This window comes from Chryseobacterium glaciei, assembly GCF_001648155.1.
Lineage (GTDB): Bacteria > Bacteroidota > Bacteroidia > Flavobacteriales > Weeksellaceae > Chryseobacterium > Chryseobacterium glaciei.
Map to the genome: position 1 here is coordinate 2,985,001 of NZ_CP015199.1, position 115,343 is coordinate 3,100,343.

Below are 115,343 nucleotides of genomic sequence, written 5' to 3' on the forward strand. Positions count from 1 at the left end.
AATGAGTAATCATTAATATTACATTATAAACCTATCTCAAGACTCTTGCAAGTGCAAGAAAGGTTTTGTCTTTGTGAGTGTTTTTATCGATTAAAAAGTTGGTAGTAATGAGTTGGCAGTTGATCGTATTTACCATCAACAATCAACCAAAAACTAACAACCATATAACGCCTTTAGGGTGGTATTAGCGGTGGGGCTCACCTGTTCCCATTCCGAACACAGAAGTTAAGCCCACCAGCGCCGATGGTACTGCGAAAGCGGGAGAGTAGGTCGCCGCCAGTTTTTATTTAAAAGTCTCATACAGCAATGTATGAGACTTTTTTTTGATCCATACCTTAAGAACAACTCAACACATGAGCAATAGGGAATAGGTATTTTTCCTAGAAGCTAGATGCATATTTGTTCTGGCTAAAGCCAATTTACATAAATGCAATGATGAAAGCGGGTTAAAACCCACTCCTATTGATAAAATATACAATTGTCAATTTGATATACTCGTTTAGTAGATGAAATTTTTTATTACAAAGATGTTTTATGAGATAAATATTTCTAATACTTGAAAAAATAATTTATATTCTCAAAAACAGGAATAACTAATTTTTATTTAAACCTCAATAAATTTCCCTCTCTGATGTGGAGTAGGTAAATAACATTTCTGATTGGCTAATTTCATTCTATTTCTGGAAACCATATCGTAAACACTATCACTTAGAAATGTAGGGAATATTTTTCCAATTGCGGAGAGCTTATAAATCCCGCCTAGTATTGATGCAATTTGTAAAACAGCCTTAGATTTTATTAAATAATATTGATTTGGTTTCCAAAGATACATGGTATTGAATACTTTAGTTTCAAGGCCTCTTTCGGACAAAAAGCTTTGCCCAAAATCTGATTGCAATGAAGCAAACATAAATTGATCATTTTTATCTCTTTCCAAAATCCATTGTACCCAGAAATTGCAGACTCCACATTCTCCGTCAAAAAATACAATCTGTTTATTTTGCCAATTTTCGTCCATGATTTATTTTTAAAATACCATTGCCCGTTCAGTTTCTTCTTTTACTTTTTTGAAGTATTTAATTAATTCCTGTCTTTGTTCAGTAGTTAATTTAGCATCCTGATGCCCTAGATAATATGAATCTAAAGGCATTTCTTCTTTTTCAATCATTTCAATGCATTCTTCAAGCTTATGAACTTGTCTTTTAGGTTCGTATGTAGCAAAGGTAGAGAAATTTAGATGCTTTCTTCCTTCATTAATATGATTTTTCAACAACCATGAAGAGGGAGCAATATCAGAATACCAAGGATATTTTGATTCATTGGAATGGCAGTCGTAACAAGAAGTACTTATAATTTTTGCTATTTGAGGAGATGTCTTTTTTATTTTTAAAAAATCCATTCCGGGGGTTAGTGGTGGATTTGTTTTATCAATCGGAAAAAACTGAATGATAATAAATGCCACCAGAAGAACTACAATTACTTTTTTCATACGCTGAAATTCATGTTTCTAAATAGATAAAGTTATTAAAATTTTAGTAATAAAGAATATGAACAATATCGAAATGTCAACTATGCATTGCATTATTCTAAATATGAATTTTAATTATTGATTTTTATTTAAGTTAAAGCTAATTTTTATTAACTTAAATGCATTATTATATCTTTTATACATATGTTGAGTGAAAATCCATATTTAATCAATCTTTATAGCTTTTAACTATTATAAAAATTTTATTGATAGATTGTATTTATTGATTAAGCGTTGTAAGTTTGTATAAATATTAATAGACGAGATATTAAAACTGTATAAATCAACATAAAAAATTAAACTACAATGGAAAAAGATTTAAATGACATCAGCAAATGTCCATTCCATAATGGAACAATGAAAAAAGAAAATGTTGCCGGAGGTGGAACCAATAACAAAGATTGGTGGCCTGATCATCTTAGAGTTGATATTCTGAGACAACATTCGTCTTTGTCAAATCCTATGGAAGAAAATTTCGATTATGCTGAAGCTTTTAAAAGTCTCGATCTTGAGAGTGTTAAAAAAGATCTTCACGCGTTAATGACAGATTCCCAGGATTGGTGGCCTGCAGATTTCGGTCATTATGGACCGTTATTTATTCGTATGGCTTGGCATAGTGCCGGAACATATCGTGTAGGTGACGGAAGAGGAGGAGCGGGAGCTGGACAACAGCGTTTTGCACCTTTGAATAGTTGGCCGGATAACGTAAGTTTGGATAAAGCGAGAAGATTACTTTGGCCAATCAAACAAAAATACGGTAAGAAAATATCTTGGGCAGACCTTTTAATTCTTACAGGAAATATTGCCTTAGAATCAATGGGATTCAAGACATTCGGATTCGCGGGAGGTCGTGAAGACGTTTGGGAACCGGATCAGGATGTGTATTGGGGAACAGAAAAAACTTGGCTCGGTGGAGATTTGCGTTATGCACACGGATCTGAAGGAGTCGTTGAAAATCGTGGCGTTCTTCCGACAGATGATAATGCAGACGGAGATATTCACTCAAGAAATCTTGAAAAACCTTTGGCTGCGGTACAAATGGGACTTATTTATGTAAATCCTGAGGGGCCAGACGGAAATCCTGATCCAATCTTAGCTGCAAAAGATATTCGCGATACTTTCGGAAGAATGGCGATGAATGATGAAGAAACCGTTGCATTAATTGCAGGTGGGCATACTTTCGGGAAAACTCACGGTGCGGGACCGGCTGAACATGTTGGAAAAGAACCTGAAGCTGCAGGAATTGAATCACAAGGTTTTGGTTGGAACAGCTCTTACAAATCAGGAAAAGGTACAGATGCGATTTCTAGCGGATTGGAAGTTACATGGACGGAAAAGCCTACAGAATGGAGCAACCTTTTCTTTAAAAATCTATTTGAAAACGAATGGGAATTAACGAAAAGCCCTGCAGGAGCTCATCAATGGGTAGCAAAAGATGGAGAGAAAATCATTCCTGATGCATTTGATTCCACTAAAAAACACAGAGCAACAATGCTTACAACAGATCTTTCGTTAAGATTTGATCCTGTGTATGAAAAAATATCAAGAAACTTTTTTGAAAATCCTGATGCTTTTGCAGATGCTTTTTCTCGTGCTTGGTTTAAATTGACGCACAGAGATATGGGGCCAAAAGTTCGTTATTTAGGTTCTGATGTTCCGGCTGAAGAATTGATCTGGCAAGATCCGATTCCTGATGTGAACCATGAATTGGTTAATGATTCTGATGTTGAATCTTTGAAAAGTAAAATTTTAAATTCAGGATTAAGTATTTCTGAATTGGTTTCTACTGCTTGGGCTTCTGCGTCGACTTTCAGAGGAAGTGATAAACGTGGCGGTGCGAACGGAGCAAGAATTCGTTTGGCTCCACAAAAAGATTGGGCAGTAAATAATCCGACTCAGTTACAAAGAGTTTTGAGTGTATTAGAAAATATTCAAAAAGAATTTAATGATACTCAAGGCGGAAATAAGAAGATTTCTTTAGCAGATTTAATTGTTTTGGCGGGAAGTACAGCGGTTGAAAAAGCAGCAAGAGATGCCGGACAGAATATTACCGTTCCTTTTGCTCCAGGTCGTATGGATGCTTCACAAGAGCAGACAGATGTTGAATCAATGGGGTATTTAGAACCTGCAGCAGATGGTTTCAGAAATTATTTAAAGAAAAAATATACGGTTTCTACAGAATCATTATTAATTGATAAAGCTCAGTTATTAACGCTTACAGCTCCTGAGTTAACTGTTTTAATCGGTGGAATGCGTGCTTTGGATACCAATTTCGATGGTTCGAAGAATGGAATCTTCACTCAACGTCCCGGAGTTTTAACCAATGATTTCTTTGTTAATCTTTTGGATATGAGAACACAATGGAAAGCCATTTCGGAAGATAATGAATTGTATATGGGAACTGATCGATCAACGGGCCAACCAAAATGGACAGCTACCCGTGCAGATTTGGTCTTCGGTTCAAATTCTGAATTGAGAGCTTTGGCAGAAGTATATGCAAGTGCAGATGCACAGGAAAAATTTGTCAAAGATTTTGTTGCAACATGGACTAAAATTATGAATTTGGATAGATTTGATCTGAACTAAATTTAACACTTAACATAATATTTATTGAGACAGTCATTTTGGCTGTCTTTTTTTGTGAATTATAACTAATTTTATACTTGAAAGTAATTAAATTTTAAAATAAAACCTATATTTGTTGCAGAAAAAACAAACTTAAATGACTAAAAAATTATTTCCTGCCTTACTTTTGGTAGGCACATTTGCTTTTACTAATGCACAAGTTGGGGTTAATACTGATACTCCACATGCTACTTTAGATGTAGTTGGAGATGCTTCAAACAATGCAAAATTAGATGGAATCATCGCTCCAAGAATTTCCGGAGACTTATTAAAAACTAAAAGTTATACTTCTTTACAAACAGGTGCTTTGGTTTATGTTACAACTGCAGATTCTTCTCCAAGCGGACAAACTTTAGATGTTACTTCTACAGGTTACTATTATTTTAATGGAGATTTAGACAAATGGATTAAAATTAAATCAGGGACTTCGTCAGAACCCTACGATACGCCAAATTCAGGAAGTTTAACACTTAATGATACTCATCATGCCGTAAGAATTTATTGAGGAAATACAGGAATTGTTCTTCCCAATGCGAGTACATGTAAAGGAAGAATTTACATTTTAATAGGAAGTAATGGCATCACATCAAAACCAATTTCTGTTGTTGCAGGAACAGGCATTTACGATGATGTTACCAATGCAGGGATTACTTCAATTTCGGGTGGACAAAGATATCAGATCCAAAGTGACGGAATTGGATGGATTGTTATAGGAAGATAAATTTAAACCTCTCAAAATGAGAGGTTTTTCATTGCTAAATAATAAAGCGCTATCTTTGCAAAAAATTGAGCTCCAAAAGTTGGAGTAACTCATTAATAACTTGTCCTTTATTATGAAGGATTATTAAACATTTTTTATGTCAAATATTGTTGCTATCGTGGGGCGTCCCAATGTAGGGAAGTCCACATTATTCAACCGTTTTCTGGAAAGAAGAGAAGCTATTGTAGATTCTACTGCTGGTGTTACAAGAGACCGTCACTACGGAAAATCAGACTGGAACGGAGTAGATTTCACCGTTATCGATACAGGTGGATATGATGTGAACAATGACGATGTTTTCCAGGAGGAAATCTCAAAACAGGTTCAGTTGGCTATTGATGAAGCTACGTCTATCATTTTTATGATGAATGTAGAAGAAGGTCTTACTGATACAGATTACGAAATTCACGAACTTTTAAGAAGAGCAAACAAGCCAGTTTATATTGTAATTAACAAAGTAGATTCAGCTAAAGAAGAGATCGATGCTACAGAATTCTACCAATTAGGAATTGACAAATACTATACTTTATCGTCTGCAACAGGCTCAGGAACAGGAGAAGTTTTAGATGATATCGTTAAAGATTTCCCGACTACAGATTATAAGGATCCATTCGAAGGTTTACCTAAAATTACGATTGCAGGTCGTCCGAATGTTGGAAAATCTACCTTAACAAATGCTTTATTGGATGCTGATAGAAATATCGTAACTGATGTTGCAGGAACTACAAGAGACAGTATTCAAACGCTTTACAATAAATTCGGACACGAGTTTGTATTGGTTGATACTGCCGGAATGAGAAGGAAATCTAAGGTAAACGAGGATTTGGAATTCTATTCTGTAATGAGATCTATCCGTTCTATTGAATATTCAGACGTTGTGATCATCATGGTTGATGCTACTTTAGGATGGGAATCTCAGGATATGAACATCTTTGGTTTAGCACAGAAAAACAGAAAAGGAATCGTAATTGTTGTTAACAAATGGGATCTTGTTGAAGATAAGCACACCAATACAGTACGTGATTTTGAGCAGTCAATTAAAGATAAAATTGGTCAGTTCAGCGATATTCCAATTCTTTTTGTTTCAGCGTTAACGAAACAGAGAATTCTGAAAGCTGTAGAAATGGCAATGTTGGTTTATGAAGACCGTAAGAAGAAGATCAAGACTTCAAAATTAAATGAAATCATGCTTCCAATCTTCGAACGTACTCCGCCACCTGCAAACAAAGGAAAATTCATTAAGATTAAATATTGTGTTCAGCTTCCTACACCGTCACCGCAGTTTGTATTCTTCTGTAACTTACCGCAGTACGTGAAAGAACCATATAAGAGATTTGCTGAAAACCAATTGAGAAAAGAATTCGGGTTTACCGGAGTTCCAATCGAAGTGTATTTCAGACAGAAATAAAAAATATATCCCTTTTAGATTATTCTAAGAGGGATTTTATTCATATTAAATTTAATAATTTTAAATAAAAGCTTTTTCAGAATAATGAGTACAATTGTGTTGTCAGAACAATTTTCGTTAATTAATTCTTGGATTAATGAACTTCGTAATGTTGATATTCAGCAAGACCGAATGAGGTTCCGTAGAAATATGGAGCGCATCGGAGAAATTGCTGCTTTTGAGATCAGTAAAGGTTTGGAAACAAAAGAAATTGAAATTCAGACGCCTTTAGATACAATTAAGGTTAAAGAAATTGCTGTTCAGCCCGTTATTACAACGATTCTGAGAGCTGGAGTTCCTTTGTTTGAAGGGATTTTAAACTATTTCGACAGAGCAGACTGCGGATTTGTAGCCGCTTACAGAAAACACGATGCGAACGATTATTTTTCAATCAAGCAGGATTATTTAACGTGTCCGAGCATTGAAGGTAGACCTCTAATCGTTGGAGATCCAATGTTGGCAACAGGAGCATCTTTAATAGAAGCGATTAAAGATTTATTAACACACGGAAAACCGACTCAACTTCATATTGTTGCAGCAATTGCTTCAAGACAAGGTGTTGAAACCATCGAAAAAGCTTATCCAGAAGCAAAAATTTGGGTAGGAGCTATTGATGAAAACTTAACATCAAAAGGTTATATCAGTCCGGGATTGGGAGATGCCGGAGATTTAAGCTACGGAGAAAAACTTCAGAGATAATCTAAGAAAGATTCCAGAAATCTTTCATTAGATCAAATAATAATATGGGTCGTACTTTGTCCAGAGGATGTTTTGTATCTGGAAGTACGGCCAATTTTGCGTTTGGGATCTTCTTGTAAACATCAATACTTTCCTCCAGACTTACCATATTGTCTTTATCACCGATCATAATCTGAACGGGAGTTTCAATTTTAGTTAAAACTTTATCTTTCACCGGTGGATTTTTACCTAAAGAAACCATCATTTTGGCAATATCCGGAAGTAATTGTTTCCATTGAGCGCCATGCTGAATTTCCAATTGTTCCGCATATTTTGGTATTTTCTCAAGAATAACATCAGGATTTAATAATTTACTTTCTTTTAAAGATTGTTCTTCTGTCCAATCAAATTTTGTCCCCAAAGTGATAATAGAATTTACTTTTTTGGGATTTTCAGAAGCATAACAAAGCGCAACATAACCTCCCATGCTGTGCCCAAAAATATAAATATCATCCAGATTTTCCTTTTCACAGTATTCAGTTATTTCCTGCACATATTTTTCAATAGTAATTCCATTTTCAGGCAAAGAGGTGTTTCCATGACCTGAAAATAAAGGGGTATGAATATTAAAATACTTTGAAAGTTCTTCTAAATAAGGATTAAACATGCTGCTGTGGCCTAAAGCTCCATGTAATAAAAGTAAATTTTTCATAATTAATAGTTTACCTGAAAGTATAAAAAACATTTGAGATAATAGAAATATTTATTCAATAATCTATTAAAATCGAATAAGTAAAATAACAATAGTTGACTGTGCTTTGAAAAACATTTATAAAGATACTTGTGTTAAAAGTTATTATATAAAGCAACTGCCTGAAAATTAGTACCCAACATATTTCCCCCCTGCGTGCAAGGAGTGTTGTCGAAACATATCCCTTCCAAAGATATAGAATGTGTTCCTGCAGCTAGTTCAATAGAAAAAGAACCGGTGTTGTAAAAATATCCTGTAAGATTTGTTCCTGTTAAAGTTGCATTAGAATAAGTATTACTTGTTCTAGACATTGTATTGCCATCTACAAGTAAATGGGTTCTCAAAATACGGGCTCTACCATCAATAGCTGCAGCTGACAGAGAGATTGGGACAGAAAAATTGATCATTACTAACGCAGTCTTGGTCAATGTTATCGACTGTGTAGAAATTGTAGAGGCAAGGGTGTTATTGTTATTCAGGACAGCGGGCAAGGTTGTAAGGTTAAACAATTGCACATATTGCTGATTTAGGCTGCTTTTAGGAACATAATCTACATTTCCATTGGTATCTGTAGTTAAAACCTGAGTGTAATTTGTATCTGCTGATTTATCGGTAATAACTCGCATTCTTGAAGTTCCGTTTACATCTATAGTTCTTGTTGGTGTAGGTGTATTTATCCCTACTTGAGCATTAATAATTATTCCTAAAAAAATTGAAAGTGGGTAAAGTTTTTTCATTATTTGATTTTAATTTATAGTATTATTTATCTATCGCCATTACCAGTACGCTTACCTTGTTATCTCCTGTTTTAAGGATTTCCCATGCTACTGTGGCAATTGTATTTCCAGTTGTAAAAACATCATCAACTAAAAGCACATGTTTTCCAGAAATATTTTTATTGATTGAGAATATATTTTCAGTACTCAAACGGTGCTTTTTATCTTTCAAAGCCTGCGCTTTTGAATAATGATTTCTCAAAATTACTTCATGATCGAAAGGTATTTTGTAAAACTCAGATAATGTCTCAGCAAACAGATGCAACTGATTATACCCCCGTTCTTTCAATTTCTTTGTATGAAGAGGAATGCTGACTATCAGATCTGGTTTTTCATTTTTGAAATCTACACGTTCTGTGATCCAATTGGCTAAAATTTCACCTGTTTTTTCTCTGTTTTTATATTTTAATTCATGTATAATTTTCCGGCTTAAGCTTTCTTTTTCAAACTGTATCAATGCATATGCGTTTTCTACAGGAAAAAGCGTTTTACATATTTCTTTAAGTATATTTTCCTCAAAATAATCAAAATGGGTAAACTGAATTTTTTCAAAACATACATTACAAGCGATAAGATTATTCTCAATAATTTTATTACAAGCTAAGCAACGATTTGGAAATAACACATCAAGAAATATATCTTTCAATCAATAGTTTTTTTACAAATTAATGAAAATCAATTCATTTGGAAGTGAATTTTAGTGAAAAAATTAATTTAATTTACTTATTTATGATTTATTACGCTTTATTCCTATTGATTCAATAAAAAATAAACTGAAAATCTTTTTATTAAGTAAAATATCAACATTTTTTAATAGTTAATTGTAGATTAATCGATTATGCAAATTTAATTATGTTGAATTTAGTTTTTAACTAAAATTTGAAGGCTGAAAATCAAGAATTATAGTTGAAAATAAACCGTGCAAGTTCTTATTAAATTATTGCATGAGTTCTTTTCTTATTTTTTCGATCGCATTTTTCATCTCAAGATTGAAATATTCTTTCTCTAATCTTACGGGTTGAGCTTGTCTTACTTCACAATCTGCGATACTGCAAGATTCACAAGTTACTCCAACATTAATGGTTTTTAAAGTAGAAGATTTTATGAAATTAATTTTCTTGATTGTCTGAGAGTTCAATAAAATTCCAAGGCAATAACTTCTGTTGCTCCCGTCAGAAAATGGGTTTTTTTGTGATGTAGAAATCACGAGATAGCTCACTCCCTGATCTTTATAATGTGAAATCTGTGCATTAGTCAATGTTTCATTTTCCTTTAGATGAGCTAAGTTTTTAACTGCAATCCATCTTCTGCAATAATGTTCGTTGGTTGCATTGGCATGTGGAGCCTGTTGATGATTAAGGTGTAATTCCTTTAAAATCTGAATTTTATCTGAATTTTTCTTTTTAACTAAACATAAATAAAACAAATCTTTAATTCCCAATTCCGAAGAAAGAACATTCGTTAATCGATAATAAAAAGTTTCGGGCGAATTGGTGAAATTTTCAATAAGATTTTCAAAACTGGTTGGTTCCCAATTGTTTTGCAGGAAAAAATTGGAGGTATTTTCAATGATTTGTTCTTTTGAAATCAATAAAGCTCCGGCAAAATAAGAAGCGTAGAAATTATTCAGAATTTCTTCAAAACTTCCAAAATCTAACCATGAGTAAGTGTTTGGACGATTTTTTAATTCCAAAACATTGAAACCGATTTCTTTTGCTAAAATAAAAGTCTTCTGATCTTTTTCAAGTTTGATATTCAATAACAGTAATTTTTTCTCGGGAATAAAGAGTGAACGAAGATTATCTAAAGCTCCAAATGTTTCAAAATTATCAGATTGAATGGTATAATTAAATTTTTCAATCAAAATATTTTCCAACACTTCAGCTTTTATATTTTTACTGATTTCTAATTGATTTTCTTCTGCAAAATGCACAACTTTTTCCTCTATTTCAGGAAAATAATTGTCATACAATTCCTGAAAAGATCGTAGAACAGCAAAGTAAAAACGTTCTTTTCCTAAATTATAATTCTGCGAAATTTCAATCAATGCATTAATAAAAGCGGTTACTTTTTTAGGTGCATCACTGATAATACTAATTAAATTATTCTTATTAATTCCAAAAAGTTCTAACGGAACTTCTTTAAAAAAATCTGACTGTAGAATTTCATTAAAAGGTGCTAAACTTTTATCCAATTTTGTTGAAACCAAATCATCAAAAGTGCAATTCAAAGATTCTGAAAGTTGAATGATCTTATCATGTTTCGGATATTTTTTCCCGTTTTCAATTTCGTTTAGATAAGATTTTGATAAACCTGTTTTTACGGCAAGATCCTGCAAAGACCAATTTTTCTTTTGTCTTTGCTGTTTCAGTTTTAGCCCGAAAACCGTTTTGATAAAGTCGCTGTCAGAATTCATTATTCAAATATAAATAATAGAAGCGATTATTCGCATAATAATTTTTTAAAATATTTAGCGAACGTTCGCTAAATATTAAATATTTTTATTTATGTTTGTAATGTCGAATCACAAAATCAATAAGTTATGGAAACTAAGACTCAATTAAAAATAAAATATCAAAATCAGTTTGAAGAACTATTTACCTCGGAATTAGTAGATTTCTTGGTCGAACTTCATCAAAATTTTAATCCTAAACGATTACAGCTTTTAGAAGAAAGGAAAAAAACGCAGCAGGAATTTGATAAAGGAATTCTACCGAAATTTTTAAAGGAAACCGAAGAAATCCGAAATGGAAATTGGGTTTGCGCTCAACTTCCGGATGATTTATTAGACCGAAGAGTGGAAATCACCGGGCCTGTTGACCGAAAAATGATTATCAATGCTTTGAATTCGAATGCGTCAACTTTTATGGCAGATTTTGAAGACAGCAATTCCCCAACTTGGAGTAATTGTATGCAGGGACAAATCAATCTTTCTGATGCAATTAACCGAGAAATTGATTTCACCAATGAGCAGGGAAAATCTTATCAGCTTAATAAAAAAATTGCAGTTCTTTTAGTTCGACCAAGAGGTTTGCATTTAAATGAAAAGCATATTGAAATTAATGGAGAAGAAACTTCTGCCTCATTAATTGATTTTGGAATCTACTTTTTCAGAAATATAAAACAATTGTTGGAAAATGGAAGTGGAGCTTACTTTTACCTTCCAAAATTAGAACATTACAAAGAAGCCCGTTGGTGGAATGAAGTTTTTGTTTTTGCTCAAAACTATCTGGAAATTCCGCAAGGAACCATCAAAGCAACGGTTTTGATTGAAACAATTACTGCTTCTTTTCAGATTGATGAAATTTTATTTGAATTAAAAGAACACAGTTCAGGTTTGAATTGCGGACGTTGGGACTACATTTTTTCTTTTATTAAAAAGTTCAGAAATCTACCCGAATTTATTATTCCCGACAGAGATCGGGTGACGATGACTTCACCTTTTATGAGTGCTTATTCGAAAAGGGTGATTGAGATTTGCCACAAAAGAAATGTTCATGCTATCGGTGGAATGGCAGCACAAATTCCGATTAAAGATAATTATGAAGCGAACAGTTTAGCTTTTGAAAAAGTAAGAAATGATAAAAAACGCGAAGTAAAAAACGGTCACGACGGAACTTGGGTAGCGCATCCGGCTTTGGTTTCTGTTGCAAAAAAGATTTTTGATCAATATATGCCATCAGAAAATCAGATTGAGAAAAAGTTTGATTATCAGATCAAAGAAAGTGATTTATTGGAAATTCCAAAAGGTGAAATAACCGAAAAAGGAGTCCGAAAAAATATCAATGTCGGAATTCTCTATATCGAAAGTTGGTTAATGGGAGTCGGAGCTGCAGCAATTTATAATTTGATGGAAGACGCAGCGACGGCAGAGATTTCAAGAACGCAAATCTGGCAATGGCTTAAAAATGAAGCTGTTTTAATAGATGACAGAACATTAACACGAACTATGATCCTTCAGTGGGAACTTGAAGAAATGGAAATTATCGAAAAATATGTCGGTGAAGAACGTTTTAAAAACGGAAAATTCAATCTTGCAAAAGAACTTTTCAATGAATTGATCTTTTCTGAAAACTTTGAAGAATTTTTAACCTTAAAAGCATATCCATTTATTTGATTTCGAGAGTTTTAGTTTTTAAAACTATCAACTATCAACAAGCAACAAAAATCTAAAAAATATTATTATGAAAACAAGACAAGAACAAATTCAGGAAATAGAAAAAGACTGGCTTACAAATCCACGTTGGAACGGAGTGAAAAGACCTTACACCGCTGAAAAAGTTTTGAAATTAAGAGGTTCTTACAAACTAGATTATACGATTGCGACAGAAATGTCAAAGAAATTTTGGGACAAATTAAATAATCAGGATTTCGTTGCCGGACTTGGGGCGTTGACAGGAAATCAAGCCGTGCAGGAAGTTGATGCAGGTTTGGAAGCTATTTATCTTTCTGGCTGGCAGGTTGCGGCAGACGCTAACTTATCGGGTGAAATGTATCCTGATCAATCTTTATATCCAGCGAATTCAGTGCCTTCTGTGGTGAAGAAAATCAATAATGCTTTATTGAGAGCAGATCAAATTCAGTCCGTAAATGGAGGTGGAGATAAAGAATATTTAGTTCCAATTATTGCTGATGCGGAAGCTGGTTTTGGAGGAAATCTCAATGCTTATGAATTAATGAAACAAATGATCGAAGCGGGCGCTGCAGCCGTACATTTTGAAGATCAGTTATCTTCTGCAAAGAAATGTGGTCACTTAGGCGGAAAAGTTTTGGTTCCGACTCAAGAAGCGATTAATAAATTGATTGCGGCTCGTTTGGCAGCTGACGTTTTGGGGGTTCCAAGTTTAATTATTGCCCGAACTGACGCCGATGCAGCAGATTTATTAACTTCAGATATTGACGACAGAGATAAAAAATTCGTAACGGGAGAAAGAACTTCCGAGGGATTTTATGTCGTGAAAAATGGAGTAGAGCAGGGAATCGATCGTGGTTTGTCTTACGCTCCTTACGCAGATTTGATCTGGATGGAAACTTCAAATCCCGATTTGGAACAGGCAAGAAAATTTGCGGAAAGTATTCATGCCAAATTCCCCGGAAAAATGTTGGCTTATAATTGTTCGCCTTCTTTCAATTGGGCAGCAAGGCTTTCTGTGGATGAAATGTTGAATTTCAGAGAAGAATTGGCAAAAATGGGTTATAAATTCCAGTTTATTACACTGGCAGGTTTCCATGCTTTGAATACGGCAATGTTTGAATTGGCTTTAGCATACAAAGAAAAAGGGATGGCCGGATATTCTGAACTTCAGGAACGTGAATTTGCATTGCAGAAAAAAGGTTTCAGAGCGGTAAAACATCAGTCTTTTGTAGGAACAGGATATTTTGATGAAGTACAGAATGTGGTGACAAGCGGTTCCTCTGCAACGGTTGCTATGAAAGATTCTACAGAAACGGCACAGTTTCACTAAAATCATTTTTCCATATTTAAATAAAATTTTTAGATGTGAACCTTCTCAGTTTTGGGAAGGTTTTTAGTTTGGAATTAAAATTAAAAACTTAAAGTTCATATATTTGATTATTAATGAAGAAGTGAAAAATAATGAGTTTAATTTATCAAAAGGAAATAAAAGTAACCAAAGAGCATATTGATCAGAATAATCATGTGAATAATGTTCAGTACGTGCATTGGGTAGAAGAAATTGCCGTTGAACACTGGGATTTTGTAAAACATAAAACGGAATATCCCGAAGATATCTGGATGCTTTTAGATCATCATATTCAATACAAAAAGCAGGTGTATTTGGGAGATACAATTATGGTTAAAACATATCCTAAAGTTCCTGAGGGAGCAAAGCAACCCAGAAAAGTTGAATTTTATTGTAATGATCAGCTTGTTGTAGATTCACTAACCTTATGGATTTTGATTGATGTGGAAACGCAGAAAATCAAACGTTTGGGGAATGATTGGCTGGAGAAGATTTAAGAAATTTATTTTGTCCTTTTATTAATGTTTTTAGGATTTTGCTTGTTGTGTAAAATAGCATGAACAAATATTATTTCATTTTCTACAGTATAGTAAATTCCGTAAGGGAACTTTTTAGTAAAAGTAATTCTAATCTCTTTATATCTTTTCTGATAATGTTCAGGGTATTTTTGAATTTTATTAAGCCCTGTTTCAACTTCATTTAATAATTGTTCCGGAAGATTTTCATTCTGTTCTTTATACCATTCTATAGCTTCGTCTAAATCATTTTCGGCTTCAGGTTTAATTATTAATTTATAATTCATACTTGTTTTTTAATGAATTTTTTACATCATCCCAAGATTTACCGGAGGTTGGATTTTCTTTGTGATTTTCAATCCGTTTATCCAAAATTATTTTATGTTCGGGCGTAAGTTCTTCATCGGTATTTTCTTCCGTTGTAATAATAGCATTAATAATGCGGAGAATCCTTTCATCAGCATGATCTATAAATTCATGGATTCTTTTTTTTAGATCTATAGTATTTTCCATTTTCTTAATTCTAATTCTATGATCAAAGTTAAGTAATATTTTATTTGATTATACAATATAATCCTTTTTGAACGATGCATGACAAAACCAAAACTCAAACCAAATTCCTTATCTTTGCACCATGATACGTATTACAAAGATTTTCACATTCGAAACAGCCCACGTGCTGTATAACTACGATGGAAAATGTAAAAATATGCATGGACATTCTTATAAGCTGTTTGTAACAGTGAAAGGAAAGCCTGTAAATGATTTGGAGAACCCTAAAAATGGGATGGTAGTTGATTTTGGTGATATTAAAAGTATTGTAAAACCTGAAATTGTTGATGTTTGGGATCATGCAGTTTTGATCAACGGATTATCTCCACACAGACAATTAGGAGAGAGTCTTGAAAGTCAGGGACATAAAGTGATTTATTGTAATTTCCAGCCAACGTGTGAAAATATGTTGTACGCGATTGCAGCAAAAATAAAGTCAAAACTTCCGGAAGGAATTTCTCTTGCTTACCTTAAACTTCACGAAACTGAAAACTCTTACGGAGAGTGGCTTGCAGAAGATAATCAATAATATATTCAACAAAAAATTCAATCGGTGTTAAAAACTACCATCAATTTAGAACCTGGTAAAAAGGTGTATTTTGCTTCAGATCAGCATTTTGGAGCTCCTAATCCTAAGGAGAGCAAAGTGCGTGAAGAGAAATTTATCCGTTGGATGGACGAAATAAAAGAAGATGCTCAGGTTTTGTTTTTAATGGGTGACCTTTTTGACTTTTGGCATGAATGGAAACATGTAATTCCAAAAGGATATGTGCGTGTTTTAGGCAAAATTGCAGAATTAAAAGACCGTGGAATTCACATCTATTTTTTTGTGGGTAATCATGATCTTTGGATGAAAGATTATCTTGAAGAAGAAATTGGCTGTACCGTTTTCTATAAAAAGCAATATTTTGAAATGGGCGGTAAACAGTTTTTACTCGCTCACGGGGACGGCTTGGGACCTGGCGATAAAGGATATAAAAGAATGAAAAAAGTCTTTACAAATCCCGTTGCACAATGGTTTTTCAAATGGCTTCATCCTGATATTGCGATGAAAATTGCTTTGTACATGTCACAAAAGAATAAAATGATCTCCGGCGACGAAGACAAAGAATTTTTGGGTGAAGAGAAAGAGTTTTTGATTATTTATTCAAAAGAAAAGCTGAAAACTCAGAAAATAGATTATTTCATTTATGGTCACCGTCATCTTCCGATGGTGTTGGATTTGGAGCAAAAAGCAAAATATATCAATCTTGGAGATTGGATTTCGTATTTTACATACGGTGTTTTCGAAAAAGATTTCGAATTAAGGTCTTTTGCGGAAGGAGAAAAAAAAATTACCCCTAAAAGAGGTAATTAACGGACGAAAATAAATTTTCATCCTGTTTTTAATCCATATTCCGGATAGATACTTGCAAGAATCTGACCAAAAATTAAATTTAAGATTAAAAAAATATTAAAAGAAATATGCTTTACTTAATGTTTGTTTCAAATTGAAACAATAAAAGGAAAGTGAAAAATTTTATAAAAGATTGGAAAACATATTCAGCATACAGTCAGAGCAGGATTTTTTGGATGCAGCATTGAAAACGTTTCGTTATCAATATGAAAATATTGAGATCTACAGAAAGTTTGTTGATTATCTAAAAATAAATCCAGATGAGATAAAAGAACTGACAAAAATTCCGTTTCTGCCAATTGAGATGTTCAAAAATCATCAGATTTTAGACAAAAATATGACAGCTGGCCTCTTTTTTCAAAGTTCGGGAACAACGCAGATGAATTTGTCTAAACATTTTATTGCGGATGAAAATATATATCAGGAAAGTATTTACAAAAGTTTTGAACAGTTCATCGGAAAGCCGGAAGATTTTATCTTTTTGGGCCTGCTTCCAAGCTATTTGGAAAAACAAAACTCTTCTTTAATATATATGGTTGATTATTTAATGAAGAAATCTGCCAAGCCTGAAAACGGATATTTTCTTTACAATCATTCAGATTTATTTGAGCTTCTAAACACTTTAAAAGATAAAAAAGTAATTCTTTTTGGAGTTTCTTTTGCACTTTTAGATTTCTTGGATTTTTATAACTCCAACACTCCAACATTCCAACACTCCAACGCTCTTACTATAATAGAAACCGGTGGAATGAAAGGGCGTAAAGAAGAAATGACAAAAGACGAATTACTGAAAATTTTGCAGGAAGGTTTTAAAACTGATAAAATTTATTCCGAATATTCAATGACGGAACTTCTGTCGCAAGCATATTCTTTAGGCGAAAATGTGTATCAATGTCCAAATTGGATGAGGATTTTGGTAAGAAATGCTGAAGATCCTTTTAATTATGAAAAAGAAGGAAGAACCGGAGCCATCAATATTATAGATTTGGCGAATATTCATTCGTGCGCTTTTATTGCTACTCAGGATTTAGGAAAAACACTTCCTGATTCTACATTTCAGGTGTTGGGGAGAATTGACCATTCTGATATTCGCGGATGCAGTTTGCTGGTGAGTTAGTGGGTTTTAGAGTGGGAGAGTGATAGAGTTTTAGGTTATTAGGGTATTAGTGTTGTAGGAGTTAAATCGATCATTTATCAATTATTATTTATCATTTATTTAAAAATTCATGCTGAAGATAGAAGAACTTGTTCATGCATATATCCATTCTCACTGCGATTTTGAGAAAGAAATTGTGCTGACCAATCATTTTCATTCTGATTGGGAAGCAGATATGTTGATCATTGATTCTGATGGTTTCAGTCATGAAATAGAGATCAAGTTTTCAAAAAGTGATTTTAAAAATGACTTCAAAAAATCGTATTTAAATACAAAAACTGGCGAAAAATTTCTGAAACACGATAAAATTTTCTGTGGAGATTATGTTTGTAATGCTTTCAGTTTTTTGCTTCCGATGGGAATGATTGAACATGCCGTAATTCCTGAGCATTGCGGAATTATTGAATTTTATCACAACGTTGACACTTGGGAAACAGAGTTTTATCTGATCCGGAAACCTAAAAAAGTTCACCAAGATTCTTATTGGAATTTAAATGATAAAAACCTTTTCATCCGAAAAATGGCACTGAATTTACTCCAACGAAAGATGGAAATCAAAGGAAAACATGAAGAGCTCATCTTTAAAAATCCTTTTGAAATAAAGAAATTAAAATAGAAAATCCTAGCCTTGCTGTCAGGATTTTTTTTATGCTTTCTTTTTGTACATTCGCCGTTTATAAATACAGTCTTTGAATATTGGAAAAAAAATACAGGTAATTAAACAAATTAGATTAAATTTTTATTGAATAGGTTTTATAAATGGAAAAGAATATGAAAGAAATTATCTGTCCTTATTCGTGGGATTGTGGGAGAATTTTTGATCCGCAAGACCTTAGTAAATTTGATTATAATTTTATACAATCTGCGGTAGAAAAGAAAATGACTTTTATGATTATTCATTGTCCGAACTGTTCAAGAGAGTTTAAGTTTGATGCGGTGCAATGGAAAGCGGATGAATTTGGATATTCTAATCCAAATAATGTCGTCAAAAAGAATGAAAAAACAACAAAACAATTAGCTGCTATTCTCAACAAAGCTAAAGTTGAAATCCCACTTCCATATTTTAAATATTTGATCAGCAATAAATTTGAACCGCAAATTTCAATTTTTCCTGAGGAAGAAGATTTTACTCTTTTTACTTTGAGTCAGCTTTGTGAAAAAATAAACGTAGATGGTAAATCTTATCTTACTATTAATCAATTAAAAGGATTTACATTCTCATTGTTAGAAATAGTGGGTGAAAGCTCTCAAAAAAGCCAAGAAATAAATTATAAAGAATTGTCGGATTGTTTAGCAATCGGTTCCGAAAATACAAGGATTTTGTTTATAGATAATAGGGATCAGAATTCTTTGTGGGTTTTCCATCCAGACGGTGGAGATATAGAAAAAACGGCTGTTACATTAGAAAATATTATAAGTAGAGAAAAGTAGAACCATAACATTCATAAAAATCAAAATCCAATGAACAAATTATTCTTCATCCTCTTAATTGTATTGTGTAATATATCATACGCACAACAAAAAAAGCAACAGGATTTATGGACAGGAAGTTACATATTGCATCCCAAGAATGGAGATAATACGACAAATGCAGATACTTTAGTAATCGTAAAAACTGCAGATGCCGATCCTAAGGAGATTCCGGCTAAATATGAATCTGATTTAGCCCGTTGGGTGCTTACTTCTAAAAAAGAAGGAGATAAAAACAAGAAAATTGTCAGAAGATTTTTATTTGATTTAGAAGATGATGAAAATGCATACGAAGAATTTGGTTGGAGTGATTTACATAAAAGCGGGAAAATGAATTGCATAGATGGTGGTCATTTTTTCATTTGCCAGACAGAACCAAACACGGTGGTAAGATTTAATAAAGATGAAACTTATCTTTCTAAAACCGGTGTTTTTGGGATTTGGCTGCATTACGGCGTGGTAGAATTACAGAAAATTAAATAATAAATTATTACAAATTAATCATATACAATGAAGAATCTATTTTTAGGTCTTTTGATCCTGTTATCGTGTTTTTACAATGCACAAAATTCAGGGAAAACAGAAATTTATATTCTGGGAACGGTTCATGAGCCATTGTCGCCTATTTTAAATCCTCAGAGTCTTTTTGAGATTTTGGAAAAGATAAAACCTGATGTAATTCTTCAAGAACTTGATACGGAGCAGATGAAAGATTTCAAAAAAGAAAGCATGTCTAAGGGCTCCAATGAAGTAAGTGCAGCGATTTTATATTTAAATAAATACCCGAAAACCTTTAATCTGCCTTTCGAATTTGAAGGAAGAAATCAATACCGAAAAGATCACGGAATGGTTCCTACAGATAATTTGACCATAAAGTTAATGGATAGCCTGTATCAAAAGAAGGCATTAAATCCTACGAATACAATCATTTTTGAGAAATATATGGAAGCAAATAATGCTTTGAAAGATTTTTCTAAAACAGATATTAAAACTTTAAATTCATTAAGTTTTGAAACCGTAAATAGATACCGTCAGTTTGTTCAGCATCACGAAATTCCTAAAATTTCTAATTCTGAAGACATTTTTGCGCGTCAGTTTGTAACGAAACCTAATGGCGAAAAGATTTCATATCGTGATGGATATCAGCTTTGGTGTAATTTCTGGGATATGAGAAACAATACGATGGCGCTGAATATTATCAAGCAAGCCAATCAATATAAAGGAAAGAAAATCGTGATTTTAACGGGAGTACAGCATAAATACTACTTAAAAGAGCTGTTGGATAAATATCAGGACGGAAATTATAAGGTTATTGAATACTTTAAATAAAAATCAATCTCTTTTCAGAAAAGACAATAAAAAAATCCTGCCACTGCGGCAGGATTTTTTTAATTCTTGTATTTTTCGTTTTAATCAGCTAATGGAACTTTACTGTCAGCCTGAAGTAAGAACTTGTAAACCAATCCTCCTGCTATTCCGCCAAGAATTGGAGCTACCCAAAACAGCCAAAGCTGAGACATTGCTGCTCCGCCCACAAAAACAGCTTGTGAAAGCGATCTTGCAGGGTTTACAGAAGTATTGGTGATTGGGATTGAAATTAAATGAATTAATGTCAACGCCAAACCGATTGCAATTCCTGCAAATTTTCCGTTCGCAAATTTATCAGTGGCTCCCATGATAATAATTAGAAAGAATGCAGTTAATAAAAACTCTGTTAGGAAAGCTGCTCCCATTGAGTAGCTTCTACCGTGATAGCCTGCCATTTCGTAAAAGTTGGAAGCAAATGCACCGGGACCTTCTGTTGTGAAGGCGCTCGCTCCATTTAGGATAGTGTAAAGGCATCCTGCTGCAACGACCGCTCCAACGCATTGGGCAACAATGTAAGGGATTAGATCTTTTGCAGGGAATCTTCCACCAACGAAAAGACCAAATGAAACGGCTGGGTTGAAATGTCCTCCGGAAATATGACCAACGGCGTAGGCCATTGTAAGAACGGTAAGACCAAAGGCGAAAGCAACACCTAAGATTCCAATACCACTGTCGGGAATTCCGGCAGCGAAAAGAGCACTTCCGCAACCACCGAAAACAAGCCAAAAGGTGCCGAAAAATTCAGCAAATAGTTTTTTTATCATGTTGTTTATTTTAATGTAAATCAAATTTAATATTAAATTTGTAAACTTAAAAGCAAAATCCTTAAAATATTTCAAATGAATGTGAAACATAATTGTGAGATTAATAATCTGGTTTTAAATTTAATGATGAAACTAATTTAACATTATTGGTATAATCATTGAATTGTATACCATAAATGTTTATTTTTCGTTTATAAATTTAAAAGCCTTTTTAATGAAAAAGTTTTTGTGTGTGGTTTATGTGTGTGGTATTTCTAGCTTTTATTATTCTCAAACCGCAAAAAAGACAATTCCTTGCTATGATTTGACCGAAGTTTTAAAAGTGGAAGCAACTCCTCTTTACAAGCCTCATTTGGATGCTTCAAAAAGTTTTGGAGTGAAATTGCTCCGAGATTCCAAAACAGTTCAGAAATATATAGGCAACGGAAAATTTCATAAAATAAAAAAAACAGGAAAAGGATATCGTGTTCAAAAACTAGATTACAGCAGAGCTTATATGGTTTCTAAAGCCAAGGCGACGCTTGAAAAAATGGGAGCAAGATTCAGTAAAGAAACAAAAGGGCATACTTTTACGGTTTCATCCATGACCAGAACTTTGGAAGATCAATGTAGATTAAGAAGAGTTAATGCCAACGCTTCTGTAGGGATTAGTTCTCACAATTACGGAAATTCTTTCGATATCTCTTACATCCGTTTCAATGATGTTTTAAAGTACAATCCCAAAATGGAAATCGCTTTGGAAAAGGTGCTGAAATATTATGTAAATGCAGGCCGAATTTATTATATCAAAGAAAAGCAACAAAGCTGCTATCACATTACTGTAAGAAATTATTAAAGCAAAATATCAAAATTTATTTTTTATGCTTAGGAATTGTTAATAAATCTTCAATTATTAGTGAGATATTTGTGCAGGTAGTTTAATTTATATAATTTTATGCGACTAATTATACCATGCAAATTATGACAACTTTTAACAACGAACAGTACGAAATGGCATTAGCAGACTGGGCAAACTGCTGTGCAAACTATCAAGTTATTCAACAATTAATCCCAACTAATTTTGTTTTTGAGCTTACTCCAGATCAAATTGATTGGCTTAAAAATACAAACGACAACAAAAATTTCTGTACAGAAATAGGTGTCTATAGTGATAAACTTGTGTTAATACTTTGTCCTCTTGACAATAAAGGTCTGAAAATCCCTGTAACAGAACATCCGTATACTTTTCTGGCAGAATTGAAGAGCGACTTAACGCTTATGGAAAAACAGGAATTTATTGTGGTTAAAAATGCGGTGTTATCTCAGGAACTTTGCAACATAGATCATAATTCTAATATGTATCTTCCGGTATCAAATGTGCCGATCATGGATCAGGATAAAGCATTAGCTGCAATAGAATCTTGGAGAACTGAAGGAATGACTTGGTTCTATATGGAATGCAGCGAATTCAAAGGGTCAAGAATTTTCAAAAAATTCTTAGTTCCCGCAGAAGATCTTACGCCGATGAAAGATAATTTGTCAGGAATTGTATGCTCATTTGGATTGAAATTTTCTGATATTTACCAGAGAACGCTTGTAACGTTGATCTTTATTTCTCAATATCAGGAGAATTTAGAGAGCAACGGAGTTAGCTCTCAAACAATTTCGAATACCTATGACTGGTCACAACCGTGCCCGCCAATTTGTAATATTTAAAAAAAATCAAGTAAAAAATAAATTAAATGGAGGATGCTTTTAAAGTAATACTTTATTTTAATAACAGTTTTCTTTTTATTAGTGCGCTTATTGGACTTATAAAATTTAAGCGTTTAAAAAACACGGAAAAATGGTATGTTTATTATATCATTTTTCTTTTTTTAATAGAAGCTGCGATTAAAATTTCGATCTATGTTTTTGAATTAAAAAATATAGATTTCCTGTATCCTCTTTACGTATCCGGAGAGCTGTTTCTGCTGGGAAGTTTGTTTATAAGGAAGTCCAACTTATCCAAGTATTGGTACATTCCGATCGTTATTTTGATTGGCTGCTTTTTCTTTGTAAACATTCCGGAAATAAATGAGCTAAAGAAAGTTGTTTCAAATATTGTAGTGATCTGTTTTGCAGGGTATTCACTCTTAACAGAGATCAGGAAAAGCGAAACCAATAATGACAGATTTATATTGGTGGATGCTTTTATCTTCCTTTATTACGCTGTTTCGGTGTTTATATTCTTCATGCTGCGTCAGTTGAAATCGTTTTCTAATGACGAAGTTTATATGATCTGGGGTATGAATAATATTCTGTGCTGTTTCCTTTATATATCAATCATTTATACCTTTTTAAAATTAAAGAAATAACCTTAAATATTAGCTTTTTTATCACTTTGATTGTCGTTTTGCTGATCATTGTGGTTTTCGTTTTACTGGCGTATAAATTTTTCATTGATAGAATTATTAAAGAAAAAAATGCACAGCATGAGGCGGAAGTTCTTCATCAGAAAAGACTGGTTTTAGAAAATATCAAAGCACAGGAAGAAGAGAGAAAAAGAATTGCGGTAATGATTCATGATGACATCGGAAACCGTTTGAATATTCTTTCTTTATGGCTGAATAATCTCGACACAAAAGGTGATGAATTAATTAAAAAGAATATTTCCGGCCAGATGTCTTCCTTGATAGATTCTGCCAGAAGCATTTCTCATTCATTATATCCCGTAAATCTTGAATCGGTGGGACTTGTTTTATATATTGAAGAATTAATAAACAATCTGGCTAATCGAGTTAATATCTCGTTAAATGTAAGCTCCAAATTTGAAAAGAAAAACATTTTCATTGAAGTGCAGGTGTACAGGATCATTCAGGAGTTTACAACCAATGTTCTGAAGCATTCTGAAGCTACGAGAATCTGGATTTATATTAAAGATAATCAGAAAAATCTGAGTGTAGTAATTTCTGATAACGGACAGAGTTTTGAGTACGATGCCGTAAAAAAAGGAATGGGAATTAAAAATATTGAGTCCAGAATAAAATCCATGAATGCTCTCCATAAATGGAAGAATGTTTTAAATAAAGGAAGCCGTTTAATTATTAAAATTCCATGTAACGATGAATCCGCAAATCAAAATAGCGCTAATTGATGACGAACAACTGATCCTCGAAGGGGTGAAAATGCTGTTGTCAACAGAAAAAAATATTTCAGTATCCTTAACGTGTAACAACGGGCCTCTTTTTATCGAAAGTTTAGAAACTTTACCGAAAGAAGAATTCCCCGATATTGCATTGGTAGACGTACAAATGCAGCCAATGAACGGATTCGAATTGGTGGAAATTTTAAAAGAAAAACATCCTGATCTCAAAATAATTATTCTTTCTTCACATTACAAAAGCTCGATTTTGGGATATATGGTCAAGCTTGGAGTTTCCGCTTTCCTTCCTAAAAATTCTGACAGAAAAACCTTTATAGATGCCATAACAATGGTGTACAAAAACGGAGTTTTCTTCACTTCTGAAGATCATCAGATGTTGTTCTCTTACATGAACAGTTCCAGCAAGAAAAAATCATTGTTCGAAATGGATGATGAACTTTCCGAGCGCGAAAAAGATGTTGTTAAATTGATCTGTCAGGAACACACCAACAACGAAATTGCCGAAAAACTATTCATCAGTCCACGAACGGTTGAAAGCCACAGACAAAGGGTTTTAGAAAAAATTGGAGCCAAAAATACGGTCGGCATCGTTATTTATGCCATCATCAACAATATTTATTCACTAGAAAGAATTTGATTCCGTAGAAATACGGAATTTTTTATTTGGTGTTTTCTACTGTAGCATTTTATTTCATTTCGATGTTATTTTGAAAGTGTTATTCAGAGAAGTTTTTAAGGTGTTTGAAAAGCTTTTTTTAGCCTTAAATTTTTCCTGAATAATTCAATTAAAAAACAATAAAGATGGAAAATGATATAATTTCTATTGGAATTTTTTTCGATGGGACAGGAAACAACGGGCTCAATGCAACTTCCACTCAAAAGCCAAAAAATAAGAACAAAAGCTATTATAATAATATAACCAACGTTTATAAATTATATCAACTTTTCAATGGAAATAAGAAAATTTACGTTGAAGGAGTTGGAACGGTAACTGGCGCGGAGGATAGCGATTTTGCGATGGTAACCTGCAGGAATCCTTATCGATTCACGGGATATTCTTCAGATGATAAATTGGCGAAAGCGAATGCATTTGTTGATGAGGTAACATTGGATAAAACCAAAGAATATCATTTCTATGTTTACGGATTCAGTAGAGGATCTATGTTGGCAAGAAACTTTTGCTATGAATTATTAAAGCAAAATCCCAAAATATCAGGAAATTTTAAAGTTAAATTTTTAGGAGTTTTTGATACGGTAGAATCTACTCCTTTTAATGATTATAACGTAAGTCTTCTTCCAGGTGTTGAAAGAGCTTTACAGTTATGCGCGGTCAACGAATGCCGATATTTTTTTCCATTGACGGGCTTTTTTGAAGATTCAAAAAATATGGAAGATTCAAAATCCGAAACAGGAAATTCAGTTTGGAAAGAGGTTTTTGTTCCCGGCGCTCATGCAGACGTAGGTGGAGGATATTTAGAAGGTCCACAATCGGTCTATGTTTCACATGATTTTGTGATTAAAGATGAGGTTGACGCTTATGTTTCGAATGTAAAAAATACAGCAATGGATGCTGAAGGCAATAAAATTTGGGAATCACTTTTATATAATTATCAGATAGATTCCGGAGACTTTTTTTCTCAGGCTTATGTAAAAAGAGATTTGGTTTACAATGATCTTCCGAAAGTTTACGGAAAATTAATGTTGACAGAAACCAATGCTTTTCAACCTGTTTTTAATACAGATTTTGATGAGTCAAATTTTGAGATTGATCCTAAAATTCACCAGTTTTTACTGTCATTTTCTGATGAATTGGAGAAATATGTTAAAGATCTTTCTCTTAACCTAAAACCGGTTTATAATTATGAACGATTTGTGAATTATACTCATTTTTCTTCTAATTTCGGTTTGTATGAAAAGGCTTTATTACTGAGAACGGAAGACGAAATTTTTGTTGAAATGCTCAATGATAGTCTTAACGTTCCCGGCAGTGCCACGATAAAACATGCTAATGCAGGAGAATCAAAACTTCAGAAAGAAATTCATTTTTTAGAACACGATGTTCTTACGGATTACGCCTACGAAGGCAATATTCCGAATAATGATAACTGGAGCCGATCTATTTTAATTAAATAAGATTTTATAATAAATGTTAGTACTTTTTCAGTTTTAAATTTAGGTGTGAGCTGTCTGTGGTGGGCAGCTCTTTTTTTCAAAAAAGAATCATTTTTTAAATGATAAATAATAAAGTTCATATAAGTTTTTAGATTAATGCAAGGCTGTTCAATTTGAATGGCTTTTTTTATTTCTGGGCTATTCATTTCTTTTTCCGTATTTTTGCACCCGAAAAATATTCAGTATTAATTCTTAATTACATCATTACATGCTTTCGGTTCAAGGTCTAGGATTACATCATTCGGGAAACTATTTGTTTCAAAACGTTAATTTCACCATTAAAAAGGATGATAAAGTTGGTTTGGTTGGTAAAAACGGAGCAGGGAAATCTACTTTGTTAAAAATGCTTTCCAAAGAAATTACTTTTTTTGAAGGAGTTGTAGTTCCGGAAGGAAATATCACCATTGGTTTTTTGAAACAAGATCTTGATTTTGTGAAAGGAAGAACGGTTTGGGATGAAACTATGCAGGCTTTTGAGCAAATCAATGCGTGGAAGAATGAGTTGGAAGAAGTCAACCATCAGTTGGCTACCAGAACAGACTACGAAAGTGATGCTTACACAGACATCATCAATAAAATGACTGAGCTTAATGATCTTTTAATGCATCATGACGCTTATAATTTGGAAGGTGATATTGAGAAAGTATTGTTTGGTTTAGGATTTAAAGCGGATGATTTTCAAAAAATAACGGATGAATTTTCCGGAGGTTGGAGAATGAGAATTGAACTGGCAAAATTGCTTCTTCAAAAGAATGATCTGATGCTTCTGGATGAGCCTACCAACCACTTGGATATGGAATCTATCATCTGGTTGGAAAACTTTTTGAAAGATTATCCTGGTGCGATTGTATTGGTGAGTCACGATAAACAGTTTATGACGGCGGTTTGTAACAGAACTTTTGATGTGAATAACAGAAAAGTAGATGATTATAAAACCAACTATACCAAATATCTGGTGATGCGTGAGGAGCGTCGTGAAAAATTAATTCAGGCTAAGAAAAATCAGGATTCTGAAATCAAGCAGATGGAAGATAATATTAATAAGTTCCGCGCAAGTGCTACCAAAGCATCTTTTGCGCAGTCACTTATTAAGAGATTAGATAAAATTGAGCGTATTGAAGTTGATAATGAAGATGTTTCTAAATTCAATATTCGTTTTGTACAGTCTGTTGTTCCTGGGAAAGTAATTTTCGAAGCTGAACATTTAGGAAAAGCATACGGAAAGAAACAAATTTTTGATGAAGTAGATTTCATTGTTCAGAGAGGAGACAGAATTGCTCTTTTAGGACAAAACGGACAGGGTAAGACGACATTAGCTAAAATTCTAGCCGGAGAAATCAAAGATTATTCAGGTTCTTGGAATCTTGGACACAATGTGAATATCGGATATTTTGCCCAAAATCAGGAGGAAGTTTTAACACCAAATAAAACCGTTTTAGAAGAAGCAGAAGATTCTGCAACCGAAGAAACAAGACCAAGAGTAAGAGATTTATTAGGATCTTTCTTATTTCAAGGGGAAGCGGTAAACAAGAAAACAAAAGTACTTTCCGGAGGAGAAAGAAACCGTCTGGCACTTTGTAAACTATTGCTTCGTCCGTTCAACACGTTGATTATGGATGAGCCTACCAATCACTTGGATATTCAATCTAAAGAGATTATTAAATTGGCTTTACAGAGATTTGAAGGTACATTGATCGTAATTTCTCACGATAGAGAATTCTTGGATGGATTGTGTGATAAGATCTACGAATTCCGTGATGGAAGAATGAAAGAATTCCTTGGAAGTGTGAGCGAATATCTTTCATACAGACAAAAAGAAACATTGAGAGAGATCTCTGCTGAAAAAGCTAAACTTCATACTGAAGAAGTTAAAGTTGAGGTAAAAGAAGTTCCAAAACCAAAAGTGGAAGAAAAATCTCAGATTGTAAGCAAAGAACAAAAAAATATTCAGAATAAATTAAAGAAAGTAGAAGAGAAAATTTCTGAACTTGAAACCAAAGTAGAAGAAATGGAAGCTACCTTCACCAAGGAAAACCCTTCTGAGGAAACTTTAGAAAAATATAATAAAACTAAGGAAGAATTGGATGCCGCTCTACAGGAATGGGAGTATTTGGGTTCTCAATTGGATTAAATTTTAGTTATATTTTGTTGGTCTTCGCAAAGGCGCAAGGATGTTTACATTAATTATGCTTTAAGGCGCAAGGATTTTATCTTTGATAAAATTTAAGATGTAATACTATGTTGTCGAAAATCTTTGATTTTCTTGCGCCTTAAAAACGTGATATTTATGAAACTTTGCGCCTTTGCGAAGACCAACAAAATATAAAGAAAAATTAATTTGACCAGTATTAGCAATGTCATTCTGAGCGAAGTCGAAGGATCAAAAACAATAACTTTATCATTGCCTTTTGTAACAAAACCGCAATCATAACGACATATTCTAGACAGCTTCACAAAGCATATTAATAAAACTTTAATCTAAGTTTTAAATTATTATTCATATTTTTGAAAGATGATTTTTAAAGAAAGCAGAAATCTGAAGAGTTTTATCTCCAAGCTATTGTTTGGGATCTACTTCATTGCGCTGTTTTCTCAGAATTTTCACAATCACAGTTCCGAAGAAGTTTTTAAAAATTTTAGTTTTAAAAAAACGGAACATAAGATTTCAAATAATGCAGTGAAAGAAAAAGCCGGCGACTGTTTGGCTTGTCATTTCCTAGCTACCGGACATACTTTGGTTCCTGACGAGTTTAACTTTACTTTCGAGCATTATACGCACGAAGTAGAATTGATTCTTGCTGTTCAGGAAAAAATCTGGTCTCAGACTAAATTCACTTTTCAACTTCGGGGTCCGCCCACAATTTCATAGTTTTTTTAGATTCTTTTTTGGCTTTAATGGGTTAAAGTTTAGATTTAAAATTGATACTATTTTTCCTTTTGAATTTATCTTAATCAGCCACGAAGTGGCGAAATAATAATAGCATCGGGTGAAACCCGATGAAAGAAAGATTAATGATAATACAGCCCTGAAGGGGCGGAATGATTAGTATAGAATTTTTTAATGATCATCATTATTAGTTTTACTTTAACGAAGATTAATCAGCCATAAATTTCACATTTTTTACGAAAATGTACCTTCATTAAGGTACGAAATCTATCTATTTACAATGAAATTGATATATAGTTTAATGTTGATCCTTTGTGGATTTGCATTTTCAAACGCACAAAAAACCTATACTGTAGAGGGTGTTGTTCAGGATTTTCACGATAAAACCTTGCTGGAAAATGCGGTGGTGAAAATCGGGGATTTTACAGCCAAAACAGATAAAAAAGGAAAATTTTCTTTTGAAAAAATTCCTGCAGGAAAATATATACTCATTGCTAAACATCCTGATTGTAATGATTATACTGAAAATATAGCAGTTGCTCAGGATATGCATGTAGCAATTACTCTGGAACATCATGTTCAGGATATTGAAACCGTGACCATACACGGAAACCACAAAAAAAATGGTTCTCTAATTATAAAAACTCTTGATAAAACCGATATAGAAAGAAATTCTACAGAAAATCTGGGGAATTTATTATCTAAAATCTCGGGAGTTACAGCATTAAAAACCGGAAATAATATCTCAAAACCTATTATTCACGGACTTTATGGAAGCAGAATCGCTATTTTAAATAATGGAGTAAAACTGGCCGAACAGGAATGGGGAGTAGAACATGCACCAAATGTTGATATTAATAATTTTCAACATATTGATGTCATCAAAGGCGCTTCTGCATTGAAATATGGAAGTGATGCGATCGGTGGAGTCGTGGTAATGGAACCTGAAATTTTTCCTAAAAAAGATACAATCAAAGGTTCTGTCGGTCTTACCGGAATTTCCAATGGACGAGGTTTAGGATTGGATATAGATGTTGCCAAGGTTTGGAAAAACGGATGGGCTGTAAAGTCAGGCGGAAGCATCAAAAAATTGGGTGACCAAAGCGCTCCCGACTATAATCTGAAAAATACAGGAATGGATTTCTCTTCCTTTAATTTTACGGTTCAGAATAACTCTTATGAAAAAGGAATTTCATTTGATTATTATTTAACGAACCAAAACATTGGGATTCTGAGAGATTCACACGTGGCTACTTCGGGCGATTATGACAGAGCGATGAATGCCAATCCGCCTATTTATTCAGGAAAATTCAGTTATGATATTGATAATCCGAGACAGGTTGTCGAGCATCATATTGCAAAAGTTTCGGCTTTTAAAAGATTTGAAAATATTGGAAAACTTTCAGCGACCTACAGTTATCAGTACAATCACAGACAGGAATATGACATCAGAAGAGGAGAATTAAACGACACGCCTTCTCTGGATCTTGAATTGATGACGCATCAGTTTAACCTTAATGATTTATTAGAAAGGGAAAAATGGTCTCTGGAAACGGGTATTGATGCCAGTTTTCAAAACAATTATTCAGATCCTGCGACGAAAGCAAGACGTTTGATTCCTAATTATGATAAATATGCTGCAGGATTTTATTCTGTTTTTAAATATAAAATTTCTTCTGATTTTAATTTTGAAGCAGGAGCAAGATATGATTTCACGCGTTATGATGTTACCAAATGGTACGATAAAAGCGATTGGGAGAAGTTATATGCAGACAGTTTTCCTCAATTTTATGTGAAGACGGATCAGAACAGAATTTTGACGCGCCCTCAGCTTAATTATAATAATGTTTCTTTCAATGCAGGTTTGGAATATCGTCCAAGTTCTAATTTTGATTTGAAATTTAATTATGCAAAAGTGGGCAGATCTCCAAATGTTGCAGAATTATTCTCTGACGGATTACACCATTCAGCGGGAATCATTGAAACCGGAGATATGGCCTTGAAAAACGAACAGGGACATCAGTTTAATTTAACGGTAGATTCAAAATTCAATGTTTTGAGAGGTCTTACTATTTCTGTGAACCCTTATTTTTTCATCACTAAAAATTTCATTAATGAAGTTCCGGTTGGTATTAAAGGAACGATCAGAGGAGTATTTCCGGAGTGGCAATATCAACAGATCGATGCCAAAATGTATGGTGTAGATCTGGATGTTAATTGGAGACTTACGGATGATCTTACCTATGTTGGAAAAGGAAGTTATGTTCATGGACAGGACGAAACCAACAACGAACCGTTGATTTTAATGATGCCGCCGAATTTTTCGAATGCCATACAGTTCAAAAAAGAAAAATGGAATAATTTCTATTTTACGGTTGAAAATCAAACCTCTTTAAAACAGACAAGATTCCCGATTAGAAATGCTCCATTGGAAATTTATGTGGACGGACAATTGGTGGATAAGGAGATCGATTTCAGTACGCCGCCAAACGGATATTCACTTTGGAACATCCAAACGGGGATCAATATCAACAAAAATCTTTCTGCGGGGCTTATCGTGAACAATCTCTTCAACACTTCGTACAGAGATTATCTGAATCGTTTAAGATTCTTCGCGGATGAGGCAGGAAGAAACTTTATTTTAAATTTTAGATACAGATTCTAAAGTTTTCAAAAAATTATTTAATCAAAAATTTTACAATTTTAAAATTCTTAAAAATGAACAAACTATTCAATACTAAAAATATCATCAAATTATTAGCAATTTTATTCATTACGATCACTGTCGTTTCTTGTCAGAGAGACGGTTCGGCAGAGGAAGACGATTTACCTCAGGAAGAGCTTACCAATATTGTTTTGTTGGTTACTGAAGAGGGAACAACAAGTACATTGACGTATGATTATAGTATCGGAGCGGGAGGAATTCCTACAATTCCTTTGAAGGATGGGAAATCTTATACTGTTGTAGCAAAATTCAGAAACGGGAATGAAGATGCAACTCAGGAAATTATTGATGCTAAAAATGAGCATTTCCTGATATTTGATTTCCCTAAATCTAATATCACTGTTACCAGATTAGACGGGAATGATCTTAGAAATGACGGAAAAAGAGTAGGTCTGAGAACAAAATGGGACGTAGTGAAAGCTGTAGATTCTCCATCACCATTGTTGAAATTAACCCTTATCCATGCTCCTGAAAGTGTAAATGATACCAAATCCGGAACTGCTTGGGGAAGTGTAGTAGGTGGAGAAACAGATGCTGAGGCTACCTATAACCTTACCAACTAAATAATAATTTTCAAAATAAAACCACTGAAATTTTCAGTGGTTTGTTATTTATATATATTTGATGGCGAAGAATTTGTGTTTAATAGGATATTTTGATAAAAAATTCATATTTTTGCAACCTAAAATTTTAATCAATAATGAAGGTTACCGCACAAAACCATGATGATGTAAGTTCATTGCTTACAGTGACATTGGAAAAATCTGACTACAAAGAAAAAGTAGAGAAGCAGTTGATTAATTATGCTAAAAATGCGCAAGTTCCTGGATTCAGAAAGGGGAAAGTGCCTTTGAGTATGGTTAAAAAACAATATGAAGCAGGTATTGCATTCGAAGAAATCAACAAACAAGTTTCTGACGCTTTAAACGGCTATGTTAATGATAACAAATTAAGATTAGTTGGACAGCCTGTACCTCAGCCAGTAAACCAATTAGATTACAATGCTGATAAAATAGAAGTTGCTTTTGAAGTAGGGTACGAGCCTGAATTCTCAATAGATCTAGCTAAATATGAAGCACCTCACTACAAAGTAGAAGCTTCTGAAAAAGAAATCAACAAGAGCATTGAAAACATGCAGAAGCGTTTCGCTGAGCAGGTTCCTCAAGATAAAATCACTAAAGATTCTTACATCGCTTTAGAAATTTCTCAAGTTGTGGAAGAAGGTGCTGAAGGTGAGCACCACCACCAACCAAAGAATGTTACCATTACAGCTGAAAACAAAGAAGCTTTCAAATTGGTAAAAGCTTTGAAAATGGACGGATCTGTAAAGGTTTCTAAAGAAACTCTTGCTGGTGACGAAGAATTAGCTAAAGAATTAGGATTCAGCAAAGAAGAAGCTGAGCACTTACACCACAACGAAATTGAGGTTAAAGTAAAAGATTTCTATTCTTTAAACTTGGCTGAGCTTAACCAAGAGCTTTTCGATAAAGTTTACGGAGCTGATACGATCAAGTCTGAAGATGAGCTTAAAGCTAAAGTGAAGTCTGAATTAGACGAATATTTCCAACAAAATGCTGATGTACACTTTGTAAACAAAGTATTAGAGCAAATTACAGAGAAAGAAGAAGTAAAACTTCCTGAAACTTTCTTGGTAAAATGGTTGGTATTCTCTAACCAGAACATCCAGTCTGAAGAGCAGGCTAAAGAGATTCTTGAATCTGAGAAAAAACAATTAAGCTACCAGATCATCGAGGGTAAATTGATGTCTGATAACGAAATTCAGTTGGATTATGCTGATGTTTTAGCACAAGCTGAGCAATTAGTAAGAAACCAATTGGCTATCTACGGAATTCACCACCTAGGAGACGAGGAGATCCAAAAATATGCTGTTGAAATGTTGAAAGACCAAGAGCAGGTAAGACAAATCTCTTCTGAAGTTGCAATGACTAAATTGAAAGATGTAATTCTTGAAAAAGCATCTAAAAAAGAAACTGCAATCTCTCACGACGAGTTTTTAGAAGAACTTAAAAAATAATTTATTTTCTATAAATATTTTAAACCCACCAAGTTATTTTGGTGGGTTTTTGTTTGTGATGGTGTGGTATAATATTTGTAAGATCGTGTTCTTAATTAACACATGATGAAAATACTTATTCCTATTTTTTGTGCTGTACTTTTTTCGAGTTCAGTAGCTACACAGAACAGAACAATTCCCGTAAAGATTGAAGCTAAACAATCAAAGTTAACACCAAGAGATGTAATAGATAATTATCTAAAAGCACTCGGAGGAAGAGACAAACTTGAGGCTGTAAAATCTACTCTTACAGAAGCCGTAGTTCTTATTCAGGATAAAAATAATAAGATGGCAATTACTGCGAGTACTAAAAGAATGGGCAACAAATTCAAATTTGAACAATATGTATCGGGAAAGCCATTCACTCAGGTTTTTGATGGTGAAAGAGGGTATGCTGGTAAGGGAAATAGAAAAATAGATTTTCCTGCTGATAAAATTGCCGAGATGAAAAAAGGAAAAACTATTGAGGCATTGCAATTCGATCCTTCTAGTTTCAAAGCTATTGTTGTAGAAAAAGTCGATGGTAAAGATTATAATGTATTAACTTCAGATAAAGGAAGTTTCTATTTTGATGCTTCAACAGGCTTGTTATATAAATCAATTTTAAAAGAAGGAAATGCTGTTATTAAAAAATATATGACTGTTGATGGTATAAAGTTTCCATCTGAAATTGAAGTCGAAGGAGACGGACAAAAAGTAGTTTCCACAACAATTAATTTAGTTCTGAATCGTGCTTTTACTGACGCAGATTTTAAGTAATAAAAAATACATATTCAATAAATAAAAAACCACCAAATTATTTTGGTGGTTTTTTGTTTATCTTAATACTATTTGTTTACTTAAAACTATATGCTACAGAAGCCATAAAACCTCTATTAAAGATTTTTATTTTATTATGTTTGGAATCTTCATTGGTATAGCTATTGGCGTATTGAAATAGATCTAGGAATCCGTGGGTATATTTTAATTCGACTGCTAAGTTTTGTTTGATCTGATATTGCGCACCAATATTCACCCCAAAATCAAATTTTTGAAGATAATGACTTTCTTTTTCGTCGTTGGAAGGATCTCCATAAATACTTTTGTCTCTAAAAGTATTTCCGTTTTCATCTTTTCGTTTAATATTGGCGGCTATCAACGCACTTACATAAGGTCCGGCATATACCTGAATATTTTTTGATAATTGATACGTAAGGTTGGCAGGAACCACATCGATATAATACATCGTAAGTGTAGATTTATAAATTCCGTTAATAGAATCGCTAACATGAACGCCAGCTTTTCTTTGACTAAAGATTAATTCATGTCGAAGTCCTAATTTTTCATTAATTCGGGTGTCTACAAAACCTCCGATATGAAAGCCTGGTTGATAAGATGTTTTCTGATCGGCAAAAATGTAATCTCTTTCTTTTCCGTATAGATTGTACATATTGATGCCTGCTTTTATTCCCCATGAAACTGTATTGTTATCAGTAGAGGAAAGATCATTTTTGTTATTTTCTTCTAGCTGAGCATACGAAACCGAATAGATGAAAAATAATAGGAGTATGATGAATGCTTTTTTCATATAATTTGAATTTTAAAGTTTTGATTATGTACCATATATCTAAGATTTATTAAAAATTAATATCCCAGATTCCGGCTGTTCTTTCTAATTCTACTAAGGCTGCGGCAAACTCGTAATTCACTTCGTGGTAGTTTTGCTGGACTTCATTATAAGTCTTTTGGGCAGTTAATAATTCCAAAATGGAAGATTCGCCTCTTTTGTAGCTATAAATTTTGCCGTCCAGAATTGTTTTTGCTTCTTTTAATAATCCTGTATTAAACTGTTTAACCTGTTTTTGAGCAGCGATATAAGTAAAATAAGCTTGCGTTACTTCACTTTGAATTTCCAACTCGGTTTGTTTGTATTGTTGTTCTGATTGTTGCAACGTATATTTTGCAGCCAATAATTCTCCAGGTCTGTTATTAGAGAACTTCAACGGAATACTTACACCGACATTAATACCTGTTGTAGATGGAGTAGGCGCAATGGCATTACGAACATATGATGCATAACTTGCCCCTAATGATAATCCAAGATCTATGGCTCTGTTGGCCTTGGCTAATTTTAATACGCTGCTGGCAATACTTTTATTTTGTAAAGCTACTTTAAGGTCTGACCTGTTATTTTGAGCGGTAAGAATAAGTTCCTGCAGAGAAAAGTCACGATCGAAATCTGAAAAATCACCTTTGGGATCAATGAAAGCATCATTTTGAGATCTTCCTAGCAGTAAAGAGAGATTTGACAAAGATGCTTTCCATTTTGCTTCTGCTGCAAATACATCATTAAGCATTGTTCCGGCTTCTAATTTACTTTGGCGGGCATCAACTTCTGAAATAGCACCCAACTTAAAACGGATGTTATCCGATTCAGCCAATTGTTTCATCTGTTGATAAGAGGAAGATTGAACCTCCAACAGCAAACGGTTTTGGATTCCTGATAAAAAAGCGAGCGTAGCATCAGCACGCAGATTTCGGAAATAATCATCCAATAGTAAGTGAGCCAATTCTTTTTGATTTTTGGCAACATCTATTCGGGCTTTTCTTTTTCCGCCAAGTTCGAGCGTCCAAGTTAGTTCAGAGTTAAATCCATAGCCCATATTCATTCTTCTCTGTCCGTTATCTGCCCATCCGAAACCCAATTCAGGATTAGGAAATATACCGGCCGTCTGTATTTCTGCATCAGCGATATTCAAATTAAATTTCTCTGCTGAATACGCCAGATTATTTTTACCCACAAGACTCAAATAAGTGGGATAGTCTAAAGGTTGCTTGGCAAAAGCAGTATCAATAATTTGAGCATGTAAACTAGATATTGAACCTAAGATTATGATACCGAAAAATGATTTTATATATTTTTTCATTTTTTAATCTTTTTGTGTATTAAAATTTTGGCCCCACTTTCTTTCTATCAAATAATACAAAGCTGGTAAGGCAAAGAGTGTAATAATGGTAGAAAATAATAATCCGTAAACAATTACGGTAGCGAGAGGTCGCTGTACATCAGAACCAATTCCTGTCGCTAATGATGCAGGAAATAATCCCAATATAGCAACGGTAGCTGTCATCAAAACTGGACGAAAACGGTCTTTTGCGCCTTTTATGACAGCTTGTAATAAATCTATTCCTTCTTTTCTTAAATGATTAATGTGCGAGATCATCAAAACACCATTTTGAATAGCCACTCCAAAGAGGGCGATAAATCCTACGGCCGACGATACATTTAAGGTCATCCCTCGAATATTTAAGGCAAGCATTCCACCAAATAAAGCCAACGGAACAATACTGATTAACAGCCCGGCCTGACGAAATTCTCCAAACGCCGCGTACAATAAGATGAACATAATGGTTAATGCTAAAGGCACAATAAACGCCAATCTCGTATACGCTCTGTTTTGGTTTTCAAACTGGCCACCCCAGCTGATTGTATATTTGGAATGATCATACTTCACATTTTTTTCAATACTGCTTTGTGCTTCTTGAAGCAATGAATTAAGATCACGGTTTCTTACATTTAATTTTACGGTTAAATGTCTTTTATTCATTTCTCGGGTGATGGTACTTTCTCCGGTACTCAGTTTTATATCTGCTACCTGCGAGAGTGGAATTTTAGCTCCGGTTTCTGAGGTTAGCATCAGATTGGCAATTTTATCAGGCGTATTACGGCTGTCATCATTATATCGGCAGATGATGTCATAAACTTTATTTCCAATAAAAATTTGAGAAACGGCTTTCCCTCCGATGGCAACTTCTATTAATTCGGCAACCTTTGAAACATTCAATCCATATTGTGCAATTTTCTCTCTGTTGGCATGAATCTGAAGTTGAGGAAGCGGAGGTTCTTGATCAATGGCTAAATCAACTGCGCCTGGAACTTTTTTTAATGTTTTCATCACATCATCTGAAATTCTGCGGGTTTCTTTAAAATCAGCGCCATAGATTTTCACTACAAGTTCACTGTGGGCTCCTGAAATTTTATCCATTACGCCATCAATCATCGGTTGAGAAAAACCTACAGAATAGCCGGGTAGCTTCTTATATTCTTGAGAAAGTTCTTCAATAAGATCATTTTTAGTTTTCCCTGCTGGCCAGTCTTTATAAGGCTTTATTCCTACAGAAACTTCGAAATGTGATGCCGTCCACGGGTCGGTTCCATCATCATTACGGCCTGCTTGTACCATGATATAGGTAACTTCTTTGTGTTTCATTGTTCTTGCCCGAAGCGTATCACTCAATTCCTTAGATTTTTCAACCGAAATTCCGGAAGGCAATTGTACCTGCAGCCAAATGGAACCTTCATCTAAAGGAGGCAAGAAATCTTTGCCCACAAAATAGCTTAATGCTGCCGTTAACGATAAGATAATCCCTAATGGAATAAATACTTTTTTGGGCTGACTCATTATTTTCTGAATCCTGCTGTAGTAGATATTCGTTAATTTTTCGAGCCATTTGTTATGGTATATTTTCTGTGGCTTGCGGTAGATCATATAAGCCAATCCCGGAATTAACAATAAAGCAACTCCCAATGCGCCCAATAAAGCATAGCCTACCGTAAAAGCCATCGGTGTAAATAGTTTTTTCTCTACTCTTTCAAAAGCAAACAATGGAAGATAGGCGGTGATGATAATAATGGTGGCGAAGAAAATAGGTTTTGCTACCTCTGCAGCGATGTTGGCAATGCTTTTTTCCTTTAATTCTTCCTCTGGTTTTTTTTCTTTTTTCTTTAAAATAGCTTCCATCATAACGATCGCTCCATCTACAATAATCCCAAAATCGATGGCTCCTAATGAAAGTAAATTGGCTGGAATATTGGTGAAATGCATTAAAATAAAGGCAATTAATAAAGATAGCGGGATGGTAATAGCGACTAATAAAGCACCTCTCCAGCTTCCTAAAAAGATAATTAAGATCACAATAACCAATGCCACGCCTTCTAATAAGGTATGAGAAACGGTGTCAAGAGTCGTTTTTACAAGATCAGTTCTGTCTAGGAATGCATGTATTTTTACCCCTTCCGGAAGCTCGCCATTATTCAAATCTTTTATCGCTTGATGAACACCTTCCAATACAACAGAAGGGTTTTGTCCTTTAAGAAGCAAAACAATTCCTTCAATACTTTCAGAATAATTTCTTTTTCTGTCGCTATAGCCTAATGCGCCTTTTCTTTCGAGGTTACCATATTTTAATTTCCCAATGTCATTCAGGAAAATAGGAACGCCCTGTTCAGTTTTTACGACAATTTTCCCAAGATCTTCAAGGTTTTTTACAAGCCCGATTCCTCGGATCACATATCCCAGATCTCCTCTGGGAAGTACACTGCCTCCTGCATTGACATTATTTTCTTCAATGGTAGCAATCACTTTATCTAATGAAAGGTTATATTGCTCTAATTTTCTGGGATCAACTTCAATCTGAAATTGAGTTGTTATCCCACCGAAATTAGTGACATCCGCAACTCCCGACACTTGTTTGATGCGCGGAATGATTGTGAAGTTTTGAAGATCTGTTAATTGACGCAGATCATGATGGTCACTTTCTATAATATACCGGTAGACTTCTCCTACAGGCGAGGTGAGAGGATCAAGACCTGGCACGGCGCCATAAGGTAGTTCTACATCCCCAAGTCTCTCCGTAATACGTGCTCTGGCAAAATAATCATCTATACCATCATCGAAAACAATGGTAATCATTGATAATCCAAAGGTACTTTTGCTACGCATCACATGCATTCCCGGTAGCCCGTTTAAGGCACGTTCTACAGGAATGGTGATCTGTTGTTCTACTTCTTCTGCGGCTAATCCGGGAACCTGCGTTACGACCTGAGAGGTAACATCTGCAATATCCGGATAGGCCTCAACCGATAATTGTTTCCAAGAGTAATATCCAAAAAATCCTAACAGGAGAAAAAGGGTCGCCATAACCATGCGTTTTTTTATCGAAGTATTGATAAGTTTATTCATGTGATTTTTTTTAAACAGTTATTTAGCTTCCAATAAATAGATTCCACCGTTTGATACAATGGTTTCTCCTGCTTTTAGCCCTGATTTTACTACGATTTTTCCGTAAGAAGTTCCCTGAGTTACAATCTTTCTTTTTTGATATTTGTTTTTTCCTACTTCCACAAAGACAAACTCATCATCATTTTCCTGAAGGACTGCTTTTGAAGGAAGCAATATGGCGGATGAGGGAGCGTCGGTAAGATGTACGGTAGCATACATTCCCGGTTTTAGATCCCTGTTTTTGTTGTCACATTCTATTAATACTTCAATGCTTCGGGTTTCTTCGTTAACGATATCATTGATGTGATATACTTTACCGATGATTTTTTTGTCCGGGAAAGCATCTACATTCACCTCCACATTATCCAGTTTGTGGATAAATCGAATATCTTTTTCTTTTACCTGAGCCACTACCCAAACTTTCGAAAGCTCGGCTACGATCGCTACAGGTTCTGCATCTTCTTTTGAATAATTACCGATGACCATTTTGTTGATTACAACTTCTCCTGCGATAGGAGAGGTGATCACTAAAGGTTTTCCTAAACTTGCTTTTTCAGGATTTACATTGAAAATTTTTAAAGCGGCAGCGGCATTCAGCATTGCCGATCTTTTGATCTCATATTCGGTATTGGCTTCTTCTAATATACTTTTTACTCCCACGCCATGTTGGAAAAGATCTTGTTGGCGTCTTTTGGTTAATTCTGCTTGTTTTAATTCTTGCTTACTGTCGAAATATTCTTTTTGAGCAGTGGAATAATCAGGCGAACTGAATTCAAATATGGGAGAACCCGGTTGCACGGATTGTCCTAATCGAACAAAAGATTTTAAAATTCGTCCGGTAAAAGGAACTCTTATTTCCGCCAGATTGTTCGGGATAGATTTTACTGTTCCTGCGGTCGTTAATTTTAAATTAAAAGATTGTTCTGATGTTTTTAAAAGGCTCAAGCGGCTTTTAATACTTGATTTTTCAACAAGAGTAATGATCCCATTGCTCACCGTGTAATTCTTAGTGTTTTCCTGATCATCCTTGTCTTTACTTTCATTTTTACAAGAGTATAAGGCAAAAGGAATCACTGCAAATACGACAACAGTTTTAATGTTGCTGATGATTTTGACTAGGGTATTATTCATCATATTTTTAAATTTTATTTGATATAAATTAATTTTCCCAAAATGGGAGTTGATTAGAAAAAATGAAATGTTATTTTATGTTTATAGCCAGCTGTTGAACCTTTTGATAAACCAGTTTTTAACCAATTGGGTCAGTAAACAATACGATAAAAGTATTCCTACTAACCATGGGAAATAGCTTAAAGGCAGCGGCTGTAATTTGAGTCCGGCAGCAAAAGGTGAAAACGGAATTAAAATTCCAATGGCCATAATTAAAGAGGTCAGTGCAACCACCGGTGCAGAGGCCCAACTTTGAATAAATGGGATCTTGCGGGTTCTTATCATATGAATAATCAGTATCTGAGAAAGCAATCCTTCCACAAACCATCCACTTTGAAATAAAGTCTGATGTTCAGGGCTGTTCGCTTTAAAGAAATAATACATCACTGCATACGTGATAAAATCAAATATGGAACTTATCGGACCAATAAAAAGCATAAATCTTCTAACGTCTACTGCATCCCATTTTTTAGGTTTGGTTAAAAATTCTTCATCCATTTTATCCCAGGGAATGGAGATCTGAGAAACATCATACAATAAATTTTGTATCAAAAGATGCACAGGCAACATCGGAAGGAAAGGCAAAAAAGCACTGGCCCCCAACATACTGAACATATTTCCGAAGTTGCTGCTGGCGGTCATTTTGATGTATTTAATAATGTTTCCAAAGGTTCTTCTCCCGTAAATAACTCCTTTTCGAAGCACCATTAAATCTTTTTCCAACAGAATAATATCCGCGCTTTCTTTGGCAATATCTACGGCGGTATCTACACTGATTCCAACATCAGCTTGTTTCAAAGCGGCGGCATCATTAATTCCGTCTCCCATGAAACCTACCGTATGTCCCTTGTCTCGTAAGGCCTGTACAACCCTTACTTTTTGTAACGGATTTAGTTTTGCAAATACAGAGACTTGGTCTATTTGTTCTGTCAATGTTTCTTCCGACATTTCATCAAGCTCATGACCCTTGATAATATGATGAACCGGAATACCAACATCTTTACATATTTTTTGCGTAACGATCTCATTATCTCCTGTTAATACTTTCACCGTAACACCTAATTTCTGTAACGCTTCGATAGAAGGCTGTGCAGAAGGTTTAGCCGGATCCAGAAAGCCAATAAATCCGGTTAAGGTCATATTTTTTTCATCTTCAATAGAGTAAGTTAATGGATGAAAAGGATCAAACTCTCGGATGGCTACCAATAATACACGTAGTCCTTCTTCATTCATTTTTTTTGACGTGTTGAGAACGGTATTACGCATGGTATCGTCCATTTTAACGGCTACATCATTTTCAATATGAATGCTGCGGTCTTCTCCGGGATCAAAGGCATGACTGCATAATTCCAGCATTTCTTCTACGGCACCTTTACATATTAACAAATGTTTACCGTTGTGCATTTTAAGAATAACAGACATTCTTCTTCGTTGAAAGTCAAAAGGAATTTCATCAGCTTTAATGTATTGTTCGTCCGCTTTCAGATAGTCATGAAGTTCGATATGTTCCAGAATAGCTTTGTCCATTAAACTTTTTAATCCTGTTTGATGAAAACTGTTCAGATACGCCCATTTCAATACTTCATCATCTTCAACTCCAAGTACATTTAGGTGTTTTTCAAGAACAATTTTGTCGAGTGTTAAGGTTCCTGTTTTATCGGTGCAAAGAATATCCATTGCTCCTATATTTTGGATGGCATCCAATCTTTTTACAATAACTTTATGTTTACTCATGTTTACTGCTCCCTTGGCAAGATTGGCAGTAACAATCATGGGTAACATTTCAGGGGTTAATCCTATGGCTACGGCAACTGAGAATAATAAAGCTTCTAACCAATCGCCTTTTACAAATCCATTAATCAGGAAAATAACAGGAACCATGACAAGCATAAAACGAATCAGAAGAAAACTCAGTTTATTAATGCCTTTATCAAAAGCTGTTTCCGGTCTTTCAGTGGTAATTGATTTGCTGATGCTTCCAAAATAAGTGTATTTTCCTGTGGCTACAATTAAAGCGGTTGCAGAGCCACTTACCACGTTGGTTCCCATAAAGCAAAGATTATTAAGCTCAATGATCTGTTTTTTGTCTGCATCCCGAATCGGCAGGTGATTTTTTTCTACGGGAAGGGCTTCACCCGTCAACATACTTTCGCTAATGAAAAGGTCTTTGCTTTGCATAATGCGACAGTCAGCAGGAATCATATCTCCGGCAGAAAGGTGTATCACATCACCGGGTACCAATTCACTGATCGGGATTTCTTTTTTTTCTAAGAATTTACGTTTTACCGTAGCAGTAGTTTTCACCATGCTTTTTAGTTTGTCGGCAGCGCTGTTGCTTCGGAATTCCTGGATGAATCGCAACAGGGTGCTTATAAAGATCATTACCGAAATAACGATCACCGTTTTAAAATCGCGTTCTTCTTTTGCGGGTAGCCAGATATCAATGATAAATGAAACAATGGCAATGATAATTAATATATAGATAAATGGATTTAAAAATGATTTTAATAACTGCCGATACCATGCAGGTGCTTTTTGATGTTGTATTTCGTTGGTTCCAAAGGTTTGGATACGGTCATAAGCTGTTACCTCACTGATTCCCTCTTCGCTTGTTTCAAGCATCGCATAGATGAAATTCTCATTTTGTTTGGATGCATTTTGCAGCTTAGTGATGGTTCCTATATTCATTCCGTTGGATGTGATCGCAGAATGAAAAGGATTGGTTGCTTTAAAGTTTAGTTTCATAATAATAGAGTGTATTATTAAGTAAGAATTAGTATTGATTGTAGAAAATGAAAGGACAGAATAAAAGGGAAATCAATAGACAATAATTGAATAAGAGCGTCTACAAATCAGATTGTGTGCCTATGATTTCCCAACTGACTTTCGCTACTTTATCTTCTATTGTGAGCCTGCTGGCGGCTTTTTCTATTAAACTGTCTTGGGCAGTTAAGGTTGTGATAATGGTTGTAATGATGACACTTGACAAATCATCAGTGTCGTCGCTAGATAATGATTTCATCAGGAGTTTTTCATCATTTCCCAACATCTGTATGAGTAATACGCGGATATGATTTTCTACTTCAGGTTTACATTTAATAGTGAATAAATAATCGGTCTGTACAGAACTTGAGGTATGAAAACTCAATTTATTTAATAAAATACCTAAAGGTCTTAAGATGATATGAGAAAGCATAATAGCAGCTGTAACAATCGCGGCCTGACTGTATAATCCCATTCCGCATAATGTTCCTACTGCGGCAGAACACCAGATAGTGGCCGCAGTGTTGAGTCCATAAACGTTCAGTCCGTCTTTCATGATGACCCCGGCACCAAGAAAACCAATTCCACTTACAATGTATGAGGCTATTCTTCCTGTGGCATCACCTCCAATTTCTAGGGCTAGCAATAGGAAAGCGGTAGACCCAAGAGATACCAATGTGTTGGTTCTTAGTCCTGCACTTTTTTGTCGCCATTGTCTCTCGATGCCAATAATGGCACCGAGGAGCAGACTGCTAAAAAGTCTTGTAGTGAATTCTAATAGTTCCATTTGCTACCGTTTTTAATGATGGTGCAAAGGTCTGTATCCCTTTCTTGAAAGGCAGTTAGAGAATCTACAGAAAAAAATTAGAATTTTATTAGAGAATTAAATTAGAGATGAGGTAATTCAATGATGAAAGTAGTCCCTTGATTGAGTGAAGATTGTACACTAATATTTCCTTCATGAAGGTTGATAATCTTTTGGGTAAGAGATAGCCCAATCCCGTTTCCATCTGCAAAAGTTTTATTTTCTCCGCGGTAGAAAGGGGTAAATATGTTTTCTAGATCGTTTTCGGCGATACCGATTCCTTTATCAGAAAACTTGAGGATTATTTTTTCAGCATCAAATAAAATAGAAACAATGCTTTGTTTGTCATTGGAAAATTTACAACCGTTTTCGAAAATATTAATAAAAGCTACATTTAGAAGATATTCATTTCCGTTCACTGAAATCTGATGATCATCTTCAAAATCATTTTCAAAGTGAATATCAATTTTATAGTCGGAGTTCGCTTGAAGAGTTTGCTTTCGGGCATCCAATAGGACTTCATCAATTCGAATGGGCTTAAAACCTATCTCTGAACGATCATAATTGGCTTTTGCTAAATCTAATAAACTGTTGGACAGACGAACTAGTTTTTTAGCATCAGCCATAACATTATGAATAACTGTTTTATATTCCTGAATATCACGTTCTTTATTAGTGGATAATTCCAATTCTGCGATCATGGCAGAAAGTGGCGTTCTGAGCTCATGAGAAATATTAGAAACAAAATGTTTTTGAGAATCAAAAGAGTTTTCTAACCGATCCAGCATTTCATTAAATGTGTTGGCAAGTTGAGAAAGCTCATCTTTAGTATTGTAACTTACTAGGCGGAGATCCAAATTAGTTGCAGAAATAGTGGTTACCTTTTCCATCATTTTTTTGATAGGCATTAATATTTTACTGGAAAATACAGTACCGGCAATATAAATAATGAATAAAGATGTGAAAAATACGATGATGATTGTTCTTAATAAATCGTTTAGTTTATTATATCCATACAAATCATACGCCGCTGAGGTAATCAGATATTCTTTGTTTTTGTAGTGATAGACAATTCCTACAACCTGCCACTGACCTTGGTAAAAATTAATTTCTTTTTTGGACTGAATATTTTGTAACATTTCCGGAGTTTCTTTCACAATATCAATATCTACAGCGTCGTGATAGACGAGGTTAAAATCTGTATCATAGATGGCAACTTCTACTTCATTCAGAATATTCCGATTGTTATGATAAATTTCCTGTAGCGTTTTTTTATCTACGTGAGCGTTGAGAAATATATTAGCTTTGGTGTAAGCTTCCTTTGTGAGAAGATTATAGAACTCATTTTCTCTGCTTTCTTTGGCAGAAGTATATATAACTAAAGCAAACACCAATAGGATAGTGACTGTAATGGCTGTAAATAATATGGTGATGCGGGTTTTGATTTGCATTTATGCTATTTTTAAGATAAATCCCATCCCTGATTTGGTATGAATAAGCTTTTGATCAAAATCTCTATCGATTTTCTTTCTTAAATAATTGATATAAACATCAATGAAATTGGTGCCTGTATCAAAATGAGTATCCCAAACTTTTTCTGCAATTTCTACTCGTGATAATACTCTTTCCGGATTTTGAATCATGTATTCGAGGAGTTTAAATTCTTTTGGCGTGAGATTGATTTCCTGAGTTCCTCTTTTTACAATTTTAGTATTTAGGTTCATTTCAAGATCGGCAAAACGGAGAATAAAACCTGTGCTGTTCACTGTTTTATTATTTCGTTTAAGCAAAGCTCGGATGCGAACCAATAATTCGCGCATCTCAAAAGGTTTTACCAGATAATCGTCAGCTCCGGCATCAAAACCTTCTACTTTATCGTCTGTAGTCCCTAATGCAGTGAGCATGATAATGGGAAGCTCCGGTTTTGTCTGGCGGATCTGTTTGCAAAGATCAAGGCCATCCATTTTGGGAAGAATAATATCTGTAATAATGAGGTCATAGTCGTTTTGTAGAGCTAATTTTTTCCCTGAAAGGCCATCATAGGCCAAGGTTGGATTAAAACCATGCTCCTGTAATCCTCTGTTGATCAAATCTGCAACGCGTAAGTCATCTTCTATTAACAGTATATTCATGCAAACAAATGTAAGATTTTATTATTTTGCTTCAAGAAAGTACATATGATTTATAAAAATAAACTTTACGTGAAAAATTATTTTTAAAACTTTTCATTAACAAACAAACTTATTCTATATCATTCAATATTCCTATATTTACGCTTTATAAACTAACTTATATATGAAAAAGATCATCATCCCGTTTTTTTGTGCCGTGCTTTTTTCCACCTCAGTAGCTGCGCAAAAAACAACTGTTGCTCCCGCTAAAACGGAAGCTGTAAAATCAAAATTAACATCTAAAGAAGTTATCGATAATTATCTGAAAGCTTTGGGTGGAAAAGATAAATTAGAAGCCGTAAAAACTACGATTACAGACAATACTCTTTCTGTACAGGGAATGGAAATTGCCATGACCACAAAAAAGATGGGGAATAAGTTCAGATCTGAACAATCCGTAATGGGACAAAAAATGATTCAGCTTTTTGACGGTGAGAAAGGATATTTCGACCAAATGGGGCAGAAAAATGACATTCCTGCAGATAAAGTTGCTGAACTTAAAAAAAGCAAAACAATTGATGCATTAGGATATGATCCGGCTAAATTTCCAACAGTTACGGTAGAAAAAATAGATGGTAAAGATTATAATGTTTTGGCCTCAGATAAAGGAAAGTATTATTTCGATGCTTCTACTTCTTTATTGCATAAATCTACTTCTGATGAAGGTTCGGCTACAATTAAGAGCTATATGACGGTAGATGGTATTCAGTTCCCGTCAGAGATCGAAGCAGAAGGCAAAGGTCAGAAAATCACGATTAAAACAACTAAAGTTGTGATCAATTCTGGTGTTACAGATGCAGATTTTAAATAGAAATATTTAATTTTTAAAGATAAAAAAACCGCAAATCATTGATTCGCGGTTTTTATTTTTTAGTTTCCGTATTCTTTTTTCCATTCGTCTGCGGCTTCGCTCAGAACATCGTAGAATTCTTCTCCATATTTTCTGATTAAAGGAGTTTTCAGAAATTTATAAACAGGAACCTGAAGTTCTTTTCCTAGTGTACAGGCATCGCTGCAAACGTTCCATTCATGATAATTCAACGCAGTAAACGCAGAATATTCTGTAACACGAATAGGGTAGAGGTGACATGAAATTGGTTTCTGCCAATCTACTGCGCCGTCTTCATAAGCTTTTTCTATTCCACACTTTGTAATTCCTCTTATGTCATAGGTAACATAGGCGCACTCACGGTCTTCAACCATTGGCGTTACGTACATTCCGTCTGCAGGATCGGTCGTCCATGTTCCCTGCTCTTCAAGAGCCTGAATTCCTTCCGGAGTAAGGTAGGGCTTTATTTTATCAAAAATTGAATCTAATATTTCCAGCTCATCTTTATCTAGCGGAGCTCCTACATCTCCTTCCACACAACATGCACCCTTGCATTTGCTAAGGTTGCAAACAAATTCTTCGGAAAATATATCCTCGGAAATCAATTTTTCGTCTATCTGAATCATAATCTTTTTTAAAATAAATCAAAATAAGTACCTGCTTTAAAGGTAACTAAACTAATAAGGATAAGCCAAACGCTAACTTCCTGCATCCAATATTTAGGTAAAAACTTTAGCATTCTGCTCAAAATAATACTTGCAGGAAATGCCAAGAGTAATAAATATTCATAACTTTTATTCATATAAAGAATAATAGTAACCAGCTGAGCTAATGAAAACACAAGCAAAAAAGTGTATTTATACCTGCTTATCGGGCTCTTTTTATTATAATTTTGAAAATGGTCGTACACTGCATAGATCAGCATTAAAGCGATCGGAATTAAAGGAAAAAGTTCTGTGTAATCTGTTATAATTTTCATCTTTCCAAATGGGAAATAATCAATATTCCAAGAAGTAAATCCAACGAAAAACATAATACAAAAATAACTGAACGCTATTAGCATAACTCCCAAAATGAACCTGAAAACATTTAATAAAACTTTAGGAGACGTAGCAATAACGTGAATGATCACAAAAACCGCCATTGGCCATGTTGTTGGCAGAAAGATAAAGTTTAATGCAACAATGGAACCTACCAACACATAAGATTTTTTTCTCGTGTCCTCATCAGTACTTGTTAAAAGCAAAAGAAGGAACGAATTGGTAAGAAGCGCAACGGCAATTCCAATGTCTAAATTACCGGGATAAAGTCCAAAAATAAAAAATGTATATAAGAATAAAGGCAAATGTGTCTGATAATTAAGCGCAATGCTATGAAAACAGAAATATGCCAAAGCAATTCCCAAAAAAGTTATTCCGGCGATAATTGCTTCATTTGTATTGAAATTCAGGATGTTAAATACGATTACTATTAAAAGAAGAAAACCAATATAAACAGGAATTGAAAAAATATTGCTTTCTTTTGAAAGTAATTTAAACATTTTTTATAAATTTGTACAAAGTTAATTTAAAAAAGGAAAATAATGACGTCTTTCTTTCTATTCTTAAGCAAAGTTTTCAAATGGTCTTTCGGCTTTTTTGAGACTTTCGGAAATGTTTTAAACTGGATCTTATTTGCTGTTTGCTGCGTACTGTTCACGTATTGGTGCTATGTATTAGTGGCGACACTAGGTGGTGACAAAGATAAAGACTACTATTCTCCAACTGAGGGTAAAAACCCTTATTATGATCCTACGATCTACAAAAAAGAAGGTTAATTAATTGGTTATATAGTAAAAAACCGATCAAAACATATGTGTTTGGTCGGTTTTTTTATGGGTAACGATTAAAATTTAATGGGTTTCGTGGATCGGAAGCACCAAAACAGGAATGTGAGAATCTTTCGTCAGACCTTTGGTTAAACTTCCTACAAAGACATCATAAATTCCGCTTCTTCCGTGAGAGCCCATTACGATGTAGTTTGCATCTTTTGCTTTGCAATGTTCCAGAATAATATCTTTGGCGATTCCTTGTTTCAAAAGGTGTTCGCATTCTACATTTTGAGCAATAATTCTTTGCTCGATCTTATTCAGCTGAACCAACTCTTCTCTTATTTCATTAGCTTCCACTTCAGGAAAATACTGGAATCCCATATCTCCGATGGCAAAACCAATATCTGAAGGTGCAACATGAATTAGAAAAATTTTACCGTTGAGTTCTTTTGCGAATTTTACAGCTCCGTCTACAAGCTGATCTGTTTTATCCCCAAAATCTACGGGCAGTACAATATTTATCATAACCTTTAATTTTGTTATTTAAAGATAGGAAAATTATGCCAAACGTTATGTTAAATTCCTTATAATATTCGGATGTCTAGAATTTTTTCATCTTCAAGATAAGCTTCCAGAATATCATTTTCATCAACTTTTCCAACGCCTTTTGGAGTACCTGTGAAAATTAAGTCACCAACTCTTAAAGTGAAATATTGAGAAGCAAATGCAATAATATCATCAAATGAAAAGATCATATCTTTTGTATTCCCATCCTGTACTTTTTCTTTATTTTTAAATAATGAAAATTGAACACCTTCAAGATTATAATTCTCTTTTTTAAAGAAATTTCCAACCACTGCAGAGCCGTCAAAACCTTTGGCAAGCTCCCACGGAAGACCTTTAGACTTTAATTCGCTTTGAAGATCTCTTGCCGTAAAATCAATTCCCAACCCGATTTCCTCATAATGTTTATGAGCCGTTTCTTTCTGAATGTATTTTCCACCTTTTGAAATTTTCAAGACAACTTCCAATTCATAATGAACATCATTTGAAAATTCAGGAATATAGAAATCATTTCCTTTCAAAACAGCCGTATCAGGCTTCATAAAAATAACCGGTTTTTCAGGAATTTCGTTTCCTAATTCTTTCGCGTGTTCACCGTAATTTCTTCCTATGCAGATAATTTTCATACTATTTTATTTATGTCATTGCGAGAAGCGAATGCAAGTTTATGCTGAGCTTGTCGAAGTAAAGCCATCTCACAATTATTTTTACTTATTTTTTGAAGCTGTTTCCCGCTATCCACTCATACTCCTCGTTCCAACGCTTTACCTTTGCTTACTGCGGGGTAACCGTTTCTATCGGGGCTAGATAAACCTAACAGGTTTCCAAAACCTGTTAGGTTTGATTTAACCGCCTTTTTATATAATTTTACATAAAGTTTATCATGCTGAGCTTATGCCAAGCATCTTTAAACTCAATATTATTTTCTAATGCGTAAACTCGTTCTCACAATAATAGCAAATGAACTTGTGACTCGTTAAAAGCGAAACTCCAAAAAAGCTCGTTGCGCTATCATCTCTGTAAATATGATTGGAGCCACATTTCGGGCACACAAAATCAAACTTAGGATCTGCAATCGTATGTTCTACTTCCAGCGAAACCTTTTCATTTTCTTTATAATCGTTCAAAATTTGATTGGCTTTTTCCAAATCTTCTTCAAAAACCTGCAACTGAATTCCTCCAACAGCCTGCGAAAGCAACCAATCGGATTGAATAAGCTGTTCATTCGCAATGAAACTGTTGATGTCGTTTTCGGCCAAGATTTGCTTGTCTCTATTGGCTTCAAGAGCAGTTTCGTAAAATTTAAACTTAACTAATTCTGACATATTTTAGAATTTACCTGACAATTGTATTTTAGTGAAAACCTTCTTTGTGTAAAGAGGGAAATCAGCGTTTTGAAGCCATCCAAAATATCCAAGATCCTTTTGGAAAACCGCTTTTACACCCTGACCTTTATATTTTCCAAAATTAAAAACCGGTTCCATTTTATCATTTAAACCAATGAAACCTGCAAGATCTGCATTCTTATTGTGGAATGTAAATTCACTCAAAGGAGCAATTTCATTCGGAATATCGTCATATTTTCCAATCTGAGCGTCCAAAACTTCGAAAGTTGCCATCACGTCAGCCTCAGCCGAGTGCGCATTTTCAAGAGTTTTTCCACAGTAGAATTGATAAGCTGCGCCTAGATTTCTAGGTTCTTTTTTATGGAAAATAGTTTGTGCATCAACAAGTTTGAATTTACTTAAATCAAAATCAAGTTCTGCTCTTAAAAGTTCTTCTGCTAACAAAGGAACATCAAATCTGTTAGAATTAAATCCACCCAAATCCGCTCCTGAGATCATTTCCATTACTTTTGATGCAATCTCTTTGAAAGTTGGAGCATCTTTTACATCTTCATCATAAATTCCATGAATTTGGCTGGATTCTACGGGAATCGGCATTTCAGGATTTACTTTCCACGTTTTGCTTTCTCTTGAAGCATCAGGATTTACTTTTAAGATACAGATTTCAACGATTCTATCTTTAGCAATGTTCGTTCCTGTTGTTTCAAGGTCAAAAATACAAAGAGGTTTATGCAGTTTTAAATTCATTTTTTTAATTTGATAAAAGGTTAATTTGAAATTTATCTCAAAAATGTAGCTTCTAATTTAGCTAAGTTCTTTTTGAAATACTAATGATACTAAGATATAATAAATTACAAGCATCGGAATTCCGACGATCTGAAATATCGCTAAAATGGCAATTCCGCCAACAATTAATACGATTTTAGCATAATTGTCCTGAATTTTTTTTGATTTGAATTTCATCGCCATCATTTTTATCGGACTGATCAACAGCCATGAAGTAAGGATGGTTAAGAGAATCAATAATAATTCATTTTCAAAAAGAAAACTGAAATAATTGGTTTCTTTAAATGCATAATACAGGCCAAAAAGCAAAACAGTATTGGTTGGCGTATTTAATCCTTTAAAATAATAGCGTTGTTCTTCATCAAGATTGAAAATTGCCAGTCTTAAACAAGAGAAAACGGTAACAAGCAATCCAAAATATTTGATCTCAAAAGGAAGATGAAGTCCTAATAATTCGGTTCCGAAAGGTTCTAATGCTTTATACATCGTCAACCCGGGAATCACTCCAAAGCTCACCATATCGGCAAGAGAATCCAGTTGAAGACCCAAATTGGAGTTTGATTTTAAAGCTCTGGAAACAAATCCGTCAAAAAAATCAAATATTGAAGAAAGAATTAAACAGATTGCAGTCGTCTGATAATCACCTAAAATAAGATGAATGGCACCCACGCAACCTGCAAATAGATTAGCCAGCGTTAATGCATTGGCAAGATTATTTTTAATGAAATTCATAATCGCAAAATTACTGTTTTTGAAAATTCTAACTCAAAATTTTATGCACTAAAAAATACATTAATATGATTTTGATGTAAATTTGCCAAATGAAATTTTTTAAAGAATTTAGAAAACAGGAAGTTCTGGTACTTTTATACCGGATTTTTTTAGCATACTTTTTTTATCAGATTGCAAGATTTTTATTTTGGTACTTTAATAAAGAACTGATAAAAGTTGATTCTGTGTCGGATTATTTCGGTCTGGCATTTCATGGGATTGCGTTTGATACAACGGCGATTTTATATGTGAATGCGCTGTTTATTCTGCTGAGTTTGGTTCCGATTATCATTAATACCAAGAAGGTTTATCAAAAAGTACTTTTTTGGCTGTATTTTATTACAAACGGAATTGCTTATGTGATGAATTTTGGTGATTTTGTTTACTTTAAATTCGCGCAGACAAGATTAACTTCGGCGGCATTTCAGGTGGCGCAGCACGAATCTAATATTTTTAAAGTTTTTACGGCTTCCATCATTCAAAATCCTTTTATCTTAATTTGGTTTGTTATTTTGATGTGGCTTTGGATTTTCCTTTACAAAAAAGTGAAAATTGAAGAACGTAAACCTATAAAATTGGTTCCTTACTTTATTTTATCCGTTGTTACACTTTGTTTAACGGCTGTTTTGTGCGTTGGCGGAATCCGTGGAGATTTCAAACATAGTACAAGACCGATCAATTTGGTGGATGCGAATCGTTTTGTGAAAATTCCGTCACAGGGAAATCTTGTTTTGAACAGTACTTTTTCTTTTTTCAGAACATTAAATACGAATAGTTTTAAGGAAGTTCATTTTGTGGATGAAAAATTTATTAATGAAAATATTCAGCCTTATAAAATTTACGATAGGAAAGTTGCCAACAAACCGAACATCGTCATTTTTATTGTTGAATCATTAAGTAGAGAATATATAGGCGCTTTTAATCAAAACACGAAGATAAAAGACTACGTTTCTTACACACCATTTCTTGATAGTCTGGCAGGCCAAAGTTTAATTTTTCCTAATACTTTTGCCAACGGAAGACAGTCTATTCACGGAATGAGCAGTGTTTTGGCCGGAATTCCGAGTTTGACGGATGCTTTTACGAGTTCGCCATATTCAAATCAGAAAATACAGTCGATTGTTTCGATTTGTAATGATCTGGGTTACGATACTTCTTTCTATCACGGGGCTCCGAATGGTTCAATGGGCTTTTTAGGCTTTGGAAATATTTTGGGTTTTAAACATTATTTCGGAAAAACAGAATACAATCATGATGAAGATTTCGACGGAATGTGGGCAATCTGGGATGAACCATTTTTACAGTATTTCGCTAAAAATGTAGGGAAAACACAACCTTTTATGGCGACAGTTTTCACAGCTTCTTCTCACCATCCATTCAAGATTCCTGAGAAGTATAATGGAAAATTTAAAAAAGGAACCAATCAGATGCATGAGCCAATGCAGTACACTGATTATTCAATTAAAAAATATTTTGAAACGGCTAAAAAACAACCTTGGTACAACAATACTATTTTTGTTTTCACGGGAGATCACACCAACGAAATTTATTATCCGGAATATCAAAAAGCAATGAACCGTTTCGCTGTTCCTATTATTTTGTATTCTCCAAATCCTGAATATAATTTAAAAGGTGTAAATCTTGAAGAAGCGCAGCAGATCGATATTTACCCGACTTTAGCTGACCTTATCGGATATAATAAAAGAATTAGAAGCTGGGGTAGAAGTTTGGTAAGTGATAAAACATATCCTGGCATCATTGCAAACTCAGACGGAGGAGTGGAGCAGTTCATTATCGGGAATTATATTTACCGTTTTGATGGTAAAAGCGTAGTTGGAATCTTTGATAAAAAAGATTTAGGCTTAGAAAAAAATCTTATGGATCAGCTGAAAAGCAATCCGGAAGCTCAAAAAGGGCAGGAGATCGCCAAAGCGTGGTATCAGGATTATATGGATAAGGTGATTAACAGAAAATTGTATTAGCGTTTAACCAGTGTTTAATTCTGAAAATTGGTACATCTATTGTTATATATGCCTAGGATAATAAAAGTTTTTGTTTGTTTGAAATTAATTTATATTTTTAGCAATGAATAGACAGCAGAAATATTTTATTTGAATTAAAACTATAAGAAATATGAAAAAATTATTATTAACAGTGGCATTTTCTCTATTTGGCGTATTATCTTTTGCTCAAATTGAAGGTAAATGGAAAACAATAGATGACGAAACAAAACAAGCGAAATCTATTGTAGAGATCTATAAAAAAGGAGATCAATATTACGGAAAGGTTTCTCAATTGTTGATAAAACCGGCAAATCCTAATTGTGTAGACTGTAAAGACGATAGAAAAGGAAAACCAATTTTGGGAATGGAAATCATCAGAGGTTTGAAAAAAGACGGAGATGAATTCACAGGAGGAACAATTACAGACCCAAAAACAGGGAAAACTTACAAATGTACCATCACAAAAAGCGGAGACAAACTTAATGTGAGAGGATATGTAGGAATATCTTTAATGGGTAGAACTCAGACTTGGCAGAAAGTTAATTAATCAAGTTTAAATAAAATTATAAAACGGCATTTCATTATTGGAATGTCGTTTTTATTTTTTAAGAATTCACCATTAATGTTGAAAATTTTTTATTCATAATTTATAAATAGACTTATCACTTGATACTCTTTAATCTTCAGAAAATTTACAAAGAATTAAGCAAAGTAGAAGAAAACTAGGTTAAAATAAAATTAATAAAGCGATATTTCATTCAATGAGATGTCGTTTTTGTTATGTTAATAATAAAAAAACACTATTTTTGTAGTCTAAATTTTTCAAATAAATATGGCAGAATATACTTTTCGTGAGGTAATTGCGCAAGCAATGAGCGAGGAAATGCGTAAAGACGAATCCATCTTTTTAATGGGGGAGGAAGTTGCAGAATACAATGGTGCGTATAAGGCTTCAAAAGGAATGTTGGATGAATTTGGTCCTAAGAGAGTAATCGATACACCAATCGCTGAGCTTGGTTTTACAGGGATTGCTGTAGGTGCTGCAATGAACGGGAACAGACCAATTGTTGAGTATATGACGTTCAATTTCTCATTGGTAGGTATTGATCAGATTATCAATAACGCGGCGAAGATCCGTCAGATGAGTGGTGGTCAGTGGAACTGTCCGATCGTTTTCAGAGGTCCTACTGCTTCGGCAGGTCAGTTGGGTGCAACTCACTCTCAGGCTTTCGAAAACTGGTTCGCAAACGTTCCTGGTCTTAAAGTAGTAGTTCCTTCAAACCCTTACGATGCGAAAGGATTGTTGAAAACAGCTATTCAGGATAATGACCCTATCATTTTCATGGAATCTGAGCAGATGTATGGTGATAAAATGGAAATTCCTGAAGAAGAATACTATTTACCAATCGGAAAAGCAGACATCAAGAGAGAAGGTACAGATGTAACTTTAGTTTCTTTCGGAAAGATCATGAAGTTGGCTATCCAAGCTGCTGAAGATATGGCGAAAGAAGGAATCTCTGTTGAGGTTATCGATCTTAGAACAGTTCGTCCTTTAGACTTTGATACAATCTTAACGTCTGTAAAGAAAACAAATAGATTAGTTATTTTAGAAGAAGCTTGGCCGTTTGCGTCTATTTCTTCTGAAATTACATATATGGTACAGCAAAAAGCATTTGATTATTTGGATGCTCCAATCAAGAGAATTACTACTCCTGATGCGCCTGCACCGTACTCAGCTGCATTATTTGCAGAATGGTTCCCTAAGCTTGAAAAAGTGAAAGAGGAGATCAAAAATGCGATGTACGTTAAATAGATATAATAGAAAAAAGCTTCCGAAAGGAAGCTTTTTCATTTATTCTATGCATGAAGAAATGTACCTAAGGTCATAAATTTAGTATAAATTTGCCCACTTAAAATATATAAGCTGATATGGCAGAAGTTACAGAAGGTGGTCATCATTTTGACATTAAAAAACTTTCTTTTTTTGGAGTTCTAGTTTCTTTAGGAATTGTTTTTGGAGATATTGGAACATCACCGCTTTACGTAATGAAAGCAATTGTAAATGCAAGAGGTGCAAGTAGTAGTATGCCTTTCAATGAATACATAGAAGGAGCTCTTTCTTGTATCATCTGGACTCTTACGCTCCAAACTACCGTAAAATATGTTATCATCGCCTTGAGGGCAGATAATAAAGGGGAAGGAGGAATTTTAGCATTATTTTCATTAGTTAAAAATCTTAAAAAAGGCTGGCTATATCTCGTAGCAATTGTGGGTGCAGCCGCATTGGTTGCCGATGGGGTGATAACGCCATCGCTTACCGTAATGTCGGCGATTGAAGGTCTTGAAATTTACAATCCTCATACACCTGTTGTTACGATTACCATTGGGATTTTAATCTTAATTTTCGTAGTACAGCAGTTTGGAACAAGCCTTATCGGGAAATTTTTCGGACCTGTCATGGTTATCTGGTTTTTGGTATTGGGAGGGCTTGGAGTAGCACACTTAACTGAAAATTTTGAGATTTTAAGGTCTTTTAATCCATACTATGCTTACAAGCTTATCGCGAATTCTCCGAGTGCCATTGTTATTCTTGGAGCCGTTTTCCTTTGTACAACGGGTGCAGAAGCTCTTTATTCAGATTTAGGACATTGTGGTGCTAAGAATATCAGAGTGAGCTGGGCTTTCGTTAAGATCATGCTTATTTTAAACTATTTGGGACAAGGAGCTTGGCTTTTAGCTAATTATGGAAAACCTGGTTTCTCCGTAATCAACCCGTTTTTTGGAATTATGGAAGAGTGGATGATCGTGCCGGGAGTAATTTTAGCAACGGCAGCAGCAATTATTGCGAGTCAGGCATTAATTACCGGTTCATTTACAATCTTTTCTGAAGCAATGTCTCTTAATTTATGGCCTAACCAAAAAATTGACTATCCTTCCGGAGTTAAAGGACAAATGTATATCCCAAGAATCAATTGGGGACTTCTTATTCTTTGTATTATTGTGGTTCTTCACTTTAGAGAATCGGGTAAAATGGAAGCTGCTTATGGTCTTTCCATTACGGTGACGATGTTGATGACAACCATTTTATTAATGTTTTGGCTATTAAAACATAGAATAAATAAAGGTTTGATCCTTGTTTTTGCTTTGGTTTATATGTCAATCGAATTAGGATTCTTCAGTGCGAATATCATTAAATTCTTCGAAGGAGGTTGGATTACTGTTATCCTAGCCGGATTCATCGGAATTTGTATGTACGCTTGGTATAACGGAAGATTAATTAAAACTAAATTCATCAATTTTGTAAAAATCGACAGCTACGTTTCAATTATTAAAGACATGAAGCTTGATGAAACGATTCCTAAATATGCTACCAATCTTGCCTATTTAAGCAGAGCGAAAAGAAATGATGAGGTAGAATCAAAAATTATCTATTCTATCATCAAAAAGCAGCCGAAAAGAGCAGATCATTACTTTATTTTAAGTATTGTAAATCAGGAAGATCCATTTACATTTAAATATACGGTTGATGAAATTTTACCCGGAACGGTTTATAAAATCAACTTCCTTTTAGGATTTAAAGTTGATAGAAGAATTAATGATTATTTCCACATGGTTTTAAAAGATTTAATGGCCGACGGAACGATTCCTTCAAAAAGTAGTCATCCTTCTTTAAGAGCTCATAATATTCCACCGGATTTGAAATATGTAGTAATAGACAACACCTATATCAACGATATACTTTTAACGGTTAAGCAAAAAATTACACTTAATATTTACAACTTCGTGAAATATATTGGGAGTGATGATTTCAAATCTTGGGGTGTTACCTCTCACAACGTGGTTGTAGAGTCTGCTCCGATTACAGAATTAACAGTTTATGATAATAAAATTGAGCAGGCTGATTTTTTAAGACATAACAGTTAAGATCCTTTAACAGAATAGTCTGATATTTATTTAAATAAAAATCGATAAATTTGTAGATAATTTTTTTAATGGATACTTTACAGAAAGAAAAAAATATTGCTTTAATAAAAGATGTTTTAAGAAACTACTTGTTAGAAAAGGGTTTCAGAAATACACCTGAACGATATACAATATTAGAAGAGATTTATAATATGGATCATCACTTCAATGTGGATGATCTATATCTTCTCATGATGCAGAAGAAATATCATGTTTCTAAAGCTACAATTTACAATACGATTGAGATTTTCCTTGATGCAGGATTAATCCGTAAACACCAATTTGGAGAAAAAACGTTGACGTCTTCTTCTTATGAAAAGTCTTATTTTGATAAGCAGCATGACCATTTGGTGATCTACAAAAAAGACTCAGATAAGGAAATCGAGGAGATCATTGAATTTTGTGATCCAAGGATTCAAGGTATTAAAGAAGCAATTGAAGGCGCTTTTGGCGTAAAAATTGATTCTCATTCGCTATATTTTTATGGCACCAAGAATGATTAATCAATGAGACTGATTTTTTTCCTATTAGTTTTTATTTCAACGATTACTTTTGCGCAAGACAAACAAAAGCCTGCGCAGAGAGATCCGTATTTACAAAATCCGATTAAAAATCCGCAGCAGGTTCAGCAAGCAAAGCCTGAAGATAAGGTTAAGATTATCAATGCTGATGAAATTATCAAAGACCCTAAAATGTATGACGGTAATCGTTATATGAAGGGGAATGTAAAATTAGAGCATCAAGGTTCTATTCTTACTGCTGATGAAGTGATTTTATATGAAGAAGAAAATTTTGTAAAAGCTATAGGTAATGCAAGACTTCAAAATCCGGATGGTTCGGTAATTACTGCAGGTGAAATGGAGTATGACGGAAACACTCAAAAAGGGGTTGCCAGAAAAAATGTAGTTCTTACAGATCCGAAACAGACTATCAAAACAGAAACTCTATATTATGATAAGCTTGCCAATCAGGCTTATTTTAATACGGGAGGTACAATTTCTGATGCTCAGAATACAATGTATACAAAGTCAGCAACGTATTTTCTGGATACAAAATTGATTGACTTTGTTGGGAATGTAAAAATTGACACTCCTGATTATATTATTGATGGCGACAATATCAAACAAAATCAGATTACTAAAATAGCTGAATTCTTTGGCCCGACAACAATTACCAACCGTAAGAATCCTAAAAACCGTGTTTATACAGAAAGAGGGACTTACAGAATGAACACGAAAGAAGCTTTTCTAAATAAAAATTCTAAGATTTTTTATAATGATAAGATCCTGACAGGTGACGATATGTACTTCAATCAGCTCACAGGTTTTGGAAAAGCAACAGGAAATGTAACCTTAGACGATCCCAAAGAAAGAAGATGGATAAAAGGCGGTTACGGAGAGATTTTTGAAAAGAAAGATTCTGCGATGATGACCAAAAATCCTTACGCAGTAAAAGCTTTTGAAAAAGATTCAATGTATTTTGCGGCAGAAAAAATCATTTCTTTCCAGAGACCGGATTCTGCAGATATTACAAAGAAAAAGAGCTTTTTGCGAGCTTTCAGAAAAGGAAGATTCTATAAATCTAATGCGCAGGGAAGGGCAGATTCTATTGCTTTCAATGAAACTGACGGAATTATGCACATGTACACCAAGCCAATTCTGTGGAGCGGAATCAAGCAGGTAACCGGAGATAAAATTGAAGCCTATTTCAATACTGAAAACGAAAATATAGATTCTTTAAAAGTTATCGGAAATGCATTTGCAATAAGCAAGGTTGATTCATTAAATTTGAAGGATGAATTTAACCAAGTTAAAGGTAGATTCATGACGGTTCATTATCAAAATAATGATATAAAAGAAGCTACAGTAATAGGAAATGCACAGGCAATAAGTTATGCAGACGATGTAGATCAGGCCACAAAAAAACCTGAAAGAATAGGGGTTTCTCTTACTTCTTGCGGAATTATTGATGCAATATTTGAAGAGAAAGTAATGCAGATTGTTTCCTGTAATATTGGAGCCACTTCCGACACTTATCCAATGAGTAAAATTGAGCCTTCCAAAAGGAAATTCCCGGATTTTAACTGGAACACCAAAGATCGTATAAACAAATGGCAGGACATATTGGTAGACACACCAAATAATGAGGAAACGAAGTACGAAACCGAAAGTTCTCTTTATGATAATGCTCAGGAAGCGATAGATAAAGAAAAAGCAAAAGAAGAAGCTAAAAAGCCGAAACGTACCCGAAAATAAAAAATAAAGTACAGACAGGATCTTATATTTGAGATATATTCTTTCTTAAAATTAAATAAATCACCATTTTCATATCGGAAATGGTGATTTATTTTTGTCTAAAACTGTTAAAATTACCATTATAACCTCTTATTTTCAATTTTTATTTTCTGATTTTTCCGAAACATTATTCTACAGATAGTGAATGTTAAATATTTATTGTTATTGAGTTTTCATTAATAATTTATTATCTCACGTTAAAATGAAATAAATTATTTTTAGCATTATATGCTTTGCGTTGAATTATTTTCATTGTAAGTAGTATTATTTTATATATTTATTACGTCAAGAACGTATTTTAATAAAAAACCGATGAAAACCAAAATTATCCTTTTTATTTTTTTGATCTATGGTCTTAAAAATACAGCACAAGTTGGGATTTCAAAAGAACCATCTTTTAATCCTGATTCGAGAACACAACTGCATGTAAAGCAGGATAATAATGCCACTCGTTTACCCAGAACTAATTTAACATCATTGCTTCCAGTTTCAGCGACGGGGACAACCGGCAACGGAACACAGGCTTCTGTAATTTTCAATAGAGAAACGGGAAGTGTTGTTCAAAATGATGGCACAACCTGGAAGATATCAGACCAGATTGTTTCAGCGATGAAGAACAATAAAATGGCTCGTTTTATCAGAACGGGAACAGTAACTTCAACCTGTGGGACTTGTGGATTTGCATGTGGTGTTACCGTTAGGACATGTACCTCGCAAAATGTCAATTTTACGAATGTCAGTCCAAGTTTTAATGATATTTCTTCTAATGTTTCATTGGCAGCAGCAACCAGTAACGTTATTAATATCAATACAAAAGGTTTGTATAAAATTTCGTTTAAAAGTGGCGCTATTGATATCAGTACACCTCTTTGTTTAGGAGTTGTTATTAATCTGCAGTCCAGCTTAAATTTAGAACTTAGTACAACAGCAGATGCTACCTGGAGACCGATTAATAATACGGCAAGTAGCTCAACAGCAGGAGCTTTATCAGTAAGTACGTTAGCTCCGGGCTCAATTGATGTGGGACAGTCTTTGGCGTTCACTTATGTTGGTGTTTTCAATGCCGGAGACAAGTTAAGATTAACGCTTGGTGGAACTCAAAATATTGGAACAGGCGTTTGTACCGGACTTTTAGGGGGAGACAATATGTTTTTTGCCATGAGTAAAACCGGAAATGCAGTATCTGAAATTATTGTTGAAAAAATAAATATGTAGTAAGATGAAAAGAATTTTATTAATAATTATCATGTTTTTTCAATATTCTGCTTATGGGCAAGTGGTTATAGGAAGTGATATAAGCAGTGTGAAAAATATAGTGAAAGTTCAGGACGGAACTCGGGGAGTGATACTTCCTTTTGCCAATATTTATACTTCCTTTCCGAAATATAATGCTGCGGCACCGGATATATTTGATGATTATCCTAATCTTGTCGGAGGGCTTATTTATAACAAAAATGATGATCAATACTATAAATATGACGGATTTTCATGGAATCCTTCCCGTCAGATACAAGGCATTTTTCAGCCTAAAATTTCGAGATTAGGAGTATCAACAGGAGTGACGATTCCTTGTATTTCTTTCGGAATCGGATTCTGTTTTGCGGGAGGTACGCCTGGATATCTTGCTGCAGATAATAAAAGTCAGGTTCTTGTAGATAATTTAACATTAAAAAACGCAAGTACAGTAACTATAAAAGTAGCTGGAATTTATGACATCGGTGTAGCGCTTGGTTTCACAGGAGGAAGTTTAGGCTTTCAAGCAGGAATTACAGAGTTTAAATTAACGCTACAGGTGAAATATACTTCTGCTTCAGATTGGGAAACGGTTGTGTCAAAAACAAATTACTCCATTGTTTTTGTAATAGATACACAGGGAAATAAAACTTCAAGTTTTGCCCAGACAATCTCTTTGCCCGTCAGTGCAGAGTTAAGGGTAGTTCCGGAGATAAGCTCTAATGCTGTTTCAGGTGGTGCTTTGGCCGCCTACGGAACAGATACGAATTCTATTAACTCATACATTGCTGCCCGTTTAATCAAACCTTATTAGTCATGAAAAAATATATATTCTGCTTGTATTTATTTGTATTAAATAGCTACAGTGCACAGGTTAATTTTACGAATATTCCCAACCCTGACTCAAACGCAAACGGGAACGATCAGGTGATGATGTATATGACAAATACAACTGAAGCCAGCGGTATAAAAGGTTTTGGTCTTCCTGCGGTAAATGCGGATGTCGATCTTCCTTACACCGGCATCAATGCTCCTTCAGTAAGAATTGAGGCACTGCGCGGAATGCTTTTATTTGTAAAGAGTACAGGACAGGCGATGGTTTTTGACGGCTTGGTTTGGAGCAAAGCTTTTGAAGTAGAATCAGATAATATTTCAAGATTTCAGATTAATGCGGTTTCTACAACTTCGGGATCTGTTTTGTTGCCTATTAATTCTTTAATCGATAAACCCAATTTCTTGGCAGATCCGCTAAGGCTTAAAACAAATGTATCAACAGTTGCTCCCAACCTTAATCGGTTATATGTGAGACAGACAGGCTTGTACAGAATTAATTTGAACTTAAATTTTACAGGTCCGGCAGGATCATTCAGTAACAGGCTCGGAGCGGGATTATACATCAACGATGCTCAAAGATTCCAATTGCTGGAAAATACCGTAAATTATGATGGAACGAACAGGAAGATCAATTTAGATTTCTCCGTATATGCAGTTCAGGGACAGTATATCACTTTAGAAGCGATCTCTGAAATTGGAGGAACTACCTCTTATAACGTTACCAACAACAGCTTTGTAACGGTAGAAAAAGTTTTATAAAACACAGTGAAAATTATATATTAATATTTTGTGATTTGGTGAATCGCCCTTAATTTTTTATTAAGGGTGATTTTTTTATTCTATCAGGATAATTTCCGTGTTTAACGAATGTTCTTTAGCTTTGCTGAAAATTTTTCAATAAAATGGAAATACAAAAAGATTTTTTTACATATCAGGCGCAGACTACAAAATTTGCAGCAGGTTTTGAAGTTGAGAAAGCAGAAGGCAGTTATATTTTCGGAAAAGACGGAAGAAAATATCTTGATTTTGTGGCAGGAGTTTCTGCAAATACTTTGGGACATTCTCATCCTAAAATCGTGAATGCGATCAAAGAGCAGGCGGATAAATATCTTCACGTAATGGTTTATGGCGAATATGCTCAGGAAAAACCTGTCGCATTATGTAAATTATTAGCTGAAGCTACTCCAGATCCTTTAGAAATTACTTATTTGGTTAACAGTGGAGCCGAAGCCATCGACGGAAGCTTAAAATTAGCCAAAAGATATACAGGAAGAGAAGAAATAGTTTCTTTTAAAGATTCTTATCACGGAAATACACACGGAGCTTTAAGTGTTTCAGGAAATGAAACTCACAAAAGAGAATTTCGTCCGTTGTTACCGATGATTTCTTTTATTGAATTTAATAATGAAAATGATTTCGATAAGATCACCGAAAAAACAGCTTGTGTAATTCTGGAAACAATTCAGGGAGCGGCTGGTTTTTTAGTTCCGAAAGAGGATTATTTAATTAAATTAAAAAAGAGATGTGAAGAAGTTGGAGCTCTTTTAATTTTAGATGAAATTCAACCAGGATTCGGAAGAACAGGAAAATTATTCTCTTTTGAGCATTTCGGTATTGTTCCAGATATTCTGGTGATGGGAAAAGGAATGGGAGGTGGAGTTCCCGTTGGCGCATTCATGAGTTCAAGAGAAATTATGGAATCGCTGTCTCATTCTCCAAAATTAGGACATATTACAACTTTTGGAGGAAATCCACTGATTGCAGCGGCGAGTCATGCTACTTTAAAAGAAGTTTTGGACAGCGGTTTAATGAATGAAGTGGAGGAAAAAGAAAAATTATTCCGAGAACTTTTAGTTCACCCGAAAATTAAAAATATTAACGGAAAAGGATTGATGTTAGCCGTAAATCTAGGCTCACCAGAATATACTTTAAATGTTGCAAAAAAATGCATGGAGAAAGGCTTAATTGTTTTCTGGCAATTATACAGAAATGAATATTTAAGAATTTCTCCACCATTGACACTTTCTCTTGATGAGATAAGAGAGGGATGTCAGATTATTCTTGATGTTTTAAACGAAAATTAATAAAGACTCTTCTGGTGTGAAGAGTTTTTATGTTTTTAAGGTTTAAAGCATCACTTTAAAAACTATGTTAAACATCTATTTAATTTCTGTGATAAATATCATGAAGATTATACAAAAAAGTAAATACATTTTTGTGTAATAAAAAAATTAATTTATATATTGCGGGACGATTAAAACAAAGATTATATGGCTAAACATAAAGTCCATTACGAATTTCCAATGCACTGTCTTTCAGAGATTTTATATGAATATCTGGCGACTGCAGAGGGGTTGTCTGAATGGTTTGCGGATGATGTAGTAGAGAAAGGTGACGATTTCTTTTTCAGTTGGGGTGGGGGTCCTGAAGAAAAGGCCACTTTAATCAGATACAAGCCTGAAGGCTTCGTTCGTTTCAGATGGGAAGAAGATGAGGGAACTAAGCATTTCTTTGAAATGACCATTACCATTGATGATATTACCGAAGACTTGGCCTTAAATATTACAGATTTCTGTGAGGAAGGAGATGAAGAGGAAAATGCAATGTATTGGGAAAATCTTATTGAAAACCTTAGAATTAAATTGGGTGCAGCTTAATTTAAGTTGCATTAAATGATAAAACTGATGAACGATTTATCGTTCATTATTTTTTTATAAATAAATCAGATCAGACATTGGAAAATCAATATTTTACATCAGACGAATTAAATGTAAAGAATAGAGCGTTTCTTATGGGCGACGCCGTAAAGGTTTCTTTTTTTGTGAGAGAGGGCAAACTCATCATGGATGAAGAATGTTATTTTTATTTGATGGCTTCCATGAGAAAGATGAGGATGAATATTCCGTTGACGTATACGTTGGAATTTTTTCAGTCACTTTTTCAGAAAGATATTATTGAAGGAAAGGGAATCCTTAACGGAATTATTAATTTCCAGGTTTTCAGAAATTCAGATGGAGTTACATTGTCCAAGTCATCAATTTCTTATTTCTATGAAGTTGATGAAATGGATGATATTCTCTCGGTTTTTCAAAGACCTTTGGAATTGGATATTATTAAAGAGATCAACGTTAATAATAATTTACTGAGCAACATCAGAGTTCACAGCCCGGAAAATATCTATGGCGGAATTTACGCTCAGGAAAACGATCTGGATGATGTGATTTTGCTTAATCCTAATAAAAGAATTGCACGTTCAACATCAGGAAATTTATTATTCTTGGAAGGAAATGTCATTAAGATTCCAAAACAGTCTGAAGGAGCTTACATTTCTCCTTTATTAGAAAATTTTGTGACTTTTTTACATAAAAATAACCTTGCCGATACGCAGGAACACGAGATAATTGCATTTGAATCTCAAAAGGCCGAAGAAATTTTAATGATTTCTGACGAGAAAGGCATATTTTCTGTAGGTAAAATAAGAAATAAGACTTTTGAAAATTCTCGCTTTTTAGAATTAGTGGAAAGCTGGAAGAAAAGTTTTTAAATTGACAAACCCGGTAAACAACAAAAGTTCCAAAGTCCTTTACCGGGTTTTATTCTGAATAGATCAGAATTTGTATTGTTTAATAATTCGATGGAATGTACCCATGAATTATTAGCAATTTTTTTTTGCTTATTTAAATCTTCGTCTTGTTTTAATAGGAATCAGAGCTACATTTACTCTTGGAAAGAAAAATAAAATAAGGTTTGTAAGTACTTTCATTTTCTTGTTTTTGGTTTATCAAATAACGTGAATATTTTCCTAAAAATTGGTTAAGAGAATCTTAAAGTTTGTTAATGTTTTATATCCCTTTTATTAGAATAATATTATGGTTTAATTCAATGAAATATCTTCAGGAGAATTTGCCCAAAGAAGATACTCACCACCGAGGTTTTGCATGATAGATTTCCAAAGCGTTTGATCGTTGGGTAATGTATAATCTAAGTTATAGACATCAACCACTGTCCACATTTTCTTTAGAACCTCACTGTCAAGCTGACCGGCAGACCATCCGGAATATCCTGAGAAGATCTTTACATCATCAATATTCAGTTCACCACTAAGGACAGAGCTGATAATATTCTCAATATCTTCAGTCAGATAAAAATCATCAGAAATATCAGAATACATCTCGGTAACCTTTTTGCCTTTTACAATAAAGAAAACTTTTTCGTTTTCCACAGGACCGCCATCGTAGACCTCAATTTTAAAGTCAAAAAAGTTTTTGAACTTACTACTCATCTGGCCGTTTTTCTTGTTTAATATCAAACCAAATGCACTGCTTTCGTTATGTTCAATAACAAGCACTACAGATCTGGAAAAAATATCGCCGGAAATGTCTGGTGTGGAAATTAATATTTTACCTTTGTATGAGTAATTCATACTCAAATTTAATAAAAAATATTTATGGAAAACCTGCACGACCAAAGAAAAGTGTACGAGAAATCCCAACTTATTGAAAGTGAGATAAAACAAAATCCAATAGAGCAATTCAGAGATTGGTTTTTGGAAGCGAGTGAGAATCCTAATATCTCGGAAGCTAATGCAATGGCAGTTTCTACGGTAGAAGATGACGGTTGTCCTCGCACAAGGATGGTTTTGTTGAAAGCGTATACATTCGAGGGGTTTATTTTTTATACAAACTATGACAGCCGAAAAGGAAAAGCGATAGAAAAAAATCATAAAGCCTGTCTTCATTTTTTCTGGCCCAATCTTGAAAGACAGATTATTATAAAAGCTGATTTGGAAAAAATTGCTGAAAATTTAAGTGACGGATATTTTCATTCCAGACCAAAAGGAAGTCAGCTCGGAGCGGCGGTTTCTCCACAAAGTCAGATTATTCCCAATAGAGAGTTTTTGGAGGTAAAATTAAAAGATTTGGAAAAGGCATTCGAAAACACAGAAGTTCCAAGACCGGAAAATTGGGGAGGTTATATTGCAAAACCTTACGAAATCGAATTCTGGCAGGGAAGACCCAACAGGCTTCATGATAGAATTATCTATACATTAGATGATCTGGATTGGAAGATTTCCCGTTTAGCACCATAATTAATATAGAATTTAAAGTATAAGCACAAAAAAAACCTCATCCATCGGTGAGGTTTGAATTTTTGTATAATCTGAATGATTATTTTTTCTTCTTAGCTGCCGCCGGAGCAGGAGCGTTAGCAGTAGCTACAGCAGTAGATAAATCAGCACCAGCTTTGAATTTAGCAACTGTTTTAGCTTCGATGTTGATCGGCTTTTTAGTTGCAGGGTTAATACCTTGTCTAGCCGCTCTCTCAGCTACTGAGAAAGTACCAAATCCTACTAAAGAAACTTTTCCGTCTTTTTTCTTTAAAGTAGTAGTTACATTACTGATGAATGATTCTAAAGCAGCTTTTGCTGCAACTTTAGTAATTCCTGCGTCTTTTGCGATTGCGTCGATTAATTCAGACTTGTTCATAATTTTTAATATTAAAGTTAGTTCGTAATTATAGCAAATATAATACTATTTTCTAATTGTGCAATTTATTTATAAAAAGTTGTACAATTTTTTTGATTTTAGGTGAAAACAGTTAAAATATGATAATTTGACTTTTCACAGAAAATCTACGTTAGCCGTTACTAAAATCATGCCAAATGCTTATGTGTATTGACTTTAGCGAAAATTTAATATTATTTTTCGTATTTATTAAATCTTGAATTTCGTATAAAGTATTAATGGTTTTAGCGATATGATTGTAGATTCTGTAAGTAATTTTCAGAAAAAATGTTTTTAATAAAATTAAATGGCTGTGTATCTGCATGTTTGAAAATCATTAAAAAGCCTGTTTTATTAATTTTTATTAATAAATTTGCAGCATGTTAATAGAAGTTTTCAAGTCTAAGATTCACAGGGTACGAGTTACGGCTTCAGACCTTAATTATATAGGAAGTATTACGATCGATGAAGATCTTATCGAAGCTGCCGGTTTGGTAGTAGGAGAGAGGGTTTATATCGTAAATGTGAATAACGGTGAGCGTTTCGACACCTACGTTATCAAAGGTAAAAGAAAGTCAGGAGAAGTTTGTCTGAATGGCCCTGCTGCCAGGAAGGTTCAGAGAGATGACATCATTATCATTATAGCGTATGCTCAGATGACTCCCGAAGAAGCGAAGGATTTTCAACCGAAGATCGTTTTCCCGGACGAAAAAACTAACCTCCTTACTTAATTCATGGAGAAAAAATCATCAAATCCATTAAAATCAATCATTACAATCGTAGTTTCACTTGCGTTTGCAGGTTTTTTTTTGTGGCTCGCTCTCAAAGGGCTTGATTTTAAAGTAATCCAGAAATCTCTTGCCAAAGCGAACTATTTTTGGGTTGCATTTGCTTCTGTATTTGGACTTTTGGCTTATTGGTTCAGGGCAATTCGCTGGAATCTGATGCTGGAGCCGATGGGTCATAGCATTTCGACTTCCAATTCGCTTTGGTCTATATCTTTTGGATATTTAATGAATCTTACCATTCCGAGAAGTGGTGAGGTGGCAAGAGCAACTGCTTTATATGGGGTAGAAAAAGTTCCGGTTGATAAATCTTTTGGAACCATTATTCTGGAAAGAGTAGTGGATCTTGTCTGTATGATGGGATTTTTAGGATTAACTCTGGCTTTTAAATATGAAGCGATCTTATCTTTTTACAAAAATTCAGGGCTAAATATTAACCCTAATAAAATTCTAATTGGTCTTTTAGTATTAATAATAGGAACAGTTTTATTTTTTGTGTTTAAAAAGAAATTGGCAACCGTTCCTTTTTTAGGAAAGGTCATAAATTTTATTGACGGAATTTTTCAAGGCTTAACATCAATATTTAAATTAAAACAGAAAGGAAAATTCATCCTTTATACATTAGGAATTTGGATTTGCTATTACCTAGCTGCTTATTTAGTGTGTTTTGCACTTCCTGAAACATCAAATTTCACGATTGCTGACGGATTTTTTATCATCGTAGTCGGAACTTTGGGAATGATTATTCCTGCAAGTGGAGGAATTGGAGCATTTAATTTAGCAATGAAATTCGGTTTTATGGCCTTATTTATTTCAATGGAGAAAAGTGCTGATCTTGGTGCAGAAATGGGACTTACCTATTCATTTATTTCATTACCATTACAAATTACGATTATGCTTGTCATGGGATTGATATCAATTCCGATGCTGGCAAAAGCAAGAAATAATGTAACTGAAGAAAAAGACATTCAAAACTAAAAAATATTTTAATTAAGATCTTAAAAATTTAGAAGTCCGGTCAAGTTGATCGGATTTTTTTATGGTTGATTAATTCAAACAATTTAATTTCTAATATTCTGCAATTTACATAAAACTTTCTCACAAAATATGTTGGAAAATTCCTAAAACAGCCATAACTTCGAGTAAAACAACAGAGATATTATTATGGCAATTAACTTACAGAAAGGACAAAGAATAGATCTAGGATTTACAAAAATGACCATCGGTCTTGGCTGGGATCCGAATGAAGGAAAAGGATATGATTTTGACCTTGACGCATCTGCAATTATGATTGATGCAGACCGAAAATTAGTAAATGAAGAATATTTTGTTTTTTACAATAATTTGCATTCTCCCGATGGAGCTTTGACGCATACGGGCGATGATCCGAGCGGAAAAAATAGTGATGGCGATGATGACGAATCTATTATCATTGATCTTGAAAAAGTAAATCCAAACGTCGAAGAGATTCTTTTCGTAGTCACCATTGAAGATTTTGAGAGAAGAAAGCAAAACTTCGGGCAGGTGAGAAATTCATACATCAGAATTATCGACAGCACCAGCAATCAGGAAATAGCGAAATATGAACTTGATGAAGACTTCTCTATCGAAACAGGCGTAGAATTTGGAAGATTGTACAAACGTGGCGGAAGCTGGAAATTTGAAGCTTCAGGGATTGGTTACAGAGCTGATTTGGGTTTCTTTCTTGAAAAATACTATAAAGGACAAATCATAAAATAAATATGGCGATCAATTTACAAAAAGGACAAACGATCAATTTAAGAAAAAATGACCGTGGAGAAGATGTTTATGATCTTTCTACTGTTACGATCGGTTTGGGCTGGGATGTTCGTAAGCAAGGTGGTTTTTTAGGAAGATTATTCGGAAGTGAACCTGAATATGATCTCGATGCAGTAGCTTTTTTATTGGATTCCAACGGAAAAGTTGCCAATATGGGACAAACCATACAGCGACACGATGGGAAGCAGATCGTTCTTTATCAGGGAGATGTTATTTATTTTAATTCTATGAAACATCCGAGTGGCCAGATCTGGCTGACGGGTGATAACAGAACCGGCGCAGGTGACGGCGATGATGAACAAATCATTGTAAAATTAGATCAGTTGGATCAGCGTTATCAGAAAATTGTATTCGTGGTTTCAATTTATCAGGGAAATGCAAACAGACAACATTTTGGAATGATCGATAATGCCTTCATCAGAGCGGTTGATGCAAGAGGAAAGGAGATCACAAAATTCAGTCTTTCCGGAGATGCAAGCTTAAACGGGATGTGCTCAATGGTTTTTGCCGAAGCTTACCGTCATAATGGCGACTGGAAATTCCGCGCTATTGGAGAGCCACATCGCACAGATAATTTCATCGATGTTCTTTTACCTTATACAAATAAATAGAGAAAAGTATGCTTTTGGGCATGCTTTTTTAGTTTAAAAATTCCATGATGTAAGAATGTTCATTTTCATCAATGATTACAAAACCTAAGCTTGAATATAGGTTTTGAGCTTTATTTGTTTTTAAAACACTCAATACAACAGGTTTTTGTGCAGTTTTAGCTTCCTCAATAATATCTTTTAAAATAATCTTTCCAATTCCTTTTCCCTGCATTTTGGGTGCAATTTGAATTTGTAAAACTTCTGTTTTGTCAGATTCTTTATTGAGTTTTAATAATCCGATTGGTTCATTATCTAAAGATATGATATTAGCTTTTTCAAATTGGTAAAGCACTCTTTGCAGCGCCGATTCTTCTGTCGTCGGAAGACCTGAACTGGCATAATGCTCGGTCATGGTTTTCATTCTCAGATCAAGTAAAAAATCGAGGTCGTTTTCTGAGGCTTTTCTATATTGTAAGTTCATTATTTTCTATTTTAAACCGATCTTCAAACCCATTTCCTTTTTCATATGCAATAAAACTTCAGCATTTCCTTTGGCATCATCAACGGGATGATGCGTGTGCTCTGTTTTACGAAGATGTTTCCATTGGGCAAAAGTATCTTTTTCGAGACCGCAATATAGGTCTGATAATCTTCTTGAAGAGTATCCAAAAGGATTTCTTTGAATAAAATGATGAAAATACCAGCAGATGAACATCCAGTCGAAACCATTATTATCACTGATGAAAATAGGTCTTCCCTTCGAATTGTTTTTGATCCATTCTTCAAATTGAAGCATTACTTTTTTCGGATCATCAAAATCCATCGTTTCTTCCCTGCTGAAACCCGAAATAGCTAATGCATCAGTATTAAATTGATCAGAAATTGGTTTTAATTTTCCATAAAAAGTAGTTTCCAGATCTTCATCCACAAGCACTGCTCCGAAACAGATCATCGAAAAATCTCCGGGAATCGGACCGTCGGATTCTATATCTACCATAATGTAGCTCATCTTAATGCGTTTTTGGTTTAAATTATTTTATGTAAAACGAATATATCGAAAAATTATTCCTTATCATTTATCCTTACACAAGTTCATAGAAATTTCTTTTACCAATTTTAATTTTTGTCTGTTGTTTTAATTCAATTTCTTCATTTGGATTAATTATTTTTATAGAATTAATTTGAATTCCGCCACTTTCGATTAATCTTTTAATGGCCGATTTACTTACGTCATTTTTGAGTTGATGACAAAGTTCAATCAATAATATTTTGTTTTGATTATGTTTTAAAGAATCAATAAGAACGGGTTCAAAAACTTTCTTTTCAAAATTTTTATTCTGAAACTGATTACTGAAAAACTGTTCCGCAATTTCCGCTGATTCCAAATCATGGTATTGAGTGATAATATTTTTTGCAATCAACTTTTTAATATTCATCGGATTTTCTTCGTGTTGTATTCTTAATTTTAAATCCTGTTTCTGTTCCATCGAAAAGTCAGTTGTTAATTCAATAAACTCATCAATTAAAGCATCGGGAATTGACATTGTTTTTCCAAACATTTCATTTGGTTCATCAGTCAGACCAATGGTATTATTTAAAGATTTACTCATTTTTTCTTTTCCGTCAAGTCCTTTCAATAAAGGCATACACATCACAATTTGTGGCGAGATATTGTGAACTTCCTGCAATTGCCTTCCCATCGTACAATTGAATAATTGATCCGTCCCACCCATTTCAATATCACATTTAATTTGTACGGAATCAAAACCCTGTAAAATTGGATAAACAAGTTCATGCATGGCAATCGGAGTGTTTTCTGTAAATCTTTTATTAAAATCATTCCGATGCATCAATTGAGCAACCGTGACTTTAGACATTAATTGAATAACTTCCGAAAAATTCAGCTCATCTAACCAATCTGAATTGAAAATAATTTTAGTTTTTTCAACATCGATTATTTTTGAAAGTTGATTGATATAAGTTTCCGCATTATGTTGAACATCTTCAGCGGTTAAAGGTTTTCTGGCTTTATTTTTACCGGTTGGGTCACCAATTCTCGCGGTAAAACTTCCGACAATGATGATGATTTGATGTCCAAAATCTTGAAACTGTTTTAATTTTTTCAATACGACAGCATGACCCAAATGTAAATCAGGTGCAGTGGGATCAAAACCTAGTTTAATGATTAGTTTCCTATTCTCTTCTTCGGCTTGTTTTAATTTTTGTTCCAAACCGTTTTCGGGTAGAATGAGTTCTACGTTTTCTTTTAATTGATTGATCATTTTTATTGAATTTTTAGCATAAAAAAGCCCGAACAAAACTGTTCGGGCTCTATAATATTTTGAATTATTTTTATTGAATTACATATATAGAAGTCTTCCCGAACGATAAGTCGGGTAATAATACTCGTTAAAAAACGGAAGGCGTAATATGTTGTTTAAGTGCTTCATTGCTTTGCAAAGATAGAAGTTTTTTTTAACAGATAGCTAAATCTATTTTTTACTAGCCATGAAGCTTGATAATAGAACCTTTGTAATATTTCGTAAGATCGTATAAATCAGTAAAATAATTATAAATATTCAGAACAAGACCTTCATTTTCAAATATTTTTCCGTTGGAACTGAATTGATTTTCAGCAAAAGAATAAAGATTTTTATAATCCTGTTTCAAAATGTCTACTGAAATATTTTTATCCTGATTCTTAATTCCTGTGTAAAAAATTCCATAAATCAGAAATTGATTGAAATGTTGGGCATCAACCAAGTAATTCAGTTTTTGTTTAGAATAATTTTCGTAATCCGCAAGAATTTGCTGAAAGTTTACAACATCAACCGACGAGGGAATTTCATAAAAAAGATCAATTCCGTTAATGAAAAGCTGGGTTTTTACTTCTTCACGATCTGTTTTATATTCGTTACTGAACCAAGAAAAAATTTGTAATAACTCCTCTTTAGTAAGGTTTTCTACAGAATCTTTTATTTTGGTTTTAATCATTTCAAAGCTTGTTTTTTTATCTTCGCTCAAGAAATTCAGCACATTTTTTTCTTCACGACAGAGCTTATTGTACAAATTAATTTTGGCAATAGTTGGATTTGTTTTTATGAAATAAAGTTCTTCTGCCATGAATTTCTGCCAAATTATTTTTATTAAAACTGTTATAACGGCTATTAAAGATACAAAATATGTCTCTACTTAAATTAAAAATTTGATATGCTATGCGTTGGAGTCTTGATTTAGTACTGATTCATTTTTTTTTAAGCTCTCAACAATATTCCGTCTGCAAAAAAATAAATCCTTTAATTTCTTAAAGGATTTACAATATTTTGATTGAAAATTTTATTTTTGATTATTTCGCATGGCCTTAATCAATTTATCATTTCTTCCTTCTGCTCTTTCGTTATTTAATGATAGAACTGCCCAAGCTGCAGCCGGAATCCAACCGATTAAAGTAATTTGTAAAACTAAACAGATGATTCCTGTTAAAACTTTTCCACGAACGATAAAAGATAAAAAGGGTAATAAAATAGCTAGTAACATATCTTTATGATTTTGAATTAATTAAATGATAAGCAATTTACGAATTGAAAATTATTTTTTTGCGAGATTCAATGTTTCTTTGGCAATATTTTTCACTATTTCTGTCGGAGAATGGCAATCACAATTACTGAACCCAATAACATAAATATCTTCACTCGGAATATAAACTCCCATACTTTTAAATCCGAAAATACTCCCGCCATGTTCTCTGGTAGGTGTTCCGTTGATATCTTTTAGATGCCATCCGTAGCCGTAAGTAAATTCTTCGCCATTGTTCAGTTTATATTTTTGAAACGCTTTTTTTAATTCTTTCGAACTCAACAATGCATTTTGATTTAAGGCATTTTGCCATTTCACCATATCATCCACAGTCGACATCAAGGAACCTGAAGAAAACGGAACAGAAAAATTAATGATGGTTTTGTTTACATATCCATGTTCTTTTTTATGATATCCATAAGCTCTTTTGGGAATGATTTGTCGGTCGGTTGCGTAATAAGAATGACTCATTCCTGATTTTTCAAAAATATTTTTCTTGATGAAATTTTCATATGAATCTCCCGAAACCAATTCTATAATATATCCCAACACTACATATCCCGAATTATTATAATCAAATTTTTCTCCGAGTATAAAGTCAACAGGTTCATTTTTAAAGAAATCAACCATCATTTCAGGCTTCATTTCTTTTTGAGCAATGGAGGAAAGGGATTTCATTTTTGTGAAATCTTTGATGCCCGAAGTATGCGTCAACAGATGGTGAATCGTTATTTTATCTCCTGATGGATAATCTTTGATATATTTTGAAATAGGATCATTGACGTTTAATTTTCCCTGATCCTCCAAGATTAAAACAGCGACAGCAGTAAATTGCTTCGTCATTGAACCTATCTGGAAAACATTCTCCGGAGTCATATTAACCTCCAATTCAAGGTTGGCTTTTCCGAAAGCTTTTTTGTATAAATTTTTTCCTTTTTGAGTGACCATAAATACACCACCAGGCCCGTTTTTATCATTGAACTCGCTATTGATTAAGCTATCTATTTTCTTTTCATACACTTGTGCCGTGATTGTATTGCAAAAGAAGAGCAGCAGTAAAATTGTAAAAAATTGAGTCATCATAATTATTGCTTTGTTATGCAAAGATATAATTATTTTTTATTACTATGTTATACAATGTAATGATTTGTGAAAATTTAGTTTTTTATTATTTTAAATCAATGAAATGATTTTTTGAAAGTCGATAAACTAAAGTAATTTATTACTGAGAATTTGGATCAAAATAAGCTTTAAAAGTCAAAGGATCCTCCAATTTATCTTCAGCCGTTTCCAGATATTCATGATATTCTTCTTGGTGCATTTCCATGTAAACCATGACGATAGCCAAGTTTATAAACAGGTTTTTGTCTTCAGAACCTAAGTCTAATGCAGTCTTCAAGTAGTGTATAGCTTTTTCATTTTCTCCCATATCAGAATACACCGCTCCGATATTGATTAAAGCTGCTGTATTTTCCGGTTCGATGAGTAAAATTTCATCCAGTTCTTTAACTAAAAGATCATTAATGTCGTCCCAGTGATCTTCATTTTCCCATCTTTTTGCCTGGAGTTTTTTTACGTTTTCTAATCTTTGGGTTATGTTATTCATGGCGTAAAATTACGGAATTGCAACTATTTATTTACGTTTTTCAAATAACCATTTCGGAATTTCATCTGTTATCAAAAACGGAATCACAATATTGTTATGATTAAGGTTGGTGAAAGTCGTGAAGATCAGATTTTTGTCGGAAGGAAGTTTATTGTACAATTCAACGCTGCCAACATATGGATTTTCATCATCATTTTTACCGTGAATTAACCAGATATTTTTCTCTTTAATTTTACTAAGATTCGACAAATCCGGAACGGCTGCAACAGAAACAACGGCTGCAAATGTATTGGGGCTCAAATTCATAAGATTTTGAGCAGTTGAACCTCCCATCGAATAACCAATCAGATAGATTCTGCTTTTATCAATATTGGGATATTCTTTCTCAAGATCTTTAATCAGTTTCAATAAAGTCGAAACCTCGTTGGAAGGCTTTGAGACTTGAATTCCTTCTCCATTGATCTCATAATTTGTAGAGCGTGTATTAAATTGTGGTGCTACAACATAACATGGAAATTTCTCATAAATTTCATCTCGCAACCATATTTTAGCGAATGGTTCAAGCTGATTTTCATTATCATTTCCAATCCTTGTAGAATTATGAAATGTAATAACCAGCGGAAATTTCTCGTTTGTTCGATTATTTTTAGGCATTAAAAATCTATATGGAATTTTAATGTCATTATCTGCGAATATTTTCTTTTGAAATTTATCGGTATTTAAGCTGTTTAATAATTTTCTATTGTTTAAAAAGGTAAGCGTATCAACTTTTGTCTCCCGAAATTCCTTCTTTTGTGCAAAAGATTGATTGATGGTGAAGATTAATAAAAGGAGTGTTAGATTTTGCTTTAGTTTTATTTTATGCATGGTGTTTATTACAATTGGAAGTATTTTTTACAAACTACTTTATTTTACTTTTTTCGATTTCATCCAAAGTTTTACCATCTTTATTTTTCCAGCTTCTTCTTCCATTAATTGAATAACCAACTATGACTGCGGCAGCTGCTGATGGACTTTTAAAGAGATGATCTTTATTGAAAACCAATTTCCCCAATTGATCTTTTGAAATTGTTGTATCTAAAATTAATTCTTCTCTTAATGTTTTGTAACCGTAATTTGCAGATTCATTTTCTGAAACTTCTGAACCAGAAAGAACAACAACTCCTTCATCTGTTTGTATTGCTTTGGCAACAATTGTTCTTGAATTAAAGAAGAGCTCCTTTTCTGATTTTTCTTGTATTGTAAAGGAATTATTTAGACTATCATTATTTCTTTTCGAAGCTAATTGTTTTTCGAGAAATTTATATCCTAAAACACCATTTAAAAGTTTAATATTTTGTATAAACTCTTCCATTGCATCGCGATCTGGTAATGGCAGCAAGGTTAAAGTAGGGGTGTTACTATTGTCTAAGATATATCTTTCTGCTTCTTTTGTTATTTCAATTAAACGACTTTCTAAATATTTGATATGTGATTTTGTTATATTATCGTCTTTACTTGTAAATAAAATTACTTCTGTCCAAAAGTCTTTATTAATTGCATGGTTTTTTAACCTTTCCCATACATTTTCTGCTTCACCAATATAAACTTTAGGTTTGCCAGTTTCATCATCAGTTCCAACTAAAAAATATACACCTTGAGTGTTTACCTGATTTTGAAAAGATGAGTTTAACTCAGTTATTTTATTCCTTGGACAAGATAATGATTGAATTGTAAGGTTGACTAATTCAGCTAATTTTATTCCACTGACTGACCCCTCTTTTAAATATATTCTAATACTTTTTCCTAGTTTCATAGCTGTATTTTTACCCAAACGCCCTCTTCAACAAACTCTCCACTTTCGGCTCGCTTCCTCTGAAATTCTTATACAATTCCATTGGGTCCTTTGTACCACCGGAAGAAAGAAGAACTTTATATTTTGAGGCGATTTCAGGATTGAAAATTCCGTTTTCTTTAAAATATTGGAACGCATCGGCATCCAAAACTTCTGCCCATTTGTAAGAATAATATCCCGCAGAATATCCACCTTGGAAAATATGTGAAAAACTTGGGCTCATCGCTGTTTCTGGATTTGCCGGATATAATTGTGTTGCTTTGGTGTATTTGTCTTCAAACTCTTTTACACTCTCATTCTCTAACTCTGAAACTTTAGTATGATAATTCATATCCAAAATCCCGAAACCTAATTGTCTCATCGTTTGATAACCTTCCATAAAGTTTTTAGAAAGAGCAATTTTCTCGATTTTTTCGTCTGGAAGAATTTCACCTGTTTTATAATGTTTGGCGAAAGTTTTTAAGAACTCAGGTTCGTAACAGAAATTCTCTAGGAATTGAGACGGTAATTCCACAAAATCCCATTTTACAGAAGTTCCGGAAAGGGTAGGATATTGTGTATTCGCCAACATTCCGTGAAGAGCGTGACCAAACTCATGGAATAAAGTCGTCACTTCCTGGAACGTCAACAAGCTCGGCGTATCTTTCGTCGGTTTGCTGAAATTACAAACAATAGAAATATGCGGACGAGAATTTTCATCGTCTTTTTTATACTGGTTTTTATAACTCGTCATCCAAGCTCCGGCTCTTTTGCCTTTTCTAGGAAAATAATCAACGTACAGAAGAGATTTGAAAGTTTTTTCAGGATTGTTACTTCCTGCTTCCAACTTCCCGCTTCCTGCTTCAAAGACTTCATACACTTTCACATCTTCATGATATTTCGGAATGTCATTTCTTTCTTCAAAAGTTAATCCGAATAAGTTATTAGCCAATCCAAAAACGGCATCCTGAACCTGATCTAATGGGAAATAAGGTTTTAATTCCTCATCATTTAGATCATATTTTGCTTTACGAAGTTTTTCAGCATAAAAAGCGTGATCGTAACCTTGTATTTCATCAATTCCATCGGCTTTTGCTAATGATTTTAATTCCTCAATTTCTTTTTCGGCGTAAGGTTTAGCTTTTGTAAGCAATTCATTTAAAAAGTCTAATACTTTTGTTGGAGATTTTGCCATTCTTTCCTCCAAAACATAGTCTGCATAATTGGTGTAGCCTAATAATTCTGATTTTTGCTGTTTTAATTGAAGAAGCTCTTTGATTAAATTTTGATTGTCAAATTCTCCACCATCGAAAGATTTTTTACCATTGGCCAATGCTATTTCTTTTCTTAATTCACGGTTTTCAGCATAGGTCATAAACGGAAGATAACTTGGGTATTGTAATGTAATCACCCAGCCTTCAAGCTCTCTTTCTTTAGCTTCTTCGGCGTATTGTTCAATGATGGCTTCAGGAATTCCTGCCAAATCTTCTTTATTGGTAATATGTTTGAAATAATTATTAGTAGAAGCCAACACATTTTGTCCGAATTGCAGAGATTTTAAAGATAAATCCATGCTGATATTCTTTAATTTTTCCTTGTCTTCTTCATTTAACAAAGCACCGCTTCTCACAAAACCTTTGTAAGTTTCATTTAAAAGCATTTGCTGTTCTTCATTAAGATTGTATTTCTCTTTTTCATCGTAAACCTTTTTGATTTTATTGAAAAGAGCTTCGTTTTGAGAGATTTTTGATGAATATTCTGTTAAGATCGGAGAAACATCCTGAGCGATCTGTTGAAGTTCGTCACTCGTTTCGGCGGAATTTAAATTGAAAAATATATTTGAAACAGCATCCAATTGCTCTCCCGAATACGCCAATGCTTCAATTACATTTTCAAAAGTTGGTTCTTCAGAGTTATTAACAATCGCATTGATTTCTTCTTCTGATGTTTGAATTAATTCCTTAAAAGCAGGAAGATAATCTTCATTTTTAATAGAATTGAATGGCGCTGAATGATATGGTGTGTTAAATTTTTCTGTTAAAATATTCATTTTTCGATTTTTTAATAAGTGTAAATGTAATAATTCGTATTGATTTGATGGTGGAATTCTCAAAAATAATGCCTCAATGAAAAGGTATGACAAAAATGCTTTATCTTTAATAATCTTGTCATATGAAAAGTTGAGATATAGGCGGAATGATTAATTTTGACAACAGACTTACAACTTAATGATGTTAAAAATTTAACCCTAAATATTTTAAACTATGAAAACAATTTTAAAAATTATTGGCGTAATTGTTCTTTTAATTATTGGATATACCGTAATCGCAATGCTGGCTTTTGGTAAAAATTATCATTATGAAAAATCGATGGTAATTAATGCTCCGAAAGACAAAGTATGGCAACAGATAAGCTCGATGAAAGCTTTTAACCAATGGAATCCGTGGATGAAATTAGATAAAACGATGAAAGTCACTTATACCGGAACTTCCGGAGAAGTGGGAGACAAATACTGTTGGGACAGCAAAAATGATGATGCTGGAGCAGGTTGTCAGGAAATCAAAGAATTAGTTTTAAACGAAAAACAAAAAACAGAAATGATTTTTGTAAAACCTTTTGAAGGGCAGGCAACCTCTGAAATCGTTTTGTCTTCTGAAGGAAATGCTACAAAAGTAGTCTGGACTATGGACACTGAGCAAGATCCTATGATGAAAATAATGCGACCAATGATGGATTACCAAATGGGGAAATCCTATGAAGAGGGTTTGAATAATTTGAAAGCGTTGGTAGAAAAATAAAATGAGAGCCTTGTAGATTTTACAAGGCTTTTTCAATGGGGTCTCTTTATTAAAAGTTATGTGTAATTATTTTGCTTATTTGAAGTTTTTAGAAATTCAAAAATAAAATATTATTCAAAAAAATATTATCTTTATATAAAGAAAAGATTTATGGAGAAGACCGTATTTGAGAAAAATGCCATAAGAAACTTTGTGAAGACCATTATTGCCGAAAAAATCGAAAAGCTGAAAAACTTTATCGAATTTACGTTGGATGCAACGCGTGATATCAAAAAAACTCCGAAATATGACAGTATGAGGGAGGAAATGCAAGAGGAGATTTATCAGATGCAAAGACAACTGGCGGCCTTAAATGACCTTCAGCGAAATATGTCAAAAGTTCTAAATAATGCCACAGAAAGAGTGCAGTTGGGTTCGATTGTCATTACCAATAAAGCTCGTTTTTACATATCAGTTTCCTTGGGAGAGTTCTTTTTTGAGGGAGATCGCTTTTACGCTATTTCCTCGGAAAGCCCGATGGCTAAAAAAATGATGGGCATGAAACCCGGAGATGATTTTACCCTCAATAAAATTCATCAGGAAATCGTAGAAGTTTTGTAGAATTATGAATTGTGAATTGTGAATTGATTTTTAGTACTGTCATTCTGACGAAGGAAGAATCTAAATTTTTAACTCGTAGCATAAAACCAACAACTAACAACCGCCAACGATCAACTTTTTCGTAATTTTGCATCTATGAATAAAGCAGAAGTTTTAAAAGAAATCATAGAGCAAAGAAAAAGCATCTTTCCAAAAGATTACACTGAAACCGAAATGTCTCAGGAAATTATTAATGAAATCCTGAATTCAGCGACATTTGCTCCCAATCACAAACGTACAAAACCTTGGCGTTTTAAGATCTTCAAAGGAGAAGAAAAAGCGAAATTAGCTTCCGAAATGCAGGCTATTTACAAAGCTTCTCAACCCGAACAACTATTTTTAGAGAAAAAATATAATGATATTGGCTTTAAAATCAATAAAGCTGATGCTGTTGCTTCAATCATTGTCAATTTCAGCGGAATGGTTCCTGAATGGGAAGAAATCGCTGCCGTTTCGATGGCTGTTCAGAACATGTATTTAACTTGTACAGCAAATAATATCGGCTGTTACTGGAGTTCTCCTAAAATTGTAGACCAATTGAAAGATTCTCTGACGATCGAAGAGAACCAGAAATGTCTTGGGCTTTTCTACATGGGGAAGGTTGATCACTTTAACAATGGATCTGTTTAAACCTTTTTTTAGAGGCTTTTGAATTCGCCGAATTATTTTAAGGAGCTATTTCCCGCTTTCCACTGTATCTTTTTAGTTACGGCCTCCGCTTCGCTCCGGCCGCAACAAAAAAGGATGTCGTTTCAATCGGGGCTAGGGTAGCAGGCCTTTGATAATAAATTTTAGAAGAAAAAGTAAAGATTAGTTAAAGTAAAACTTTACAAATTTATCAATGAAAGCCCATTAAAGCTTACTACATTGTTAGATTGATAAATTGTTGCATTTATTAAACGTAGAATTGAAAATTTTATTTATCTTTGCACTCTTAAATATTTAACTGGGACGAGTTCCCATAAAATTCAAACATTATGTCAGTAAAAATCAGATTACAAAGACACGGATCAAAAGGGAGACCTTTTTTCCACATCGTGGTTGCAGATGCTAGAGCTAGAAGAGATGGTAGATTCATCGAGAAACTAGGTACTTACAACCCAATTACTAACCCTGCGACTATCGATTTGAACGTTGATTCTGCTGTAAAGTGGTTAAACAACGGTGCTCAACCAACTGATACTGCAAGAGCTATTCTTTCTTACAAAGGAGTACTTTACAAAAAACACTTACAAGGTGGTGTTGCTAAAGGATCTTTTGACGAGGCTGAAGCTGAAAAAAGATTTGCTGCTTGGTTAGAAACTAAAGAACAAAAAGTACAAGGTAAAGTAGAAGGTTTATCTAAAGCTCAAGTTGACGCTAAGAAAGCTGCTTTAGAAGCTGAAGTTAAAGTAAACGAAGCTAGAGTTGCTGCTGCTGCACAAGTTATCGCTGATGCTAAAGCTGCTGAAGAAGCTGCTAATGCACCTGCTGAAGAAGTTGTTGCTGAAGCTACTACAGAAGGAGAAGCTCCTGCTGCTACTGAAACTGAAGAAAACACTGAAGCTTAAAAATCCCTGTTATGCGTAAAGAAGATTGCTATTTACTAGGAAAAATCACACGCAGACACGGCCTTGCGGGTAATGTGATCCTTAAATTGGACACAGACCAGCCGGAGCTTTACAATAAACTGGAATCAATATTCGTTGAAATCAACGGATTATTGGTTCCTTTTTTTATTGAAAAATCATCTTGGAGCAAATTAGATGCTCTTAATCTTGCCTTTAAAAACTCTTCTGAGGCTTTGGTAGACCAATCTTTGGGGAAAAGCGTTTACTTACCGCTTACTACATTGCCTAAACTTTCAGGGAAACAGTTTTATTATCACGAGATCATCGGATATAATATTCTTGATGAAAATGATAATGATTGTGGTGTCATCAGATCTGTAAACGATCAGACCGCTCAGGTTTATTTCGTAACAAACCTAGACGGAAAAGAAGTTGTCATCCCAATGATTAAAGACTGGATTCTGGAAGTCGATAGAGAAGAAAGAATCATCAAAATGATACTTCCTGAAGGTCTTATTGATGTCTTTTTAGTTTCTTCTAAGAAAGACGAATAAGTTAATTTAATTATCTTCTAAAAAAGATGATAGCTAATAAAACCATCATCTTTCCATTACACATTACCAATTACTTATATTATTTATTGCTCATAAACTGCGGGTAATAGATATTCCTGTACTATTTTCTCAGATTGTGGATGAGCATATGCTTTATTGTAGGCCTTTGCTGTAATTACGATCACTAAAGGAATTTCAGTGAACATAATGATTTTATTACCACCATTTCCACTGCATTGATACGCCTCAAAACTTTTGCCTCCAACCTTATATACTTTTCTCCAAAATAAATATCCGTAGCCTTCAAAGTCTTTATTTTCAGGGAAATAATTGGTGAATGATTTTTTGATCCAAGCTTTGTCGATTACTTTTTTCCCTTTCCATTCTCCATTATTTTTGTATAACTGACCGAATTTAGCAAAATCTAATGCATTCATTTTCAGACCTCCTGCTAATGATATTTTATGCTGTGGAGTGTATTGCCATTTATAATTTTTGATTTCTAATGGATTAAAAAGTTTTTCTTTGGCGTAATTTTCCAGTCCGTTTGGAACATTTTGATCTAAAATATCACCTGCAACAACAACTCCCGCCGTGAAATAACTCCATTTGTTACCAATTTTATTATCCGTCATTGGAACATCAAGTGTGAATTTTACCCAATTATCGGTTGGGTACATGTTTTCTTCATTTCCTGGAGAATTTTCATCTTCATCGTTGCCTTCAAAGGCTGAACTCATGGTTAACATACTTTTCAAGGTTACGCTGTCTTTTTTCGGAGCGTAATGTTGAAATTCTTTTAAACGATAAAACTCTCCAAGCGTTTGATTTTCATTTTTCAGGTGACCATCTTTAATGGCAATTCCAGCTAATGCAGATGCGAAAGATTTCCCTACAGAACGGGTGTCTTGTAAACTGTCTCTTCCTGAATTGTTAAAATATTCTTCAATAAGCAGTTTTTTATTTTTAATAACAACAATGCTGGTGATATCTCTGAATCTGTTTTCTGCAAATTTTTGATTTAAATTTCTAATTTTTTTTGTGTTAAATTTTTCTGTGGAAACTTCCCATCCGCTGTTAGGTTTGATCGTTTGAAGAGTGATCTGTTTTTCGCTAATATCTTTCTTAGGAACGGTTAGATTAATTTCACCTTTTGCAATAAGACGACCTGTTTTTACTGATGTTGATTTTAAATAAGGTCGGATTTCTATTTTTAAAATATGGTTTCCAGCAGTCAGAGAATCTATTCCTCCATGAACCAAATAAAAGCGTGACCATAAATATTTCCCCCAAGAATCTTCATTACCAGTACTTATTAAAGGAATTCTAAAGTTTGTTTTTATCTTTTTATTTTCTACAGTTCCGGCGCCTGTATTTAGATTTTCTACATAAATTAATTTTCCATCAACATAAAATGAGAATTGATAATTTCCTTTTTTAAGTAATTCATCAGCGGTTAGGGTAGGATTTAGTTCATGTAAATAATTAACCAATGAATTATCCATAAAAACTCTGATATCAAGGTCTTTGTCTTCTTGAAAAATCATGTTTTTCAGAAGATCATTTTCTTTAAGATTTTCCAGAGCGATTACTTTATCTAAAAAAAGAACTGTATTCAAATGATTTTTTTGAACAGAATTTTCAATTTTTTCAGGAGTAATAAGGTTTTGAGCTTGTCCAAAAGATAAAGTAAATATCAGTGACAGAATAAATATAGAGATTGGTTTCATTTCAATTTTAAATCTAAACAAAAATATAAAGCTTTGCTTATAAAAAATAGAATAAAATTAACATTTATGATTTCACAGATTATGTAGAGTGATCCTTGTCAAGGTTTTAAACCTTGACAAGGATTGTGCTGAAAAAAAATATAAACATATGTGAAAATCTGTGAGATCTGTGGGGAAGAAACTACTTCAAAATCTTTCGATATTTCAAAGGCGTTACGCCCATATTTTCTTTAAAACAGCGGATAAAATGACTTTGATCGGAAAAACCACATTCTAAAGCAATTTCAGTTAAAGATTTTTCGTTCGTAGTAAGAATTGACAAGGATTTGTTGATCTTTAATTTTCGGACATAATCTCCAAGATTATAGTGGAAGTATTTGTGGAAATCTCTACTTAGATGAGCTGGATGGATATTTAAAGTTTGGGCAATTTCTGTTAAATTCAGTTTGTCAGTACAAGTTTCGTGAAGTAATTCACTGATCTGCTTCACCCAAATTGGTTTCTTTTCTAAAAGTACTTTTTGATTTGATAATTCACTGAAAATATTTAATAAAAGTTCATGCGTTGAGGTTTCCGAAGCATTGTCATTGATTTTACTTTCTTTAAATATTTTGTACATCAACAACTTTAATTCAGGATTTTTCATATTAAAACTTCCTTCAATATTATCTTTTGAAATGTTGAGTTTTTCAAACCATTCTTTCGGAATTTCAATATGAAAACCTCTTGTAAAACCGTCCGGTTTTATGTTATAATGCGGATCCTCCCAATGATGATAAAGCAAAGTGCCTGCTGAACATTCATAGACTTCTTTTTTGTTTCCCTCGATCACATTTCCCTGAAGAAGAAAGGTAAAATATGCATTTTCATGATAATGCCAGTCAACGTAAGGATGAGTGTATTCCGTATCCGTAATAATCAACCCGTCAAAGTCGAGGGTTTCATTGGTTTGACCGAAAAATTGTCCGTTACGGAGGGTATTCATTATAATTTAAGCTTTAAATTTTTAATCTGTTCGTACATTTTATTGAAAAATATTTTCCTATCCCTGTTTCCTGACGTACTCATAGATTTTGAATTTTTAATTTGATGTTCAAAATAATTCAGTGTTTCGCCACAGGTTTTAGCATCATTAATCAAAATATAGCCAAACATATTGGTCGGCAGTGCAAAAAGCGACTGTTTTGGATGATGGAAAAAAATGTCATTCGAAAGATGCATCAATTCATTTTCATATAAGTGAAATTTAGGATTACTTTCTGTTTTTTGCTCGATATTCTGTATTAATTCTTTCAGTTCGTCTAGAATAATTTGGGCTTCGTTTTTTTGTAAAAGTCCGGTATCATAATAAAAAGAAATTTGTTGTAAAATACTGGAAATCGTCATGTTATTCCATAATTCTACTACATTTTGTTCTTCATATTTCTTTTTTAATTCTTTGGTATTTGTTTCAAAATAGGGCGGTGAAAATTGAAGAAAAGGAATAAAAACCTGTTTTGCATTCAATAAATTCATCCAGACATAAATTTTGAAGCGCGAAAGAAGTGTATCTGAAAGTGTATAAAAAAACGGAATATCTTTCGCCGAATAATAAATCGTTATCCCGTCAGAAAGCGGTAGACTTTCAAAAACACGAAGGTTATTTTGAAAAAAAGACTGTAAATCCTCCGTTTCACTCACTCCCGAAGTTTTTTGTACTACGATTTGATGATCCGAAGTGATAAATTGATTAAGTGAAATCTGATAATGTTTTGCCAATTCCAAAGCTTCTTCAAAACTGAATTTTGCCTTCAGCGAAGTTCTTCTGTGTGCTGCATCATAGCTTATATTAAGAATGTTGGCGATCTCGTCATTCAAAGATTTGTCTCCAATTTTCTTACGGATTTCTTTAAGCAAACGTTCCTGATGCATGTTTTTGTGATTTTCACAAATGTAAGTAAAATGTTAATTATTTATCACATTTAAGGAAGTAAATATTCTTTTCAAATTTGAATAAATATTTAACAGATGAAACGTAAAATAATTTTTGTTGCCTTATGTATTTTTATATCGTTAAAAATGGGAGCACAACAAAAGATCCAACCAATTTATTATGTAGATTATTCCTTTGCCAACAGACATTTGTTACGTGGAGGTGTAGAGTTTATGCTGATTAAGGAAAGTGATAACCAAAACAAACTTTTTTTAGGAACAGGGTATGGAATAGTGAATGATAACGGCAAAATACGTGGAATTCCTGACCTGCATTTAAGTTATAATGTAGGAACTCTTTTATTTGTTAAGGTAGGTTCTTCCTTTTCTCACGCATATTCTTTAGTCGGGATCTCATTGCTTAATACTTGTGATATTGGAATTGGATATTCTACATCTTATAATAATAGTGATTTGAAAATACAGGGATTTACTGCAGGAATTACTTTTAGACTGACCCGCAAAGATGATGTTTACGGAAAATTTAGAATAGGATTTTAAAAACAAAAATAATTATGAAAACAATACCTTATATTTTAATAGCAACAAGATTTATTCTTGCGCCAATTATCCTTTTTCTGGCTTATTTTAAAGGAGAAGAATCTGAGTTTTTAATTCTCATATTAATGTACTTTGGTTTATTAACAGATATTTTCGATGGAATTATCGCGAGAAAAGTTGGTGTTTCATCCGAAAAATTAAGAAGATTAGATAGTCAGACTGATTTGGTTTTCTGGTTGTCATTAGGTTTCGCTGCGTACTTTCTTAATCCTGAATTGATTAAAACAGAATGGTTGAGCATTCTTTTAATTTTTATCATGGAAGCACTTTGCTATATCATAAGCATCTGGAGGTTCGGAAAAGAAACCTGTACTCATGCATTTTTATCGAAAATGTGGGGACTGAGTTTGTTGATCGCTTTTACGTATTTAATAGGATTTCAGGAAGCTGGCTGGGCATTTTATCTCACAATTGTGTTGGGATTAGTTTCTCATATTGATGTTATTTTAATTGTTTTAATCCTTCCAAAATGGCAATTTGATATCCCAAGTTCTTATCACGCCTGGAAAATCAGGAATGGAAAACAGAGGAAAAAAACGATATTCTTTAATTAAATAATATTCAAAGCATAGTTTTTAGTTAAATAATTGATAAATGATTTTTTTTAAAAGACAGCGTAATATTCAAGTTGCGCTGTTTTTTTGTAACTTTGCCGACGTTAATTTTTATATAAAAATTTATAGTCAACAAATGAAAAAGCAAACAATTAAAGAAATCCTACAGGATTACAAAAAGGTATTACATCATGACATTACAGTTTACGGTTGGGTAAGAACTTTCCGTGCGAATCGCTTTATTGCGCTTAATGATGGTTCTACAATTAATAATTTGCAGATAGTTGTTGATTTTGAAAATTTTGACGAAGAAATTATCAGTAAAATCAGTACAGCATCTTCTTTAAAAATTGTTGGTGAAGTTGTAGAAAGCCAAGGAGCAGGGCAAGCGGTGGAAATTGTAGCTAAAAAGATTGTCATTTTAGGTGATAACTTCACAGAAGAAAGAGACAAAACAATTCTTCAGCCTAAAAAACACTCTTTGGAAACATTAAGAGATCAGGCGCATTTAAGATTCAGAACCAATTTGTTTGGGGCTGTTTTCAGAGTACGTCACGCGGTAAGTTTTGCAGTGCATTCTTTCTTTAATAAAAACCAATTCTTTTACATCAACACACCTGTAATTACGGGAGCTGATGCAGAAGGAGCTGGAGAGATGTTTGGAGTAACCAACTTTGATCTAAATAATATTCCAAGAGACGAGCAGGGAGATATTGACTTCGCTCAGGATTTCTTTGGTAAAAAAACGAACTTAACGGTTTCTGGTCAGCTTGAAGGAGAAACTGCAGCAATGGGATTGGGAAGAATATATACTTTCGGACCGACTTTCCGTGCTGAAAACTCAAACACAACGCGTCACCTTGCAGAATTCTGGATGGTTGAGCCGGAAGTTGCCTTCAACAACCTTGAAGATAACATCGACTTGGCAGAAGATTTCTTGAAATATGTTATTCAGTATGTTTTAGATAACTGTAAAGACGATCTTGATTTCTTAGACAAACGTTTTGCAGAAGAGCAAAAATCAAAACCAGAAAAGGACAGAGCAAAAGAAGGTCTTATTGAAAAATTAGAAAATGTTATTGCTAAACGTTTCAAACGTGTAAGTTATACAGAAGCGATTGAGATCTTAATGAACTCAAAAGAAAATAAAAAAGGGAAGTTCCAGTATCCGGTTGAAAATTGGGGAACCGATCTTCAGTCTGAGCACGAAAGATTTTTAGTTGAAAAACACTTCGAATGTCCTGTAGTATTATTTGATTATCCAAAAGAGATCAAAGCATTCTATATGAAATTGAATGATGACAACAAGACCGTTGCTGCAATGGACGTACTTTTCCCAGGAATCGGAGAAATCATCGGAGGTTCAGAAAGAGAAGCGAGATTAGATGTATTAAAACAGAAAATGGCAGAAATGCATGTAGATGAGCATGAACTTTGGTGGTATTTGGATACCAGAAAATTCGGTTCTGTTCCGCATGCAGGGTTTGGATTAGGATTGGAAAGACTGGTTCTTTTCGTAACAGGAATGACCAACATAAGAGACGTGATTCCTTTCCCAAGAACACCGAAAAATGCTGAATTTTAGATAAATAAAAAAAGCCTTAAAGTAAAATTTAAGGCTTTTTTTATTTTTTAATAGCTTATTAGGTACCATATCTACTGCAAAAATCGTGCTAAATGCTTTTTTTGTCGAATAAATTTATCTAAATTCGTAGAATATGTTATGTTAAAACACAAAGATTAATATGCTTAGACAACATTTACAACTCAAATTAGGACAGAAGTTAGCGCCTCAGCAGATTCAGTTGATGAAGCTTATTCAGCTTCATACATTGGAGTTTGAAGAGGAATTGGAGAGAGAACTAGAAGAGAACCCTGCTTTGGAAATCGCAAAAGAAGAGTCTAAGGAAGATGATTATGCTTCTTTGGAGGATGCTTATGAAAATGAAGGTACGGAAAGCATTGAAACCGATTTTGATGTTAACGATTATCTTTACGATGACGAGCCAACCTATAAAACTGCTTCCAGCAACTATTCTGCAGATGATGAAGAATTCGATAACGAAAGCCTTTTAACGGAGGGTCAGTCGTTATATGATTATTTATTGGAGCAGATTCATCTTGCCAATATTAATGAAGAAGATGTAAAAATTGCCGAATATATCATCGGAAACCTAGATACAGACGGATATTTAAGAAGAGAGATTAAAGCAATTGTGGATGATCTTGCTTTTTCTCAAGGGATTTATACAACCAAGGAGAGAGTGGATGATGTTCTTGAAAATTACGTTCAGAAATTAGATCCACCCGGTGTTGGAGCAAGAGGTTTGCAGGAATGTTTATTGTTGCAGATTGAGAAAAAAGTAAGCTCTGATAAAGCCGTTTCTTTGGCTGCCAATATTTTGAGACATCAGTTTGATGCCTTGACGAATAAGCATTATAATAAGATCATTCAGAAATATGATATTGAAGAAGAGGATTTAAAGGATGCATTGGAAGAAATCTCAAAGTTATCCCCAAAAGTAGGAGGGAATTTCGATACTCAGACGATTACGATCAACCAAGAGATTATCCCGGATTTTGTAATTCAGGTAAAGGATGGAATGGTTATCCCAATGTTGAACAGTAAAAATGCACCAACTTTAAGAGTTTCGGAAGAATATAAAGATATTTTAACAACGTATTCTCACGATAAAAACTCTTCTGAACATAAACAGGCTGCTTTATTTATCAAACAAAAACTGGATGCTGCAAAATGGTATATTGATGCGATCAATCAACGTCAGAATACCTTATTACAGACTATTACGGCTATTGTTAAATTCCAGAAAGATTATTTCATTACCGGAGACGAGAAATCTTTGAGACCAATGATTTTAAAGGATATTGCCGATATTACAGGTTTTGATATTTCTACCATTTCAAGGGTGGTGAAAAGTAAATATGCGGATACTTCAAATGGTATTTTGTATCTTAAAGATCTATTCTCAGATAGTTTAACGAATGACGATGGAGAGGAAGTTTCTACAAAAGAAATTAAAAATCATCTTCAGGAAGTGATCAGCAAAGAGAATAAAAGAAAGCCTCTTACCGATGATGCTTTAGTCGTTATTTTAAAGGAACAAGGTTATAATATTGCAAGAAGAACCATTGCAAAATACAGAGAACAGCTGAATATTCCTGTTGCGAGATTAAGAAAAGAATTATAAAAATTCGATAAAATATATAAAATGCTCAGATGATTCTGGGCATTTTTTGTTTTAAATAATTAAAGGTTGTATTAAACGGAAAAGCATTTCAATTTGAAATGCTTTTTTTATTTATAAGTGTAAATGATATTATTCTTCCTCAGAATCGATATCCTTTAATTGTTTCAGATTCTTATCTAATTTCCTCATAATGATTCCGTACACAACTTTATAATAAAGCCAGGTCAAGAGCACAACCAATGCCGTACTAACAATGGTTCCAATTATGAAGATAGTAAGATTAGAATTATTGACTTCAATATGCTGAGTATTTAAAATATAAAATACAAAAACAGTGAAAACAGAGGTAAATGCTATTAATAAAAGGATATTAATTAAAATGAAAGCATTAACTGTTTTCTTAAACTGAATAATTTTAAGTATAAATTTCTTTAAGTTTTCCTCAACCTTTATTTTCTTATAGTTTTGATAAAATTTGAATACAAAATAGGCGGTTATAGAAAGACTTAAAATCTTCAATACTACATATATGCTATCGAGAAAACCTTCGAGTTCGGTAGTTTTTTTTGCACCAAGTCTTTCCAGAATGCTTAGAAAGCTGTTCGATTCTTTATCTTGAATAATATAAAATAATCCCAACACAGTAAAAAACAGGAATTCTACAACACTGATCCAGAAAATATATTTCACATAATTACGTGATTTTCTGTTCAACATCTTAAGGATCTCGTTATTGTCGTATTTCTGCTGAACAGGCTGTTCCTGCCATGTTTTCTTAAAGCTGTCTAAATCAAATTCAGGCATATTTTTCCATCTGTTCTTTAAGGGTTTTCTTTAATCTGTTCATTTTCACACGCGCATTTACTTCGGTAATTCCGAGGTTTTCTGCAATATCCTTGTAAGGCAAATCATCCAGATACATGGTAACAATTGCTCTTTCCACATTGGGAAGCGTCTTTATTACTGTATACAAAAGTGAGACCTGTTGGTGTTTTTCGTCATCATCTTCGATAAAATCTCGGTGATTGATGTCTAATTCATTAGTAGGCAGGCTTTTGCTTTTTTTTCTGAAAAGGGTAATAGCTGTATTCAGGGCTACACGATACATCCAGGTAGAAATTTTAGAATTTCCTTTAAAAGAATCATAACTTCTCCAGAGCTGTAAAACAATTTCCTGGAAAAGATCTTCCTCATCTTCCAGAGAGTTCGTATAAAGACGCGAAACCTTGATAATCAAGCCCTGATTATCTTTTATCAATTGCGCAAATTCTTTTTCTCTGGATATCAAAATGGATGTGTAATAATTCACGAAGATAATAATAATAAGTCAATTGTAAATTTTACTTCGTAAGTGAATGGTGAATTTTATTTTGAAAACATTTTAAAAAAATTGACAACAAAGTGAATTGACTATTCACAATTCACAAAATGCAAATATTATAGGCATTTTGTATATCTTTGCAGCCACGAGAAAGTCGGCTTGTTGATTCTTGTTTCGGCAAGGGTAGGAAAGTCCGGACACCATAGAGCAGCAAAGCGGATAACATCCGTCACCCGCGAGGGTAGGACAAGTGCAACAGAAAGTATGTACAGTTCGGCTGTAGTGAAACCAGGTAAACTCTTTGCGGTGCAATGGTAAGTATATCGGTTCTTTTCAGTAATGGAAATAGGAGTGGCTCGCTCTGAAAGCCGAGGGGTAATCAGCTCAAGTTTTGCAGTAATGTACGACGTAGATAAATAACAGGCACTTCTTTGGAAGTACAAAATCCGGCTTATAGATTTTCTCGTGATTTTAGTTTAAATTTTCACTGTTCAAAGTTTTGAATAGCAATACAAATAGAAAAGCGGAGAATGTTCTCCGCTTTTTTTATAAATCATTAATGATTACAGCATTAATTGTGTTTGTATTTCCGGGAATAGGATCTGTCATATAAATCCATTCCATATATACATTTGTTGGTAATCCGATTGTGGTTATATGATTCGGATAAGATGCACAAGGATAGGCCGGACTTTGTAATTGCCCCGTGTAGGCGGTATTACCGGTATTTGGGTCTATAAGGTCGAATTCTGTAAATGCCCATTTGGTGATATTTGGCATATCGTAAGATAATATAGGATCCCATGGATATACGGTATATGGAGGAACCACACCGTCATTAATTTCCCACATATTTACAGGGTAAATTGAAGAATTCATTTGTCCTTTAAAATCTTCATAGCGCAATTCTTCTCCTAAATTTGCTTTTACAACTGAAGGATCAAAGTTTTTTACGGTAAGAGCACAGTTTGAACCTGTAAAATCTCCGGCTGCAATTTGCCCATGATAAACATATTTAGTCGAATTATTAAATATCACAAGATGCGCCATCTGTGAATAAGCAAATAAAGAAGAAAATATCGAAGATAAGATGATTAGCTTTTTCATAATAATTAGTTTTGAGATTTTAATGATTGGTTAATCTGAGAACTCTTGTCTGCGTAGATTTTATATGCCCAAATAATAATAGAGCTGGAGTTTCCCTTTGTTTTTGCCATCATCTCTTTTTCCGAAACACCGGATGATAAAATAAGGTCTTTGGAGGCAGGAATTAATAAAGCTTTTCTTCTTTCACTAAGCTCGGGGTTTCTTTTTTCTTCTTCAGTAGGGCGATTTTGAATTTCTCCCAGACTTTTGAATGCTTTTTTGAAATTCTGCATTTCAGAAGTTTTCATGTTTTCAGCAGTGTTGATTACATTTCCCTCATTAGAACAGGAAATTAAGCCCAATATTGCAAAGGCTGCTAGTAATAAGCGTTTTTTCATGGTTAAAGTTTAATGATTAGTGATAAATATTAATTTTCAATAAATATAATGAATTATTTGTTACATAATTAATATTTATCACTCATTAGTGCATTTTTATCTTAGCTAAATACAATATTTACAGGCTATTCGGAATAAATGATAAGATTTTTTATTCACTTTCAAGTGTACTTTTGGCTTCCTGTAATCCTAGTTTTTCGTTGTCGGAAAGTTGAGGAAATTTCAAATCCATTTTTTCCAAAGTATCAATAATGATTTGTACGGCGGCTACTCTTGCAAACCATTTATTATCCGCCGGAAGCACATACCACGGAGCATCTTTTTTATTGGTTTCATTAATAGCAGTCTCATAATTTTCCATGTATTGATCGAATAAAGCTCTTTCCGGAAGGTCGGCTGCTGAGAATTTCCAGTTTTTTTCCTGTTCGTCGATTCTGTCTATAAGTCTTTTCTTTTGTTCATCTTTAGAAACATTTAAAAATATTTTAACGATGGTTGTTCCGTTTTGAGCAAGATGTTTTTCAAAATTTCTGATGCTTTCATATCTGTTTTCCCAGAATTTATCATCGAAACCTTTCACAGAATCCCATGTTTTTTCGCTTAAATTATATTCAGGATGAACTTTACATACCAAAACGCTTTCGTAATGCGAACGGTTAAAGATCCCAATCATCCCTTTTTGAGGAAGCGCCAGATAATGTCTCCACAAAAAATCGTGGGAATATTCTTTTGAGCTTGGTGTTTTAAAGCTTGTTACATTACAGCCTTGTGGATTCACTCCCCCGAAAACATGTTCAATTAAGCTGTCTTTTCCGGCTGCATCCATTGCCTGAAGAACAACCAACAGGGATTTGCTTCCATCAGCATATAATTTTTCCTGAAGGTCACGAAGTTTTTCTTTTTCCTGAATTAATAATTGTGCGCCTTCGTCTTTGGTAAGCTTTCCTTTATATTCTGTTGAAGTTTTTTTTATTGAAAATTTTCCTTGTACCAGGAAATCGTCTGAGAAATTGGTGTCCATATTTTTTATAGTTATTAAAAGATTAAAAGTATATCTAGATTTGAATGTTTAGTAGTAATCTATCAACTAAAAACAATCAACCATCAACTAGCCTTAGCATAAATATAACAAAAAAACCGCCTCCATGGAGACGGTTTCTTATTTTTTTTGAGTAGAGCTTACTTCGCAACAGCTACTTTTTTTGCAGCTTTAGCAGCTTTCTTTGCTTCTTTTTTAGCAGCTTTAGCATCAGCTGGAGTTTCCATTTTAGCTGGAGCTACTACAACATCAGGTGCATTAGCATCAACAGTTCCTTTGATGTAAATTACGCTTCTGCTGTTTGCGGGGTCGTTAGAGAAAACTTCAATCATTTTGTTGAATCCTCCATTGATTGCTGTGTTGTATCCAACTTTGATTTTAGCAGATTTTCCTGGCATAATAGGATCAGTGCTGAACTCAGGAGTTGTACATCCGCAAGAAGCTTTTACATTAGAAAGAACAAGAGGCTTATCACCAGTATTCGTTACAGTGAAGAATCTTACACCGTCAGAACTAGGCTTCACATTACCGTAGTCAAAAGTCGTTTTATCAAAAGTGATAGTCTGCGCAGATGCTAGAGCAAATGTTCCAAATAGTGCAATTCCTGCAATTAATTTTTTCATATTCTTGAATGTTAATATGTTTGTTAGATAAATTTTGAGAAACAAAGTTAAAAATTATTTTAATTCATACTGAATTTTTTTTTTCTTTAGACTATTTTTGCAAATTGTAAGCCAAAGAAATAGAATTTATGCAGATTTCAGAAAAGTATAATCCACAGGAAACAGAACAAAAATGGTACAACTACTGGTTGGAAAACAAGTACTTCCATTCAGAGCCTAATGAGAAACCACCATATACTATTGTAATTCCTCCGCCAAACGTTACGGGGATCTTACACATGGGGCATATGTTGAATAATACCATTCAGGATGTTCTGGTTCGTCGTGCAAGGATGCAGGGATTTAATGCTTGCTGGGTTCCGGGAACAGATCACGCTTCAATTGCTACGGAAGCGAAGGTTGTTGCCAAACTGAAATCAGAAGGAATTAATAAAGCAGATATTACCCGTGAAGAGTTTTTAAAACACGCTTGGGAATGGACGGATAAATACGGAGGAACCATCCTTGAGCAGTTGAAAAAACTAGGTTGTTCATGCGATTGGGACAGAACCCGTTTCACAATGGAAGAGTCACTTTCTCAGCAGGTGATCAAATCTTTTGTTGATGTATATAATAAAGGACTTATTTATAGAGGATACAGAATGGTAAACTGGGATCCGGAAGCGAAAACTAATATTTCTGATGAAGAAGTTATCTTTAAAGAACAAAACGGAAAATTATATTTCCTAAAATATAAAATCGAAGGTACAGAAGAATTCCTTTCGGTTGCTACAACGCGTCCTGAAACGATTTTCGGAGATACTGCGGTTTGTATCAATCCTAATGATGAGAGATATGCTCACTTAAAAGGTAAAAATGTAATTGTACCGATCGTAAACAGAGTTGTACCGATTATTGAAGACGATTATGTTGATATTGAATTCGGAACTGGTGCATTGAAAATTACACCTGCTCACGACATCAATGACTACGAGATCGGAAAGAAACACAATCTTCAAATGATTGATTCTTTGGATGATGACGGAAACTTAAATGATCACGGTTTACATTATTCAGGAAAAAATAGATTTGATGTAAGAAAACAAATCGCAAAAGAATTAGAAGAAAAAGATCTTTTGTTGAAAGCAGAAGATTACGTAAATAAAGTAGGAACTTCAGAAAGAACAGGCGCCGTTATTGAACCTAAAGTTTCTGTTCAATGGTTCTTAAAAATGACTGATATTGCTAAGCCGGCTTTGGATGTAGTAATGGATGATGAGGTTAAATTTTATCCTGAAAAGTTTAAAAATACCTACAAACACTGGATGGAAAACATCCGCGACTGGAATATTTCTCGTCAATTATGGTGGGGGCAGCAAATTCCTGCATTCTATTATGGAGACGGGGAAAATGATTTTGTAGTTGCAGAAAACATCGAAGATGCATTAGAACTAGCAAAACAAAAAACTAGCAACGATCAACTAACAACAAGTGACCTAAAGCAAGACGAAGACGCTCTTGATACATGGTTCTCATCTTGGTTGTGGCCAATGTCTGTTTTCGATGGTCTGAACGATCCTGAAAATAAGGATATCAATTATTATTATCCGACTTCTGACTTGGTAACAGGTCCGGATATTATTTTCTTCTGGGTTGCAAGAATGATTATGGCTGGATTGGAATACAGAAAAGAAGTTCCGTTCAAAAATGTTTATTTCACAGGGATTGTAAGAGATAAGCAGAGAAGAAAGATGTCAAAATCTTTAGGAAATTCACCAGATCCTTTAGAATTGATGGATAAATATGGCGCTGATGGTGTTCGTGTTGGTATTTTATTAAGTTCTGCGGCAGGAAATGATCTTCTTTTTGATGAAGATTTAATGCTTCAGGGAAGAAATTTCATGACTAAAATTTGGAGTGCTTTCCGTTTGATCAACATGTGGAATCATGAAGATAAACCTGCAAATGTTGCCGACAAACAAGCTATCGAATGGTTTGAAAATAAATTAAACAAAACGATTGTAGAAATCGATCAGCAATTCGAGAAATTCAGAATTTCTGATGCATTGCATTTGATTTATAAATTAATTTGGGATGATTTTTGTGGTTGGTACTTAGAAGCGATCAAGCCAAATTATGGTGAAGGAATTTCTAAAGAAGTTTATAATAAAACAGTTGCACTTTTTGAGGAATTAATGAAATTGGTTCATCCGTTCATGCCTTTCCAATCAGAAGAAATCTGGCAATTGATCTCCGACAGAAATATTGAAGAAGCATTAATCATTTCTCAGCAAAAAAAGTCAGAGACGTTTAATGAAGATATTATTAAAAACTTTGAAACTGCAGAAGAAATTATCTCTGGGGTAAGAAATTACCGTCAGACAAAAGGTATTTCGCCAAAAGAAGCGGTTGAGGTTTATACAAGTGCGAGCGAATTTGAAAATGAAGCCGTTATAAGAAAATTAGCCAACGTTTCTGATATTCATTTCGGTGAAAAAACGGATAAACCAAGCTTTACTTTCCTGATTGGATCAACGGAAGTTTCAATTCCTTTAAGTGATAACTTAGATTTAGGAGAAGAAAAAATCAAGACAGAAGAAGAGATAAAATATTTAAAAGGATTCTTAATTTCTGTTGATAAAAAGCTTTCTAATGAAAAATTCGTTGCCAATGCAAAACAAGAAGTGGTAGACGGTGAACGTAAGAAACAAAAAGATGCGCAGGATAAAATTGCAATTCTGGAAGAGAAACTGAAAAGTTTGTAATGAACTTTAAAGATAAAGTTGGTACTTTTAGGGTCATTAGCAGTTTTACAATAAGAAGAAAAAAAGAGTTTTATTTGATTGGAGAATTGTTGGAGGGAAGTTTAAATGAAAATAATTATATTAATATTATTTTAAACTCCAGTTTGGCCATATCTGCAAAAATTTCTTCACTTGAAAATGTTGACGTTGCTAATGATTCTAAAACCTATCAATTGATAATAATAGAGAGTTTGGATGATGAAATGAATGATATTTTATTTCATCAAAATGTAGAAAGTGAAAATGTATACATCACATTAAGTGGTGAAGAATAATTAAAACTAAATGACACACATAGAAAACATAAAAAAGCTATTCTCAAAAGACTTCGTAGAAAGTCCGTTATTGGAGAGCTTTGAAGTTGGAAAAATTTATCTTTCCAGCGGGAAATTGGTTGCTTGTGATCCTTTGATTACTAATGATATGCAGCCTTTTTCTATAGAATTTCCAAAAGGAGATTTTTCTGTTTTATTGCATAAAGAAAGAGAGAGTAATTGTGTTGCGTATGCCGAAATTATTTTCGCTAATGCTGAAGTCACCGACTGGAAATTGGCCACGACAGCCGATCAAAATGTAAAAGATCTTGCAGAAGGCGAGGTTTTTGGGTATCCTGCTGAAAGCGGCATGGGCTGTTTTATGGATGTAGATACTCAGAAAAGTCTGGATAAGCTGGAAAAAAAATTATACCATAGCAAAGGAGCAGATTTCATGGGAATTTATGAAGAATTTTTCCATGATTATTTCTTTGATGAAAATGGTGCAATCGATCAATATGCATTTTTAAAACCGTCAGAAGATCATCCTGGAACCATTTTCAGTTTTGAAACAGGTTATGGTGAAGGTTTTTATGCAAGCTATATTGGTTATGATAAGAATAATAATCCTGTAAAGATCATTACAGAATTTATAGAAATTAGTTAATTAAAGTTAATTGTTTTTGACATAATATTCCCTTTTTTAAATTTGTTCAAACTAAAACTAAATAAAAAAAACACAATGAATTTTTCCTCAGAACAACCCAAAATTATAGTGGTCGGCAGTTCTTCCATAGATCTGATTTTAGAAACCGAAAAGATTCCTACTCCAAATGAAACTGTTTTAGCCACTAATTCAGACAGTTATTTCGGAGGTAAAGGGGCGAATCAGGCAGTTGGTGCTGCGAGATTGGGGGCAAGTGTTTATTTTGTAGGCTGTGTCGGGATGGATCCTCTTGGTCAGCAAATTATGAGAAATCTTGTAGGTGAGGGCGTAAACGTGGGATTTGTTTATGAAACGGACAGAGAATCTACGGGAACTGCTTATGTAACAACTTCCGGTGGAGACGCGGCTATCGTTGTAGTTCCCGCAGCCAATAAATGTTTGAGTATAGAACATATTGAGGCTGCAGATAAATATTTTCACACCGTTGATTTGATGCTTGTTCAACTTGAAGTTTCTCTTGAAGTGGTAGAATATTCGATCAGAAAAGCTAAGAAATATGGTAAAAAAGTCGGTTTATATGCTTCTCCTGCCATGAGATTAAGTGATGAACTTCTGGAAAATGTAGATTTTATCGTTTCTAAAAGCAGCGAATTACATATTGTCTTTGGCGAAGATCAGCGAGAAGATATTCTTAAAAAATATTCCAACAAAGTTTTTGTTAGGGATGATACCAATTCTACCGTTTATTTTGATGGAACAGAAATGAAATATTTCAGAAATGATAAAGACGAAACGGTCTATAAAATGGGAATGGGAGACGCTTTTACATCAGGATTTGCGATTGCCCTGTGCCACGGAAATTCTATTGAAGAATGCGTGAAATTTGGTAATGAAGTTTCTTCAAGAGTTTCAGGAACAAAAGGTTCGCAGAGTGCATTGCCAAGAGTTTCAGATTTCTTTTCTTAAAACTATTTGTTACATATCGAAAACAGATAAGTTAACATAAAAAATATCAATAAAATCTCCACTTTTATAGTGGATTTTTTGTTTTAAAATATGGAGAAGTTAATTCTTAACACTCACGACAATACAGCTCTCACAGCACATCTTTTTTTGCCTGAAAAGAGTAATAATAAATTCCTGCTCATCAATTCGGCAACGGGAGTTAAACAGCAGATTTATTTTTCTTTTGCTCAGTTTTTTGCTGAAAAAGGATTTACGGTGATTACGTATGATTATCGCGGAATCGGACTTTCAAAACCTGAAAATATGAAAGGTTTTAAAGCTTCCATGAGAATTTGGGGTTCAGAAGATTATAAAACATTGACGGAATACATCAAAAACGGATTTCCAGACTACGAAAAATATTGTCTGGGACATTCGGTTGGTGCATTGATTTTAGGAATGAATCAGGATTCTGAAATGTTTAAAGAATTTATTTTTGTGGGGACGCAAAATGCTTTTGTCGGACATTTAAAATTCAAAACAAAAATTGAAGCTTACGTCGGTTTCGGAATTATCCAACCTGTAACTACCACTTTATTAGGTTATTTCCCCGCAAATTGGTTTGGTTTGGGAGAAAGTCTTCCAAAAAATTGCGCTTATGACTGGAGAATCTTAATTTTGAACAAGAAATCAACCAACGGTTTATTAGAGAAAATTGATGATTTTTCTAAAAATTTAACGCAAAAAGTATTCGTTATTCGGGCTGAAGATGATGCCTGGTTAACGGAAAAAGGAGTGAAAAGTCTTTTGAATGATACTTATCCTAACCTAAAACCAACTTACAGATTAGTTAAGGTTTCCGAATCAGACAAAGGGGAAATTGGGCACATTAATTTTTTTAGAAGCTTTAATAAAAAACTTTGGGACATTATTTTAAATGAATTAATTGAGAAATGAAAGATATAATAAATAACACGGTAGAATTTGTAAAGCAAAAACTGGAAGGTGCAGAAGCTGGTCACGATTGGTTTCATATCGAAAGAGTATGGAAACTTTCAAAGAAAATAGCTCAGGAAGAGGATTGTAATCAAGATGTTGTGGAACTTTCTGCGTTGCTGCATGATATTGCAGATCCTAAATTTCATAATGGTGATGAAACTTTAGCTTTAAAGGTTTCCCGCGAATTTTTGGAAGGTGAAAATACACCTGAAAATATCATTGAGCAGGTTTTATTTGTTATCAAAAATATTTCATTCAAGAATAGAGGTGAAGCTCCCAAAGATCTTCCTATTGAGCTTAAAATCGTTCAGGATGCAGATCGTATTGATGCTATTGGTGCGATCGGAGTTGGCAGAACGTTCAATTTTGGTGGGTTTAAAAATAATCTGATGTATCATCCTGATATTAAGCCACAACTGAATATGTCTAAAGACGAATACAAAAAATCTAACGGCACAACGATCAATCATTTTTATGAAAAACTGTTGCTTTTGAAAGATTTAATGAATACTGAAAAAGGAAAAGAGATTGCGCAGGAAAGACATGATTTTATGTTAAAATTTCTAGATCAGTTCTATAAGGAGTGGAATGTAGAGTAGTCTTCTTTTAAAGACCTTTCGAAATCAGTATCTTTGCAACATGGGCTTAATCATTTTTGTTATCTTTCTGGCTTCTATTATTTCTCTGATTTTATCAAAAATAAAAAAAGGGAAAGGTGCCGAATGGGCGAAGATTTTCAGAATTGCTACTGTTGTTTTTTCTATCTCCATTTTTACCTATTGGTTTGTGAAGAAAAGTGCGGTGGGAATTGTGAAGGATTCTTTGTCTCTGCAGGTAGTTAATAAACTTCCTCAGACATTGGATTTTTATGTGATTAATAATAATGATCCGGATAAAAACGGGATTCTAGAAGCAAAACATATTGGAAAAATCCGCCCGGAATATTACAGAATTGAACATCTTAAAATGGATAAGTCCAATGAATATTGGATTGTAGGATATTTAGGTAAAAAAAATCTTGTCTATTTTTCGCAACATTCTGTTCCTAATAAAAATATTGATCAAATAATAGAGGTTCAGAATTATATCAATCAAAGTGTAAAGCTTTCTGACATCGCAAAGAAAGATGTTGAAGCTTATAATCATGAGAATATTAAACTTGGAATATGGGTGTCTTTGGATTTTCTTTTATTATTCCTGAATTTGGTTTTGTTATTGAGAAAGAAAAAATAAAAAAGAGATAACGTAAGTTGGGATTTGTTTCGTTAAACAGCAGTTTTCAATTAAATTTTTTAACTTTTTTAAAGATTAAGGATAATCTAAAATCTGCATCACTCTTTCTTTGAATTCTTCAGGACAATTTTTGATCAGTTTGTCTTTGTTTTGTTTGCTGATCTGCTCTGCTTCCAGCCATTCGCTTACATCAGAACTCAAGCTGTTATTGTCGTAAACTCTTTTTATCTTATTATCATCATAAAAAGTGTAGGTATCTCCAAGCCACGTTGTAGCTATACTGATTGTACAAATTTCTTTTTCCATAACATTAATTTTTGAACGTTAAATATTCAATATGTTTTCATCTCTAATTTAGTCAATTTTTATTATAAATAGAGGGTTTTATTAATGTTTTTATAAAACAGGATTATGGAGAAATCTATTACATTGAGATCAAATATGTGTGAATTATTTTAGGGTATTATTTATGTGTAAAGTATAATCAATAATAATTAAAATAAGGTTGGCGTGTTTTCTGTTGCCATTTTGGGGAGCAGAAGATCAGTTTTCCATTCTTCATTCATTTTATTGATAAAATAAGCGGATAGTAATGGGGAAGCTTTTTCAATATTCTGATGCACAAAAAAGTATAGATTTTGAAGACCTTCTTTTTTCCATTTTGTTAAATGTTTCATCCAATCGTCAAGTCTTTCGTAATCACTTTCGGCATTGGCACCCACGTATCGGATGAATGCGTTTGGAGTGGTGAGACGCATGTGAAGCATGTCTCTTCTTCCAGCTGTGTCTACAATGATGTTCGTGATATTATTAGCCTCAAAAAGCTCGCAGGTTGTGTTAAAAATATCTTCGTCGGTAAACCATTCCGTATTTCTTAGTTCAATGGCGAGAGGAACCTCTTTTGGCCATTCTTTCACGAATTTTTCTAACCTGTCATAATCTTTTGGCTTAAAATTATCATGAAGCTGTAGAAAAACCATTCCTAATTTTTCATTAAAGTTCATCACTGAAGTCGCAAAATTAGTCACAGGATCTGTAACTTCGATTAATCTTCTGAAATGAGAGACTGTATTCGTAATCTTTGGGAAAAATTTAAAGTTTTCCGGAGTTTTTTCTTTCCAGATAAGAACTTGTTCCGGAGTTGGCATTCCGTAAAATGTCGCATTTAATTCAATGGAATTGAACTGTGTTGAATAATATGTTAATTCATCTTTTGTTCCTTTAGGATAAAATCCTTTAAGATCTGTTTTATTCCATTTTGCACATCCGATAGAAATATTTTCTAAGCCTTTTTTATTTTGACTTAAAATTTCCTTTGTTCTGGAATGATCTTTTGGTAACGTAAAATCTATTTTGGAAGGATCTTCTACTTGCCCGAATTTCATATGCCGTGTATTTAATTTTTTAAAATTAAGAATTTTTTTCTCAATGATTGTTACATCACTGAAACAAATTGGTGTAAATTAAACTAATAATCTTATTAAGTTTTTTTTAAGCAAATGTTAAACATTAGGTCACATAATATTAACTGTATGTTACCATACTTGATGTTTTTGCGATATAATTTTGCTTCAGAAATAGAAGTAAAAAATATGAAGAAAAAAATAATCTGTGCTTTTGCTTTATTGTCCTTTGGGTTTGCATTTTCACAGGAGACCAGCTCTAAAATTTTTGGACGGTTAAAAGGAATCACTTCCGAAGTCACTGTAAAAGTAGTCCACGTACCTACAAACAGTACTTTTGAGACAAAAAGTAACAGTAAGGGACAGTTCAGCTTAGATAATTTGCAACCGGGAGGTCCTTATACAATAGAGGTTTCTGACGGTTCGCAGATCATTTATTCTAACACCAATATACAGCTTTCCTTGGGTAATAATGATTTACCGGTAGTGGAAGTTAACAACAGAGAAAAGGTAATTGATGAGGTAAAGCTTACTTCAAAAAGAACCATTGTAAAAAACGGAGTAGGTATCAGCCAGGCACAAATAGCAGGACTTCCTAATATCAATAGAGGAATTCAGGATGTTACAAAACTGGTTCCACAGAGTGCAAATAACTCTTTCAACGGAACAAACTTTCGTTATAATAACGTTACGATTGACGGATCTATTAATAATGATGCGATCGGTTTTAGTCCGTCTTTAGGAGGACAAACGGGAACATCAGGAATGCCTGGAAGCAGTACGCGTTCAAATTCCATCAGCTTAGATGCCATTCAGGATGTACAAGTTTACATTGCTCCTTATGATGTAAAGCTGGGGAATTTCTTAGGAGGAAGTATTAATGCTGTAACACGAAGCGGAAGCAATGATATCACCGGATCTTTATATGCGTATGGGAGAAATGCTTCTATTACAGGAAACAACAGAATTGGTGATAATTCAAAAATGCCAAGTTCTTTTGAAGATTTTATTTATGGAGGAAGAGTAGGATTGCCTGTTGTAAAAGACAAGGTATTTTTGTTCTCGAATATAGAATATACGAAAAGAACAGATCCTGTTTTCTATAATGCGAATGATCCCAATGCCTTGGTAAATGATGCTGTTGCTCAGCAGATTTCTGATTTTGTTCGTAATAAATATAATTTTAATGTAGGAAGCTTCGATCAATATAATAATTTCTCGGAAAGTTCTAAACTTTTCAATAAATTAGATTGGAAAATCAATGATAAGCATACATTATCAATTAAAAACAATACGGTATTCTCACAAGCTTCAAATCTTGAAAGAGATGGTGCCAATTTCAGATTCTCTAGCATGGATTATATCCAGAAGAATACGTCTTCTTCTACCACGTTGGAATTGAAAAGCCGTTTTAATGATAAATGGAGCAACAATTTAATATTAGGATATTCTTCTATTCATGATTACAGAGATCCTACTTCTTCCAACGCTATGTTCCCACAAGTGGAAATCGCTTATAACGGTGGAACGATTTTATTAGGGAACGATAGAGAAGCTACTGTTTTTAACATGAAGCAGAAGACTTTTGAAATCACCGATAACCTGACCTATAAAACAGGAGTTCATACGTTCTTATTAGGAACTCATAATGAATTGTATAATATAGATTATGGTTTTGTAAATGCCTTAAACGGAAGAATTTCTTATAAAAGTTTAAATGATTTTTATAATGCTAACCCATCAAGAATAAGAGGTACCTATCCGTTCAACGGAGACAGCAGAGAAACAATTTTTAATAATCCTTATGCTTCTTATAAAGTTAATCTTCTATCCTTATATTTTCAAGATGAGATCAATTTAGGGAGAGTGAGACTTTCGCCGGGAGTAAGAGTAGATTATACAGATTTGCCTAATAAACCTAATTTAAGTCCAAAGGTTAACAACTCTCCTCAAGATCCTAATTATGGAAATACCTATACTTATACACCACTAAGCCAATTGACAAATAACTATCTTAATAAACCTACTTTCTCTCCAAGAGTTGGATTTACATGGGATGTTACGGAAGACAGATCCGTAGTATTGAGAGGAGGTTCTGGTATTTTTGTAGGAAGAATTCCTTTTGCTTGGCTAGGATATGCTTATTATAATGATGGTGTAGGTTTTGGAAGTTATGATTATAATGCTCCAACGTCGGCACAACTTGCGGCTAATGGAGATCCTTTGGTAAGCGGAAATTTCCCGAAATGGCAAAATTCTTCTAAAGTTCAGGTAGATCTTATTGATAATAATTTTAAAATGCCAAGAGTATGGAGAAGTTCATTAGCTGTTGATTATACTGTTTCTGGATATAAATTGACATTAGAAGGTATCTATACAAAAGTATTATACGATCTACAGTTCCAGCAAGTGAACAAAACAGATAATGTGACGTATTACAGCTATGATACAAATCATGAAATGCCGATTTACACGACTAATATCAACAGTAATTTTTCTAACGCTTATCTTTTATCTAATACCAAAGAAGGATACCGATATAATTTGACGGCACAGCTTTCTAAATCATATAATTTCGGATTTAATTTCTTCGTTGCATATACCTATGGTGATGCAAAAGATATTACCAACGGAATCAGAAACTCTATGGAAAGTAACTGGCAAATGAACCAGTCTTTGACACCGAATAATCCACAGCTTACGACTTCTAACTTTGCCATTAAAAACAGAGTAGTGGCTAACCTTGGTTATTCAGTGAATGTTTCGCCATCAAACAGATTATCTGCTAACGTATATTTCAATGCTCAGTCTGGAAATCCTTTCTCTTGGGGATTTGTAAACAGTACGATTGCTAATACAGGACAGGCTGCAGGGCTTTCTTACATCTTCAAAGATGCTACTGAAGCTAGCAAATATATTGTTGCGATAAAAGATGCTGCCGGAAATGTTCTGGTTTCTGCGCAACAGCAAATTGCAGATTATGAAAAATTTGTTAATGATAATAAATACTTGAGCTCTCGAAGAGGAAAGTTTACAGAAAGAAACGGCGACGTTACTCCATGGAATATCCAAGCCGATTTCAAAATTATGGATGAAATAAGATTGAGCCCGAAATCTAAAAATAACATACAGATTTCATTAAGCATCATCAATCTTACCAACTTGTTGAATAAAAACTGGGGTAAAGTATATTTTGTACCTAATACCTTTAACTCAACAGCCAGCGTAGGATTAACAAAAGTAGGAAATGTAGCTGCTGGACAACCTTCGGCTGGTGATCCAACCTATAACTTTACAACTCCGGGGCTGCCTTATACCATTGATCAGTTTGCATCAAGATTCCAGGCACAGTTAGGAGTGAGATATAACTTTTAATTTTTATTTTACTATATATATTCTTTCAATAGTCCAGGATTTATTTCTGGGCTTTTTTATTAGACAATTCCAGAAAGGAGCCGATTTGATTGATCGGCTCTTTTTTTTCATTAAACTTCATAAAAACAAATACCATAGAGTTTTCTATAGTGTTGTTTGTTAAAATTAAATTACGATAAATAAAAAAACCGCAAGCTTTTTTAATTACTCACGGTTTCCTTTGAAAATATTATTTTATAATTTGAGTTACCATTTTGTTTGATATGACAGCTGATATACAGCCTGTTGTTTTCAAATTAACGGTAATGGTTGCGGGAACCGATCTGTAAGCGGTGTCTCCGTATGGCTCAATTATTTTACCGTTTGAATCTTTCACTGTTCTTCCTTTTACCGTATAAGTCATCGATGTCGTTCCTGTAAAACTACTTGAAGGGGTAAACGTAACAATACCTGTCGTTTTATTATAAGACCAGGTTCCTTGTGGAGTTACTTTTTTACGGTATAAAGTAAGATCTGTATCATTATTTTTTGTAAAACTGAAGGTATTGTAATCAATATTATCCTTGTTTCCCGTTGGTGGATTGGTAATACTTATCGAACCTTTGTAGGCAATATCATTATTAAAAACAGGAATTACCACAGCCTGATTTTTACAGGTAGAAACTACATCATCATTCGCTACAGCAGAATAGGGAAGTGTAAGTTTTACATTTCGGATAATATGCTGTTCGTATGCTGCACCTGTTGATGCTGCAAATCCCAATTTTAAAACAGCTGGAACTGTAGCATTCAAAGTTTGATTAGTCGCTGATCCTTCCGTATCTGAACTATTAAAATCAGTTGGTGAAGGGTTTGCATTTTCACTATATGGAATGGATGTTTTATAATGGTAATAGTCGATGACATTTATTGGTGTCCCGTTTTGAGTCGTCTGAACATCCACCTTTATATCAAAACCGTCTGTTGTAGTAGCGGTTACAAAGTGAGGAATAAGATCCAGATATACTTTCCTGAATTCGCCGTTTCCGTTTCTAAGGTCAAATACAGAAGGCAGTGTATTTGTTGTTGCTAGATACGATCTGTCTGTCTGTAATATTCTTCCGACAGTTCCTGAATTGCTCAACGTAGTACGTGTTGCCAAAACAGGGTATCCTGTGTAGCCGTCTCCTAATCCGTTTGCATTAATTACAGCTCCTTTTGCTCCTCTTAGTGTTACATGACTTCCTCCCTGGCTCCAAGCTACATTTGCAATACCGTTCACCCTTGATTCACCCTGAAAACGTTTAGATTTAAAATTTCCGAATTCATCCAAAGCAATTCCCAGATAAGCACCTGATAAACCTGCTTTTCTGAACGATGAATAATCATTTTTTGCTCTGTTATATGAATATCCTAAACCTGCACCCGGAGATCCGATCGTAGGGTTTGTAACAGAACCGTCATATAAGAAAAAAGATAAACCATCACCGTATGAACCGCTGAATAAAGCTCCGGCTTTCATATCGTATTCAAATTCTACGTGTAAACCATTCACCGATGTGAAAGTTCTGCCGTTTATAAGCAATCCTCCAAACTGGCTTGCGCTTGCAGGTGTTAACTGTACTCCTGTTGAAGTGTGTGACGCGCTTCCCTGAATGGCAAGTTCCGGTGCTGATGCAGCATTCATCAATGAACTTGAATAGGAATAAAACCCATAAATACTTGCCACTTCGGTACTGTCTGTCTGTGCATACATGAAGTTTGTAAGCAACGTAAAGATAAGGCTCATCAATGAGAGCCCTCTAAGATTCTTTTTCATAGCTACTTACCTTATTTTACTACAAAAACGATGTTGATGAAAGAAGCTGGAGTTGCGTTTGATAAAACATCATAATTTAATACACCGGAATCACTGATACTGTTGATCTTAAATACCGTATTATCATAAGCCGTCACATAATAATGAATATCCGAAGCATTAGGAAAAAACGGAATAGCCGCCGGAGCAGAAGTACTTCTAGCATTGGCAGGAATACTCGAAAATTGATTCTTGTATAAAGTGTAAAGGTCTTTTGTTTGCCCTGCGCTGATAACCGATGTGTCAAAAACGATACTTGGCATGTAGAAAAACTTGGCTACATACGGAGACAGACAAACCCAATCTGGAGATGCAGGTGTCCCTACATTCTGACTGATACATTTCTTGTTAGTGTCAAAAATTACTAATCCTGTTGCGGGAGTGGTAACTGATGCTAAGTTGCTGATTCTTGGAAGTAAGACTCCTTTTGTAGTACTGCTAATGTCTAGCGCTGAGCTTGTGTTTGGAGTGGTGGTATTTATACCCACCTGCGCAGTAACGGCGCCCCAAGCCACTACTGAAAGCAAGAAAATAATCTTGTTCATTTCGAAATAATTTTTTTTGTTGTGTGATAAGTCTTTAGCAAATTTCCTGCCAATAGAATATTAATAATATGAAATGGAAATTTGGTTGATTTTTTATTTTTAAATATTATATATTATGATTATTAATAATTTAAAATGTGTTTTTCATGATAAAGAGAAGATATCACCAGCGAGTGGTTTTTATTCTGTTTTAAAAGGTTTTGTGATGGTAGAATTCACTGTTTTATTTTTTAAATTAAATTAATATTTTAATACGCAATTGAAATTTGAATAGTTTACATAATGTAATTATTAATTATTAATGTATAATTTTAATATTTTATGATTTATTTTATTAAATTTTTAACTAAAAACAAAAAAGACCCCAATTGGGATCTTTATATTGAATTTGATAGTGACTAATTCTAATTTTTACAGTCTTAATTTTATTGTCCTAAATAAACAAAAATATACGTTGACAAATACTTAGGAGTTAAATTCAACGGAGTACTTGATCCTCCTGTAGAAAGGTTATAAGTGTGCGTGTGAGCACCGGCACTGGCTGTGGTTGATATTTGCGAATCATTATCAACTACGGTTTGGTTATTTCCACCTTCTACACTGTCTGTAACGCCACTTGCTCTGTCATTATAAGTATGGGTATGAGCTCCGGCACTTGTAGTTGTAGCATTATAAGTCGTGCTTGGAAGGTTAACTCTTGCAAGGGTAACAGAAGTGCTTCCACTGGTTGCTCCTAATGTTTCTGATGCTGATTTTGCCTTTAAAAATTTATCTGAACTATCCGGTAAAATGGTTGAGAATCCCAGAGAAGTTGCATTTGTTTGTGCAGCAGCGGGCAAGGTTGATACTGTTCTTCCGTTTAAAAGATACCATCCTTCGTGATCGGTTGCTGTGCTGCTGTGTTTTATATCTCCTATGGTTGGTGTCTGTACTTCCAGTTTATTCCATGAAGTTCCGTCATTGTAATAAAATCCGGGGGTTACACTTGTAAGAGCGGTTGCTGTGGCTGTATTTGTGTTATAAACCGTAATTCCTGCAATATGACTCGGAAGTGGACTTGGGTTATTAGTTGCCGCTAAAGATACTTTTGGCATTAATAATCCTTTATTTCTGTTTTGTGAATATAATTCTAAGGCTGCATCCCTGTTGGGAGAAGGTGTCGCTGTAACACCGGCTGTGATCATAACCTGAGCCTGAGTAAAAGTGCAAGCTACAAGTAAGAATATGTAATTTAATTTTTTCATTGATTGATGTGTTTTTGTTTATTTCCCTAAATAAATGAAGTTCTGAACAACCAAATGTTTAGGATACTGATTGATAGCTGTATTAGTTCCTCCGCTTGGTACAGAGAAGGTATGCTGGTGATCTCCTGCAGCTCCTGTTGTTCTTACTTCTGTGTTAACCGTTCTTGTTGTATTTTGTCCTCCGGCATTGTAATTCCAATAATTAACACCTCTGTTGGTGTAACTATGAGTGTGGGCTCCACTTTGAACGGTGCTTCCTGTAATGCTTAGATTGGGCAAATTAGCCTGAGTGATTGAGTAAGAATTATTTCCTCCCACGGCAGCCAGAGTTTCTGAAGTATTTTTACCTTTCAAAATTCTGTCGCTTGAATTGGGCAGAGTAGTGGCAAAACCAAGTGAAGAAGCGTTTGTTTGACCAATTGTTGGTAAAGTTGTGATATTTCTTCCATTCAACAAATACCAACCGTCGTGGTCTGTTGTTATAACACTTGATTTAATATCTCCAATTCTTGGAAGATTATCATTGATGGACATTAAAACCCATTTGGCTCCGTCATTATAATATAATCCCGGAATTACATTATTGGGTGAAGTTCCTGCTGTTGCTATATTGTAAACCCACATTCCTTCAACATGGCTACCCATCGGAGAAGCTGAGTTTAAGGAAGTAAGAGAAACAGTATTCATAAGAAGTCCTTTATTGGTACTGTTTAATTCTAAAATTGCAGAGTTGGAAGGATTTGAAGTACCGATACCAACTTGGGACTTTACTATTGCGAAAAAAAGGATCCCTATCGATGTGTAAAATAATCTTGTTCTCATAATTAGTTTCCTAAATAGATAAATACGTTAGTAATGATGTTGTCTGGTTTTAAGCTTACAGCCTGACTGCTTCCTAATGTGAAACTCAGAGAGTGGGTATGTGCTCCCGAGCTAGCAGTTGTGTCATTTACACTTGCTGCATTGGAAACCGGATTATTAGTTCCTGCCGCAACACCATTTGTAGTTGAGTTTGTCGGATTATCTGTATAAGTATGCGTATGACTTCCTGTCGTATCTGTTGTTCCTGTGAACGTTACATTCGGTAAATTGGCTTGTGCTAAAACAAAGGTATCACTTCCAGATGGTGTTCCTATATTGTCGCTTCCACTTGTATTTTTTAAATATCTGTCGGTTGCATCAGGTAAAATTGCAGAAAAGCCTAAAGAAGCAGCTCTCGCTCTTTGATTTACAGCTAATGTAGATACTGTTCTTCCGTTTAAAAGATACCATCCATTATGATCGGCACTTTGGAACCCGTTTTTAATATCCCCTATTTGAGGTTTTTTCGTTGATAATTTTACCCAAGAAGTTCCATTATTATAGTACAAACCGGGGGTAACATTATTAGGTGAAGTTCCTGCTGTTGCCGTATTATAAACGATCATTCCCGCAGTATGTGAGGCGAGAGGGGCGGGTAAATTTGTAGATTGTAATGTAATTCTGGTGAGTAAAAAACCTTTGTTGTTGGATGTACTTTCGAGATGTAAAACACTTTCAGTATTAATTACTCCTGAAGAATTTGAAATTTTTACCTGTGCGTTTATGTCATAGAAGGATGTGAATAAAATCAATGGAATGACTTTATTTACGTTGATAATTTTTATCATAACGTTTAGAATGAAATAATTTTTATTGTGTTGTGAGCTGCAAAAATATAAAAAAATAAAGAATAGTCTTAATTGAAAATCAATGATTTATTCAGTAAATATCACCATTTGGAGAGTGTTAATTGAATATTTGTAGTATTAATCGAAGATAAACGAAAAATAAACATTTATGAATGCTATATTAAATTTTTATTAAAATTTAAAAACACAAAAAAAAGCACGCTAAAAAACGTGCTTTTATGAATAATATACTGAAATTTATTACTTGTATCCTATGCTTCGCAAGCAGAACATGAAACAAAATTCACCATCATTTCTTTAGAAACTGATGAACTTCTTTGGTAATACAACGTCTTAACTCCTTTTTTCCAAGCCTCGATGTAAAGGTAGTTTACATCTTTTACCGGCATTGTAGAAGGAATTTGTAGGTTTAATGATTGAGCTTGGTCAATATACTGTTGTCTCTGAGCAGCCTGAGAAATGATCTCCATTGGAGAAATTTCCTTAAATGTTTTGAATACTGCTTTTTCCTCGTCAGTTAATTCAGCCAAATGCTGAACAGAACCGTGATTTAGCATAATCGTTCTCCAAGTTTCCTCGTTGTCTAATCCTTTTTCTTCTAATAATTTAGCCAAGTATTTGTTCTTACGCATAAAGTTTCCTTTAGCCAAACCTGCTTTGTAATAGTTAGAGGCGAAAGGCTCAATTCCAGGAGAAGTTTGTCCTAAAATTGCAGAACTTGAAGTCGTAGGGGCGATCGCCATTGTTGTGGTATTTCTCAATCCGTAACCTTTCAATAATTCCGGTTCTCCGTAGATGTTTGCAAGCTCTCTTGAAGCTGTTTCTGCCTGTTCTTTGATATGTTTGAATGCTCTCGCATTGAATTGAGTTGCCTCAAAACTTTCAAACGGAATCATATTTTTCTGTAAATAAGAATGGTATCCTAAAACTCCTAAACCAAGCGCTCTGTGACGCAATGCGAAGTTTCTAGCTCCTTGTAAATAGTAGTTCCCTTCAGTTTTTTCGATAAATTCAGTTAGAACTGCATCCAAGAAATAAACAGCCAAT

At 34.0% G+C, this 115,343-nt stretch carries 116 protein-coding genes, 1 rRNA gene and 1 other RNA gene (1 of these 118 running past the window's edge); 65 read left to right on the plus strand and 53 right to left on the minus strand.

Features of this window, described 5'->3' with window-relative positions; translation table 11 throughout:
* Positions 1-174: 174 nt before the first annotated feature.
* A 5S ribosomal RNA gene (rrf, locus tag A0O34_RS13260) occupies positions 175-282 on the plus strand.
* Positions 283-604: 322 nt separating this feature from the next.
* Here rrf and A0O34_RS13265 read toward each other — a convergent pair.
* Complete coding sequence (locus A0O34_RS13265; protein WP_066755268.1) at positions 605-1,018, minus strand: thiol-disulfide oxidoreductase DCC family protein; 414 nt, start codon at positions 1,016-1,018, stop codon at positions 605-607.
* 9 nt (positions 1,019-1,027) lie between these two features.
* Positions 1,028-1,489 carry a heme-binding domain-containing protein gene (locus A0O34_RS13270; protein WP_066755269.1) on the minus strand — a complete coding sequence of 154 codons (462 nt, stop codon included), beginning with the start codon at positions 1,487-1,489 and terminating at the stop codon, positions 1,028-1,030.
* A gap of 345 nt (positions 1,490-1,834) precedes the next feature.
* On the opposite strand from A0O34_RS13270, the gene katG reads away from it, so the two are divergent.
* The 5 genes from katG to upp all read left to right on the plus strand — a co-directional run bounded on the left by katG (position 1,835) and on the right by upp (position 7,059).
* Entirely contained in the window at positions 1,835-4,114 is a 2,280-nt protein-coding gene (gene katG, locus A0O34_RS13275; RefSeq protein ID WP_066755270.1) for a catalase/peroxidase HPI, read from the plus strand.
* A gap of 136 nt (positions 4,115-4,250) precedes the next feature.
* Entirely contained in the window at positions 4,251-4,658 is a 408-nt protein-coding gene (locus A0O34_RS13280) for a hypothetical protein (RefSeq protein ID WP_066755271.1), read from the plus strand.
* A gap of 70 nt (positions 4,659-4,728) precedes the next feature.
* Positions 4,729-4,866 (plus strand): hypothetical protein, encoded by a 138-nt coding sequence (locus tag A0O34_RS22365; RefSeq protein ID WP_157886016.1) that lies wholly within the window; start codon positions 4,729-4,731, stop codon positions 4,864-4,866.
* A gap of 144 nt (positions 4,867-5,010) precedes the next feature.
* A complete protein-coding gene (gene der, locus A0O34_RS13285) occupies positions 5,011-6,321 on the plus strand; it encodes a ribosome biogenesis GTPase Der (RefSeq protein WP_066755272.1) in 1,311 nt (436 codons plus the stop codon).
* Positions 6,322-6,405: 84 nt separating this feature from the next.
* A complete protein-coding gene (gene upp / locus A0O34_RS13290; protein WP_066755273.1) occupies positions 6,406-7,059 on the plus strand; it encodes a uracil phosphoribosyltransferase in 654 nt (217 codons plus the stop codon).
* Position 7,060: 1 nt separating this feature from the next.
* On the opposite strand, the gene A0O34_RS13295 is transcribed toward upp, so the two are convergent.
* From A0O34_RS13295 to A0O34_RS13310, 4 genes are all read right to left on the minus strand, one after another.
* Positions 7,061-7,750, minus strand: coding sequence for an alpha/beta fold hydrolase (locus A0O34_RS13295; protein ID WP_066755274.1), 690 nt, complete (start codon positions 7,748-7,750; stop codon positions 7,061-7,063).
* 134 nt (positions 7,751-7,884) lie between these two features.
* Positions 7,885-8,526, minus strand: a complete 642-nt coding sequence (locus A0O34_RS13300; RefSeq protein WP_066755275.1) for a hypothetical protein — start codon at positions 8,524-8,526, stop codon at positions 7,885-7,887.
* A 22-nt stretch (positions 8,527-8,548) separates the two neighbouring features.
* The gene (locus A0O34_RS13305) at positions 8,549-9,211 is read right to left on the minus strand and encodes a ComF family protein (RefSeq protein ID WP_335617671.1); all 663 of its coding nucleotides are present in this window, start codon (positions 9,209-9,211) and stop codon (positions 8,549-8,551) included.
* Positions 9,212-9,502: 291 nt separating this feature from the next.
* A complete protein-coding gene (locus A0O34_RS13310) occupies positions 9,503-10,981 on the minus strand; it encodes a helix-turn-helix domain-containing protein (RefSeq protein ID WP_066755276.1) in 1,479 nt (492 codons plus the stop codon).
* 126 nt (positions 10,982-11,107) lie between these two features.
* On the opposite strand from A0O34_RS13310, the gene aceB reads away from it, so the two are divergent.
* The 3 genes from aceB to A0O34_RS13325 all read left to right on the plus strand — a co-directional run bounded on the left by aceB (position 11,108) and on the right by A0O34_RS13325 (position 14,545).
* Positions 11,108-12,682, plus strand: a complete 1,575-nt coding sequence (gene aceB, locus A0O34_RS13315; RefSeq protein ID WP_066755277.1) for a malate synthase A — start codon at positions 11,108-11,110, stop codon at positions 12,680-12,682.
* A gap of 67 nt (positions 12,683-12,749) precedes the next feature.
* Positions 12,750-14,030, plus strand: a complete 1,281-nt coding sequence (gene aceA / locus A0O34_RS13320) for an isocitrate lyase (RefSeq protein WP_066755278.1) — start codon at positions 12,750-12,752, stop codon at positions 14,028-14,030.
* 131 nt (positions 14,031-14,161) lie between these two features.
* Positions 14,162-14,545, plus strand: coding sequence for an acyl-CoA thioesterase (locus A0O34_RS13325; protein WP_066755279.1), 384 nt, complete (start codon positions 14,162-14,164; stop codon positions 14,543-14,545).
* Between the two features lie 5 nt (positions 14,546-14,550).
* Here the strand turns inward: A0O34_RS13325 and A0O34_RS13330 are convergent, their stop codons facing one another.
* Both A0O34_RS13330 and A0O34_RS13335 read right to left on the minus strand, forming a co-directional pair.
* Positions 14,551-14,850, minus strand: coding sequence for a type II toxin-antitoxin system RelE/ParE family toxin (locus tag A0O34_RS13330; protein WP_066755280.1), 300 nt, complete (start codon positions 14,848-14,850; stop codon positions 14,551-14,553).
* On the minus strand, positions 14,840-15,076 hold the full coding sequence (locus A0O34_RS13335) for an addiction module protein (protein WP_066755281.1): 237 nt from the start codon (positions 15,074-15,076) through the stop codon (positions 14,840-14,842). The genes A0O34_RS13330 and A0O34_RS13335 overlap by 11 nt, the downstream gene beginning before the upstream one ends.
* Positions 15,077-15,197: 121 nt before the next feature.
* Between A0O34_RS13335 and A0O34_RS13340 the strand changes: the two genes are divergently transcribed.
* From A0O34_RS13340 to A0O34_RS13370, 7 genes are all read left to right on the plus strand, one after another.
* A complete protein-coding gene (locus tag A0O34_RS13340; protein WP_066755282.1) occupies positions 15,198-15,644 on the plus strand; it encodes a 6-pyruvoyl trahydropterin synthase family protein in 447 nt (148 codons plus the stop codon).
* A 24-nt stretch (positions 15,645-15,668) separates the two neighbouring features.
* Positions 15,669-16,472: a UDP-2,3-diacylglucosamine diphosphatase gene (locus tag A0O34_RS13345; RefSeq protein ID WP_066755283.1), complete on the plus strand. Its 804-nt coding sequence runs from the start codon at positions 15,669-15,671 to the stop codon at positions 16,470-16,472.
* A gap of 172 nt (positions 16,473-16,644) precedes the next feature.
* Positions 16,645-17,628 (plus strand): LuxE/PaaK family acyltransferase, encoded by a 984-nt coding sequence (locus tag A0O34_RS13350; protein ID WP_066755284.1) that lies wholly within the window; start codon positions 16,645-16,647, stop codon positions 17,626-17,628.
* A 109-nt stretch (positions 17,629-17,737) separates the two neighbouring features.
* A complete protein-coding gene (locus tag A0O34_RS13355; protein ID WP_066755285.1) occupies positions 17,738-18,283 on the plus strand; it encodes a hypothetical protein in 546 nt (181 codons plus the stop codon).
* A gap of 143 nt (positions 18,284-18,426) precedes the next feature.
* The gene (locus A0O34_RS13360) at positions 18,427-19,098 is read left to right on the plus strand and encodes a hypothetical protein (RefSeq protein WP_066755286.1); all 672 of its coding nucleotides are present in this window, start codon (positions 18,427-18,429) and stop codon (positions 19,096-19,098) included.
* Between the two features lie 30 nt (positions 19,099-19,128).
* A complete protein-coding gene (locus A0O34_RS13365) occupies positions 19,129-19,620 on the plus strand; it encodes a phosphate ABC transporter permease (protein ID WP_066755287.1) in 492 nt (163 codons plus the stop codon).
* Positions 19,621-19,647: 27 nt separating this feature from the next.
* Positions 19,648-20,466 (plus strand): hypothetical protein, encoded by an 819-nt coding sequence (locus A0O34_RS13370; protein WP_066755288.1) that lies wholly within the window; start codon positions 19,648-19,650, stop codon positions 20,464-20,466.
* 80 nt (positions 20,467-20,546) lie between these two features.
* Here the strand turns inward: A0O34_RS13370 and aqpZ are convergent, their stop codons facing one another.
* On the minus strand, positions 20,547-21,266 hold the full coding sequence (gene aqpZ, locus A0O34_RS13375) for an aquaporin Z (RefSeq protein WP_066759708.1): 720 nt from the start codon (positions 21,264-21,266) through the stop codon (positions 20,547-20,549).
* Between the two features lie 217 nt (positions 21,267-21,483).
* On the opposite strand from aqpZ, the gene A0O34_RS13380 reads away from it, so the two are divergent.
* The 12 genes from A0O34_RS13380 (at position 21,484) to A0O34_RS13435 (ending at position 35,010) form a co-directional block, all read left to right on the plus strand.
* Positions 21,484-22,104, plus strand: coding sequence for a DUF5715 family protein (locus A0O34_RS13380; protein ID WP_066755289.1), 621 nt, complete (start codon positions 21,484-21,486; stop codon positions 22,102-22,104).
* A gap of 125 nt (positions 22,105-22,229) precedes the next feature.
* Entirely contained in the window at positions 22,230-22,964 is a 735-nt protein-coding gene (locus A0O34_RS13385; RefSeq protein ID WP_066759710.1) for a hypothetical protein, read from the plus strand.
* Positions 22,965-22,990: 26 nt separating this feature from the next.
* Positions 22,991-23,605 (plus strand): hypothetical protein, encoded by a 615-nt coding sequence (locus tag A0O34_RS13390; RefSeq protein WP_066755290.1) that lies wholly within the window; start codon positions 22,991-22,993, stop codon positions 23,603-23,605.
* Between the two features lie 38 nt (positions 23,606-23,643).
* A complete protein-coding gene (locus A0O34_RS13395; RefSeq protein ID WP_228394290.1) occupies positions 23,644-24,384 on the plus strand; it encodes a sensor histidine kinase in 741 nt (246 codons plus the stop codon).
* Complete coding sequence (locus A0O34_RS13400; protein ID WP_066755291.1) at positions 24,353-25,030, plus strand: response regulator transcription factor; 678 nt, start codon at positions 24,353-24,355, stop codon at positions 25,028-25,030. Before A0O34_RS13395 ends, A0O34_RS13400 begins: the two co-directional genes overlap by 32 nt.
* 164 nt (positions 25,031-25,194) lie before the next feature.
* Positions 25,195-26,526 (plus strand): T6SS phospholipase effector Tle1-like catalytic domain-containing protein, encoded by a 1,332-nt coding sequence (locus A0O34_RS13405; RefSeq protein ID WP_066755293.1) that lies wholly within the window; start codon positions 25,195-25,197, stop codon positions 26,524-26,526.
* Positions 26,527-26,773: 247 nt separating this feature from the next.
* Positions 26,774-28,696, plus strand: coding sequence for an ABC-F family ATP-binding cassette domain-containing protein (locus tag A0O34_RS13410; protein ID WP_066755294.1), 1,923 nt, complete (start codon positions 26,774-26,776; stop codon positions 28,694-28,696).
* A 381-nt stretch (positions 28,697-29,077) separates the two neighbouring features.
* On the plus strand, positions 29,078-29,434 hold the full coding sequence (locus A0O34_RS13415; RefSeq protein WP_066755295.1) for a hypothetical protein: 357 nt from the start codon (positions 29,078-29,080) through the stop codon (positions 29,432-29,434).
* A 298-nt stretch (positions 29,435-29,732) separates the two neighbouring features.
* Positions 29,733-32,117, plus strand: a complete 2,385-nt coding sequence (locus A0O34_RS13420) for a TonB-dependent receptor (RefSeq protein WP_066755297.1) — start codon at positions 29,733-29,735, stop codon at positions 32,115-32,117.
* A 53-nt stretch (positions 32,118-32,170) separates the two neighbouring features.
* Complete coding sequence (locus A0O34_RS13425) at positions 32,171-32,740, plus strand: hypothetical protein (RefSeq protein WP_066755299.1); 570 nt, start codon at positions 32,171-32,173, stop codon at positions 32,738-32,740.
* Between the two features lie 137 nt (positions 32,741-32,877).
* Positions 32,878-34,212 carry a trigger factor gene (locus A0O34_RS13430; RefSeq protein WP_066755301.1) on the plus strand — a complete coding sequence of 445 codons (1,335 nt, stop codon included), beginning with the start codon at positions 32,878-32,880 and terminating at the stop codon, positions 34,210-34,212.
* Between the two features lie 102 nt (positions 34,213-34,314).
* Positions 34,315-35,010, plus strand: a complete 696-nt coding sequence (locus tag A0O34_RS13435; RefSeq protein WP_066755303.1) for a hypothetical protein — start codon at positions 34,315-34,317, stop codon at positions 35,008-35,010.
* Between the two features lie 76 nt (positions 35,011-35,086).
* On the opposite strand, the gene A0O34_RS13440 is transcribed toward A0O34_RS13435, so the two are convergent.
* From A0O34_RS13440 to A0O34_RS13475, 8 genes are all read right to left on the minus strand, one after another.
* On the minus strand, positions 35,087-35,818 hold the full coding sequence (locus A0O34_RS13440) for a porin family protein (RefSeq protein WP_066755305.1): 732 nt from the start codon (positions 35,816-35,818) through the stop codon (positions 35,087-35,089).
* Positions 35,819-35,867: 49 nt separating this feature from the next.
* Entirely contained in the window at positions 35,868-37,157 is a 1,290-nt protein-coding gene (locus A0O34_RS13445; RefSeq protein WP_066755307.1) for a TolC family protein, read from the minus strand.
* A gap of 3 nt (positions 37,158-37,160) precedes the next feature.
* Positions 37,161-40,253: an efflux RND transporter permease subunit gene (locus A0O34_RS13450; RefSeq protein ID WP_066755309.1), complete on the minus strand. Its 3,093-nt coding sequence runs from the start codon at positions 40,251-40,253 to the stop codon at positions 37,161-37,163.
* Between the two features lie 18 nt (positions 40,254-40,271).
* Entirely contained in the window at positions 40,272-41,426 is a 1,155-nt protein-coding gene (locus tag A0O34_RS13455; protein WP_228394291.1) for an efflux RND transporter periplasmic adaptor subunit, read from the minus strand.
* A 78-nt stretch (positions 41,427-41,504) separates the two neighbouring features.
* A complete protein-coding gene (gene mgtA / locus A0O34_RS13460; RefSeq protein ID WP_066755311.1) occupies positions 41,505-44,207 on the minus strand; it encodes a magnesium-translocating P-type ATPase in 2,703 nt (900 codons plus the stop codon).
* A gap of 100 nt (positions 44,208-44,307) precedes the next feature.
* A complete protein-coding gene (locus A0O34_RS13465) occupies positions 44,308-45,012 on the minus strand; it encodes an MgtC/SapB family protein (RefSeq protein WP_066755313.1) in 705 nt (234 codons plus the stop codon).
* A gap of 101 nt (positions 45,013-45,113) precedes the next feature.
* The gene (locus tag A0O34_RS13470; RefSeq protein ID WP_066755315.1) at positions 45,114-46,481 is read right to left on the minus strand and encodes a HAMP domain-containing sensor histidine kinase; all 1,368 of its coding nucleotides are present in this window, start codon (positions 46,479-46,481) and stop codon (positions 45,114-45,116) included.
* Positions 46,482-47,162: a response regulator transcription factor gene (locus tag A0O34_RS13475; protein WP_066755317.1), complete on the minus strand. Its 681-nt coding sequence runs from the start codon at positions 47,160-47,162 to the stop codon at positions 46,482-46,484. It abuts the gene before it with no gap.
* Between the two features lie 163 nt (positions 47,163-47,325).
* On the opposite strand from A0O34_RS13475, the gene A0O34_RS13480 reads away from it, so the two are divergent.
* Positions 47,326-48,012, plus strand: a complete 687-nt coding sequence (locus A0O34_RS13480; protein WP_066755318.1) for a hypothetical protein — start codon at positions 47,326-47,328, stop codon at positions 48,010-48,012.
* 59 nt (positions 48,013-48,071) lie between these two features.
* Here A0O34_RS13480 and A0O34_RS13485 read toward each other — a convergent pair whose 3' ends face one another.
* Together A0O34_RS13485 and A0O34_RS13490 are read right to left on the minus strand one after the other, a co-directional pair.
* Positions 48,072-48,656: a DUF3109 family protein gene (locus A0O34_RS13485; protein ID WP_066755320.1), complete on the minus strand. Its 585-nt coding sequence runs from the start codon at positions 48,654-48,656 to the stop codon at positions 48,072-48,074.
* Positions 48,657-48,664: 8 nt separating this feature from the next.
* On the minus strand, positions 48,665-49,570 hold the full coding sequence (locus A0O34_RS13490) for a DUF6427 family protein (protein WP_066755322.1): 906 nt from the start codon (positions 49,568-49,570) through the stop codon (positions 48,665-48,667).
* A gap of 42 nt (positions 49,571-49,612) precedes the next feature.
* Here A0O34_RS13490 and A0O34_RS13495 point away from each other — a divergent pair, with 42 nt between their 5' ends.
* Positions 49,613-49,846 carry a DUF6341 family protein gene (locus A0O34_RS13495; protein WP_066755324.1) on the plus strand — a complete coding sequence of 78 codons (234 nt, stop codon included), beginning with the start codon at positions 49,613-49,615 and terminating at the stop codon, positions 49,844-49,846.
* Positions 49,847-49,921: 75 nt separating this feature from the next.
* Here A0O34_RS13495 and A0O34_RS13500 read toward each other — a convergent pair whose 3' ends face one another.
* From A0O34_RS13500 to A0O34_RS13520, 5 genes are all read right to left on the minus strand, one after another.
* Positions 49,922-50,365 (minus strand): universal stress protein, encoded by a 444-nt coding sequence (locus tag A0O34_RS13500; protein ID WP_066755327.1) that lies wholly within the window; start codon positions 50,363-50,365, stop codon positions 49,922-49,924.
* Between the two features lie 59 nt (positions 50,366-50,424).
* Positions 50,425-51,030, minus strand: coding sequence for a fumarylacetoacetate hydrolase family protein (locus A0O34_RS13505; RefSeq protein WP_066755332.1), 606 nt, complete (start codon positions 51,028-51,030; stop codon positions 50,425-50,427).
* 300 nt (positions 51,031-51,330) lie between these two features.
* A complete protein-coding gene (locus tag A0O34_RS13510) occupies positions 51,331-51,729 on the minus strand; it encodes a putative signal transducing protein (protein ID WP_066755334.1) in 399 nt (132 codons plus the stop codon).
* A 3-nt stretch (positions 51,730-51,732) separates the two neighbouring features.
* Positions 51,733-52,497 (minus strand): 3'-5' exonuclease, encoded by a 765-nt coding sequence (locus A0O34_RS13515; RefSeq protein ID WP_066755336.1) that lies wholly within the window; start codon positions 52,495-52,497, stop codon positions 51,733-51,735.
* Positions 52,498-52,554: 57 nt separating this feature from the next.
* A complete protein-coding gene (locus tag A0O34_RS13520; RefSeq protein ID WP_066755338.1) occupies positions 52,555-53,268 on the minus strand; it encodes a CDP-alcohol phosphatidyltransferase family protein in 714 nt (237 codons plus the stop codon).
* Between the two features lie 89 nt (positions 53,269-53,357).
* On the opposite strand from A0O34_RS13520, the gene A0O34_RS13525 reads away from it, so the two are divergent.
* The 12 genes from A0O34_RS13525 to A0O34_RS13580 all read left to right on the plus strand — a co-directional run bounded on the left by A0O34_RS13525 (position 53,358) and on the right by A0O34_RS13580 (position 67,178).
* Complete coding sequence (locus A0O34_RS13525; protein WP_066755340.1) at positions 53,358-55,289, plus strand: LTA synthase family protein; 1,932 nt, start codon at positions 53,358-53,360, stop codon at positions 55,287-55,289.
* Positions 55,290-55,440: 151 nt separating this feature from the next.
* On the plus strand, positions 55,441-55,857 hold the full coding sequence (locus A0O34_RS13530) for a DUF2147 domain-containing protein (protein ID WP_066755341.1): 417 nt from the start codon (positions 55,441-55,443) through the stop codon (positions 55,855-55,857).
* Between the two features lie 285 nt (positions 55,858-56,142).
* Positions 56,143-57,123 (plus strand): pyruvate dehydrogenase complex E1 component subunit beta, encoded by a 981-nt coding sequence (locus tag A0O34_RS13535; RefSeq protein WP_054510417.1) that lies wholly within the window; start codon positions 56,143-56,145, stop codon positions 57,121-57,123.
* Between the two features lie 116 nt (positions 57,124-57,239).
* Complete coding sequence (locus A0O34_RS13540) at positions 57,240-59,234, plus strand: KUP/HAK/KT family potassium transporter (protein WP_066755342.1); 1,995 nt, start codon at positions 57,240-57,242, stop codon at positions 59,232-59,234.
* A 68-nt stretch (positions 59,235-59,302) separates the two neighbouring features.
* Positions 59,303-59,776 carry a Fur family transcriptional regulator gene (locus tag A0O34_RS13545; RefSeq protein ID WP_047399628.1) on the plus strand — a complete coding sequence of 158 codons (474 nt, stop codon included), beginning with the start codon at positions 59,303-59,305 and terminating at the stop codon, positions 59,774-59,776.
* 3 nt (positions 59,777-59,779) lie between these two features.
* A complete protein-coding gene (locus A0O34_RS13550) occupies positions 59,780-61,528 on the plus strand; it encodes an OstA-like protein (protein WP_066755344.1) in 1,749 nt (582 codons plus the stop codon).
* 351 nt (positions 61,529-61,879) lie between these two features.
* The gene (locus tag A0O34_RS13555; RefSeq protein ID WP_066755346.1) at positions 61,880-62,782 is read left to right on the plus strand and encodes a hypothetical protein; all 903 of its coding nucleotides are present in this window, start codon (positions 61,880-61,882) and stop codon (positions 62,780-62,782) included.
* Between the two features lie 4 nt (positions 62,783-62,786).
* Positions 62,787-63,614 carry a hypothetical protein gene (locus A0O34_RS13560; RefSeq protein WP_066755348.1) on the plus strand — a complete coding sequence of 276 codons (828 nt, stop codon included), beginning with the start codon at positions 62,787-62,789 and terminating at the stop codon, positions 63,612-63,614.
* Between the two features lie 2 nt (positions 63,615-63,616).
* Positions 63,617-64,393 carry a hypothetical protein gene (locus A0O34_RS13565; RefSeq protein ID WP_066755350.1) on the plus strand — a complete coding sequence of 259 codons (777 nt, stop codon included), beginning with the start codon at positions 63,617-63,619 and terminating at the stop codon, positions 64,391-64,393.
* A gap of 149 nt (positions 64,394-64,542) precedes the next feature.
* Entirely contained in the window at positions 64,543-65,718 is a 1,176-nt protein-coding gene (locus A0O34_RS13570; protein ID WP_066759716.1) for an aspartate aminotransferase family protein, read from the plus strand.
* A gap of 186 nt (positions 65,719-65,904) precedes the next feature.
* Entirely contained in the window at positions 65,905-66,291 is a 387-nt protein-coding gene (locus A0O34_RS13575) for an START-like domain-containing protein (protein ID WP_066755352.1), read from the plus strand.
* A 134-nt stretch (positions 66,292-66,425) separates the two neighbouring features.
* On the plus strand, positions 66,426-67,178 hold the full coding sequence (locus tag A0O34_RS13580; RefSeq protein ID WP_418219375.1) for an aminotransferase class IV: 753 nt from the start codon (positions 66,426-66,428) through the stop codon (positions 67,176-67,178).
* A gap of 330 nt (positions 67,179-67,508) precedes the next feature.
* Here the strand turns inward: A0O34_RS13580 and A0O34_RS13585 are convergent, their stop codons facing one another.
* Positions 67,509-68,057, minus strand: a complete 549-nt coding sequence (locus A0O34_RS13585; RefSeq protein ID WP_066755356.1) for a YqgE/AlgH family protein — start codon at positions 68,055-68,057, stop codon at positions 67,509-67,511.
* A gap of 24 nt (positions 68,058-68,081) precedes the next feature.
* Here A0O34_RS13585 and pdxH point away from each other — a divergent pair, with 24 nt between their 5' ends.
* Positions 68,082-68,723: a pyridoxamine 5'-phosphate oxidase gene (gene pdxH / locus A0O34_RS13590; protein ID WP_066755358.1), complete on the plus strand. Its 642-nt coding sequence runs from the start codon at positions 68,082-68,084 to the stop codon at positions 68,721-68,723.
* A gap of 79 nt (positions 68,724-68,802) precedes the next feature.
* Here pdxH and A0O34_RS13595 read toward each other — a convergent pair whose 3' ends face one another.
* Positions 68,803-69,120 carry an HU family DNA-binding protein gene (locus tag A0O34_RS13595; RefSeq protein ID WP_066755359.1) on the minus strand — a complete coding sequence of 106 codons (318 nt, stop codon included), beginning with the start codon at positions 69,118-69,120 and terminating at the stop codon, positions 68,803-68,805.
* A 398-nt stretch (positions 69,121-69,518) separates the two neighbouring features.
* Between A0O34_RS13595 and panD the strand changes: the two genes are divergently transcribed.
* The 4 genes from panD (at position 69,519) to A0O34_RS13615 (ending at position 72,334) form a co-directional block, all read left to right on the plus strand.
* On the plus strand, positions 69,519-69,869 hold the full coding sequence (gene panD, locus A0O34_RS13600; RefSeq protein ID WP_029294648.1) for an aspartate 1-decarboxylase: 351 nt from the start codon (positions 69,519-69,521) through the stop codon (positions 69,867-69,869).
* Between the two features lie 3 nt (positions 69,870-69,872).
* Entirely contained in the window at positions 69,873-70,901 is a 1,029-nt protein-coding gene (locus A0O34_RS13605) for a lysylphosphatidylglycerol synthase transmembrane domain-containing protein (RefSeq protein ID WP_066755360.1), read from the plus strand.
* Between the two features lie 186 nt (positions 70,902-71,087).
* Complete coding sequence (locus A0O34_RS13610; protein ID WP_066755363.1) at positions 71,088-71,663, plus strand: TerD family protein; 576 nt, start codon at positions 71,088-71,090, stop codon at positions 71,661-71,663.
* Between the two features lie 2 nt (positions 71,664-71,665).
* Entirely contained in the window at positions 71,666-72,334 is a 669-nt protein-coding gene (locus tag A0O34_RS13615) for a TerD family protein (protein ID WP_066755366.1), read from the plus strand.
* A gap of 28 nt (positions 72,335-72,362) precedes the next feature.
* Here A0O34_RS13615 and A0O34_RS13620 read toward each other — a convergent pair whose 3' ends face one another.
* The 10 genes from A0O34_RS13620 to A0O34_RS13665 form a co-directional block, all read right to left on the minus strand.
* Complete coding sequence (locus tag A0O34_RS13620) at positions 72,363-72,794, minus strand: GNAT family N-acetyltransferase (protein ID WP_066755369.1); 432 nt, start codon at positions 72,792-72,794, stop codon at positions 72,363-72,365.
* A 6-nt stretch (positions 72,795-72,800) separates the two neighbouring features.
* Positions 72,801-73,322 (minus strand): 3'-5' exoribonuclease domain-containing protein, encoded by a 522-nt coding sequence (locus A0O34_RS13625; protein ID WP_066755371.1) that lies wholly within the window; start codon positions 73,320-73,322, stop codon positions 72,801-72,803.
* Positions 73,323-73,395: 73 nt separating this feature from the next.
* The gene (gene tyrS, locus A0O34_RS13630; protein WP_066755374.1) at positions 73,396-74,595 is read right to left on the minus strand and encodes a tyrosine--tRNA ligase; all 1,200 of its coding nucleotides are present in this window, start codon (positions 74,593-74,595) and stop codon (positions 73,396-73,398) included.
* A gap of 220 nt (positions 74,596-74,815) precedes the next feature.
* The gene (locus tag A0O34_RS13635; protein WP_066755377.1) at positions 74,816-75,436 is read right to left on the minus strand and encodes a hypothetical protein; all 621 of its coding nucleotides are present in this window, start codon (positions 75,434-75,436) and stop codon (positions 74,816-74,818) included.
* Positions 75,437-75,649: 213 nt separating this feature from the next.
* Positions 75,650-75,850 (minus strand): YqaE/Pmp3 family membrane protein, encoded by a 201-nt coding sequence (locus A0O34_RS13640; protein WP_066755380.1) that lies wholly within the window; start codon positions 75,848-75,850, stop codon positions 75,650-75,652.
* A 51-nt stretch (positions 75,851-75,901) separates the two neighbouring features.
* On the minus strand, positions 75,902-76,972 hold the full coding sequence (locus tag A0O34_RS13645; RefSeq protein ID WP_228394292.1) for a serine hydrolase domain-containing protein: 1,071 nt from the start codon (positions 76,970-76,972) through the stop codon (positions 75,902-75,904).
* A gap of 139 nt (positions 76,973-77,111) precedes the next feature.
* Positions 77,112-77,495 carry a tetratricopeptide repeat protein gene (locus tag A0O34_RS13650; RefSeq protein ID WP_066755384.1) on the minus strand — a complete coding sequence of 128 codons (384 nt, stop codon included), beginning with the start codon at positions 77,493-77,495 and terminating at the stop codon, positions 77,112-77,114.
* A 27-nt stretch (positions 77,496-77,522) separates the two neighbouring features.
* Positions 77,523-78,362 carry a carboxylesterase family protein gene (locus A0O34_RS13655; protein WP_066755386.1) on the minus strand — a complete coding sequence of 280 codons (840 nt, stop codon included), beginning with the start codon at positions 78,360-78,362 and terminating at the stop codon, positions 77,523-77,525.
* 34 nt (positions 78,363-78,396) lie between these two features.
* Entirely contained in the window at positions 78,397-79,290 is an 894-nt protein-coding gene (locus tag A0O34_RS13660) for a GIY-YIG nuclease family protein (protein WP_066759718.1), read from the minus strand.
* A gap of 10 nt (positions 79,291-79,300) precedes the next feature.
* The gene (locus A0O34_RS13665; RefSeq protein ID WP_066755390.1) at positions 79,301-81,358 is read right to left on the minus strand and encodes a M3 family metallopeptidase; all 2,058 of its coding nucleotides are present in this window, start codon (positions 81,356-81,358) and stop codon (positions 79,301-79,303) included.
* 214 nt (positions 81,359-81,572) lie between these two features.
* Here A0O34_RS13665 and A0O34_RS13670 point away from each other — a divergent pair, with 214 nt between their 5' ends.
* The 5 genes from A0O34_RS13670 to rimM all read left to right on the plus strand — a co-directional run bounded on the left by A0O34_RS13670 (position 81,573) and on the right by rimM (position 84,849).
* Positions 81,573-82,106, plus strand: coding sequence for an SRPBCC family protein (locus tag A0O34_RS13670; protein ID WP_066755393.1), 534 nt, complete (start codon positions 81,573-81,575; stop codon positions 82,104-82,106).
* Positions 82,107-82,256: 150 nt separating this feature from the next.
* On the plus strand, positions 82,257-82,706 hold the full coding sequence (locus A0O34_RS13675) for a GreA/GreB family elongation factor (RefSeq protein ID WP_066755396.1): 450 nt from the start codon (positions 82,257-82,259) through the stop codon (positions 82,704-82,706).
* A gap of 135 nt (positions 82,707-82,841) precedes the next feature.
* The gene (locus A0O34_RS13680) at positions 82,842-83,375 is read left to right on the plus strand and encodes a nitroreductase family protein (RefSeq protein ID WP_066755399.1); all 534 of its coding nucleotides are present in this window, start codon (positions 82,842-82,844) and stop codon (positions 83,373-83,375) included.
* A 347-nt stretch (positions 83,376-83,722) separates the two neighbouring features.
* On the plus strand, positions 83,723-84,295 hold the full coding sequence (locus tag A0O34_RS13685) for a 30S ribosomal protein S16 (protein ID WP_066755402.1): 573 nt from the start codon (positions 83,723-83,725) through the stop codon (positions 84,293-84,295).
* Positions 84,296-84,306: 11 nt separating this feature from the next.
* Positions 84,307-84,849 carry a ribosome maturation factor RimM gene (rimM, locus tag A0O34_RS13690; protein ID WP_066755409.1) on the plus strand — a complete coding sequence of 181 codons (543 nt, stop codon included), beginning with the start codon at positions 84,307-84,309 and terminating at the stop codon, positions 84,847-84,849.
* A gap of 83 nt (positions 84,850-84,932) precedes the next feature.
* Here the strand turns inward: rimM and A0O34_RS13695 are convergent, their stop codons facing one another.
* The 3 genes from A0O34_RS13695 to A0O34_RS13705 all read right to left on the minus strand — a co-directional run bounded on the left by A0O34_RS13695 (position 84,933) and on the right by A0O34_RS13705 (position 88,490).
* Entirely contained in the window at positions 84,933-86,579 is a 1,647-nt protein-coding gene (locus A0O34_RS13695; RefSeq protein ID WP_066755412.1) for a serine hydrolase domain-containing protein, read from the minus strand.
* 181 nt (positions 86,580-86,760) lie between these two features.
* Complete coding sequence (locus A0O34_RS13700; protein WP_066755416.1) at positions 86,761-87,564, minus strand: AraC family transcriptional regulator; 804 nt, start codon at positions 87,562-87,564, stop codon at positions 86,761-86,763.
* The gene (locus A0O34_RS13705; protein WP_066755421.1) at positions 87,564-88,490 is read right to left on the minus strand and encodes a hypothetical protein; all 927 of its coding nucleotides are present in this window, start codon (positions 88,488-88,490) and stop codon (positions 87,564-87,566) included. Before A0O34_RS13705 ends, A0O34_RS13700 begins: the two co-directional genes overlap by 1 nt.
* 96 nt (positions 88,491-88,586) lie before the next feature.
* Here A0O34_RS13705 and A0O34_RS13710 point away from each other — a divergent pair, with 96 nt between their 5' ends.
* From A0O34_RS13710 to rpoN, 4 genes are all read left to right on the plus strand, one after another.
* A complete protein-coding gene (locus tag A0O34_RS13710; protein WP_157886018.1) occupies positions 88,587-89,051 on the plus strand; it encodes a hypothetical protein in 465 nt (154 codons plus the stop codon).
* Between the two features lie 14 nt (positions 89,052-89,065).
* Positions 89,066-89,665: a CDP-alcohol phosphatidyltransferase family protein gene (locus tag A0O34_RS13715; protein WP_066755425.1), complete on the plus strand. Its 600-nt coding sequence runs from the start codon at positions 89,066-89,068 to the stop codon at positions 89,663-89,665.
* 136 nt (positions 89,666-89,801) lie between these two features.
* Complete coding sequence (gene asnS / locus A0O34_RS13720; protein WP_066759720.1) at positions 89,802-91,250, plus strand: asparagine--tRNA ligase; 1,449 nt, start codon at positions 89,802-89,804, stop codon at positions 91,248-91,250.
* Between the two features lie 160 nt (positions 91,251-91,410).
* Positions 91,411-92,874, plus strand: a complete 1,464-nt coding sequence (gene rpoN, locus A0O34_RS13725) for an RNA polymerase factor sigma-54 (RefSeq protein WP_066755427.1) — start codon at positions 91,411-91,413, stop codon at positions 92,872-92,874.
* 129 nt (positions 92,875-93,003) lie between these two features.
* On the opposite strand, the gene A0O34_RS13730 is transcribed toward rpoN, so the two are convergent.
* Both A0O34_RS13730 and A0O34_RS13735 read right to left on the minus strand, forming a co-directional pair.
* Entirely contained in the window at positions 93,004-93,678 is a 675-nt protein-coding gene (locus A0O34_RS13730; RefSeq protein ID WP_066755431.1) for a beta-carotene 15,15'-monooxygenase, read from the minus strand.
* Entirely contained in the window at positions 93,671-94,162 is a 492-nt protein-coding gene (locus A0O34_RS13735) for an RNA polymerase sigma factor (RefSeq protein WP_066759721.1), read from the minus strand. Before A0O34_RS13735 ends, A0O34_RS13730 begins: the two co-directional genes overlap by 8 nt.
* Before the next feature lie 179 nt (positions 94,163-94,341).
* On the opposite strand from A0O34_RS13735, the gene rnpB reads away from it, so the two are divergent.
* Positions 94,342-94,665: RNase P RNA component class A (rnpB, locus tag A0O34_RS13740), an RNA gene on the plus strand.
* A gap of 76 nt (positions 94,666-94,741) precedes the next feature.
* Here the strand turns inward: rnpB and A0O34_RS13745 are convergent.
* From A0O34_RS13745 to A0O34_RS13760, 4 genes are all read right to left on the minus strand, one after another.
* Positions 94,742-95,302 carry a hypothetical protein gene (locus A0O34_RS13745; protein ID WP_157886019.1) on the minus strand — a complete coding sequence of 187 codons (561 nt, stop codon included), beginning with the start codon at positions 95,300-95,302 and terminating at the stop codon, positions 94,742-94,744.
* 5 nt (positions 95,303-95,307) lie between these two features.
* A complete protein-coding gene (locus A0O34_RS13750; protein ID WP_157886020.1) occupies positions 95,308-95,679 on the minus strand; it encodes a hypothetical protein in 372 nt (123 codons plus the stop codon).
* 151 nt (positions 95,680-95,830) lie between these two features.
* Positions 95,831-96,700 (minus strand): polyphosphate kinase 2 family protein, encoded by an 870-nt coding sequence (locus A0O34_RS13755; RefSeq protein ID WP_066755438.1) that lies wholly within the window; start codon positions 96,698-96,700, stop codon positions 95,831-95,833.
* 158 nt (positions 96,701-96,858) lie between these two features.
* On the minus strand, positions 96,859-97,341 hold the full coding sequence (locus A0O34_RS13760) for a DUF1573 domain-containing protein (protein WP_066755442.1): 483 nt from the start codon (positions 97,339-97,341) through the stop codon (positions 96,859-96,861).
* A 128-nt stretch (positions 97,342-97,469) separates the two neighbouring features.
* On the opposite strand from A0O34_RS13760, the gene A0O34_RS13765 reads away from it, so the two are divergent.
* From A0O34_RS13765 to A0O34_RS13795, 7 genes are all read left to right on the plus strand, one after another.
* Complete coding sequence (locus A0O34_RS13765) at positions 97,470-100,085, plus strand: valine--tRNA ligase (protein WP_066755445.1); 2,616 nt, start codon at positions 97,470-97,472, stop codon at positions 100,083-100,085.
* On the plus strand, positions 100,085-100,399 hold the full coding sequence (locus A0O34_RS13770) for a hypothetical protein (protein WP_066755448.1): 315 nt from the start codon (positions 100,085-100,087) through the stop codon (positions 100,397-100,399). The genes A0O34_RS13765 and A0O34_RS13770 overlap by 1 nt, the downstream gene beginning before the upstream one ends.
* A gap of 10 nt (positions 100,400-100,409) precedes the next feature.
* Positions 100,410-101,045 (plus strand): DUF4241 domain-containing protein, encoded by a 636-nt coding sequence (locus A0O34_RS13775; RefSeq protein WP_066755451.1) that lies wholly within the window; start codon positions 100,410-100,412, stop codon positions 101,043-101,045.
* Between the two features lie 75 nt (positions 101,046-101,120).
* The gene (locus tag A0O34_RS13780; RefSeq protein ID WP_066755454.1) at positions 101,121-102,011 is read left to right on the plus strand and encodes a ribokinase; all 891 of its coding nucleotides are present in this window, start codon (positions 101,121-101,123) and stop codon (positions 102,009-102,011) included.
* A 90-nt stretch (positions 102,012-102,101) separates the two neighbouring features.
* Entirely contained in the window at positions 102,102-102,947 is an 846-nt protein-coding gene (locus tag A0O34_RS13785) for an alpha/beta hydrolase family protein (protein WP_066755457.1), read from the plus strand.
* On the plus strand, positions 102,944-103,588 hold the full coding sequence (locus A0O34_RS13790; RefSeq protein ID WP_066755460.1) for an HD domain-containing protein: 645 nt from the start codon (positions 102,944-102,946) through the stop codon (positions 103,586-103,588). Before A0O34_RS13785 ends, A0O34_RS13790 begins: the two co-directional genes overlap by 4 nt.
* A gap of 40 nt (positions 103,589-103,628) precedes the next feature.
* Positions 103,629-104,222: a hypothetical protein gene (locus A0O34_RS13795; RefSeq protein ID WP_082891160.1), complete on the plus strand. Its 594-nt coding sequence runs from the start codon at positions 103,629-103,631 to the stop codon at positions 104,220-104,222.
* Between the two features lie 75 nt (positions 104,223-104,297).
* On the opposite strand, the gene A0O34_RS13800 is transcribed toward A0O34_RS13795, so the two are convergent.
* Positions 104,298-104,528, minus strand: a complete 231-nt coding sequence (locus A0O34_RS13800) for a hypothetical protein (protein ID WP_066755463.1) — start codon at positions 104,526-104,528, stop codon at positions 104,298-104,300.
* Positions 104,529-104,716: 188 nt separating this feature from the next.
* Positions 104,717-105,607 carry a DUF72 domain-containing protein gene (locus A0O34_RS13805; RefSeq protein WP_066755466.1) on the minus strand — a complete coding sequence of 297 codons (891 nt, stop codon included), beginning with the start codon at positions 105,605-105,607 and terminating at the stop codon, positions 104,717-104,719.
* Positions 105,608-105,814: 207 nt separating this feature from the next.
* On the opposite strand from A0O34_RS13805, the gene A0O34_RS13810 reads away from it, so the two are divergent.
* Positions 105,815-109,000 carry a TonB-dependent receptor gene (locus tag A0O34_RS13810; RefSeq protein WP_066755468.1) on the plus strand — a complete coding sequence of 1,062 codons (3,186 nt, stop codon included), beginning with the start codon at positions 105,815-105,817 and terminating at the stop codon, positions 108,998-109,000.
* 229 nt (positions 109,001-109,229) lie between these two features.
* Here A0O34_RS13810 and A0O34_RS13815 read toward each other — a convergent pair whose 3' ends face one another.
* From A0O34_RS13815 to A0O34_RS13840, 6 genes are all read right to left on the minus strand, one after another.
* Positions 109,230-110,798 (minus strand): hypothetical protein, encoded by a 1,569-nt coding sequence (locus A0O34_RS13815; protein WP_157886021.1) that lies wholly within the window; start codon positions 110,796-110,798, stop codon positions 109,230-109,232.
* An 11-nt stretch (positions 110,799-110,809) separates the two neighbouring features.
* Positions 110,810-111,382, minus strand: a complete 573-nt coding sequence (locus A0O34_RS13820; RefSeq protein ID WP_066755475.1) for a hypothetical protein — start codon at positions 111,380-111,382, stop codon at positions 110,810-110,812.
* Between the two features lie 425 nt (positions 111,383-111,807).
* A complete protein-coding gene (locus tag A0O34_RS13825; RefSeq protein WP_066755480.1) occupies positions 111,808-112,626 on the minus strand; it encodes a hypothetical protein in 819 nt (272 codons plus the stop codon).
* Between the two features lie 18 nt (positions 112,627-112,644).
* Positions 112,645-113,448, minus strand: a complete 804-nt coding sequence (locus A0O34_RS13830; protein ID WP_066755484.1) for a hypothetical protein — start codon at positions 113,446-113,448, stop codon at positions 112,645-112,647.
* A 2-nt stretch (positions 113,449-113,450) separates the two neighbouring features.
* Complete coding sequence (locus A0O34_RS13835) at positions 113,451-114,275, minus strand: hypothetical protein (RefSeq protein ID WP_066755486.1); 825 nt, start codon at positions 114,273-114,275, stop codon at positions 113,451-113,453.
* Between the two features lie 272 nt (positions 114,276-114,547).
* Positions 114,548-115,343, minus strand: partial view of a ribonucleoside-diphosphate reductase subunit alpha gene (locus tag A0O34_RS13840; RefSeq protein ID WP_257737081.1) — the end only. Its footprint extends 875 nt past the window's final position; 796 of the gene's 1,671 nt are visible here — the last part of the coding sequence; its start codon lies off the right edge, out of view; it ends in the stop codon at positions 114,548-114,550.

Coding starts and splice junctions, on each gene's coding strand:
- A0O34_RS13650 (WP_066755384.1), bottom strand. CDS start 77,495: ATGAATAACATAACCCAAAGATTAGAAAACGTAAAAAAACTCCAGGCA.
- A0O34_RS13295 (WP_066755274.1), bottom strand. CDS start 7,750: ATGAAAAATTTACTTTTATTACATGGAGCTTTAGGCCACAGCAGCATG.
- A0O34_RS13455 (WP_228394291.1), bottom strand. CDS start 41,426: ATGATGAATAATACCCTAGTCAAAATCATCAGCAACATTAAAACTGTT.
- A0O34_RS13790 (WP_066755460.1), top strand. CDS start 102,944: ATGAAAGATATAATAAATAACACGGTAGAATTTGTAAAGCAAAAACTG.
- A0O34_RS13530 (WP_066755341.1), top strand. CDS start 55,441: ATGAAAAAATTATTATTAACAGTGGCATTTTCTCTATTTGGCGTATTA.
- A0O34_RS13510 (WP_066755334.1), bottom strand. CDS start 51,729: ATGTCAGAATTAGTTAAGTTTAAATTTTACGAAACTGCTCTTGAAGCC.
- A0O34_RS13440 (WP_066755305.1), bottom strand. CDS start 35,818: ATGAAAAAAGCATTCATCATACTCCTATTATTTTTCATCTATTCGGTT.
- A0O34_RS13465 (WP_066755313.1), bottom strand. CDS start 45,012: ATGGAACTATTAGAATTCACTACAAGACTTTTTAGCAGTCTGCTCCTC.
- A0O34_RS13330 (WP_066755280.1), bottom strand. CDS start 14,850: ATGAATTATAAATTAATAATTAAACCTGAAGCCGAAAATGATTTAGAC.
- A0O34_RS13755 (WP_066755438.1), bottom strand. CDS start 96,700: ATGGACACCAATTTCTCAGACGATTTCCTGGTACAAGGAAAATTTTCA.
- A0O34_RS13370 (WP_066755288.1), top strand. CDS start 19,648: ATGAAGAATCTATTTTTAGGTCTTTTGATCCTGTTATCGTGTTTTTAC.
- A0O34_RS13730 (WP_066755431.1), bottom strand. CDS start 93,678: ATGCCTGAATTTGATTTAGACAGCTTTAAGAAAACATGGCAGGAACAG.
- A0O34_RS22365 (WP_157886016.1), top strand. CDS start 4,729: ATGGCATCACATCAAAACCAATTTCTGTTGTTGCAGGAACAGGCATTT.
- A0O34_RS13665 (WP_066755390.1), bottom strand. CDS start 81,358: ATGAATATTTTAACAGAAAAATTTAACACACCATATCATTCAGCGCCA.
- A0O34_RS13505 (WP_066755332.1), bottom strand. CDS start 51,030: ATGAAAATTATCTGCATAGGAAGAAATTACGGTGAACACGCGAAAGAA.
- upp (WP_066755273.1), top strand. CDS start 6,406: ATGAGTACAATTGTGTTGTCAGAACAATTTTCGTTAATTAATTCTTGG.
- A0O34_RS13615 (WP_066755366.1), top strand. CDS start 71,666: ATGGCGATCAATTTACAAAAAGGACAAACGATCAATTTAAGAAAAAAT.
- A0O34_RS13400 (WP_066755291.1), top strand. CDS start 24,353: ATGAATCCGCAAATCAAAATAGCGCTAATTGATGACGAACAACTGATC.
- A0O34_RS13280 (WP_066755271.1), top strand. CDS start 4,251: ATGACTAAAAAATTATTTCCTGCCTTACTTTTGGTAGGCACATTTGCT.
- A0O34_RS13325 (WP_066755279.1), top strand. CDS start 14,162: ATGAGTTTAATTTATCAAAAGGAAATAAAAGTAACCAAAGAGCATATT.
- A0O34_RS13750 (WP_157886020.1), bottom strand. CDS start 95,679: ATGAAAAAACGCTTATTACTAGCAGCCTTTGCAATATTGGGCTTAATT.
- A0O34_RS13500 (WP_066755327.1), bottom strand. CDS start 50,365: ATGATAAATATTGTACTGCCCGTAGATTTTGGGGATAAAACAGATCAG.
- A0O34_RS13810 (WP_066755468.1), top strand. CDS start 105,815: ATGAAGAAAAAAATAATCTGTGCTTTTGCTTTATTGTCCTTTGGGTTT.
- A0O34_RS13560 (WP_066755348.1), top strand. CDS start 62,787: ATGAAAAGAATTTTATTAATAATTATCATGTTTTTTCAATATTCTGCT.
- A0O34_RS13670 (WP_066755393.1), top strand. CDS start 81,573: ATGAAAACAATTTTAAAAATTATTGGCGTAATTGTTCTTTTAATTATT.
- A0O34_RS13430 (WP_066755301.1), top strand. CDS start 32,878: ATGAAGGTTACCGCACAAAACCATGATGATGTAAGTTCATTGCTTACA.
- A0O34_RS13820 (WP_066755475.1), bottom strand. CDS start 111,382: ATGAACAAGATTATTTTCTTGCTTTCAGTAGTGGCTTGGGGCGCCGTT.
- A0O34_RS13490 (WP_066755322.1), bottom strand. CDS start 49,570: ATGTTTAAATTACTTTCAAAAGAAAGCAATATTTTTTCAATTCCTGTT.
- A0O34_RS13545 (WP_047399628.1), top strand. CDS start 59,303: ATGGATACTTTACAGAAAGAAAAAAATATTGCTTTAATAAAAGATGTT.
- A0O34_RS13575 (WP_066755352.1), top strand. CDS start 65,905: ATGGCTAAACATAAAGTCCATTACGAATTTCCAATGCACTGTCTTTCA.
- A0O34_RS13480 (WP_066755318.1), top strand. CDS start 47,326: ATGAAAAAGATCATCATCCCGTTTTTTTGTGCCGTGCTTTTTTCCACC.
- A0O34_RS13645 (WP_228394292.1), bottom strand. CDS start 76,972: ATGATGACTCAATTTTTTACAATTTTACTGCTGCTCTTCTTTTGCAAT.
- A0O34_RS13420 (WP_066755297.1), top strand. CDS start 29,733: ATGAAATTGATATATAGTTTAATGTTGATCCTTTGTGGATTTGCATTT.
- tyrS (WP_066755374.1), bottom strand. CDS start 74,595: ATGATCAATCAATTAAAAGAAAACGTAGAACTCATTCTACCCGAAAAC.
- A0O34_RS13540 (WP_066755342.1), top strand. CDS start 57,240: ATGGCAGAAGTTACAGAAGGTGGTCATCATTTTGACATTAAAAAACTT.
- A0O34_RS13360 (WP_066755286.1), top strand. CDS start 18,427: ATGGAAAAGAATATGAAAGAAATTATCTGTCCTTATTCGTGGGATTGT.
- A0O34_RS13335 (WP_066755281.1), bottom strand. CDS start 15,076: ATGGAAAATACTATAGATCTAAAAAAAAGAATCCATGAATTTATAGAT.
- A0O34_RS13355 (WP_066755285.1), top strand. CDS start 17,738: ATGCTGAAGATAGAAGAACTTGTTCATGCATATATCCATTCTCACTGC.
- A0O34_RS13800 (WP_066755463.1), bottom strand. CDS start 104,528: ATGGAAAAAGAAATTTGTACAATCAGTATAGCTACAACGTGGCTTGGA.
- A0O34_RS13635 (WP_066755377.1), bottom strand. CDS start 75,436: ATGGCAGAAGAACTTTATTTCATAAAAACAAATCCAACTATTGCCAAA.
- A0O34_RS13565 (WP_066755350.1), top strand. CDS start 63,617: ATGAAAAAATATATATTCTGCTTGTATTTATTTGTATTAAATAGCTAC.
- A0O34_RS13765 (WP_066755445.1), top strand. CDS start 97,470: ATGCAGATTTCAGAAAAGTATAATCCACAGGAAACAGAACAAAAATGG.
- A0O34_RS13700 (WP_066755416.1), bottom strand. CDS start 87,564: ATGAATACCCTCCGTAACGGACAATTTTTCGGTCAAACCAATGAAACC.
- A0O34_RS13675 (WP_066755396.1), top strand. CDS start 82,257: ATGGAGAAGACCGTATTTGAGAAAAATGCCATAAGAAACTTTGTGAAG.
- A0O34_RS13485 (WP_066755320.1), bottom strand. CDS start 48,656: ATGATTCAGATAGACGAAAAATTGATTTCCGAGGATATATTTTCCGAA.
- A0O34_RS13745 (WP_157886019.1), bottom strand. CDS start 95,302: ATGAAAAAGCTAATCATCTTATCTTCGATATTTTCTTCTTTATTTGCT.
- mgtA (WP_066755311.1), bottom strand. CDS start 44,207: ATGAAACTAAACTTTAAAGCAACCAATCCTTTTCATTCTGCGATCACA.
- A0O34_RS13550 (WP_066755344.1), top strand. CDS start 59,780: ATGAGACTGATTTTTTTCCTATTAGTTTTTATTTCAACGATTACTTTT.
- A0O34_RS13640 (WP_066755380.1), bottom strand. CDS start 75,850: ATGTTACTAGCTATTTTATTACCCTTTTTATCTTTTATCGTTCGTGGA.
- A0O34_RS13310 (WP_066755276.1), bottom strand. CDS start 10,981: ATGAATTCTGACAGCGACTTTATCAAAACGGTTTTCGGGCTAAAACTG.
- A0O34_RS13775 (WP_066755451.1), top strand. CDS start 100,410: ATGACACACATAGAAAACATAAAAAAGCTATTCTCAAAAGACTTCGTA.
- A0O34_RS13525 (WP_066755340.1), top strand. CDS start 53,358: ATGAAATTTTTTAAAGAATTTAGAAAACAGGAAGTTCTGGTACTTTTA.
- A0O34_RS13380 (WP_066755289.1), top strand. CDS start 21,484: ATGAAAAAGTTTTTGTGTGTGGTTTATGTGTGTGGTATTTCTAGCTTT.
- A0O34_RS13595 (WP_066755359.1), bottom strand. CDS start 69,120: ATGAACAAGTCTGAATTAATCGACGCAATCGCAAAAGACGCAGGAATT.
- A0O34_RS13585 (WP_066755356.1), bottom strand. CDS start 68,057: ATGAATTACTCATACAAAGGTAAAATATTAATTTCCACACCAGACATT.
- A0O34_RS13270 (WP_066755269.1), bottom strand. CDS start 1,489: ATGAAAAAAGTAATTGTAGTTCTTCTGGTGGCATTTATTATCATTCAG.
- A0O34_RS13415 (WP_066755295.1), top strand. CDS start 29,078: ATGATTTTTAAAGAAAGCAGAAATCTGAAGAGTTTTATCTCCAAGCTA.
- A0O34_RS13705 (WP_066755421.1), bottom strand. CDS start 88,490: ATGCATCAGGAACGTTTGCTTAAAGAAATCCGTAAGAAAATTGGAGAC.
- A0O34_RS13340 (WP_066755282.1), top strand. CDS start 15,198: ATGATACGTATTACAAAGATTTTCACATTCGAAACAGCCCACGTGCTG.
- A0O34_RS13715 (WP_066755425.1), top strand. CDS start 89,066: ATGAAAACAATACCTTATATTTTAATAGCAACAAGATTTATTCTTGCG.
- panD (WP_029294648.1), top strand. CDS start 69,519: ATGTTAATAGAAGTTTTCAAGTCTAAGATTCACAGGGTACGAGTTACG.
- A0O34_RS13605 (WP_066755360.1), top strand. CDS start 69,873: ATGGAGAAAAAATCATCAAATCCATTAAAATCAATCATTACAATCGTA.
- A0O34_RS13535 (WP_054510417.1), top strand. CDS start 56,143: ATGGCAGAATATACTTTTCGTGAGGTAATTGCGCAAGCAATGAGCGAG.
- pdxH (WP_066755358.1), top strand. CDS start 68,082: ATGGAAAACCTGCACGACCAAAGAAAAGTGTACGAGAAATCCCAACTT.
- A0O34_RS13445 (WP_066755307.1), bottom strand. CDS start 37,157: ATGAAAAAATATATAAAATCATTTTTCGGTATCATAATCTTAGGTTCA.
- A0O34_RS13780 (WP_066755454.1), top strand. CDS start 101,121: ATGAATTTTTCCTCAGAACAACCCAAAATTATAGTGGTCGGCAGTTCT.
- A0O34_RS13830 (WP_066755484.1), bottom strand. CDS start 113,448: ATGAGAACAAGATTATTTTACACATCGATAGGGATCCTTTTTTTCGCA.
- A0O34_RS13785 (WP_066755457.1), top strand. CDS start 102,102: ATGGAGAAGTTAATTCTTAACACTCACGACAATACAGCTCTCACAGCA.
- A0O34_RS13825 (WP_066755480.1), bottom strand. CDS start 112,626: ATGAAAAAATTAAATTACATATTCTTACTTGTAGCTTGCACTTTTACT.
- rimM (WP_066755409.1), top strand. CDS start 84,307: ATGCGTAAAGAAGATTGCTATTTACTAGGAAAAATCACACGCAGACAC.
- A0O34_RS13760 (WP_066755442.1), bottom strand. CDS start 97,341: ATGAAAAAATTAATTGCAGGAATTGCACTATTTGGAACATTTGCTCTA.
- A0O34_RS13805 (WP_066755466.1), bottom strand. CDS start 105,607: ATGAAATTCGGGCAAGTAGAAGATCCTTCCAAAATAGATTTTACGTTA.
- A0O34_RS13620 (WP_066755369.1), bottom strand. CDS start 72,794: ATGAACTTACAATATAGAAAAGCCTCAGAAAACGACCTCGATTTTTTA.
- A0O34_RS13685 (WP_066755402.1), top strand. CDS start 83,723: ATGTCAGTAAAAATCAGATTACAAAGACACGGATCAAAAGGGAGACCT.
- A0O34_RS13835 (WP_066755486.1), bottom strand. CDS start 114,275: ATGATAAAAATTATCAACGTAAATAAAGTCATTCCATTGATTTTATTC.
- A0O34_RS13515 (WP_066755336.1), bottom strand. CDS start 52,497: ATGAATTTAAAACTGCATAAACCTCTTTGTATTTTTGACCTTGAAACA.
- A0O34_RS13265 (WP_066755268.1), bottom strand. CDS start 1,018: ATGGACGAAAATTGGCAAAATAAACAGATTGTATTTTTTGACGGAGAA.
- A0O34_RS13410 (WP_066755294.1), top strand. CDS start 26,774: ATGCTTTCGGTTCAAGGTCTAGGATTACATCATTCGGGAAACTATTTG.
- A0O34_RS13625 (WP_066755371.1), bottom strand. CDS start 73,322: ATGAGCTACATTATGGTAGATATAGAATCCGACGGTCCGATTCCCGGA.
- asnS (WP_066759720.1), top strand. CDS start 89,802: ATGAAAAAGCAAACAATTAAAGAAATCCTACAGGATTACAAAAAGGTA.
- A0O34_RS13300 (WP_066755275.1), bottom strand. CDS start 8,526: ATGAAAAAACTTTACCCACTTTCAATTTTTTTAGGAATAATTATTAAT.
- A0O34_RS13695 (WP_066755412.1), bottom strand. CDS start 86,579: ATGAAACCAATCTCTATATTTATTCTGTCACTGATATTTACTTTATCT.
- A0O34_RS13495 (WP_066755324.1), top strand. CDS start 49,613: ATGACGTCTTTCTTTCTATTCTTAAGCAAAGTTTTCAAATGGTCTTTC.
- A0O34_RS13385 (WP_066759710.1), top strand. CDS start 22,230: ATGACAACTTTTAACAACGAACAGTACGAAATGGCATTAGCAGACTGG.
- A0O34_RS13520 (WP_066755338.1), bottom strand. CDS start 53,268: ATGAATTTCATTAAAAATAATCTTGCCAATGCATTAACGCTGGCTAAT.
- A0O34_RS13710 (WP_157886018.1), top strand. CDS start 88,587: ATGAAACGTAAAATAATTTTTGTTGCCTTATGTATTTTTATATCGTTA.
- A0O34_RS13580 (WP_418219375.1), top strand. CDS start 66,426: ATGGGCGACGCCGTAAAGGTTTCTTTTTTTGTGAGAGAGGGCAAACTC.
- A0O34_RS13405 (WP_066755293.1), top strand. CDS start 25,195: ATGGAAAATGATATAATTTCTATTGGAATTTTTTTCGATGGGACAGGA.
- A0O34_RS13555 (WP_066755346.1), top strand. CDS start 61,880: ATGAAAACCAAAATTATCCTTTTTATTTTTTTGATCTATGGTCTTAAA.
- A0O34_RS13680 (WP_066755399.1), top strand. CDS start 82,842: ATGAATAAAGCAGAAGTTTTAAAAGAAATCATAGAGCAAAGAAAAAGC.
- A0O34_RS13660 (WP_066759718.1), bottom strand. CDS start 79,290: ATGAAACTAGGAAAAAGTATTAGAATATATTTAAAAGAGGGGTCAGTC.
- aceB (WP_066755277.1), top strand. CDS start 11,108: ATGGAAACTAAGACTCAATTAAAAATAAAATATCAAAATCAGTTTGAA.
- A0O34_RS13390 (WP_066755290.1), top strand. CDS start 22,991: ATGGAGGATGCTTTTAAAGTAATACTTTATTTTAATAACAGTTTTCTT.
- rpoN (WP_066755427.1), top strand. CDS start 91,411: ATGCTTAGACAACATTTACAACTCAAATTAGGACAGAAGTTAGCGCCT.
- A0O34_RS13450 (WP_066755309.1), bottom strand. CDS start 40,253: ATGAATAAACTTATCAATACTTCGATAAAAAAACGCATGGTTATGGCG.
- A0O34_RS13795 (WP_082891160.1), top strand. CDS start 103,629: ATGGGCTTAATCATTTTTGTTATCTTTCTGGCTTCTATTATTTCTCTG.
- katG (WP_066755270.1), top strand. CDS start 1,835: ATGGAAAAAGATTTAAATGACATCAGCAAATGTCCATTCCATAATGGA.
- A0O34_RS13610 (WP_066755363.1), top strand. CDS start 71,088: ATGGCAATTAACTTACAGAAAGGACAAAGAATAGATCTAGGATTTACA.
- A0O34_RS13815 (WP_157886021.1), bottom strand. CDS start 110,798: ATGAAAAAGAATCTTAGAGGGCTCTCATTGATGAGCCTTATCTTTACG.
- A0O34_RS13365 (WP_066755287.1), top strand. CDS start 19,129: ATGAACAAATTATTCTTCATCCTCTTAATTGTATTGTGTAATATATCA.
- aceA (WP_066755278.1), top strand. CDS start 12,750: ATGAAAACAAGACAAGAACAAATTCAGGAAATAGAAAAAGACTGGCTT.
- A0O34_RS13475 (WP_066755317.1), bottom strand. CDS start 47,162: ATGAATATACTGTTAATAGAAGATGACTTACGCGTTGCAGATTTGATC.
- der (WP_066755272.1), top strand. CDS start 5,011: ATGTCAAATATTGTTGCTATCGTGGGGCGTCCCAATGTAGGGAAGTCC.
- A0O34_RS13425 (WP_066755299.1), top strand. CDS start 32,171: ATGAACAAACTATTCAATACTAAAAATATCATCAAATTATTAGCAATT.
- A0O34_RS13435 (WP_066755303.1), top strand. CDS start 34,315: ATGATGAAAATACTTATTCCTATTTTTTGTGCTGTACTTTTTTCGAGT.
- A0O34_RS13470 (WP_066755315.1), bottom strand. CDS start 46,481: ATGCAAATCAAAACCCGCATCACCATATTATTTACAGCCATTACAGTC.
- A0O34_RS13655 (WP_066755386.1), bottom strand. CDS start 78,362: ATGCATAAAATAAAACTAAAGCAAAATCTAACACTCCTTTTATTAATC.
- A0O34_RS13770 (WP_066755448.1), top strand. CDS start 100,085: ATGAACTTTAAAGATAAAGTTGGTACTTTTAGGGTCATTAGCAGTTTT.